General features: G+C 46.8%; 104 protein-coding genes and 7 tRNA genes (1 of these 111 running past the window's edge). 85 read left to right on the top strand and 26 right to left on the bottom strand.

The features are described from left to right. Both CVV54_03335 and CVV54_03330 read left to right on the top strand, forming a co-directional pair. On the top strand, positions 1 to 587 hold the 3' portion of the coding sequence (locus tag CVV54_03335; GenBank protein PKL05004.1) for a 5'/3'-nucleotidase SurE. Its footprint begins 214 nt before the window's first position; the window shows 587 of its 801 coding nt (coding positions 215-801); its start codon lies beyond the left edge, outside the window; the stop codon is at positions 585 to 587. A gap of 491 nt (positions 588 to 1,078) precedes the next feature. Continuing rightward, on the top strand, positions 1,079 to 2,341 hold the full coding sequence (locus CVV54_03330; protein PKL05003.1) for an argininosuccinate synthase: 1,263 nt from the start codon (positions 1,079 to 1,081) through the stop codon (positions 2,339 to 2,341). A 431-nt stretch (positions 2,342 to 2,772) separates the two neighbouring features. Here CVV54_03330 and CVV54_03325 read toward each other — a convergent pair whose 3' ends face one another. Beyond that, complete coding sequence (locus CVV54_03325) at positions 2,773 to 3,420, bottom strand: GntR family transcriptional regulator (GenBank protein ID PKL05002.1); 648 nt, start codon at positions 3,418 to 3,420, stop codon at positions 2,773 to 2,775. A gap of 159 nt (positions 3,421 to 3,579) precedes the next feature. Here CVV54_03325 and CVV54_03320 point away from each other — a divergent pair, with 159 nt between their 5' ends. From CVV54_03320 to CVV54_03290, 7 genes are all read left to right on the top strand, one after another. Next, positions 3,580 to 4,362 carry a short-chain dehydrogenase gene (locus CVV54_03320; GenBank protein PKL05001.1) on the top strand — a complete coding sequence of 261 codons (783 nt, stop codon included), beginning with the start codon at positions 3,580 to 3,582 and terminating at the stop codon, positions 4,360 to 4,362. A 352-nt stretch (positions 4,363 to 4,714) separates the two neighbouring features. Further along, entirely contained in the window at positions 4,715 to 6,100 is a 1,386-nt protein-coding gene (locus tag CVV54_03315) for an aminomethyl-transferring glycine dehydrogenase (protein PKL05000.1), read from the top strand. 13 nt (positions 6,101 to 6,113) lie between these two features. Further along, on the top strand, positions 6,114 to 7,679 hold the full coding sequence (locus CVV54_03310) for a glycine dehydrogenase subunit 2 (protein PKL04999.1): 1,566 nt from the start codon (positions 6,114 to 6,116) through the stop codon (positions 7,677 to 7,679). 1 nt (position 7,680) lies between these two features. Continuing rightward, a complete protein-coding gene (locus CVV54_03305) occupies positions 7,681 to 8,796 on the top strand; it encodes an ATP-NAD kinase (GenBank protein ID PKL04998.1) in 1,116 nt (371 codons plus the stop codon). A 52-nt stretch (positions 8,797 to 8,848) separates the two neighbouring features. Further along, on the top strand, positions 8,849 to 9,601 hold the full coding sequence (locus CVV54_03300) for an oxidoreductase (protein ID PKL04997.1): 753 nt from the start codon (positions 8,849 to 8,851) through the stop codon (positions 9,599 to 9,601). A 179-nt stretch (positions 9,602 to 9,780) separates the two neighbouring features. After that, entirely contained in the window at positions 9,781 to 11,247 is a 1,467-nt protein-coding gene (locus CVV54_03295) for a sodium:proton antiporter (GenBank protein PKL04996.1), read from the top strand. 24 nt (positions 11,248 to 11,271) lie between these two features. Continuing rightward, on the top strand, positions 11,272 to 11,997 hold the full coding sequence (locus tag CVV54_03290) for a hypothetical protein (protein PKL04995.1): 726 nt from the start codon (positions 11,272 to 11,274) through the stop codon (positions 11,995 to 11,997). Between the two features lie 134 nt (positions 11,998 to 12,131). Here the strand turns inward: CVV54_03290 and CVV54_03285 are convergent, their stop codons facing one another. Next, complete coding sequence (locus CVV54_03285) at positions 12,132 to 12,941, bottom strand: bacteriocin (protein PKL04994.1); 810 nt, start codon at positions 12,939 to 12,941, stop codon at positions 12,132 to 12,134. A 26-nt stretch (positions 12,942 to 12,967) separates the two neighbouring features. Then, entirely contained in the window at positions 12,968 to 13,312 is a 345-nt protein-coding gene (locus CVV54_03280) for a hypothetical protein (protein ID PKL04993.1), read from the bottom strand. 190 nt (positions 13,313 to 13,502) lie between these two features. Here CVV54_03280 and CVV54_03275 point away from each other — a divergent pair, with 190 nt between their 5' ends. Both CVV54_03275 and CVV54_03270 read left to right on the top strand, forming a co-directional pair. Further along, a complete protein-coding gene (locus CVV54_03275) occupies positions 13,503 to 14,294 on the top strand; it encodes a hypothetical protein (GenBank protein ID PKL04992.1) in 792 nt (263 codons plus the stop codon). Continuing rightward, positions 14,284 to 15,198 (top strand): dihydroorotate dehydrogenase, encoded by a 915-nt coding sequence (locus CVV54_03270; protein ID PKL04991.1) that lies wholly within the window; start codon positions 14,284 to 14,286, stop codon positions 15,196 to 15,198. Before CVV54_03275 ends, CVV54_03270 begins: the two co-directional genes overlap by 11 nt. Before the next feature lie 31 nt (positions 15,199 to 15,229). On the opposite strand, the gene CVV54_03265 is transcribed toward CVV54_03270, so the two are convergent. Then, positions 15,230 to 15,886: a tRNA 2-thiocytidine(32) synthetase TtcA gene (locus CVV54_03265; protein PKL05053.1), complete on the bottom strand. Its 657-nt coding sequence runs from the start codon at positions 15,884 to 15,886 to the stop codon at positions 15,230 to 15,232. Between the two features lie 111 nt (positions 15,887 to 15,997). Between CVV54_03265 and CVV54_03260 the strand changes: the two genes are divergently transcribed. The 3 genes from CVV54_03260 to CVV54_03250 all read left to right on the top strand — a co-directional run bounded on the left by CVV54_03260 (position 15,998) and on the right by CVV54_03250 (position 18,451). Further along, positions 15,998 to 16,711 carry a DNA-binding response regulator gene (locus CVV54_03260; GenBank protein ID PKL04990.1) on the top strand — a complete coding sequence of 238 codons (714 nt, stop codon included), beginning with the start codon at positions 15,998 to 16,000 and terminating at the stop codon, positions 16,709 to 16,711. Between the two features lie 107 nt (positions 16,712 to 16,818). After that, on the top strand, positions 16,819 to 17,874 hold the full coding sequence (locus tag CVV54_03255; protein ID PKL04989.1) for a hypothetical protein: 1,056 nt from the start codon (positions 16,819 to 16,821) through the stop codon (positions 17,872 to 17,874). Then, positions 17,861 to 18,451, top strand: coding sequence for an isoprenylcysteine carboxylmethyltransferase family protein (locus CVV54_03250; GenBank protein ID PKL04988.1), 591 nt, complete (start codon positions 17,861 to 17,863; stop codon positions 18,449 to 18,451). The genes CVV54_03255 and CVV54_03250 overlap by 14 nt, the downstream gene beginning before the upstream one ends. On the opposite strand, the gene CVV54_03245 is transcribed toward CVV54_03250, so the two are convergent. Further along, a complete protein-coding gene (locus tag CVV54_03245) occupies positions 18,438 to 19,295 on the bottom strand; it encodes an MBL fold metallo-hydrolase (GenBank protein PKL04987.1) in 858 nt (285 codons plus the stop codon). The two genes, CVV54_03250 and CVV54_03245, sit on opposite strands and share 14 nt — an antisense overlap. Before the next feature lie 38 nt (positions 19,296 to 19,333). Further along, entirely contained in the window at positions 19,334 to 20,038 is a 705-nt protein-coding gene (locus CVV54_03240) for a hypothetical protein (protein ID PKL04986.1), read from the bottom strand. 196 nt (positions 20,039 to 20,234) lie between these two features. On the opposite strand from CVV54_03240, the gene CVV54_03235 reads away from it, so the two are divergent. The 8 genes from CVV54_03235 to CVV54_03200 all read left to right on the top strand — a co-directional run bounded on the left by CVV54_03235 (position 20,235) and on the right by CVV54_03200 (position 28,301). Further along, positions 20,235 to 22,016 carry a YgiQ family radical SAM protein gene (locus CVV54_03235; GenBank protein PKL05052.1) on the top strand — a complete coding sequence of 594 codons (1,782 nt, stop codon included), beginning with the start codon at positions 20,235 to 20,237 and terminating at the stop codon, positions 22,014 to 22,016. Positions 22,017 to 22,091: 75 nt separating this feature from the next. Beyond that, positions 22,092 to 22,511: an HlpA protein gene (locus tag CVV54_03230; GenBank protein ID PKL04985.1), complete on the top strand. Its 420-nt coding sequence runs from the start codon at positions 22,092 to 22,094 to the stop codon at positions 22,509 to 22,511. A gap of 87 nt (positions 22,512 to 22,598) precedes the next feature. Beyond that, positions 22,599 to 23,195 carry an acyl-phosphate glycerol 3-phosphate acyltransferase gene (gene plsY, locus CVV54_03225; GenBank protein ID PKL04984.1) on the top strand — a complete coding sequence of 199 codons (597 nt, stop codon included), beginning with the start codon at positions 22,599 to 22,601 and terminating at the stop codon, positions 23,193 to 23,195. Positions 23,196 to 23,388: 193 nt separating this feature from the next. Beyond that, positions 23,389 to 23,880: a CtsR family transcriptional regulator gene (locus tag CVV54_03220; GenBank protein ID PKL04983.1), complete on the top strand. Its 492-nt coding sequence runs from the start codon at positions 23,389 to 23,391 to the stop codon at positions 23,878 to 23,880. A gap of 10 nt (positions 23,881 to 23,890) precedes the next feature. Beyond that, positions 23,891 to 24,376, top strand: coding sequence for a hypothetical protein (locus CVV54_03215; GenBank protein ID PKL04982.1), 486 nt, complete (start codon positions 23,891 to 23,893; stop codon positions 24,374 to 24,376). Positions 24,377 to 24,382: 6 nt separating this feature from the next. Further along, complete coding sequence (locus CVV54_03210; protein ID PKL04981.1) at positions 24,383 to 26,857, top strand: ATP-dependent Clp protease ATP-binding protein ClpC; 2,475 nt, start codon at positions 24,383 to 24,385, stop codon at positions 26,855 to 26,857. Positions 26,858 to 26,980: 123 nt separating this feature from the next. Further along, positions 26,981 to 27,862: a hypothetical protein gene (locus CVV54_03205; GenBank protein PKL04980.1), complete on the top strand. Its 882-nt coding sequence runs from the start codon at positions 26,981 to 26,983 to the stop codon at positions 27,860 to 27,862. 1 nt (position 27,863) lies between these two features. Then, positions 27,864 to 28,301, top strand: coding sequence for a hypothetical protein (locus tag CVV54_03200; GenBank protein PKL04979.1), 438 nt, complete (start codon positions 27,864 to 27,866; stop codon positions 28,299 to 28,301). Between the two features lie 111 nt (positions 28,302 to 28,412). On the opposite strand, the gene CVV54_03195 is transcribed toward CVV54_03200, so the two are convergent. Together CVV54_03195 and CVV54_03190 are read right to left on the bottom strand one after the other, a co-directional pair. Continuing rightward, a tRNA-Glu gene (locus CVV54_03195) sits at positions 28,413 to 28,488 on the bottom strand. Positions 28,489 to 28,503: 15 nt separating this feature from the next. Then, positions 28,504 to 28,577 (bottom strand) — tRNA-Gln (locus CVV54_03190). Between the two features lie 321 nt (positions 28,578 to 28,898). Between CVV54_03190 and CVV54_03185 the strand changes: the two genes are divergently transcribed. The 22 genes from CVV54_03185 to CVV54_03080 all read left to right on the top strand — a co-directional run bounded on the left by CVV54_03185 (position 28,899) and on the right by CVV54_03080 (position 49,689). Next, positions 28,899 to 30,611, top strand: coding sequence for a ribonuclease J (locus CVV54_03185; protein PKL04978.1), 1,713 nt, complete (start codon positions 28,899 to 28,901; stop codon positions 30,609 to 30,611). Positions 30,612 to 30,659: 48 nt separating this feature from the next. Next, on the top strand, positions 30,660 to 32,279 hold the full coding sequence (locus CVV54_03180) for a Na/Pi cotransporter (GenBank protein PKL04977.1): 1,620 nt from the start codon (positions 30,660 to 30,662) through the stop codon (positions 32,277 to 32,279). A 108-nt stretch (positions 32,280 to 32,387) separates the two neighbouring features. Further along, positions 32,388 to 33,197: an undecaprenyl-diphosphate phosphatase gene (locus CVV54_03175; protein PKL04976.1), complete on the top strand. Its 810-nt coding sequence runs from the start codon at positions 32,388 to 32,390 to the stop codon at positions 33,195 to 33,197. Further along, positions 33,197 to 33,445: a hypothetical protein gene (locus CVV54_03170; GenBank protein PKL04975.1), complete on the top strand. Its 249-nt coding sequence runs from the start codon at positions 33,197 to 33,199 to the stop codon at positions 33,443 to 33,445. The genes CVV54_03175 and CVV54_03170 overlap by 1 nt, the downstream gene beginning before the upstream one ends. 2 nt (positions 33,446 to 33,447) lie before the next feature. Beyond that, the gene (locus CVV54_03165) at positions 33,448 to 34,038 is read left to right on the top strand and encodes a septum formation inhibitor Maf (GenBank protein ID PKL04974.1); all 591 of its coding nucleotides are present in this window, start codon (positions 33,448 to 33,450) and stop codon (positions 34,036 to 34,038) included. After that, a complete protein-coding gene (locus CVV54_03160; protein ID PKL04973.1) occupies positions 34,035 to 35,945 on the top strand; it encodes a hypothetical protein in 1,911 nt (636 codons plus the stop codon). Before CVV54_03165 ends, CVV54_03160 begins: the two co-directional genes overlap by 4 nt. After that, positions 35,846 to 36,967: a polysaccharide pyruvyl transferase CsaB gene (gene csaB / locus CVV54_03155; protein ID PKL04972.1), complete on the top strand. Its 1,122-nt coding sequence runs from the start codon at positions 35,846 to 35,848 to the stop codon at positions 36,965 to 36,967. The genes CVV54_03160 and csaB overlap by 100 nt, the downstream gene beginning before the upstream one ends. Then, entirely contained in the window at positions 36,945 to 37,769 is an 825-nt protein-coding gene (locus CVV54_03150) for a hypothetical protein (GenBank protein ID PKL04971.1), read from the top strand. Before csaB ends, CVV54_03150 begins: the two co-directional genes overlap by 23 nt. Beyond that, positions 37,762 to 38,706 (top strand): transketolase, encoded by a 945-nt coding sequence (locus tag CVV54_03145; GenBank protein ID PKL04970.1) that lies wholly within the window; start codon positions 37,762 to 37,764, stop codon positions 38,704 to 38,706. Before CVV54_03150 ends, CVV54_03145 begins: the two co-directional genes overlap by 8 nt. Positions 38,707 to 38,716: 10 nt before the next feature. Continuing rightward, positions 38,717 to 39,412, top strand: a complete 696-nt coding sequence (locus CVV54_03140) for a cell division ATP-binding protein FtsE (GenBank protein ID PKL04969.1) — start codon at positions 38,717 to 38,719, stop codon at positions 39,410 to 39,412. Further along, a complete protein-coding gene (locus CVV54_03135) occupies positions 39,399 to 40,283 on the top strand; it encodes a cell division protein FtsX (protein PKL04968.1) in 885 nt (294 codons plus the stop codon). Before CVV54_03140 ends, CVV54_03135 begins: the two co-directional genes overlap by 14 nt. 21 nt (positions 40,284 to 40,304) lie before the next feature. Then, positions 40,305 to 41,519 carry a peptidase M23 gene (locus CVV54_03130; protein PKL04967.1) on the top strand — a complete coding sequence of 405 codons (1,215 nt, stop codon included), beginning with the start codon at positions 40,305 to 40,307 and terminating at the stop codon, positions 41,517 to 41,519. A gap of 40 nt (positions 41,520 to 41,559) precedes the next feature. Next, positions 41,560 to 42,768 carry a S41 family peptidase gene (locus CVV54_03125; protein ID PKL04966.1) on the top strand — a complete coding sequence of 403 codons (1,209 nt, stop codon included), beginning with the start codon at positions 41,560 to 41,562 and terminating at the stop codon, positions 42,766 to 42,768. 14 nt (positions 42,769 to 42,782) lie between these two features. Next, entirely contained in the window at positions 42,783 to 43,802 is a 1,020-nt protein-coding gene (locus tag CVV54_03120) for a hypothetical protein (GenBank protein PKL04965.1), read from the top strand. Further along, positions 43,799 to 45,091, top strand: a complete 1,293-nt coding sequence (locus CVV54_03115; GenBank protein PKL04964.1) for an adenylosuccinate synthase — start codon at positions 43,799 to 43,801, stop codon at positions 45,089 to 45,091. Before CVV54_03120 ends, CVV54_03115 begins: the two co-directional genes overlap by 4 nt. Positions 45,092 to 45,189: 98 nt before the next feature. Then, positions 45,190 to 45,264: transfer RNA gene (locus tag CVV54_03110), tRNA-Val, on the top strand. A 16-nt stretch (positions 45,265 to 45,280) separates the two neighbouring features. Next, positions 45,281 to 45,357 (top strand) — tRNA-Asp (locus tag CVV54_03105). Positions 45,358 to 45,377: 20 nt separating this feature from the next. Continuing rightward, positions 45,378 to 45,453 (top strand) — tRNA-Phe (locus CVV54_03100). A 20-nt stretch (positions 45,454 to 45,473) separates the two neighbouring features. Beyond that, a tRNA-Gly gene (locus CVV54_03095) sits at positions 45,474 to 45,548 on the top strand. A 599-nt stretch (positions 45,549 to 46,147) separates the two neighbouring features. Then, positions 46,148 to 47,221 (top strand): restriction endonuclease, encoded by a 1,074-nt coding sequence (locus CVV54_03090; protein PKL04963.1) that lies wholly within the window; start codon positions 46,148 to 46,150, stop codon positions 47,219 to 47,221. 44 nt (positions 47,222 to 47,265) lie between these two features. Beyond that, positions 47,266 to 48,729, top strand: a complete 1,464-nt coding sequence (locus CVV54_03085) for a hypothetical protein (GenBank protein PKL04962.1) — start codon at positions 47,266 to 47,268, stop codon at positions 48,727 to 48,729. Positions 48,730 to 48,732: 3 nt separating this feature from the next. Further along, the gene (locus CVV54_03080; GenBank protein PKL04961.1) at positions 48,733 to 49,689 is read left to right on the top strand and encodes a hypothetical protein; all 957 of its coding nucleotides are present in this window, start codon (positions 48,733 to 48,735) and stop codon (positions 49,687 to 49,689) included. A 1,081-nt stretch (positions 49,690 to 50,770) separates the two neighbouring features. Here the strand turns inward: CVV54_03080 and CVV54_03075 are convergent. The 3 genes from CVV54_03075 to CVV54_03065 form a co-directional block, all read right to left on the bottom strand. Next, complete coding sequence (locus CVV54_03075) at positions 50,771 to 51,445, bottom strand: hypothetical protein (protein ID PKL04960.1); 675 nt, start codon at positions 51,443 to 51,445, stop codon at positions 50,771 to 50,773. A 16-nt stretch (positions 51,446 to 51,461) separates the two neighbouring features. After that, entirely contained in the window at positions 51,462 to 52,559 is a 1,098-nt protein-coding gene (locus tag CVV54_03070) for a hypothetical protein (GenBank protein PKL04959.1), read from the bottom strand. Between the two features lie 590 nt (positions 52,560 to 53,149). Further along, positions 53,150 to 54,013 (bottom strand): hypothetical protein, encoded by an 864-nt coding sequence (locus CVV54_03065; GenBank protein PKL04958.1) that lies wholly within the window; start codon positions 54,011 to 54,013, stop codon positions 53,150 to 53,152. Between the two features lie 252 nt (positions 54,014 to 54,265). Between CVV54_03065 and CVV54_03060 the strand changes: the two genes are divergently transcribed. The 19 genes from CVV54_03060 (at position 54,266) to CVV54_02970 (ending at position 79,808) form a co-directional block, all read left to right on the top strand. Then, positions 54,266 to 54,772 carry a fumarate hydratase gene (locus CVV54_03060; protein ID PKL04957.1) on the top strand — a complete coding sequence of 169 codons (507 nt, stop codon included), beginning with the start codon at positions 54,266 to 54,268 and terminating at the stop codon, positions 54,770 to 54,772. Positions 54,773 to 54,791: 19 nt separating this feature from the next. Further along, the gene (locus tag CVV54_03055; protein ID PKL04956.1) at positions 54,792 to 55,652 is read left to right on the top strand and encodes a fumarate hydratase; all 861 of its coding nucleotides are present in this window, start codon (positions 54,792 to 54,794) and stop codon (positions 55,650 to 55,652) included. Between the two features lie 50 nt (positions 55,653 to 55,702). Beyond that, positions 55,703 to 57,052, top strand: coding sequence for a hypothetical protein (locus tag CVV54_03050; GenBank protein PKL04955.1), 1,350 nt, complete (start codon positions 55,703 to 55,705; stop codon positions 57,050 to 57,052). Positions 57,053 to 57,126: 74 nt separating this feature from the next. Beyond that, positions 57,127 to 58,377, top strand: coding sequence for a methylaspartate ammonia-lyase (locus tag CVV54_03045; protein PKL04954.1), 1,251 nt, complete (start codon positions 57,127 to 57,129; stop codon positions 58,375 to 58,377). A gap of 111 nt (positions 58,378 to 58,488) precedes the next feature. Next, positions 58,489 to 60,012 (top strand): 6-hydroxynicotinate reductase, encoded by a 1,524-nt coding sequence (locus CVV54_03040; protein PKL04953.1) that lies wholly within the window; start codon positions 58,489 to 58,491, stop codon positions 60,010 to 60,012. A gap of 54 nt (positions 60,013 to 60,066) precedes the next feature. Then, the gene (locus tag CVV54_03035) at positions 60,067 to 60,957 is read left to right on the top strand and encodes a hypothetical protein (GenBank protein PKL04952.1); all 891 of its coding nucleotides are present in this window, start codon (positions 60,067 to 60,069) and stop codon (positions 60,955 to 60,957) included. A gap of 17 nt (positions 60,958 to 60,974) precedes the next feature. After that, positions 60,975 to 63,260 (top strand): 4-hydroxybenzoyl-CoA reductase, encoded by a 2,286-nt coding sequence (locus tag CVV54_03030; GenBank protein ID PKL04951.1) that lies wholly within the window; start codon positions 60,975 to 60,977, stop codon positions 63,258 to 63,260. A gap of 82 nt (positions 63,261 to 63,342) precedes the next feature. Continuing rightward, positions 63,343 to 64,428 carry a hypothetical protein gene (locus tag CVV54_03025; GenBank protein ID PKL04950.1) on the top strand — a complete coding sequence of 362 codons (1,086 nt, stop codon included), beginning with the start codon at positions 63,343 to 63,345 and terminating at the stop codon, positions 64,426 to 64,428. A gap of 125 nt (positions 64,429 to 64,553) precedes the next feature. Continuing rightward, the gene (locus CVV54_03020) at positions 64,554 to 66,476 is read left to right on the top strand and encodes a C4-dicarboxylate ABC transporter (GenBank protein PKL04949.1); all 1,923 of its coding nucleotides are present in this window, start codon (positions 64,554 to 64,556) and stop codon (positions 66,474 to 66,476) included. 348 nt (positions 66,477 to 66,824) lie between these two features. After that, the gene (locus tag CVV54_03015) at positions 66,825 to 67,697 is read left to right on the top strand and encodes a hypothetical protein (protein ID PKL04948.1); all 873 of its coding nucleotides are present in this window, start codon (positions 66,825 to 66,827) and stop codon (positions 67,695 to 67,697) included. A gap of 12 nt (positions 67,698 to 67,709) precedes the next feature. Next, positions 67,710 to 68,201: a (2Fe-2S)-binding protein gene (locus tag CVV54_03010; protein ID PKL04947.1), complete on the top strand. Its 492-nt coding sequence runs from the start codon at positions 67,710 to 67,712 to the stop codon at positions 68,199 to 68,201. A 120-nt stretch (positions 68,202 to 68,321) separates the two neighbouring features. Next, positions 68,322 to 70,796: a hypothetical protein gene (locus CVV54_03005; GenBank protein ID PKL04946.1), complete on the top strand. Its 2,475-nt coding sequence runs from the start codon at positions 68,322 to 68,324 to the stop codon at positions 70,794 to 70,796. A gap of 38 nt (positions 70,797 to 70,834) precedes the next feature. Then, on the top strand, positions 70,835 to 71,617 hold the full coding sequence (locus CVV54_03000; GenBank protein PKL04945.1) for a molybdenum hydroxylase: 783 nt from the start codon (positions 70,835 to 70,837) through the stop codon (positions 71,615 to 71,617). Positions 71,618 to 71,825: 208 nt separating this feature from the next. After that, positions 71,826 to 73,313, top strand: a complete 1,488-nt coding sequence (locus tag CVV54_02995) for a hypothetical protein (GenBank protein ID PKL04944.1) — start codon at positions 71,826 to 71,828, stop codon at positions 73,311 to 73,313. A gap of 219 nt (positions 73,314 to 73,532) precedes the next feature. Further along, positions 73,533 to 77,270 (top strand): hypothetical protein, encoded by a 3,738-nt coding sequence (locus CVV54_02990; GenBank protein ID PKL04943.1) that lies wholly within the window; start codon positions 73,533 to 73,535, stop codon positions 77,268 to 77,270. After that, complete coding sequence (locus CVV54_02985; protein ID PKL04942.1) at positions 77,267 to 77,725, top strand: hypothetical protein; 459 nt, start codon at positions 77,267 to 77,269, stop codon at positions 77,723 to 77,725. Before CVV54_02990 ends, CVV54_02985 begins: the two co-directional genes overlap by 4 nt. Before the next feature lie 45 nt (positions 77,726 to 77,770). Next, positions 77,771 to 78,031 carry a thioredoxin family protein gene (locus CVV54_02980; GenBank protein ID PKL04941.1) on the top strand — a complete coding sequence of 87 codons (261 nt, stop codon included), beginning with the start codon at positions 77,771 to 77,773 and terminating at the stop codon, positions 78,029 to 78,031. 25 nt (positions 78,032 to 78,056) lie between these two features. Next, complete coding sequence (gene cysK, locus CVV54_02975) at positions 78,057 to 78,974, top strand: cysteine synthase A (GenBank protein ID PKL05051.1); 918 nt, start codon at positions 78,057 to 78,059, stop codon at positions 78,972 to 78,974. A gap of 27 nt (positions 78,975 to 79,001) precedes the next feature. Further along, on the top strand, positions 79,002 to 79,808 hold the full coding sequence (locus CVV54_02970) for a hypothetical protein (GenBank protein PKL04940.1): 807 nt from the start codon (positions 79,002 to 79,004) through the stop codon (positions 79,806 to 79,808). Positions 79,809 to 80,281: 473 nt separating this feature from the next. Here CVV54_02970 and purE read toward each other — a convergent pair whose 3' ends face one another. From purE to CVV54_02915, 11 genes are all read right to left on the bottom strand, one after another. Next, complete coding sequence (gene purE / locus CVV54_02965) at positions 80,282 to 80,776, bottom strand: 5-(carboxyamino)imidazole ribonucleotide mutase (GenBank protein ID PKL05050.1); 495 nt, start codon at positions 80,774 to 80,776, stop codon at positions 80,282 to 80,284. Between the two features lie 23 nt (positions 80,777 to 80,799). After that, positions 80,800 to 82,083 carry a phosphoribosylamine--glycine ligase gene (locus CVV54_02960; protein PKL04939.1) on the bottom strand — a complete coding sequence of 428 codons (1,284 nt, stop codon included), beginning with the start codon at positions 82,081 to 82,083 and terminating at the stop codon, positions 80,800 to 80,802. Between the two features lie 12 nt (positions 82,084 to 82,095). Next, the gene (locus CVV54_02955) at positions 82,096 to 83,631 is read right to left on the bottom strand and encodes a bifunctional phosphoribosylaminoimidazolecarboxamide formyltransferase/IMP cyclohydrolase PurH (GenBank protein ID PKL04938.1); all 1,536 of its coding nucleotides are present in this window, start codon (positions 83,629 to 83,631) and stop codon (positions 82,096 to 82,098) included. Next, the gene (locus CVV54_02950; protein ID PKL04937.1) at positions 83,628 to 84,227 is read right to left on the bottom strand and encodes a phosphoribosylglycinamide formyltransferase; all 600 of its coding nucleotides are present in this window, start codon (positions 84,225 to 84,227) and stop codon (positions 83,628 to 83,630) included. Before CVV54_02950 ends, CVV54_02955 begins: the two co-directional genes overlap by 4 nt. Beyond that, positions 84,209 to 85,225 (bottom strand): phosphoribosylformylglycinamidine cyclo-ligase, encoded by a 1,017-nt coding sequence (locus tag CVV54_02945; GenBank protein PKL04936.1) that lies wholly within the window; start codon positions 85,223 to 85,225, stop codon positions 84,209 to 84,211. The genes CVV54_02950 and CVV54_02945 overlap by 19 nt, the downstream gene beginning before the upstream one ends. A gap of 2 nt (positions 85,226 to 85,227) precedes the next feature. After that, a complete protein-coding gene (locus CVV54_02940) occupies positions 85,228 to 86,595 on the bottom strand; it encodes an amidophosphoribosyltransferase (protein PKL04935.1) in 1,368 nt (455 codons plus the stop codon). Positions 86,596 to 86,599: 4 nt separating this feature from the next. Next, positions 86,600 to 87,313 (bottom strand): phosphoribosylaminoimidazolesuccinocarboxamide synthase, encoded by a 714-nt coding sequence (locus CVV54_02935; protein PKL04934.1) that lies wholly within the window; start codon positions 87,311 to 87,313, stop codon positions 86,600 to 86,602. 98 nt (positions 87,314 to 87,411) lie between these two features. Further along, positions 87,412 to 88,782 carry an amidophosphoribosyltransferase gene (gene purF / locus CVV54_02930; protein ID PKL04933.1) on the bottom strand — a complete coding sequence of 457 codons (1,371 nt, stop codon included), beginning with the start codon at positions 88,780 to 88,782 and terminating at the stop codon, positions 87,412 to 87,414. A gap of 2 nt (positions 88,783 to 88,784) precedes the next feature. Beyond that, entirely contained in the window at positions 88,785 to 90,938 is a 2,154-nt protein-coding gene (locus CVV54_02925; GenBank protein PKL04932.1) for a phosphoribosylformylglycinamidine synthase subunit PurL, read from the bottom strand. Further along, a complete protein-coding gene (locus CVV54_02920; protein PKL04931.1) occupies positions 90,938 to 91,651 on the bottom strand; it encodes a phosphoribosylformylglycinamidine synthase I in 714 nt (237 codons plus the stop codon). Before CVV54_02920 ends, CVV54_02925 begins: the two co-directional genes overlap by 1 nt. Beyond that, on the bottom strand, positions 91,648 to 91,905 hold the full coding sequence (locus tag CVV54_02915) for a phosphoribosylformylglycinamidine synthase (GenBank protein PKL04930.1): 258 nt from the start codon (positions 91,903 to 91,905) through the stop codon (positions 91,648 to 91,650). Before CVV54_02915 ends, CVV54_02920 begins: the two co-directional genes overlap by 4 nt. A 342-nt stretch (positions 91,906 to 92,247) precedes the next feature. Between CVV54_02915 and CVV54_02910 the strand changes: the two genes are divergently transcribed. The 5 genes from CVV54_02910 (at position 92,248) to livF (ending at position 96,902) form a co-directional block, all read left to right on the top strand. Next, positions 92,248 to 93,513, top strand: a complete 1,266-nt coding sequence (locus CVV54_02910) for an amino acid ABC transporter substrate-binding protein (GenBank protein ID PKL04929.1) — start codon at positions 92,248 to 92,250, stop codon at positions 93,511 to 93,513. Positions 93,514 to 93,584: 71 nt separating this feature from the next. Continuing rightward, positions 93,585 to 94,445, top strand: coding sequence for an amino acid ABC transporter permease (locus CVV54_02905; protein ID PKL04928.1), 861 nt, complete (start codon positions 93,585 to 93,587; stop codon positions 94,443 to 94,445). A 5-nt stretch (positions 94,446 to 94,450) separates the two neighbouring features. After that, positions 94,451 to 95,440, top strand: coding sequence for a branched-chain amino acid ABC transporter permease (locus CVV54_02900; protein PKL04927.1), 990 nt, complete (start codon positions 94,451 to 94,453; stop codon positions 95,438 to 95,440). Continuing rightward, entirely contained in the window at positions 95,440 to 96,189 is a 750-nt protein-coding gene (locus CVV54_02895) for an ABC transporter ATP-binding protein (protein PKL04926.1), read from the top strand. The genes CVV54_02900 and CVV54_02895 overlap by 1 nt, the downstream gene beginning before the upstream one ends. Continuing rightward, entirely contained in the window at positions 96,189 to 96,902 is a 714-nt protein-coding gene (livF, locus tag CVV54_02890; protein PKL04925.1) for a branched-chain amino acid ABC transporter ATP-binding protein, read from the top strand. The genes CVV54_02895 and livF overlap by 1 nt, the downstream gene beginning before the upstream one ends. A 146-nt stretch (positions 96,903 to 97,048) precedes the next feature. Here livF and CVV54_02885 read toward each other — a convergent pair whose 3' ends face one another. Continuing rightward, complete coding sequence (locus tag CVV54_02885) at positions 97,049 to 98,566, bottom strand: FMN-binding glutamate synthase family protein (protein PKL05049.1); 1,518 nt, start codon at positions 98,564 to 98,566, stop codon at positions 97,049 to 97,051. Positions 98,567 to 98,836: 270 nt separating this feature from the next. Between CVV54_02885 and hydE the strand changes: the two genes are divergently transcribed. The 17 genes from hydE (at position 98,837) to CVV54_02800 (ending at position 112,799) form a co-directional block, all read left to right on the top strand. After that, complete coding sequence (gene hydE, locus CVV54_02880) at positions 98,837 to 99,868, top strand: [FeFe] hydrogenase H-cluster radical SAM maturase HydE (protein ID PKL05048.1); 1,032 nt, start codon at positions 98,837 to 98,839, stop codon at positions 99,866 to 99,868. 73 nt (positions 99,869 to 99,941) lie between these two features. Then, positions 99,942 to 100,727: a Nif3-like dinuclear metal center hexameric protein gene (locus CVV54_02875; GenBank protein ID PKL04924.1), complete on the top strand. Its 786-nt coding sequence runs from the start codon at positions 99,942 to 99,944 to the stop codon at positions 100,725 to 100,727. Between the two features lie 65 nt (positions 100,728 to 100,792). After that, the gene (trpS, locus tag CVV54_02870; protein ID PKL04923.1) at positions 100,793 to 101,788 is read left to right on the top strand and encodes a tryptophan--tRNA ligase; all 996 of its coding nucleotides are present in this window, start codon (positions 100,793 to 100,795) and stop codon (positions 101,786 to 101,788) included. A 7-nt stretch (positions 101,789 to 101,795) separates the two neighbouring features. After that, positions 101,796 to 102,587, top strand: a complete 792-nt coding sequence (locus CVV54_02865) for a segregation/condensation protein A (protein ID PKL04922.1) — start codon at positions 101,796 to 101,798, stop codon at positions 102,585 to 102,587. Next, positions 102,574 to 103,197 (top strand): SMC-Scp complex subunit ScpB, encoded by a 624-nt coding sequence (gene scpB / locus CVV54_02860; GenBank protein PKL04921.1) that lies wholly within the window; start codon positions 102,574 to 102,576, stop codon positions 103,195 to 103,197. The genes CVV54_02865 and scpB overlap by 14 nt, the downstream gene beginning before the upstream one ends. A gap of 13 nt (positions 103,198 to 103,210) precedes the next feature. Next, positions 103,211 to 103,927: an rRNA pseudouridine synthase gene (locus CVV54_02855; GenBank protein ID PKL05047.1), complete on the top strand. Its 717-nt coding sequence runs from the start codon at positions 103,211 to 103,213 to the stop codon at positions 103,925 to 103,927. A 98-nt stretch (positions 103,928 to 104,025) separates the two neighbouring features. After that, the gene (locus CVV54_02850; GenBank protein ID PKL04920.1) at positions 104,026 to 104,709 is read left to right on the top strand and encodes a cytidylate kinase; all 684 of its coding nucleotides are present in this window, start codon (positions 104,026 to 104,028) and stop codon (positions 104,707 to 104,709) included. Continuing rightward, entirely contained in the window at positions 104,706 to 105,860 is a 1,155-nt protein-coding gene (gene hflX / locus CVV54_02845; protein PKL04919.1) for a GTPase HflX, read from the top strand. The genes CVV54_02850 and hflX overlap by 4 nt, the downstream gene beginning before the upstream one ends. 30 nt (positions 105,861 to 105,890) lie before the next feature. Beyond that, complete coding sequence (locus CVV54_02840; protein PKL04918.1) at positions 105,891 to 106,778, top strand: YicC family protein; 888 nt, start codon at positions 105,891 to 105,893, stop codon at positions 106,776 to 106,778. 6 nt (positions 106,779 to 106,784) lie between these two features. Further along, complete coding sequence (locus tag CVV54_02835; protein PKL04917.1) at positions 106,785 to 107,048, top strand: hypothetical protein; 264 nt, start codon at positions 106,785 to 106,787, stop codon at positions 107,046 to 107,048. Beyond that, positions 107,045 to 107,611: a guanylate kinase gene (locus CVV54_02830; GenBank protein ID PKL04916.1), complete on the top strand. Its 567-nt coding sequence runs from the start codon at positions 107,045 to 107,047 to the stop codon at positions 107,609 to 107,611. Before CVV54_02835 ends, CVV54_02830 begins: the two co-directional genes overlap by 4 nt. After that, positions 107,608 to 107,844: a DNA-directed RNA polymerase subunit omega gene (locus tag CVV54_02825; protein PKL04915.1), complete on the top strand. Its 237-nt coding sequence runs from the start codon at positions 107,608 to 107,610 to the stop codon at positions 107,842 to 107,844. Before CVV54_02830 ends, CVV54_02825 begins: the two co-directional genes overlap by 4 nt. Beyond that, positions 107,825 to 109,042 (top strand): bifunctional phosphopantothenoylcysteine decarboxylase/phosphopantothenate--cysteine ligase CoaBC, encoded by a 1,218-nt coding sequence (gene coaBC / locus CVV54_02820; GenBank protein PKL04914.1) that lies wholly within the window; start codon positions 107,825 to 107,827, stop codon positions 109,040 to 109,042. The genes CVV54_02825 and coaBC overlap by 20 nt, the downstream gene beginning before the upstream one ends. Beyond that, the gene (locus CVV54_02815) at positions 109,042 to 110,835 is read left to right on the top strand and encodes a hypothetical protein (GenBank protein ID PKL04913.1); all 1,794 of its coding nucleotides are present in this window, start codon (positions 109,042 to 109,044) and stop codon (positions 110,833 to 110,835) included. Before coaBC ends, CVV54_02815 begins: the two co-directional genes overlap by 1 nt. Positions 110,836 to 110,900: 65 nt before the next feature. Then, on the top strand, positions 110,901 to 112,217 hold the full coding sequence (locus CVV54_02810) for a ribosome biogenesis GTPase Der (GenBank protein ID PKL04912.1): 1,317 nt from the start codon (positions 110,901 to 110,903) through the stop codon (positions 112,215 to 112,217). A 98-nt stretch (positions 112,218 to 112,315) separates the two neighbouring features. Further along, on the top strand, positions 112,316 to 112,606 hold the full coding sequence (locus tag CVV54_02805; protein ID PKL04911.1) for a DNA-binding protein: 291 nt from the start codon (positions 112,316 to 112,318) through the stop codon (positions 112,604 to 112,606). Positions 112,607 to 112,721: 115 nt separating this feature from the next. Then, positions 112,722 to 112,799, top strand: a tRNA-Pro gene (locus tag CVV54_02800). Between the two features lie 255 nt (positions 112,800 to 113,054). Here the strand turns inward: CVV54_02800 and CVV54_02795 are convergent. The 3 genes from CVV54_02795 to CVV54_02785 form a co-directional block, all read right to left on the bottom strand. Next, positions 113,055 to 113,702: a DNA-binding response regulator gene (locus CVV54_02795; GenBank protein ID PKL04910.1), complete on the bottom strand. Its 648-nt coding sequence runs from the start codon at positions 113,700 to 113,702 to the stop codon at positions 113,055 to 113,057. Beyond that, positions 113,703 to 114,803: a histidine kinase gene (locus tag CVV54_02790; GenBank protein ID PKL05046.1), complete on the bottom strand. Its 1,101-nt coding sequence runs from the start codon at positions 114,801 to 114,803 to the stop codon at positions 113,703 to 113,705. A gap of 356 nt (positions 114,804 to 115,159) precedes the next feature. Continuing rightward, positions 115,160 to 115,343 (bottom strand): glycine/sarcosine/betaine reductase complex selenoprotein A (locus tag CVV54_02785; GenBank protein ID PKL04909.1); only part of this gene is annotated, 184 nt, incomplete at its 5' end.

Below are 115,343 nucleotides of genomic sequence, written 5' to 3'. Positions count from 1 at the left end.
ACGGGACTCCGACAGACTGTGTCATAATGGCTATAGACGCGATGGGATTTGAACCTGACATGGTGATATCGGGGATAAACCAGGGACCAAATCTGGGCGATGACCTTACTTATTCAGGAACAGTCTGCGCGGCAATGGAAGGTGTCATTTTCGGATACCCTTCGATAGCTGTATCTCTTGTTATGAGCTCAAAGGACAAAGAACTTTACAATGATACGGCTGCTGTGACCCTTATGGCAATGCTTGACTGGACGAAGGGATCTCCGGTCCCTGAGGGCGTACTTTTCAACGTGAACGTACCCAATATCCCAATATCAGAGATAAAAGGGGTGCTTGTTACAAGGAAGGGCGTACGCCGCTACGTAGACAAGATAAGGACTATAAAGACTCCTTCCGGCGGCGATGCATATTGGATAGGCGGCAACATAGAGGATGACATGTCTGATGGAACAGATGTATGGGCAGTTGCTAACAATTATGTTTCAGTGACTCCTGTTCACATGGAGATGACAAGTTTTGAGACCCAGAAGGAATGCAAGGAAGCCGGTCTGGAAGCCTATATAGAGACTGAAATAAACAAAAATTAGATCATATTTTAAAAGTAAACCATAGTTTTTAGTTGACATTTAGGCAATAGGTGATAAAATACCACACAGTTTTTCGAGGATACTATCAAAAGGAGGCTGGAGCTTTGCATTATACCGCTGTCGAACGAGCACGACGTACCCGACGAATCACCCTTGTTACGCATAACAAATGCGATGACGGGGCCATGGATTCGATCGCTCGGCGACAGAGATAAAGTGCCATCGGCTGAAAGCACTTTTCGCAGGTAGTATCGAAGTTCCCGCACCCCTGAGCAGAACCCGAAGAAAGATCGTCACGATCAAGTAGGGGTCCGGTAGTTTTCCGAAAACAAACGAACCAAGTGGGCGCAGAGCGTCAACGAGGGTGGCACCGCGGGTAAAGTATACTCGTCCCTCTTCCTTAACCGGAAGAGGGACGAGTTTTTTTTGTCTATTTGAGCGGACAGGTGCTCAAAAAATAAATTTTTGAAAAAATTAAGGAGGAAATTGAAATGATGACAGCAGAAAAAAAAGGTAAGGTAATATTGGCGTACAGCGGTGGACTTGATACTTCAGTTGCGATCCCATGGCTCCATGATCAGGGTTACGATGTTGTGACTCTTACTATGAACGTTGGCCAGCAGGCTGACAACCTTGATGAGATCAAAGCGAAGGCCTATGCTGCAGGTGCAGTGAAAGCTTATGTAGTTGACCTTCGTGAGGCTTTTATTGACACATTCGTATGGCCCTCGCTCAAATCAAACGCGGTATATCAGGGAGTATATCCTCTTAACTCCGCCCTCTCCCGCCCTATGATAGCCCAGGCACTTATCTGGTGCGCAGAGAAAGAGGGAGCAGTAGCGGTAGCACACGGCTGTACCGGCAAAGGCCAGGACCAGGTCCGTATAGAAGTCTGCTGCAACGCGCTCAATCCTGAAATCGAAGTCCTAGCCCCCGTTCGTGACTGGGGTTTCACCCGCGAAGAAGAAATGGACTACGCCGAGGCCCACAACGTGCCCGTACCCACGACTCGTCAGAGCCCCTACAGCCTTGATGACAACCTCTGGGGACGGTCGATAGAGTGCGGCATTCTTGAAGATCCCTGGAACGAGCCTCCCAAAGATGCATATGCCCTCACCGCGGATCCCAAAGAAGCTCCTGATGAAGAGGTAACTGTCGAGATCACCTTCGAGGCAGGTATCCCTGTTGCTATCAACGGCCAGAAGATGGGAAGCATCGAACTGATCGACATCATGAACAAGACTGCGGGAAAAGCCGGCTATGGAAGGATCGACATGGTCGAAGACAGACTTGTTGGATTCAAGAGCCGCGAAGTATACGAGTGCCCGGGGGCACTTGCACTCATGGAAGCTCACAAAAAACTTGAGACCATAACCCTTTCAAAGGACACTCTCAAGACTAAAAAAGAACTTGAGGTCAGGTTCGCCGAAATGGCTTATGAGGGCTACTGGTTCTCACCCCTGATGGAAGCTGTACAGGCATTCATGGACAGCACGCAGAAGGCTGTCAGCGGCACAGTAAGGATGAAGTTCTATAAGGGTAATGGAACAGTGAACGGAATGAAGTCAGAGAGCTCTGTCTATAACAAAGCCCTTGCCACATATTCCGCAGGAGACATTTTTGATCAGTCAGCTTCAGTAGGATTCATCAAGATCTGGGGCATGCCGATAAAGACATGGAGACAGACACATTCGGAGAAGAACGTCAATCCCATCGATGCCTTTATTAACGCCAAGGGTAAGGACGCCTTCTAGCACTTGGGGCATATCGCGGCGCTGACTTAGCAAAGCTTGTGGAGCCTCACTTCGACGTATTCATATACGCCTTCGTGAGGCTCCACTGCGCATTGCGTCGTCATCATCCACGATCTGCCCCAATTGCTCCCTCACCGTCGTTCCCGTGTGCCCTTGAGCCCGGAACCCAGGTCCAAGTTCTGCCTATGCCTATGACCTTGGCGTCTTCCCGATATGAGGTTGACCGGGAACCAGGTTTTTTTAGTCTTGACTTAGGTCCATCTTCGTCGTCCCCGAATGCATAAATCGGGGATCTAGCGGCTCTGAATCTGCTCTATGAGCTATTTTTTGCACCAACCAACTGATTTGCCATCGATTTGCAATTGATTCCCAATTGACTCCCGCCAGAAGCTTTTTCTGGCAAATTCCCTGCGGCGTGTCCACGCCGCAGCCTATTGATGCAAAGCTTCCATTGCCAGGCGGATGTGTTCATGCATTAATTTTACGCACTTAGCTTCATCATGTTCTTTGAGGGCTTCAAGGAGCTTGATGTGCTCTTCGAGGCTGGGGTTGTCAGCGAAATTGAAGAAGGATTCGAAGAATATTGTTTGGACATAGGTCCTTGAGAGGATGTTCTTTACATATCCAGCCAGGGTGCTGTTGCCTGAAGATTCGGCAATTATCTGGTGGAAAGCGTCATTGACGTTCATGTATAGCTCGAGGTTTTTTTCCTCGAAAGCTTTTCTTTCGTTGTCTATCTGCTCCTGGAGCATGCAGAGCTGTAAGGGGGTGATGAGGTGTGATGCCTTTCTTATTGCCATAATCTCAAGGTTGCCCCTGACTTCGTAGGTGTCTATAATTTCCTGTTTAGTAGGGGAGGAGAGGCACGCACCCCATCCGGGGACGATCTGCACTAGCCCCTCGTTCTCCAGGCGTCGCAGAGCTTCCCTTACAGGAGTCCTGCTGACGTTGTATTCCTTAGCTATGGAGATTTCGGGAAGCCTCTGCCCGCTTTTCAACGTCTTATCGAAAATGCCTCTGCGGATACCTTCGTATACATGATCCGCTGATGTTTTCCCGGGAGTGTTACTTCTCGCCATCTGATCACCTCCACCCAATTGTAACAAATATATACAGTTGTCCTGTATAGTGCAAGCAGAACTGCTTGACATAAAAATAAGTATCATATATAAAGTATTAAAGCATGTATTCATTGTATACCATTGATTATATTTTTTGACATTAGAGGAGTGATCTGTATGATCGATCTGAACAAACTCTGTGGTATGAAGGGAAAGATCGCTGTCGTGACGGGGGCAGCTTCCGGGATAGGTGCCGGGATATCAAGGTTCTTTTCAAATGCAGGTGTTACAGTTGTAATGGCTGATATCAATGATCAGCTTGCGAAGTGTGTCCAGAGTGAAATAGCCTCCGCCGGCAACAATGCCGTTTTCATTAAATGCGACGTCACAAAAGAATCCGACTGCAAAACTCTGGCTGACGCCGTTATTGAGAAATTCGGAAGGATAGACATACTTGTGAACTGTGCGGGTGTCGCCCGCCGTCATACAGTAGAGACTTTATCCGAAGAGGACTGGGATCTTGCCCTGAATGTGACGCTGAAGAGCGTATTTCTGATGAGCAAGCATGTTGTCCCCTACATGAAAAAGGCGGGCGGAGGAAAGATCGTAAATATAGGGTCAGGTTGGGCGTTGAAAGGCGGAGACCACGCGGTCTCATACTGTGCTGCGAAGGGCGGAGTATGGAACATGACGAGGGCGATGGCGATCGACCATGGTCCCGACAATATAAACGTGAACTGTGTCTGCCCCGGTGATATAGATACGCCGATGCTGAAGAGCGAGTGTGAGCAGCTGGGCGGAGTGTATGACGAGAAGTACAAGGAGGATTGCGCACAGCGGCCGATGTCCAGGCTGGGGGCACCTGAGGATGTCGCAATGTGTGTGTTCTTCCTTTGCAGCGATATGGCACCATGGGTGACGGGCTCGAGTCTCGTGGTCGATGGTGGCGGCATCGCCTAAAACGGCGATTATACGCGCCATCTACTTTGTGACCGGCCGGCGTTCGATCCTCGACGTATCAGATATACGCCTCCGGTGCGAACGCCGACCAATCACTTCGTATCTGGCACGTCTAATCGCCGTTTTGTTTAAACGGAGAATATATGGGACATCTGCTTCGTGGAAGGCTGGTGTCCAATCCTCGACGTATCAGATATACGCCTCCGGTATGGGCGCCAACCAGCCACATCGCATCTGCCCCATCTATTCGCCGTTTTACCGGCGGTTGGGGTTGGGGAAATGAAAAGTCAAAAGCAAAAGATTTTTTAAGAGATAAACAGGGATTTAATTTTTGATTTTGGGAGGTAGTGACATGGGGAAGAAGGTTTACCCTTATATTCCTAATTCGGTGGCTGAGGTCCAGGAGGAGATGCTGAAGTTTATCGGGGTCGGGTCGATCGAGGATCTGATCGCGGACATTCCTGAAGAGGTCCGCATGAAGGAACCGATGGAGCTTCCTGAACCTTTTGAGGATGAAGCGGGGATATACAGGCATGTGAGCGGGATCATGAACAAAAATACAACGGCGGAAGAGCTTCGCTGTTTCCTTGGAGCAGGCTGCTACAACCGTTATGTGCCTGCAGTTGTCGATGAGGTCATCAACAGGTCCGAATTCCTTACAGCCTACGCGGGCGAGCCTTACGAGGATCATGGGCGTTTTCACGCGCTTTTTGAGTATCAATCGATGATGGCGGAGCTGCTGGATTTTGACATCTGCAACGTTCCCAACTATGACGGAAGCCAGGCCTGCGGCACAGCACTCAGGATGGCGACAAGGATAACGAAGAGGAAAGAGGTACTCATACCGAGGAACCTAAACCCAGATGTCCTGAAGGTTGTTGAGACCTATCTGCAGCCTGATGTGAAGATCACATACGTAAATTATAACGACAAAACAGGCCGCATCTGCCTGGACAGCCTCAAGGCCTGCCTGACGGACAAGGCCGCCGCAGTCCTCGTCATGAACCCAAATTTCTTCGGGATCATTGAGGATAAAGCTCAGGAAATAGCTGATATGGCCCATAAGGTTGGAGCTCTTATGGTCGCATATGTTGAACCTTCTACGCTGGGAGTCCTCACACCTCCAAGCCGTTACGGGGCAGACATGGCATGCGGTGATATCCAGCCCCTTGGTATCCATATGAACTATGGCGGCGGAGTTGCAGGGTTCGTTGCAGCGAACGAGAAGTCGGAGATCATTGAGGAATACCCTTCAAGGCTCTTTGGAATAGCACCCACAAGCGAAGGCGAGTGGGGGTTCGGTGACGTCCTCTGGGAGCGTACCTCTTTTGCCAACAGGGACAGTGCCAAGGAGTTTGTAGGCACTCACTCGGCTCTATGGGGGATCGCCGCAGGCGTCTATCTTGCCTCTATGGGGCCCCATGGAATGAGGGAACTTGGCGAAGCTATACTGCAGCGTCAGGTCTGCCTGAAAAAAGCTCTTGCTAAGGTAAAGGGAGTTGACCTGGACAGGTTCACCGGGACTCCTTTTGAAGAGATAGTTGTTGATTTCAGCAGCACGGGCAAAACAGTAAAGGAGATTAACGAGAAGCTTCTTGAGAAGGGAATACTCGGTGGGTATGATCTTGCAGAATGCTTCCCCGAGCTTGAAGGTTGCTCGCTCCTTTGTGTGACAGAACAGACAACGGCGGAAGATATCAAAGCCATAGCCGACGCCCTGTGCGAGATACTCGGATAAGGAGGGACAGATCATGGACGGACTGACAAGAATGAAAAATTTTCATCAGGCCAGATGGAACGAACCGATCATTTACCAGCTCAGCGAGCCGGGGCAACGCGGTGTGCTCGTTCCCGGACCCTGCTGTGACTGCGTATCAAAAGAAGAAGTCCTTGGAACCCTTCCTGAACACATGGTTAGGAAGGATACGGCAAATCTTCCCGAGATCGCACAGCTCCAGCTTGTGAGGCACTACAACCACCTTTCCCAGGAGAATATCGGAGTTGACGGCAACATAGACATAGGACAGGGCACATGCACCATGAAATACAGCCCAAAGGTCAACGAACGCCTGGCAGGTTCGCCTAAGCTGCTGCACATGCATCCGCTGCAGCCTGAAAAGACGGCTCAGGGAGTGCTCGAGATAATGTATAAAACGTGTGAGCTCTTCAAATCTATCTCAGGGCTTGATGTATTCAGTGTCCAGCCCGGAGGCGGATCGCACGGAGTGCTGGCTCTTGCTTCAATAGTGAGGGCATATTGGCGCGACAAAGGTGAAGAGGATAAACGCGATGAAGTCATCACGACGCTCTTCTCGCATCCTGCAGATGCGGCTGTGCCTATTGTGAAGGGATACAAGGTAACCATCATACAGCCAGACTCTGAAGGATATCCCGATATCGAAGCTTTCAAGGCTGCTCTTTCTGACAGAACTGCCGCCATCTTCTTCACCAACCCAGAAGATACGGGCATCTTCAACGTGAGGATCAAAGAGTTTACCAGACTTGCCCATGAAAAGGGAGTCCTCTGTTGCTATGACCAGGCGAACGCAAATGGATTGCTGGGTATCACAAGGACTGCGGAAGCTGACTTTGACATGTCATTCTTCAACCTCCACAAGACCTTCTCGGCCCCCCACGGATGCGGCGGACCTGCCACGGGGATGGTGGCGGCAAGAAAAGAGCTTCGTCCGTACATGCCAGTTCCGCTTGTAGAGTACCGCCCGGAAAAGGGATACTACCTTGACTTCGATCTGCCTAAGTCATGCGGGAAGATCAAATCTTTCTGGGGTGTCATTCCGGTGATCCTCAAGGCTTATTCATGGATAATGACACTTGGTGCAGATGGGTTGAGAGAAGTATCAAGGGTCGCCATCCTGAACAATAACTACTGCATGAAGAAGATCCTTGCGATAAAGGGCGCTTCAATGAGCTTCCCGCACCATCCTTCACGTATTGAGCAGGCACGTTACAGCTGGGAGAAACTCAAGGAAGATACCGGATTTGGAACTGCCGATCTACAGCGCTGCATTGCTGACTTCGGGACCCACTACTGGTCGAGCCACGAGCCCTTTGTGATTCCCGAACCCTTCACGATAGAGCCCAGCGAGTCCTACTCTAAGACTGACATTGACGATTACTGCACGGTTCTGGCTGAGATATCGAGAATGTGCTACGAGGAGCCTGAAGCAGTGAAACGTGCTCCATCGAACAGCACGGTCCACCATATCGACCACGACTATTTCGATGATCCGGCAAAATACTCGATAACCTGGCGCTCTTATAACAAGAAGTACAAAGGTTACTTCGAGCCTAAGTAAAATGAAGATCGGTTTCCTCGTAAACCCGGTAGCAGGTATGGGAGGAAAGGTTGCTCTCAAGGGCACCGACGGAGAAGATATTCTCCGTCGGGCCATAGAGCTTGGTGCGGTCCCTACGGCAAACAGCCGTGCGGAGACCGCACTTGCCGTATTCAGGGAAGCCGCTTCAGATCATCGGTTTTATGCTCCTGCGGGCGAAATGGGAGGAAGCCTGCTGTCCAAAAACGGGCTGGAACCTGAGATAGTATTCGATCCCACAGCAAAAACGACCGCCGATGATACTAAAAGAGCGGTATCTCTCATGCTGGAGGCAGGAGTCGAAACAATAGTCTTTGCAGGCGGTGACGGGACTGCACGTGACATATGCTCAGCAGTCGGAGAAAAGGTTCCTGTCATTGGGATACCGGCGGGAGTAAAGATCCATTCAGCCGTCTACGCCAAAAAACCGAAGGACGCCGGTATGATGATTAAAAACCTGCTTCAGGGCAAGGTCAAAAGATTTATTCTTGCAGAGGTAATGGATCTCGATGAGGATGCTTTCCGAAACAACATAGTCAGGGCTCAGCTTTATGGATATATGAAAGTCCCCGATGACAGGGAGTTCATGCAGGACAGGAAATCCGGAAGCTCGTCCTCTGATGATTCCGAAAGGCTTGATATCGCAGCCTATGTCATCAAAAACATGCGCGAAGAAGAAATATATCTGATAGGGTCGGGAAGCACTGCATACTCGATAATTGAGAACCTTGGCATAGAGGGTACCCTGCTGGGTGTGGATGCCGCAGTAAATAAAGGCCTTGCAGGAAAAGACATGACTGAGGAAGAGATCAGAAGCGCACTTTCAGGCTTCGAAAAAAACAAACGTCATTTGGTCATCACAGTCATCGGAGGTCAAGGGCACATCTTCGGCAGGGGCAACCAGCAACTGAGTCCCGATGTCATCAGGATGATACCAAGAGATAATATAACTGTAATTGCAAATTCATCTAAAATGTCTGATCTTTTTGGAAAGTCTCTGATAGCAGATACAGGAGATCCGGCACTGGACGAAGAGTTCAAAGGCTATATCCCAGTGATAACAGGTTTCGGAAAAAAGATAATGGCAAAAATTGGATAGTTTTTCCACATCCAATCGAAACTAAACACTAAAAAATAAAGGGGGCAGTTCGATGGCAAAATACAGCGAACTGAAAGATAAGAAGGTAATGGTAACAGGCGCGGCAAGCGGCATAGGACTTGCTACAGCACAGAGGTTCGCGGCTGAAGGTGCGAAGGTTTTTATCCTTGACTGCAACAAAGAGGCAATATCAAAAGTGATGGCTGAGAATCCGCAGTTTGCAGGGTCATGTATTTGCGATGTAAGCAGTGAAGATGATGTTATCGCTGCATTTGAAAAGATGGACAGGGAGCTTGGCGGAATAGATGTACTGATCTCAAATGCGGGAATAAGCATACGCAAAGACTTTGTAGACATCTCATATGAACAGTGGCAGAAGGTTATCGACATTAACCTTAACGGTATGTTCCTCTGCTCGCGCGAGGCCGCCAGAAGAATGAAAGCCCAGAAAAGCGGAGTCATTCTTATGACGGCATCCTCTAACGGAACGGAAGGCCACCGCTGGTACACGGACTACAATGCTTCAAAGGCGGGAGTAATACTTCTTACCAAGAGCATGGCACTTGAGCTTGCTCCTGATGTCAGAGTCAACTGCGTCTGCCCTGGATATGTCCTTACTCCCATGCAGAGGGCCGAATACACGGACGAAATGCTTGCTAAAGTTAACGAGGGCATCCCTATGAAGCGTCATGCGGAACCGGGTGAGATAGGTGCACTTTACGCCTTCCTAGCATCTGACGATGCCCAATACATAACCGGCGCAGATATAAGGATCGATGGAGGAGAGACAGCCGGTCTCTATTAAGCCCTCTCAACGGAGTAACATTTTTTCAAAAACCAGAAGAAAGAAGATGATGCCGAAGAGGGGATAGCGCGAGTTGTCCCGTCTATATATAAGAATGAAGAAGTTTTAAGGTATACATTGTATTCTGATATATCTGTTTTATTCTATTTTTTAAAAAAAATAAAAGGAGGCAATTGAAAATGAAAGCTTTGCTAAGATTGACCCCGATCGTTGTTATCGCAGGATTGATGCTTTCGGGAATGGATATTTTGCTTGCCGCGCCTCTCTCTTTTATGTATGCAATTTTGATCGCTATGATCGTCGATCGCTACAAGTTCAACGAACTTCTTGATGCAGCCCTGGACAACCTTAAGCATTTCCTGATCGTTTTCCTTATCTTACAGGCAGCTTACGCCGTTGCAGAATGCTTCATGGCTACAGGGGTCGCCGCTTCTGTTATCAACATGTCGCTTGCAGCGGGACTCAACGCGAAGGTCCTGGCAGTCGTGGCCTTGATGGTAACAGCAATACTTTCCATAGCCACAGGTACATCATGGGGAACGTTTGCGGCATGTGCCCCTATATTCCTCTGGCTCAACCACATCGTAGGTGGAAACATTGCTCTCACTATAGGAGCCATAGCAGGTGGGTCATGCTTTGGAGACAATATAGGTCTTATATCAGATACTACTATAGTCAGTTCCGGTATTCAGGAAGTTGAGATCATCAAAAGGGTCCGTCACCAGGGAGTCTGGTCATTTCTCTGTTTAGCGATTTCTGCAGTCGTATTCTATTTTGTAGGAGTTGCTCTGGGACTTCCCAGTACGACAGGCCAGGCTGCGGACGCTATTGCACAGATCCCTCAGGATGTATGGGCAGCTCTTGCTGAAAAGAGACCTTCCGCTGTTACGCTTCTTGAACTTGTAAAAGCAGGAGTACCTGCGTATATGATCCTTCCGCTTATCATCGTACTCGGGCTTGCAATAAAGGGATTCAGTACCCTAATTTGTCTTGGTGCCGGTATCATTTCTTCTCTGATATTTGGACTTATGGCAGGAACTGTCGGCAGCATTTCCGAATTTCTGGAACTTGTTTACACTGGTTTCTCCGATGCCGGGAGCTGGTCCATTGCGATGATGCTTTGGGTAGGAGCTTTTGGAGGGGTAATGAGAAAGATGAATGCATTCGATCCAATAGCTGTTGTCGTCCTGAAGATGGTACGCAAGGTCAGACACCTTATGTTCTCCAATGCGGTCATATGTCTTCTTGGGAACGCGGCACTTGCTGACGAAATGGCCCAGATAGTCACGATAGGTCCGATCATAAAGGACATGACCGAATCCAGTGTTGTTGGAAGCAAGGAAGATATGTACACGCTTGCTCTTAGAAATGCAACCTTCTCTGACGCGATGGGTGTTCTTGGATCACAGCTCATCCCATGGCATGTTTATATGGGTTTTTTCCTCGGCATCAGCGCATCTGTCTATCCGCTTGCTGCAAATGTTACGGTCGGAGATATAATCACCCACAACTACCTTGCCTGGATCGCGGTAGGTTCTATGCTCTTCCTAACCTTTACAGGATTGGACAGGTTTATCCCGCTCTTTAAGATACCTTCGGAGCCGGATGTTTACCTGAAGAGTCAGGCGGCGCAATACGAAAAGTAAGTAAATATCTGCATCAGACTGCATTTGATTTCTGCACAAAGAACAAATAAAAATACTTATCTGCGGGAACGGCTATCCTTCCGTTCCCGCAGTATTTGGACAGACAATATTTCCAGAAAAGAGGTACTTATACTGTTCTCTTTCCAGATCGGGATAATCAGCATTCTTGAATATATCGGGGTTATCAGCTTTGCTGTTATTGGCGCATTCACGGCAATGCAGAAAAAGATGGACCTCTTCGGGGTTTCTGTTCTTGCTTTCACAGCTGCATGCGGGGGAGGAATACTAAGGGACGTGATCATGGATGTAGGTGTGCCTGTCTTTTTTTCAAGTTATTCGACCATTGTTCTTGTGATGTTATCCGTTCTTTTCGTCTTTATTTTGCCTCAGTTTTTTTATGTCAAATGGGTCCTTGTCGTGCTGGATGCAATAGGTCTAAGTTTTTTTGCCGTTGATGCCGGGATAAAGGCTATAAATCAAAATTATAGTTTTGTGCAGTTTGTTTTTGTGGCTGTGATAACGGCTGTTGGCGGGGGCATACTGAGAGATGTCCTGGCGCAGAGAGTCCCTGTTATTTTTCGAAGGGATATTTATGCGTTAGCAGCATTTGCCGGAGTTATATGTATGTGGTTCATTTATCCGATTGTCGGAGAAGGGGCGGCAATGAAGTTGGGCCTTGCAATGATCTTCTCTATACGCATAATTTCAGTATATTTTGACATCAACCTTCCCGTGCTGAAGAAAATATGATTTACCAAGATGCAGGCGTCAGTCTTTGTTTAAGATCATACGGATAAAAAATATTTGGTAAAAGCAACAGGGAAGATGCGTCGCATCTTCCCTGTTGCTTTGCTTGTTTAGAAACACTCTATGCTGCCAAAAATTTATTTAACTATTTTGAAAGGTACGATCGACTCAGGAGCGATCACCCTGAAGGTGAAGGTCTCTGTGATGTAGAAGTTGACCTCTGTGTTTGTGTGTGACTGATATCCGATTGAGAAATCCTGTCCGATTATCAGTTCGCTGTTGCCCTCTTTCATCGATACGAGCATCGATGTCTCGTACTGCGGTGAAAGAACGATGCGGCCGTCGTCGCCGAGGGCGTCCTTTACTCTCTTGAGAAGAGGATAGCCTTTGCCCGATGTTTTGATCTTTGTCCAGAGCGGCAACGAGCAGACCAAGGCGTAGGGCCCCTCCATTGAACGGCTGTTGAGAGTGGTTATAGCTCCAACTATTGAACCGATGATATTTTCATCGTCAAGCTTAACCTCTACGGGCTCATTGTCAGATTCAAGTTCCAGACCGAGGATGCCTGCTTCTTCAAGTCCCTGGAATACTGCTGTATCTTCAAAGAGGGCTGCTTTGCGTGCGGCTTCGAACACCGGCGTGAAGTCGATCGTCTTTGAATTCCTGCTTATATCGTCCAGATCCCACATAGACATTGTGAAGGGGACCCTTATTTCTACAAGAGGAAGAGATTCACGTATACCGTAGCTTACGTCTTCGACAGGTGACTCTTCTACGAGAGATAGTGTGCCTTCAGAGACTGCGTCGGTGTTCCATCCGAGCGGTCCTTTTACGTCGACGACCTTTCTTCCCGCAATGGCTCCCTTGAGTACTGTTTTTGCCTGTTCGTCGATCTCATCCCATGCAGCCGGCATAATTGGAGCTAATGATCTTTTAAGAATATCCATATTTTTGTCCCCCTTTTATGTGTGTATTAAAGTTTTCCTATTCCGAGATTTGCCATGCCGCCTTCAGAAACGTTTTCTCCTCCGGCCGCAGCTTCGTGTTCACCCAAAGGAGCCGAGGTGAAGAGGTAGTCCTTCAGTTCCTTGTCCCAATTGTCCATATTGCGGCGGATCCATTCTATTAACATGGCGGCGTGTTCTTTTTCTTCATCCCTGTTGTGGGCCATTATCTTTTTAAGTTCTTCGTCTGTGGCCGTTGCGACCCTCTGATTGTACCAGTCTACTGCTTCAAGCTCTTCGCGAAGGCTGGTAATTGCTTTTGAAATGTCGAGAGTCTTGCTGTCCATCTTGTCATAAGGTTCTGAGTATGCCATTCATATTACCCCTTTCATTTTATAAATGAATTAAAATATTTGTTAACTCTTATCAGCAGTGATTATAACCCGAATCAACTTTTAGCCGCAAGGCAAGATGGCGTATTGGGACGCCGAATGTTAGAATTGACGAGGCTTTATTTTCTTATGTTCACAGATAGACGATCTTTGTTTTTACGGGGGAAAAAGAATGTCTGATACTTGCAGTCATACGAATAAAATAGATGATTTTAAGGGCATAGTTGCATCATCCGAAGCGCTTTCGGACAGGATAGGCTGGCTAACAGTCAGATGCACGGAACTGGCGGAGCGGATCTTACCGGGAACATGCGTGATGGTCTTTCCCTCAGAGAGCAATGATCCTTTCCTGGGAAGGCCTTTTGCAGTTGCGGACGTTGATGTCAGAAAGGGCGAATTGTCTGTCTGCTACATGGTGATAGGAAGAGGGACAGAGATGATGTTTAGGATGTCACCCGGAAGCGAAGTCAGGCTGAGAGGGCCATTCGGAGTCCCGTTGCCCTCTGTCGACGGAAAGATAAACATTGCCGCCGGAGGAGCGGGCATTGCCACTTTCCTATATTTTGCAAAGAAATATCCTGAAAAGACAGCGGATATATTCCTTGGGATCCCGGGATGCGGTTATGAAAAGTATGCCGCCCGCATATCCGAACTCATTCCGAAAGTTCGCATTTTCACAGATGACGGCACTTTTGGAGAAGGAAACAGCATGTTCAAAGTGTTGCCTAAAGGACTCGGAGAAGGAGAGAGGTTATGGTCCTGCGGTCCTCCTGGGTTTTTAAAAGCCCTTAAGAAACACTATGAGGATGAACCCGATAAGCTCTATTTTTCGCTGGACAAGAGGATGGCGTGCGGCTATGGGGGCTGCATGGGCTGTGTCGTAGAGACAGTGAACGGACAAAAGAGGCTTTGCGCCGATCAGTCTCTTTTCAGAGCCGATGAGGTGAGAGACTATGGAAATTGATATGAGGATGAAAATTGGAAATATTGAACTTGAATGGCCTGTTATCCCTGCATCCGGAGTCTGGCCTTACGAAGATGATTTCTGGAAGGCGGAAAGGCTTGCCGGGATAGGCGCGATCTGTACAAAGGCCATTAGCCTAAAGTCCAGGTGCGGCAATAAAGGGGTAAGGCTTTGGGAAACTCCGGCTGGAGTCCTCAACAGCATAGGACTTCAGAACGTAGGAGCTACTGGCTTCGTTGAAAAATATCTGAAAATGACGAAGACCTGTCCGGTTCCTGTAATTGCCAATGTAGTGATGGAAAGTGCAGAAGAGACGTCGGAGACACTAAAAATACTTCAGGATACGGGTGCCCTTGCAGCGGCCGAGCTGAACATCTCATGCCCCAATGTCGACGGGGACGGTATGGCATGGGGGATAGATCCCTCAAGCGCCGCAAAAGCCGTCAGTGCTGCCAGAAAGGCATGGAAAGGTGATCTGTGGGTAAAGATGACCCCTCAGACTCCCTGCCCTGAAGATGTTGCCCGTGCGATAGAAGCAGAGGGCGCTGATGCAATAGTTGCCGCAAACACATGGCTTGGCATGGGTATGGACATGCAAAGGGCAAAGCCGGCCTTTGACCGGGTCGTTGCTGGCCTCTCCGGCCCGGCAATATTCCCCCTTGCCCTGCGTCTTGTCTGGCAGGTCTGCGGAGCCGTTAGGATACCGGTAATAGGGTGCGGGGGAGTTTCTTCGGCATCAGACTGTGCTGCAATGATCCTCGCCGGAGCTTCCGCTGTTGAAGTGGGAACGGCTTTCTTCAGAAACCTTGATGCCGGAAAAGAAATAAGCGAAGACCTTGAAAAGTATGTCCGTCAGTACTGCTGTTCAAGGCTTGAGGATATAAAAGGGCTGGCAAGAAAATAGGATCTCTTAAGGCAAGGATTTTTTTATTAACTTACCAGACATCGCTTTCCAGCACGTTTTTAAGTGCATGGATAACGTTGCTTTTTATTTCAGGGATCTCTTTTTCCATCTCTTCAAGGATCTTTTTTGCAGATAATCTTTTTGACTTTTCGCTGTAAGGACAGCATGCGCTGGTCACCGGGAGCTTAAGTCGCACTGCTTCGAGCGCTATCCTTCTTTCCTCGATATATATAAGCGGCCTGATGACCTTTACCTCAGTCCTGCTCATAAACATGTTAGGCTGATAACACTTGAACCTTCCTCCGTAGAAAAGATTCAGCAGGACTGTCTCCACTGCATCATCCTTATGGTGCCCCAGCGCAAGAACGTTTGATCCCGCTTCCTTTGCCTGGGCGGCAAGAATTCCCCTTCTGAGGTTCGCGCAGAGACTGCAGGGAGACCTTTCATCCCTTTCCTCCATAATGCTGTATGTCGGGTGTTTGAAGGTGCTAAGCGGAATATCCAGTTCATCCATGAACCTTTCAAGCATCGACGTGTCCATCGTGCCGCCCGTCTGATCAATAAGGCATGCAGTGAGGCCGAATTTAACAGGACTTCTGCGGCGAAGCACCGCGAGGGAAAGTGACATTACTAAGCTGTCTTTGCCGCCAGAGAGGCCTATCATTATTCTGTCTCCGGGTACTATCATGTTATAATCACGGATGGCTTCACCGACAAAGCGCATGATTTTTTGCGATATGGGGTATTTTTCTGTAAAATCTTCTTTCAGCGGGAATACCTCCCTGAATATCTTGTAAGTATGCAGTTTATCCTATCACAGATGGAGCAGGTTTTTATGAAAAAGATTAAAATTGTCCTGGCTGACGGCAGCAATCTTTTCATCGATGCACTTAAACTGGTCCTCGAAAAGGAGCCTGAAATAGCATTATTGTCCAGAGCTAACAGCGGAGTTGATGCACTGAGGAACTGCATAGACCTCCAGCCAGATGTGGCAGTCATAGGCGAAGTCCTGCCTGATCTTACTATAGTGGAAACGGCAAAGGAGATCAGACGCAGTGTCAGGGGGATAAGGTTTTTATTCATGATCAGGGATGGGAGCGCTGATATGCTCTCTCTTCTGAGCAGCATGGATTCTGTTGGTGCAGTTAGACAGAGCTGCGACATCCCCGAATTTCTGACAGCGCTTCACAGCGTGATCAGAGGAGAGCGCTACATCAGTGCAGAGGTTATCGAATACCTGAAAAATCCGTTCTCGGATGAGCTGATCAGCGAAGACCCTCTGGACTACATAACGCAGCGGGAGAGGGAAGTCCTTTACTGGGTTTCACATGGACTGACAAATAAAGAGATATCTGCGAGGATATTTCTCTCGGAAAAGACTGTAAAAAACCATGTCAGCCACATCCTTAAAAAACTAGATCTCAGCGACCGTACGAAAGCTGCTGCTTTTGCATGGCATGAGGGACTGCCCCTTATCCCTGAAGATTTTTTCACTCCGTCTAAGATGAATTGAACGTGTGATAGTGCAGGACAAAGAAGTTTACTTGTGGTAGTATCCTTTAAATATTTTTGTTCTGCATTTCCCATCCCTCATCCGTTGTTCTCAAAGGAGGATGGACTTTGACAGTAAGAAAGAGTTTTACAATATTTATCTGCATCGTTATTGTATCGATAACCAGCGTTCTTTTTCTAAGTATCGATTCGGCTACATTCGATGTCCTCGAAAATACAGATCCGGTCCTGCTTTCCTTGGCAGTGCTTCTTGTGGTGCTGGGATGGTGTCTTGATGCCTGCAAATTTATTTTCCTTGCAAGGGCAGCAGGAGAGTACCTTTCCTTCAGGCAGACAATATCAGTAGTCTGGATAAATTATTTCGGAAGCGCGATAACCCCAATGCAGAGCGGTGGCGGTCCCTTCCAGATATATCTGCTTTACAAGAACGGCGTCTCTGTTGGCAAATCAGTTGCCATTACCCTCGTAAGGACACTTCAGGTGATCTTTATACTCTCGCTGATAATACCCTTTTCAATAGTCTCAGAGGCAGATTTCATTGAAAGACACATAATGCTTAAATGGTTCGTCGTATATGTGCTGATATTTATCGTGATCGCATCCTTCCTCCTTGCAGTTAGCATTGTCAGGCCGCATTTGATAAAAAGATGGAGCAACGGTTTCCTTGTAAGGATGAAGCGGATAGGTATCCTCAAGCCGCGTCTGCTGCTTGGAGCAGCACGCTGGGCCAGCAGGGAGATAGATAATTACAGCACCAACATCAGACTCTTCCAGTCGACGGGCAAATACTGGTTCATGCTTTCAGTCCTGACGGCAGTTGTCCATTTGTGGGTATACCTTTCGATAATGCCGTGCCTAATAATGGCAGCCGGCTTTCATGTCGAGTACATGCAGTGCATGCTGGCTGAATCCCTCCTCCTTTTCCTTCTGTATTTCGTGCCAACTCTTGGAGGAAGCGGGGCCGCTGAGGGCGGAGCTGCGGCGGTCTTCGGACTTTTCGTTCCATGGAACCTTGCAGGTGTGATGGCGATCGCATGGAGACTTATATCGGAATACACAGGAATAGCTCTTGGAACAGCAGTGGCGATAAAATTGCTTGGCTGGGGCGGAGCTGAAAAGGTAATGAAGGAAGAGTCAGAGAGATTAGATAATGTTGGTAAATAAGAAGATCAGCAGTATAGCTTTTAAATGCAGAGGGCTCTTCTGGGCTTTCTTTGCGGCTGCGGCTCTCGTTTTTCCAAGCCGGTTCGATCCGGTCCGTTTTTCATTAGGGATGCTTATCGTTATTTCAGGGCAGCTGGTAAGGTTCTGGGCTGCAGGATATATTCCTAAATACAGGGCGGAAAAGATCGGTGCGCCTATCCTAGTGACATGGGGTCCTTACAGTTGGATAAGAAATCCCCTCTACGCAGGGAATTTTATTATGGGGCTTGGTTGGGCGCTTATGCTTGGGTGGATGTGGGTAGCGGCTTTTACTGCTGCGTTTCTGCTTCTTTATTGTTTTATAGTGATCCCTGCGGAAGAAGAGTTCCTTGCTTCCAAATTCGGACCTCAATATCTTGCTTACAGGGAAAACGTTCCCTCGTTATTTCCATACCCGAGAAAAGGTTTTCCGGAACACTCTCCTTATCATCAGCCATTCGACCGCGGCAGGGCATGGTCCGAAGAGATTTACTCGATAAGAATGAACCTTCTGGTCACTATCCTGATCACAGCCAGGCTCTATATCAGCCATCTATAGACAGAAAAGAGCTATCTGTACATCCCGTCTTAATTTCTGAATATGCAATTAGCGTGTCCAGATTTATTATCATGTCATCCTGACCTGCGATCACTCTTGTCTGTGGCGTTGATATCATCTTTGCGAATTTTTCCGGCCCCGCCTCTATCATAATGACCCCCATGTGAGTGATCAGGGCCACCTTCGGATGCAGCTTCTGCAGAAGTTCGCCGGCATCCTCAACCGACATGTGATCGAGTCTTGGTTTTTTGTTGGGGAAGGTCACGTTCAAAGAGACGAATGAGCACTCGCTGTATCTTTCTGCCAGGTGCTCGAGGGGTCTTGTGTCGCTTATTACTCCCCATGTCCTGAGACCATTTTTGCGGAATATGTAGCCGAAGCAGTCCACCCCGTGGTGGATGTGCATCACAGGTTCCGCGGTAACTCCCATCCCAAGGTCTATTCTTCTGCCGTCTTCCGCGATGACAACAGCACCGACCTTTTGCGCAATGTATTTGAGAAGCACCGGACCTGAGCCAAAGGCTGAATCCTCGGGAAGCACTACCATTCCCTGTTTTTCAAAGCCGCCTCCTGTCATTGCCTCCGCTGTTACGTTAATATCCGTGCTGTGGTCAAGGTGCCTGTGCGTGAGCATTATTGCCCTCAGTTCATGCGGATCGAGAGGAGGAGTAGCGCTGCACATGTGATAAAGGGACCCCGGTCCCGGATCGACAACGCCATTCAGGCCTCCGTAAGTGAACCATATGCCGCCTGTTTTTCTAAGCTGTTTGAGCATTGCAAATCTCGCGCCTCCGGTGCCGAGGAAGCGCAAAAAATTATTCGGATAGGAAAAAGGTTCGTTCATATTATTTATACAGCTCCCGATCTAATTTGTTTGTTTCATTACCACCATTTATATAGGTATTCACTATCTCTGAGGCATTTTCTTCTTTCCCTGCAGTCGCTTATGTATACCGTAAGTTCTTTCCAGAAGGCGGCTGAATGATCCATATGCCGCATGTGGCATAGTTCGTGCGCTATGACATATTCAAGGAGTTCAGGCGGAACAAGCGCAAGCCTTGTCGAAAAAGTCAGGCTCCCTTTGGCTGAGCAGCTTCCCCAGATAGACTTCACTGTCTTGATATTTACTGAAGTTGGATTAACCTTTATCTTTTTTGTCCAAAAAGGAAGGAGCCCGCGTATTTCCTCGTAAAGGGTCCTTTTGTACCAAGTCTCAAAAGTTTTTCTTTCACTGCCTGATGTACTATCCGCTATGTAAAAGGTCGCATCTTCAAGCCTTAGTGTTTCGTTTTTGTCAGAGATGATGCGCTTCAAGGGATATTCTACCCCTTTATAAAAGAATTTTTCACCATTCTCATACCTGTGCGGAGGAATAATTCTATTTTCACTCTTTTTGATCCTTTTAATTAATCCGTCGATTTGAGGAAGGAGGGTACGGCTTATTTCACCTGCTGAGAGCCTGGTCGGCGCGGCTATATAGAAAGCTCCTGCCGTGGTATCCAGACCCACAGATATCCTTTTGCGCCTGATGCTTCGCCGTACCTCGAAGTTGATCGAATTTATACTGAGAGTCTCCTTCAAATCCATCCCCCGCAGTCCTAAAGGTATACTATAGCAGTAACGGTTAAAAAGGGGCACTATTACTGAGGCGCTCACGGGCAAAGGCGATTAAATTTGATGCTGTGGCTGACAGCTGAAACAAGTGGAGAGATGATCGGTGGAAAAAGCAAAAAAGGACCAGAAGCCAGAGAGAGATAAATTTTTACCCATTGACCGGGAAGACATGGAAAAGCGCGGCTGGGAAGAGCTGGATTTTCTTGTCATATCGGGAGATGCATATGTTGACCACCCAAGCTTTGGCCACGCGATAATATCAAGGTGGCTCGAAAAACTTGGCTTTCGTGTCGGCATTATTGCCCAGCCTGACTGGCGGAGCACCGAAGATTTCAAAAAAATGGGAAGGCCTCGTCTGGGTGTAATGGTAACTGCGGGCAATCTCGATTCAATGCTCAACCATTACACAGCCTCGGGAAAAAAAAGAAAGACAGATCCTTACTCACCGGGCGGAGCAGCAGGGCTGCGCCCTGACAGGGCCACTATAGTCTATTGCAACAGAGTGAGGGAGCTGTGGAAGGAAATCCCCCTGATAATCGGAGGGATCGAAGCCAGCCTTCGAAGGATGGCCCACTATGACTATTGGGGCAACGACGTAAGGAGGTCCATACTTGCTGACAGCCGTGCCGACCTGCTCGTCTTCGGCATGGGAGAACTTCCTGTTACGGAGATAGTACACGCGCTCTCTCAGGGAAGAGAAGTAAGCCAGATAAGGGACGTTCCCGGTACCTGCTGGAAAACCCACGATCCCACCAATGCAGCGGATGCAGTTGTCCTGCCTTCTTTTGAAGAAGTCAGGTCAGACAAAAAAGTCTTTGCACAGGCTTTCAAAAAATTCTACCTTGAACAGAACCACTCGAGGGGAAGCAGGCTCATGCAGGATCAAGGGGCCTGGAATATCGTACAGAACAGGCCTGCAAGGCCCATGACCGAGAAAGAGATGGATAAGGTCTACAACCTTCCCTACACAAGATCCGCCCATCCCGGCTATGATGAGGCCGGCGGTATCCCGGCGCTCGAAGAGGTCCGATTCAGCATAACCAGCCACAGGGGATGTTTCGGAGAGTGCTCCTTCTGTGCCATTGCCATGCACCAGGGAAGGATCATTCAGACCAGAAGCGACAAGTCTATGATCGAAGAAGCATCGTCATTTAAGAAAATGAAGGATTTCAAGGGATACATCCATGATGTTGGGGGACCCACGGCCAACTTTGTTGTACCGTCATGCCCTGACCAGGATAAGAAGGGCACGTGCGCCGGAAAATCATGCCTTTACCCCGGGCCATGCAAAAAGCTTGAAGCGGATCATTCCCGATATATCGATCTCCTTAGGAAACTGAGGGAGATCCCGGGGATAAAAAAAGTTTTCATCCGCTCAGGGCTGAGGTACGACTACATACTTGAGGATAAAAAAACTGATTTTCTCGATGAGCTTTGCAGATATCACGTCAGCGGTCAGCTAAAGATCGCGCCGGAACATGTTAGTCCCGCAGTCCTGAAGTTAATGAAAAAAGTCCCGCGAAATGTCACTGTTGAGTTTATCGATGCTTACAGGAAGAAAAACAGGGAACTTGGAATGAAACAGTTTCTAGTCCCATATTTCATGTCCTCCCATCCCGGGTCGACCCTCAAAGAGGCTGTGGATCTGGCTGAGTTTATCCGGGACAGCGGACTGAGGCCCGAGCAGGTACAGGATTTTACACCGACCCCGGGATCGGTATCGACATGCATGTACTACACCGGCATCGATCCAATGACAGGAGAAGAGGTTTACGTCCCCAGGGATCATGAAGAACGAGAGATGCAAAGGTCCCTGCTGCAGTACTGGGTTCCGGAAAACGCTGCAACAGTTAAAAAAGCGCTGATCAAAGCGGGACGCGAAGATCTGATAGGAAATGACAATAAATGCCTTGTTCAGGAGCGCCGTTTCAGGCGGAGAATGGTAAAATAAGCTATGGACAATATCCATATCAGGATATAAAATTCTCCGTGAACTCAGACAGGAAATTACAGGAGGTTACACCAGATGAAAAAATTGGCAGTATTATTGGTTGCAGTGCTTGCAATATTCTCTGTATATACCGTTGCATCAGCAGCAGATGAGAAGGTGGGATTTGTTGATGAGATGACAGTGCTTCAGCAGTTTCCGAAATTCAAGCAGGCTCAGCAGCAGATCGATGCAATAGGAAAGAAAAAATCTGAAGCGGCTAAGGCTGCATTCGACAAGGAAACTGATGAAAAGAAAAAGGCCAACATCGTACAGACCCTTCAGCTTGAGATGAGGGAAGAAGAGGCCAAATTAATGAACCCTATCCTTAAGGAGATCAAAGAGACTATCGCAAAGGTCGCCAAGACGAAGGGCATCACAATAGTGTTGAACAAGGGACTTGTCTACTATGGCGGTATCGATATCACAAATGATGTGGTGACCGCCCTTAAGAGGTAGAACTCTGAATAAGTTGGGCGCCGTTCCGTTAATTCGGGATGGCGCTTTTTTAGTCTCTGTGAATAAGTTTTGATCGGCGGTGATCTAATGTCAATTTTCTGGCTTATTTTCGGATATTTTGCAGGTTCGTGCCCTACAGGCTACCTTGCCGTAAAAATATTGAAAGGCCAGGATGTCCGTGACTTCGGGTCAGGCAATATCGGCGCGACAAACACAGGAAGGGTGCTCGGAAAAAAATGGGCAATCGCTGTTGCTGTCTTTGACATGCTTAAGGGCGGTATAGCTGTGCTCATGGCATCTTTCTTTACTGAGAGCAGCATTATACTGGCACTGACTGGTGTCTTCTCGGTCCTTGGCCACAACTACCCTGTCTGGCTTGGATGGAAAGGCGGCAAAGGTGTGGCTACGACATTCGGTGTATTTGCATTTTTTGATTTCTTCAATCCCCTCCCTGCTCTCATAGGAGGAGTTGTATGGTATACGGTCCTCAAGACAACAAAGTATGTCTGTGTGGCTTCCATAACAGCACTCTTTTCTTCCGCCCTCCTCATGCCGCTCTTGGGGATGCCGCGCCCATATTATCTGGCAGGCCTCTTCCTGGCGGCGCTTTCGACATGGCGCCACAAGGGCAATATACAGAGACTGATCGAAGGCAAGGAAGACAAGGCCGGCGAACACAATTAAAAATACCGCAGGCTCCTGACCCCCTCTGCTGATCTCTTGTTACCCCCAAATGCCGGTTTTTGCCCGGTTCTTTTTCTGAAAAAATGCATGCTTTCTCATTCCGGCAGAGCATTCTGCTTCCGCCCTTTTATCCTTGACTTATACTGACCAAAATTATATAATCGTTCCAGTCTAAGGAAATGGAGTGACACGAATGTCCTTGCCGTCATCAAGTCTTACCCAAATTATCGAGGAATACATTGCCCAGCTTCTGGAAGAAAACGAAGTAGGGGAGGTATCTCTAAGGCGAAAAGATCTGGCCGAAAGATTCGGATGTGTGCCAAGTCAGATCAACTATGTACTAAGAAGCCGGTTTGCCCCCGAAAACGGATTTCTCGTTGAGAGCCAGAGAGGCGGGCATGGTTACATTAAAGTTATCCAGCTGACGTTCAACAACTGTGATGAAGAGGTAGTTCATCTTGCAGACCTTGTAGGAAATGCAATAACGGAACAGGAATCAAGGAAACTGTTGGTAAATCTTCAAAACAGAGATGTAATTTCCCCCAGGGAACGCCTTATTATCGAAGTGGCGCTGAGAAGTCAGGAGGAAAACGGAAGGTCACTCTTTGATGTTTCGCCGTACAGGCGGGATCTGATGAGAGCTGAACTGCTGAAAAAAATACTAACAAGCCTTGCGCTTGGATGAGGTGATCCTAATGCTGTGCGAAAGATGCGGTGCAAATAATGCCGAAGTGCATCTTGTGAGGATCGTAAACGGAAAACGTGCTGTCGAATATCTTTGCAAGCAGTGTGCTAAAGAAGTCATACCGTTTGACGAGGCCGCTAAGATGATGAAAATGACATTCTCTCTTGAAGGGATACTGGATCTCCAGGAAGCTCTCAAAGATCTGATATTACCTGCAATGACCGGAATGAATGACGATGCAGACATCGAATTGACCTGCCCCCACTGCGGCGAGCCCATTTCATGGTCTATGCTTGCGCCGACTGAGAAAAAATGCGCGGAGAAGATCCCCTGTGCTGAAAACATAGGCGTACCTGCGGTGAAAAGAGATAAGCTTTCTTTGCTGAGAGACGAGATGGCAGATGCCGTTAAATTAGAAAACTATGAACTTGCAGCTAAGATCAGGGATCAGATAAAAGACCTGGAAGAAAAGACTGAAAAAGAAAAGGATGTGTGAAGCTGAATGTGGCAGAATTTTACTGAAAGGGGCAAGAGGGTTTTCCAGCTTGCCCATCGTGAGGCTTTGCGTCTTGGACACGAGGTCGTAGGAACAGAACACATACTTTTAGGACTTTTGGATGATGCTGATGGAATAGTTACTCAGATCCTTGCAAATTACGGGCTGCATCATGAAGTGCTCAAAGCAGAGATAGAGAGCCTTATCGGAACAGGAAAACCCAGATCTGAACCTGTGGATCTTCCCTCCAGCCCAAGGGCAAAACTTGTGATAGATCTTTCCATGAGGGAAGCCAGAAAGATGGGAGTCAATTACATAGGTACAGAGCATATTCTTCTCGGGATACTTGCAGAAGGTGAAGGCATGGCTGCTCAGCTCCTTGCCTCTCATGGAATGGATCTTATAAGGACGCGGATGATGGTAAGGAATATCATTAACGGAAACCAGTCTGAGCCCGAATCCGATCCTTTCAAGGCTGAGGAGATCTTGCCCGGCAGATCGGAAGGCCCGAAGCAGAGCAGGACACCGACTCTTGACCAGATAGGCATAGACCTTACGAACATGGCCAGGAACAGGGAGCTGGATCCGGTGATCGGAAGGGATAAGGAAATACAGAGGGTAGTCCAGATACTTTCGCGCAGGACCAAAAACAACCCTGTACTGATTGGTGAACCAGGTGTGGGTAAAACAGCCATAGCCGAGGGACTTGCCCAGAGGATCATTTCAGGAGAGATCCCCGAGATCCTTAAAGACAAACGTGTCATGCAGCTTAACGTTGCCAACCTGGTAGCAGGAACTAAATACAGGGGCGAGTTTGAAGAGCGTATGCGCAGGATCGTAAAAGAGGTCAGAGAAACTAAAAAAGTAATTCTCTTTATAGATGAAATACACACGTTGGTAGGAGCCGGAGGAGCGGAAGGCGCTGTCGACGCCGCAAATATCATCAAGCCAAGCCTCTCAAGGGGAGAGTTCCAGGTAATAGGAGCGACGACGATCACCGAATACAGAAAGTACATAGAAAAAGATGCCGCACTTGAACGACGTTTCCAGCCGGTCCAGGTCGAAGAACCGACAGAAGAGGATACGGTAAGGATATTGATGGGACTGAGGGACAATTATGAAGCCCATCATAGAGTTAAGATCACTGATGATGCGCTCGAAGCAGCAGCAAGACTTTCCCAGCGCTACATCACAGAAAGATTTCTGCCGGATAAGGCCATAGATCTCATAGATGAGGCATCTGCAAGGGCAAGGATTCAGACGCTTGAAATTCCGGATGATCTTAAAGCGCTTGAGAGAAGCGTTGTTGACATCCGAAGAGAAAAAGAAGCCGCGGTCGGAGCCCAGGAGTTTGAAAAGGCAGCTGACCTAAGGGACCAGGAAAAAGATCTTATTGCACAGATAGCTGAGTGGCGCAAAAGCTGGACTGAATCAAGGAACCAGTTCACGCCCGACGTAAAAGCGGAGGACATCGCTTCTATCGTCTCAGAGTGGACAGGAATTCCCGTCACACAGCTTACGGAAGAAGAGAGCCGCAGGCTTCTGAGGATGGAAGACGAGATAAGGCAGAGACTTGTTGGACAGGATGAGGCGCTACAGGCTGTCGCGCGTGCGATCAGAAGATCAAGGAGCGGTATGAAGGATCCCAAGAGGCCGGTTGGAAGCTTCATGTTCCTTGGACCCACAGGAGTCGGAAAGACTGAAATGGCAAGATCGCTTGCGGAATTTTTGTTCGGCAGCGATGATGCCATGATAAGGCTCGACATGAGCGAATATATGGAGAGGCACGAAGCCGCTAAACTGATAGGCGCCCCTCCGGGCTACATAGGTTTTGAAGAGGGAGGCAAGCTTACAGAGGCAATAAGGCGCAGGCCATACTCGGTAGTCCTTTTTGACGAGATAGAAAAAGCCCATCCGGATGTCTTCAATATACTGCTCCAGCTGCTGGAAGACGGAAGACTTACTGATGGACAGGGACATCTGACGGATTTCAGAAACGCCGTCATCATAATGACGAGCAATATCGGACTGACTGAGGCCATGAAGGGACGCAGCCTTGGATTTGCAGAGGTGGAAGGTGCTGTCGGAGGCATAGATACCGCCAAAATGAAGAGCATTGTCATGGATGAAGCAAGGAAGGGCTTCAGGCCCGAATTCCTCAACAGGGTCGATGAGATCATAGTATTCAACCCGCTTGGAAAGGAAGAACTGCTCAGGATAGTGGATATAATGCTGGATGAGGTTAAATCGAGGACTTCGGAGTGCCAGATAACTCTGGAAATCGATGAAGAAGCAAAAAAACTGCTTCTTGAGCGCGGTTATGACCCCAGGTACGGAGCAAGGCCTCTTCGCAGGGCAATACAGAAGATGGTGGAGGATTCTCTCTCCAATCTTATGCTTGAGGGAACTGTCAAAGCAGGAGATAAAGTTTTGGTAACTGTCGCCGACGGAGAACTGAAATTCGAGACAGAAAAAAAGTGATCTGAGTAAATAACAAAGCCCGTGAGGATGATATGTATTTTTATCCTCTCGGGTTTTCGTTTTTTGTGATAGCATTTGTTCTGCTTTTTAAAATAACAGGGAAGATCCAGGAGGGATTTTGTTATGTCTATCAAAAAAGTCACAAAGGTCATTGCAGTTTTTTCATTTGTTCTCTTAATTGGCACTTCAGCTGCCATGGCTGCCGATAAACCGGTCCTGACAGTCGGAACATCGACTCTCGATGAAAAAGAGGTACTAAACCTGATGGCCACTACAACAGGAGGCAACCAGATGATGGTAGGCCTTATGCTTGCACAGTCGACACTTCCTGAGAGAGTGGAACTGGTGAACCAAATGGCACATGCGCTCCTTTTTGCAGAGGCAGCAAAGGCAAAGGGACTTGATTCACGTCCCGATGTCGCCTTTCAGATCAAATGGCAGACGATGCAGATCCTTATGCAGGCATATTTCGAACAATACGCCTCTAAGTGGGACATGAGTGAGAAGACTGTGAAGAATTACTATGACACACATAAAAATGAGTTTTATGAAGCCCCCGCGGCTCACACAAGGCACATCCTGACACAGACAGAGGGAGATGCTCTGAACGCGGCAATGGAGATCTACAAGACTAAGGATTTTGCAAAGGTCGCTTCTGAATACAGCCGTGATCCCAACAGCGCGAAGAATGGCGGAGATCTTGGCTGGGTAGAAAAGGGCATGATGGTTGCGCCAGTGGAAGCAGCTATCGACGGAGCTTCGATCGGTTCTCTTGTCGGGCCTGTCAAGAGTGACTACGGATGGCACATCATTGAAGTCACAGAACGCCGTTCCGGAAGGCAGCTTTCTTTTAATGAATCCGGGGAGAAAGCGGCACAGGGACTACAGAGAGAGTATCTGGAGAACGAACTTAAGGAACTTGAGGCAAAGTTCAGCGTCAACATAGATGAAAAAACTCTTGAAAATCTCGGAGGCATCCCGGCTCCTGCAGCCGCCCAGAAGTAAAATGCCAAAGACAGTACAGGGCGTTACCGGGACGAAGCTTCCCCTGTGGGCAAAGCTGCTATCCTCTGCGACCGGAATACTTTTTACCGGTTTCGGCATGAGCAGTTTCATTTCGGGAGGTCCCATGAGGACTGTCATAATTCCGATATTTGTGGGAGCCGTCATGATCTATGTCTCGGGTTACGAACGCAGGATGTACATTGACGAGAACGGTGTAACAAAAGAAACTTCATTCTGGGGACAGAGGAAACTTCAACGTGCTTCATGGGATGAAATAAGCGATGCGCGCATCATTCTCAACAAAGGGAAGAAGATCTATGCCATCTTCCACAGCAATATGCCGCTATGGCCATTTACCTTCCTGCCTGAACAGGAAAAAGAACTGATCGATACTGTAACTGAATATATGGATGAGGAAGACATCTCAATAGAAAGATAGAATAATTAAAAAATACGGAAAAAGCAGATAACGCTCTTTCCGTATTTTTTTTGCATAAGAAACATAAAGCCGAAGCCGGGACTAAAAATCCCGGCTTCGGCTTCTATATGTTGGCAGTCCCTAGGGGATTCGAACCCCTGTTAACGGGCTGAGAACCCGCCGTCCTAGGCCCCTAGACGAAGGGACCACATCACTGATGATATGGCTGGGGTACCAGGATTTGAACCTAGATTACCTGATCCAGAGTCAGGCGTGCTGCCGTTGCACCATACCCCAAAAAGGCCCGACCTGTCAATATACGGCATTGACATGACAAGTGAAAATTATATCGGATATTTGAGCATTGTCAACCCGAATGTTGTTGATGAGGGATATTGTCATGGGACCACCCGTCAAGGAAAATGAGATCTCTTGATATAGATAGAATTAGATGATACAACTACAAATGAGCAGAGAGGAAATTGGAAAAATAACTTAAAAATAGAAGGCGCGTTAATTTTTTGGAGGAGTAATTAAAGTGTTGAGAATATTTAAAGCCCTATAGCTCTAAGCGGTATTAAGTGGTACGATAATATGCTGAGGGGGAGTTGTTTTTAGATGCCCATGGATAAAAAAAGAGATAAGAGAACAAAGAAGATCAGCAGCAGCAAAGGAGAACTTAGCGTTATCCCGCTTGGAGGATTAGGGGAGATCGGTAAGAACCTTACAGTTTTCAGATATGATAATGACATTATCATAGTAGACTGCGGCCTTAAATTTCCTGAAGAAGACATGCTAGGGATCGATTTTGTCATCCCGGATGTGCAGTATCTGATAGAAAACAAAGATAAGATATTAGGAATATTTATAACACACGGACACGAAGATCATATAGGAGCTCTCCCGTTTATTCTTCCGAGGCTTGATGTGCCGCTCTATTGTTCCAGGCTGGCAGCAGGTATGATAGCGAATAAAATGGAAGATGCAAGAACGAACTACAAGCCTAAGTACAGGGAGATATTCCCCGGAGATATCATTGAAGCCGGAGCTTTCTCTGTTGAATTTATTCCTGTTTGCCATTCCATCCCCGACGCACTGGCGCTTTCCATTCACACACCAATGGGAATGATAGTCCACACAGGGGACTTCAAACTCGATCCAACGCCCATAGACGGAGTCGGAACTGACTACAGCTCATTTGCTGCTCTTGGTAAAGAGGGTGTGATGCTGATGCTCTCTGATTCTACTAACATTGAAAAAGATGGTATAACTCCTTCTGAAAAGACGGTGGGACAGACTTTTGAACGTCTTTTCAGAATTCACAAGGACCGGAGGATCGTCATAGCCACCTTTTCCAGTAACCTGCACCGTTCTCAGCAGGTCATCAACGCTGCCGGAAGGTTTAACCGCAAGGTGGTCCTGGCCGGCAGGAGCATGATCAAAAACGTTGAGCTTGCGATAGATCTTGGGTATATAAATGTACCTGAAGGGCTGATCATTACCTCACAGGAGGCGGATCAGATGCCGGGAAACAGGGTGGTTATCCTTACTACCGGCAGCCAGGGAGAGCCCTTTTCCGGACTAGTAATGATGAGCAGGGGGACCCACAGGACGGTAAAACTGGGTCCTAAAGACCTTGTGATAATATCCGCCACTCCGATCCCGGGCAATGAGAAACTTGTAAGCCACACAGTCAATAGGCTCTTTGCCTGCGGCTGCGAGGTTATCTATGAGCGTGGGGAGAAGATACATGTCTCCGGTCATGCCGCCCGCGATGAACTTACGATCATGCTGAGCATGCTTAAACCAAGATATTTTATTCCTGTCCACGGAGAGTACCGACACCTTGTGCGTCATGCACAGCTTGCCCGTGAGATGGGTGTTGCCTCAAAAAATGTTTTTGTAATGCAGAACGGCGACGTTCTTAAGTTCAAAGGCAAAAGCAACGCCTCTGTAGAGGGCAGGGTCCAGGCAGGTGCGGTTCTGGTAGACGGCATAGCTCTGGGCGAATTCGAAGGCGGTCTCTTAAGGGAGCGCCGGGAGCTTTCAGAAAATGGCATAGTAGCGATCTCAATAACGCTTGATTCTAAATCCCGTCTGACGGCTCCAATCCAGATACAGACAAAGGGCAGTGTCTTCTCTACCGAAGACGGAAGCACTTTCAGAGAGCTTGAAAATGCAGTGAAAATGGGACTGGAACAGTTTGCCCGTACACCGGGAGCAAAACCTGAAACACTGCCCACAGAGATTCGTAAAAGGATCAGGGATGTTTTTGGAAAGCTTTCCCGAAACTACCCAGTTATAGTTCCGCTTATAACATTTGTAGAATAAAAGACTCATGCGGGCTTGAACGACCGCTGGTATCCGAGGAGAGATATGATGTCTATTACTTCATTTCTGCAGATATTTGCAGGAGTTGGAATTTTGATCTACGGAATAATTATCATGGGAGAATCACTTCAGATAATTGCAGGGGACAAACTGAGAAAACTGATTGGATCCCTCACAGGAACCCCATTAAAAGGTTTGCTTCTCGGTACGGCGGTAACCAGTATACTTCAAAGCAGCAGTGCAACAACAGTCATGGTAGTCAGCTTCGTAGACGTCGGTTTTATGAGCCTTACGCAGGCGATAGGTGTAATTCTCGGAGCAAACATAGGTACAACAGTTACAGCACAGCTGATAGCATTCAAGATCACTGACGTGGCTTACGTCTGTGCGATGATAGGAGCCGGTCTCTGCATCCTGTGCCAGAAGAAGAGACACAAGCAGATAGGTGTAGGACTTGTTGGTTTCGGACTGCTTTTCATAGGAATGGATATGATGCAGGAACCTCTTGCTTTCCTTAAACAACGGCCTGAGATCGTTACTGTCTTCGGAGATCATCTCTTCCTTGCTTTCCTTTCAGGTCTTGCTATAACGCTTATTGTCCAGTCAAGTTCCGCCACAGTTGGTCTTACGATGGCGATAGCGGCCCAGGGTGTAGTACCGCTTCAGACCGCCATTGCAATCATTCTGGGAGACAATATCGGCACGACTATCACAGCCGTCCTTGCGTCACTTGGTGCAAACAGGTCAGCAAAGCAAGCCGCAGCGGCGCACGTAATGATTAAAGTGCTTGGAACGGTCGTAATAATGATGATCCTGCCTTTCTATACTTCTTTGATAGAGAGCACTGCATCGGATATATCGCGTCAGGTAGCAAACGCCCACACGATCTTCAACGTGATAATCGCACTTATGTTCCTTCCCTTCGTCACACAGTACTCAAAGTTCATCAGAAAACTTCTCCCGGATGATAAAAATGAAAAGGTGCTTGGCGCATTGTTCCTGAACCCGACGCTCATCACTGCATCGAGAGCCGCTGCAGTTGACGCCGTACGTAAGGAGATGATCCGTCTAGGAATATCCTCCTTAAGGATGATAGAAGCATGCCGGACCATGTTCCTTTCCGACAATGAAAAGCTTGTAGCAGAGATCGACAGGATGGAACGGAACGTGAACGAAATAACCCATGATATCGTACGATATGGTACAGAAGTCGGTCAGGCAGGTCTCTCTCCGGATCTTTCAATGATACTGAACTCATGCATAAGCGGTGTGGGAGACATAGAGAGGATAGGGGACCACGCTACCAATCTGGTAGAGATGTATCAGTTCCTTCAGGATCACAAGCTGAAATTCTCTCCAAAGGCGCTGGAAGAGTGCAAAGAGATGTTTGATCTCGTCGTTTCCGCTGTTGCCAAGAGCGTTCAGGCACTTGAAGAGGAGAACCCCAAGATAGCCCAGGAAGTGCTGGATCTTGAGGATAGGATAGACTACATGGAAAAGACTCTCAGGGCAAGGCATATTGCAAGGCTTAACGCCGGAGGATGCAGCCCTGATGCAGGAGTTATATTTATAGACATTCTCAGTAACCTTGAACGTGTCGGCGACCACGCGCATAATATAGCCATGGTGGTTTTTGACATCGAACGCATGCACAGCCACGGAGAGTAAACATCAGCAGTCATTCCTAGGATCATAATTCCGGAATGAACTACCGGGTCAGCCTGACCTTAACTATACGTCATATGAAGTGAATGATCAGAAGAGGTGCATCATTGTATGGATTATCATGTAGTGCTTTTAGGCTTTATCCAGGGTCTTACAGAATTTCTTCCAGTCAGCAGCTCAGGGCATCTGGCTCTTGCACAGATATTTTTAGGGGTGGAGATGCCGCCTCTGTCTTATGATCTGGTGCTTCATGTGGCTACAATGACGGCAACAGTTCTATTCTTTTTTAATGATATCATTAAGCTGTTCAGCGAATGGGTCTCGGGTATTTTCACAAAGGAAGACAGAAGTCTTCCGGGATGGTCGGTAGGATGGGCCGTATTTATCGGAACCATGGTAACAGGCGCAATAGGGATGCTGATTAAAGATTTTGCAGAGGAAGCCATGCTGAACTCTCTCATGGTCGGTTTTGGTCTGGTCTTTACCGGTATAGTGCTTATATCAAGCCGTTTTATCAGGAAAGGGCTTGGCAGGGTATCTCCCTTTGACGGGATTTGGGTCGGTATTGCTCAGGGCATTGCTGTGATGCCTGGTGTATCACGCTCGGGAATGACTATGATGGCAGGGACAGCTGCCGGGATCAGCCGTGAAGAAGTCTTCAGGTTTTCATTCCTCCTCTCCATACCGGCTATACTGGGTGCAGCGCTCTTGCAGGCAAGAGAGGTCGGAGGATTTGACGTATTCATCTCCTCACTCCCTCAGGGGTGGTATTTGGGAGCTGCAGCGGCATTTGTCAGCGGATTTGTTTCATTATTTGTTTTGAGGAAGCTAGTGATAGCTTCAAAATGGTGGATTTTTGGAATATACTGTCTCGTTCTTGGCTCATTGTCGGTAATTACTTCATTCTTGGGGGTGTGGTGATGGCTCTTGTTAAATCGGGCAGACTGAGATGGGGAATAATTTTTCTCTTTCTCATACTAGGTACTTGGCTGGGCATTTTCCTTCAGCGTTTCACTGCTTCAGCCGCTCTTTTTTCAAATGTGATAGATTTTGTGATAGATGTTAAACAGGTAGACCTGATCATGCTGAGGTTCGGTTTCCAATTTGCCCTCAAAATGAATCTGGGAACGCTTATCGGGGCTATCGCAGGTATCGTGGCCTCAAGGTGACTATGGAAATCATCCTGGCTTCAGGAAGCCCCAGGAGACAAATGCTCCTCAGAGAACTGGGCTGGAACATAAAGGTAAAGGTGCCGACAGCAGAAGAATCTGCAGTGCAGGGGGAAAACCCGGAAGAGATGGTCTGCCGGCTTGCATACACAAAAGCGCTTTCTGTTTACAATGAATTCCCCGACAGCTGGGTCATAGGTGCTGATACTGTAGTGGCAGCGGGAGATCATGTCCTGGGCAAACCATCAGGATACGAAGGTGCGCTGGGTATGATCGAAATGCTGCAGGGAAAGATGCACACAGTGATAACGGGTGTCGCACTCATTGCTCCTGATGGAAGAAAACTGGTTGAGGCGGAAAAGACGAATGTCAAATTTAGGCCGCTTAACGAAAAAGAAATCATTTCTTATGTCGGCAGCGGGGAAAGTTTTGATAAGGCCGGCTCATATGCCATACAGGGACAGGGCATGCTCCTGGTAGAAAGCATAGTGGGGTGCTACTTCAACGTTGTTGGACTCCCTCTCCAGAGACTGAGCAGAATGTTTGCCGACCTCGGGTGGCCTCTCTCTGAACAATGGAGGAAAATGTCATGATCGATCTGAAAGCCAGAAAAATCATTATGACAGCAATGGCTGCAGCAATGCTGCTGGCGTGTCTGGGTATGATCCCAAGGCTCAGGGCTGAACAGTCTAATAAGACGGTCGCATTCGCTATGGAGTTCAGGGATCTGATGACACTTGCAGTACAGAGTGACTCTCCTGCTGGTAAGATCTGGGAAGAAATAAACAGGCTGGGGGTCATTGGCCTCTCTGTCTCTGAATTCACTGGTGAGGAGCTCTCACTTATAAACCCACTCTCCCTCAAGTATGGTCCTGCAGAGCAGTTCGGGCTCAGTTCAGAAAAAATACTTCCTGACAGAGCTGTCATCCTCATAGACAAATCTTCTCCATACTTTGGACCTCTTTATGAATACCTGAAGCTGAAGATGCCTGCTGTGGAAATTATCGAGATCGGACCGGAAGCCGCAATAATACTTCCCGGAAACACCTCTGACTTTAAAATTTCATCTTTTGTCCCAGATTTCTACGGTCTTGATTTTTGCAGGGAGAACAGTATCCCTGTCCTTTTCAGACCAGGTTCCTGTCCTGCATCAGGCGCTGCAGATACTGCCGCCGCCTTCGATCAACTTACTTCTATCTACAGCAATATTAAAAATGTTACTGCCTCCGGCATGATAATGGCGGGATATCCTGACTATAAACAGCTTGCAGATGTCATGAAGCGAAAAGGGATAACTTTTTCCCAGACAGAGTTTATTAAACAGGTTGGAGCTGCAGGATTTGCAGAAGCCATCTACCCAATGGTGATACCGCTTCACAGCCTTACACGTGATGAAGTTGTATCAAGGAGCATATCAAGGCTTCAGATAACCGAGCGTTTTGTCAGAGCTATCCATGAACGTTCAGTGAGGCTGATAATGGTGAGGCCCTATGACCTGAACATGGGCGGAAGGTTAGAGGCCTTTATCGAAGACCTCGAGTTTACGGGCGGATCGATAAAAGCCCGCGGTTACGAATTCGGATGGCCGTCAAATCTCAGAGCTTGGCCCGACAGTCTTGCCGGCGCGCTGGCATGCGGTATCACCCTGATATTTTGCGGCTGGTTCTATATTGTACGCCTCAACGCAGGTGAAAATGAGAGAGTAAGTATCAAGGCACTCTCTTTCCTGATCCTTGCATCTTTGATGATGTCTGTGGGAATGTGGAAAGTCCCGTTGCTGGCACGTGTATTCGGAGGGTTATGCGGAGCATTGGCTGCGTCAGAAGCAGCCCTCACTGCTCTTGAGAGCTACAAAAAACCCGTTCTTGGAGCCGTAAAAGGACTTTTCATTGTCGCTGCGGGAGGGCTGGCTATCGCTGCTTTCTACGGTACAACTATGGCTGCGCTGAGGCTGACTCCCTTCTCAGGAGTCAAGCTGACGCTTTTGCTGCCGCCACTCCTTGTGCTGATCCATGACCTCAGAAGGAGAGTACACCCGGAATCGCTGCCTGAGATCATCAACAGGCCTGCTGTCTGGGGGGAACTCTTTCTGATAGGCATAATGATGATTGCAATGCTTGTTATGGCTCTCAGAAGCGACAATGTTTCCAATGTTCCGACCTGGGAGGTCGCTTTCCGCGAATTCATGGAGAGGACCCTGCTTGTCAGACCCAGGACCAAAGAGTTCCTTATCGGATATCCTGCCCTTGTTTTTTACTGGTATGTGGTCAGAAAAGGATGGATACCAGGCTACCGCGAGGCAGTGAGAATAGTCTCGGTACTGGCTTTCAGCTCCGCAGTAAACACCTTCTGCCATTTCCACACGCTGCTTTCACTGAGCGTCATTAGGACTATCAATGGATGGTGGCTGGGGCTTCTGATAGGTGTAATAGCAGTTGCTGTCATAAATTACGCAGTGGTTCCGATGTCGAAAAAACTTACAAGAGAGATCCACAGTTGAACCGTGCATATGATGTCCTGCTGGCCGGTTATTACGGCTTTGGCAACCTGGGTGACGAACTCCTGGCAGAGGCTTGTGTAAGAATGCTTGTGAGCAACGGAGTTCCCAGAGAGAGGATCGCTGTTCTTTCTGCTGACACGGAAGGCACTAAAAAATCACTTGGAGTCAGTGCTTTTGACAGATGGAAGCTGTCTGAGATCCACAAAGTTCTTAAGGAATCAAACACCATGCTCTTTGGCGGAGGAGGTCTTTTTCAGGACCAGACGAGCCTCAGATCATGTCTGTACTACTGGTCCCTGTCTCAGATGGCCCGTTTGTGCTCTGTAAAGACATGGGCGGTGGGACAGTCACTGGGACCGCTCAATACTGCACTCGGTTCATATTTTGCAAAAAAGTCCTTCAGCAGATGCCTTTACAGAAATGTAAGGAACAGAAGCTCTTTGGGAATGCTGAACAATTGGGGCTTCTTCGGCACACAGTCTCCCGACCTGGTAATGTCCCTTGAGGTCAACAGGGATTTTGAGAGAGGCGACAGGCTTTTACTCAACCTTCGCACAGGGTATGATAAGGTCTCAAGGCTGGCTGTCAGTTCCGCGATAAAAACAGCGGAGGAAAGAAACCTGAAAATATCCGCGATAGCTTTTTCGAATGATGACCTTAAAGAGTTCGAAAAGTACGTTTACAAAGGTACTTTAAAATTAGATCAAATTACTGTTGTAAAAACTCTGTCTCAGTTTGAAGATACACTGAGCAGGAGTTGTTGTGCCATTGGCATGAGGCTGCATTTCATTATTCTTGCATTTATTGCCGGACTGCCTGTTCGCGGAGCCCCGTATGATCCAAAGGTAGTCTCATTCTGCAAGGAATGGGATATCCCTGTTGTAGGATCAGCAGGAGCCGAGTTCTCCTCATTGCCTGAAGCAGGTATACTTGAAGAGACAGCAGAAAAAGTGGCCGGGTCATTCAAAGAGGGTCTAAACGCGGTGTTGGGAGAAACTTATGGAGATAACCAGAATAAATGAACTGGAACAAATAGCCTCTGAAGTAAGGAAAGATATCGTGCGGATGGTTGGTGTCGCACGATCAGGTCCCCTTGAATTCCCTCTTCTGATATCTGATATCCTTGTATATCTCTACTGGGAAGAGATGCTGTTGCTTGCACAGAGTCCGAAGAGAAATGACAGAGACAGGTTTATCCTCGGAACGGAATATGGTGTCCCTGCCCTCTATTCAATACTTGCAAAACGCGGATACTACGGGAGAGAAGAACTTTGGCACTATAGAAGGCTGGGAGCGATGCTGCAGGCCCTGCCGGATTTCAGAAGGACACCTGGTATAGATGCACCATGTGTGACATCAGGAACTGAGCTTGCCGTAGCTGCACCTCTTGCCGAGTCTCTAAGCATGGAAGGCCTCAACGCAAGGGTCTTTTGCCTCATGGAAGAGAGCGAGTGCAGTTGCGATGATTTTTTTCTTGAGGCAGAAAGATGCGCGAATAAAAATATAAAAAACATTATCGTGATCGCAGCGTATAAACACAGAGACGGATCTGATTCAAATGACCTGCAGGTGAAGTGCCGTGATCGTCTTTCCGGATACGGATGGAGAATACTTGAAATGGATGGAAGCGATTTCGCCTCGATGGAGGAGATCTTTAACAGGCTCGACCCTGACGGATCGAAGCCAACAGCCATCTTTACCTCAATAAGGAACGGAAGAGGACTCTCCTTTGCAGAAGGCGATCATACCAGAACGAAAAAGGGACTGAGCATTGAAGCAATGGACAGGGCTTTGGAAGAGCTGGAGGGTAAATCAAATGGATGACAGGACGAAAACATGTACGTGGAATGATTTTTGTGAATATCTTGTTTCGTTCGCGGAGGACGAAGATTTCATTCTAGTTGTCCAGGAAATGGACATGGATCTTGGTCCCTTAAAGGACCTGCCGGAGGAAAAAATATTCGTGTCATCTGCCTCAGATCCAAACATGATACTCAATGCCGCAGGGCTTGCATTGAACGGTAAAAAACCATGGATAGCAGGGATATCTTCAAAAATTCTGAGCAGGAGTTATTCACAGATAAGAGAGTCGCTTGCCCTTCCGTCGCTGCCTGTTAGGATAGCAGTGCCTGACGGAGGGCTTTCCTGCGGTGAGGAGGGAGCCTCAAGAATAATGACAGAGGATCTGACTCTCATGAGAGCAATGCCCAATATGAGTGTAGCTGTTCCTTCTGACAGAAATTCAGTCAGGGGCATAGCAGATGCCGCGCGCAAGTCTGAAGGCCCTGTTTATATAAGGCTTGGACAAACTCCGCTTTCGCAGCTGAACGATGACCCTGATGGAGATTTCAGTTTCGGAGGAGCAAGGCTTTTGCGCGAGGGTACCTCAGTCACAGTATGCACCTGCGGCATTATGGGCCATCAGGCTCTTAAGGCTGCTGATATACTGGACCAGCAGGGAATCGATATCGAGATACTCGACTTTTACAGCCTGAAGCCTTTCCCTGAGCAGGCACTCCTCGCCTCTGTAAGAAGGACCGGCTGCTGTGTTGTAGCAGAAGAGCACAGCTATATAGGAGGTCTGTGCAGCGCAACTGCAGAGTGCCTTTGCAGAACCTATCCGGTGCCGGTGAGGTTTGTCGCGATAGACGACCAATTCGTCCACAGCGGGACCCCTGAAGAGCTCCGGGAGTATTTTGGACTGACATGGAAAGAGATAGTTAACGCAGCAGCGCAGGCATGGGCGCTTCGCAGGAGGTAGTTTTTCTGATATGGAAATAAAATTTTCCGGGGTAACAAAGATATTCCAGCCCGACATAATAGCATTGGAAGATATATATATGCAGGTTGAAAAAGGAGAGTTCGTTTACCTTGTAGGGGAGACCGGATCAGGGAAAACGACACTTATGCGCTGTATTACACGTGAGGTCATCCCGACCAGGGGGCAAATAAGCGTAGGAGGGAACCTTTTAAGGAAGATCAACAGATTCGACCTTGCCCTTTTCAGGAGGGACATAGGGGTCGTCTTCCAAAGTTTTCTTCTTCTTCCGAACCTGACAGCATTCGAGAATGTTGCCTTTGTTCTTGAGGTAATGGGACTTACCCCGCGGGAGATTACTGAGAGGGTCTCTGAGGTCCTTAAGCTTGTAGGGATATGGCGCAGGAGAAATTTATACCCGCCGCAGCTTTCCGGTGGTGAACAGCAGCGACTGGCAATTGCAAGAGCTATAGTAAACAGCCCTTCGCTTTTGATCGCAGACGAACCTACCGGTAACCTTGATACTCATACAGCAGATGAGATAATGCAGCTGATACTGGGAATAAACGCGGCAGGAACGACAGTGATGATGGCGACGCATAACCAGTACCTTGTCGACACATACCGGCACCGGGTCATAGAAATACACAGAGGACGCATCGTAAGGGACGAAGAGCAGGGGAGGTATGAACTTCATGGCAGCTGTTAGATATGCGTGCAGGGACGGATGGAGGCTTATCGTTCGCCATTGGGGCATGAGCCTGCTGACAATATTTACTGCCATGTCTGTTTTTTTCATAATAGGAGCCAGCACCCTCTTTGTGCTTAACGTAAGAAATATCGTCAGTTCGCTTGAAAACCAGATGACGATACAGGCTTACCTCAAACCGAAAGCTGATGTTAAGGCAGCGGAAAAAGCTATTGAAGCGCTTCCTTATGTCAAAGAGACGAAACTGATAACAAAAGATATGGCGCTTGAACGTCTCCGCTCCAGGATCGGAGAGCAGGCAAAAGCTGTTATGCTGCTGGGAGAGAACCCGCTGCCCGAAAGCATTGAGATAAAGGTGAGAAAAGCTTCAGATGTAGCCGAAACGGCGCGTCTGCTTGTCGCTGTTCCTGAGATAGAGGATATCGTTTACGCTGGACGAGTTGCTGAAAAACTAACGAAAGTATCAGGCTTTGTTGAAAAGTTTTCGATCGTTATGCTGCTGGTCGCTATAGCGGCAAGCGGGGTAGTCCTTTTCAACACAATAAGGATATCTGTCTATTCGAGGGAAGAAGAGATAGGCGTAATGATGATGGTAGGAGCTACGTCGACCTATGTGACTCTTCCATTTGTCATTCAGGGCTTTATACTTGGTCTTACAGGGGCATTTTTTGCATCTCTCCTTCTTGGAGGCACATACTATGCCGCGGTGACCAGATTAAAAGACATGCTTCCTTTCATACCGTTCATAGAATCGACAAAACTTACAGGTAAACTTGCATTTATGCTTATATGCTGCGGTGCAACAGTGAGTCTTATTTCAAGTCTGATGGCAGTGGAAAAATTTATAAGGAAAGCATCGAAACCGCTTTAAAGGATTTTTCGGGGGGTAAAAATGAATTTGTACTGCAAAAGGATCACAGGTTTTTTAATTTTCTTTTTTCTCACCGCATCACTCCTTCTCTTTTTTTCAGGAGGACTGATTTATGCTGCCGAAAAAAAAGAGGATGACCTTGACAGGCAGATCAAAAAACAGGAAGAAGAGTATAAGAGGATACAAAATCAGATATCAACTACAAAGAAAAAACTCAATGAGACCACCAAAAAGGAAAAGACAGTTACGCAGCAAATAGAGGTATTGAGCCAAAAAATAACGATAACCCAGCAGAAGGTAAATGTAGTAAGTCTAAAAGTAAGAAAGGTCCAGAAGAACATTGTGAATCTTTCAAACGAAATAGTTGAGAAAAACAAAAGGATAGCCGAGGTAGAAGAGCTCTTAAAGCATCGTCTCGTCTCTATCTATAAGTACGGCGGAGTAAGTGACTTTAACCTTTTACTCTCATCGCAGGGAGCGGAGGATGCTCTGGCTAACTCCTATCTGCTCGGCAAAATAGCTGAGCAGGACCAGCAGCTCATAAACGAACTAAAATTCCAGAAACAGAAACTGAGCGAAACACAGGAACAGCTTAAGACTCAAAAGTCAAGCCTTGAATCACACGGGAAAGAACTGAAAACGCAGACAAATGAGCTAAAAGGTGCGGCAAATGAGCGAAACGCGATACTTGCCAGAGTACGCAAGGACAAGGATCTCTACATGGCTCAGCAGAATGAGCTTCTCAGGGCGTCAAAAGAGCTCCAGGCAACAGTCAAAAGATTGCTGGCAGAAAAAAGAAAACTGGCTGCACAGAAGCACCCCGGGAAACCACAGACAGTTTACTATAGAGGCGGAAGGCTGGCCTGGCCGGTACAGGGTACAATAACAAGCACCTACGGAACCAGGATACACCCGATATTCAAAACAAAAATTACCCACACGGGGCTTGATATCAGCGCCCCTAACGGCACTCCGGTCAAAGCCGCTGATACAGGCGAAGTTCTCTTTACCGGATGGCTTAGCGGCTACGGACACGTGGTCATCCTTGACCACGGGGGAAACCTCACCACGGTATACGCTCATCTCTCAAAGATAGAATGTACAGAAGGGGCAAAGGTAAACAGGGGGAGTCTTATAGGCAGGGTAGGAGCCACCGGGGTCGCTACCGGAAACCATCTCCATTTCGAAACCAGGGTAAACGGAGATGCTGTCAATCCAATGAGATACCTGCAGTAACAAATAAATTTACAAGCACAAAGAAAGGTTAGTGGTCTTCATGTTTAATAAATACAGAGATGTAGCTCTTGGCATTGTTTTAGGTCTGATGGTGGCTGCAGGTATATATATGACCCCCCAGGCGATCAGCGCCGACTGGCCAAAGGGGCTTCCTTTTTCGTCCCAGCAGCTTGCGATAATCAAACAAACTAAGATGGTTCTTGAGACGTACCAGGTCGACGGAGACAAAAAAGGCACCATCGATGACACAAAAATGTATTACGGGGCCATGAAAGGTCTGGTCAGCTCTGTAGGTGACCCATTTACGCGTTTTGTGGAACCCAAGGAGCTGGAGGAAGAGAACCTTGAGATGGAGGGCGAGTATGGAGGTCTGGGGATATACATCACCTCCCGTGACGGACGTACTATAGTTATAGCACCTATAGAGAACACTCCTGCCGACAGGGTAGGTCTGAAGCCGCTTGATGAGATCGTGAAGGTCGACGAAAAGAATGTAATTGGGATGACCAGCGACGAGGTCGTCAAACTTTTGAGGGGTCCCGCCGGAAAGTCGGTAAAGATCGGTGTCAGGCGTAAAAATGAAGAAAAATTACTGGAGTTTGTCATAGTAAGGGAAATAATTAAGATAAAGACAGTAAGGCTGGAAATGCTTGGCGGAAGGACAGCATATATAAAAATAAATCAGTTCAACCTGAAGACTGATGCTGAGCTCGAGGCGATAATAAAATCTGCCAAAGCTAAAAAAGCAACAGGGATCCTGCTGGATCTCAGAAACAATCCCGGAGGCCTTCTTAATTCCTGCGTTGATGTAACGTCACAGTTCATAAGCGGAGGAGTAGTGGTAGGAATGAAGGGCCGCTTCGAAAAGGCCAATGACACGCTGTACGCTGTTGAAGGAAGGGCTACCAAGCTGCCGGTCGTAGCTTTGGTAAACGAGGGAAGCGCAAGCGCAGCAGAGATACTTGCAGGAGCCTTAAAAGACCACAAGAGGGCAACTATTGTCGGAAAAAAGACATTCGGCAAGGGATCCGTGCAGTCACTATTCAACCTGCCGGACAACTCAGGCATTTATATAACTATCGCACGCTATACGACACCTTCCGGGTTCGTTATCGACCACAAAGGCCTTGAACCCAACGTAAAGGTCGAAGGTGAGATAACAAAAGAAAAGATCAACGACAAACAGCTCCGTAAAGGGCTTGAAATACTTCGCAAGGAAGTTGCAAAGAAGAAAAAACAAGCTAAATAGAAAAGGTGGATCGAATGGGACGCCACTACAAGAACAAAGAGAGCCTTATAAATGGTCTTCTCAAACTGGCTTTGCTGGCAGTCCTATCTTTAGTGTTGCTCTTCGCCTTTTGCAGGATCTATCCTGAAAAGTTTTCTCCTTCTGTGGTGAGAAGGGTAGAGAACATATCGGCCACTGCTGATCAGTTCAGATCCAAAGCGGTATCTCTCTTTAGAGGGAATAAAGACGATCCAAAAGTGATATCAGGCACGAAACCGCAGGAGGAAGAGAAAGAGTTTCCTCCTGTGCTGAGCAAAGATGTGCGAGTCGAGGAAGAAGTTCTCCCCCAAAAGACCCCGGACAAAAGACCCATTCTGGCAATAGTGGTCGATGATGGGGGAAATGCCGCCGATATGGCAAAAAAAGTCGCATCATTCAACCTGCCTCTGACATGGGCGATACTTCCCTACACTAGGTACGCCGGCGAAACAGCAGCCATTGCAGATGCCGCCGGAATACCCTATCTGCTGCATCTGCCAATGCAGGCTGAGATAGACAAGGACTCCAAAGAATACCTGGTGGGCGAGGGAATGGACCGGAACAGGATACGAGAAGTAACGATCAAGGCTCTGAACTCGCTTCCTTCACCGATAGGCATAAACAACCACAGAGGTTCCCTTGCGACTTCAAAATGGGACATAATGGTCCCGATAATTGATGTGCTTAAAGAGAGGAGACTGTTGTTTCTGGACAGCAGGACTTCCGGCAAAAGCGTTGCTTATGAGGCAGCCAAAGCTGCGGGTATAATGACCTTAAGAAACAGAGGATTCCTCGATGGGACACCGGACAAGGATTCAATAAAAGCCAGGTTTGACCAGGTCGTAAAAACGACACTGCAGAGAGGGGATATGATAGTTATCTGCCATTTCAGACCGGCTACCCTTCTCTTTCTCGAAACACTGAATAAGGAATACACGAAACTTCCGGTCCGGCTGGTGACGATTCCAGAGATGGCTGAAACACAGAAAGAAAATGAGGATGGAGAAGAACAATGATGACAGGCTCAGAGACGAACATGGTCATTGGAACTCAGTGGGGCAATGAAGGCAAGGGAAGAATTGTGGACTTCATTGCAAACAGATCTGATGTCGTTGTCCGTTTTCAGGGGTGTTCAAACGGCGGGCGGACAATATTTGCCTGCGGTGAAAAATACAGAGTAAGCCACCTGCCCAGCGGGATCCACCATGACGGCAAAAACTGCCTTATCTGCGGCGGCGTGACGCTGGACCTTGAAAAGGTATCAGACGAAATAGCGATGCTAAAGGAGGCAGGGGTCCTCAAAGCCCGGCTTACCATAAGCAAGTCATGCCACCTTATACTCGACTATCATAAAAAACTTGATGTGCTTGATGGCCGCAAACTTGGTCACAACAGGAACAGGACAATGGTCGAACAGGGATTTGGGCACAGCTGTTCAGACAAATACAGAAGAATGGGGATAAGGATAACCGATCTTCTCTATCCGGACATACTCCACGACAAAATAAAAGAGAACTTGAATGTAAAGAACGAATATTTCATAAAAATTTACGGTGAAAAGGCACTGGATCCCGACGAGCTCTATGCAAAATGTCTTCGTCTTGGAGAAAGGCTCATACCGTACATAGGAAACCCTGAAGAGATAGTTGAGAAGGCTGTATCAAAAAATCAAGGGATCCTCTTCGAAGCCTGCGACGGAGCTCTTAACGACGTTGAACGCGGTCTCTACCCATATGTGATGCCAATATCTTCGTTATCTGCGGCGGCACTTACGGGGACAGGTCTCAGGTGGAATTCTCCGATGCGCATAATCGGTGTTGCCAAGGCTTACTCGACAAGAAACGACGACGGTCCCTTCGTTACGGAAGAAACAAGCGCCGTGACTGCTTTTATCAGAAACAGGGGAAAAGAGTTTGCGGGGGTGACCATGGAGCCAAGGAGAGTCGGATGGTTTGATCTGCCTGCCCTCAGATACGCGTTGAAAGAAAACGGCGTGCACGCACTCGCGCTGACGAAACTCGATATCCTCACAGGGGTGGATGAGCTAAAGATCTGTACTGCATACGATGTCGATGGGGAAGAAAAAAAGATCCTCGACATAACGAACAGTGATTCCTGGAAAGCACGTCCTGTCTACAAGACTTTTGAAGGATGGAGAGAAGAGCTCTCTTTCTGCAACGATTTCAAAACACTTCCGATACAGGCTCAAGAGTTTATAAAATTTATCGAAGAAGAGGCCGGAGTTCCGGTTATTTGGGTCGGAGTGGGGGCGGACTGGGGAAAGGCTCTCTTCATCAGAAGGTAAGGAAGGTCAGAAAAATAGATTTCAAAAACTGTTGACATGTCTGGCAAAATCAGTATAATAGCTAACGTTGTTGCAGATGCGGTACGACTTTGCGAAGCGGGCGGATAGCTCAGCGGGAGAGCACCTGCCTTACACGCAGGGGGTCGTAGGTTCGAAACCTATTCCGCCCACCATACAACTGTAAAAAGTGGAGCTGTAGCTCAATTGGTTAGAGCGCCGGCCTGTCACGCCGGAGGTCGCGGGTTCAAGTCCCGTCAGCTCCGCCACTTTTTAACGCCACTGAGATGGCGGGATAGCTCAGTAGGTAGAGCAACGGACTGAAAATCCGTGTGTCCCCAGTTCAATTCTGGGTCCCGCCACCAGTAACTTATAAAACTATATTGCGGAAGTAGCTCAGTGGTAGAGCACAACCTTGCCAAGGTTGGGGTCGCGGGTCCGAATCCCGTCTTCCGCTCCAGAAAATCTCAGATTCCCTAATAAGGGGATCTTTTTTTTGCCTTTGTCCGGATGCTAAATGTCTTTCTTCGAGTAACAGTAAGCGTAAATATCCCGGACCTGGATAACGTCCAGTAATCCGGTATATTTGACGTTTACTTTTAAACGCCGAAATTTCTTTATATTTCTTGATCATATCCAAAGTCGTTTGTCATTTTTCTTCCGCTAAGTGGTACTAAACAGACAGATGCCCTTACAAATATTTATAAAAGATTGCATTAATTAAGTTATTTGGTAGAATTGATTCATTGTGTTACCGAATTGCTTTTGCACCCAGAGAAAAAACAAGAACTTCGCTGCTAATAACTGATTCAGGATACTGATATTGCTTCCGAAAACAAGGTGCCATTTGTGACAATTACCTGCTGAATGCAGGAGTTTAATAGATAGGCCGTTGATCTGACAAAAGTCCCTTAAAACTAAATTTATCTACCCCACTTTTTCCCGAAACAGGGCAGATCTTGGCTAGCTCATATCGCATATAAACAAACAGACAAATGAGACAAAACCATTTGCTCACGCTAATCAGGGTTATCTTAAATCTATTATGTCTTAGGGAGGATGTTTTATATGGAACTTGTCGATTCTATTAAGGTCATTGCCCAAAGGTTTAAGGCATCTGGAAACAGTATCCAAACTGAGGAAGCAACTAAGACTTCATTGATTCTTCCTTTTATTCAAGCCCTTGGTTACGATATCTTTAATCCCGCAGAAGTAACCCCTGAGTTTACTGCTGACATAGTCGACCGCAAGGGTGAAAAAATTGACTTTGCAATAATGTCGGACAACAAACCGATTATGCTGATCGAATGTAAGTGGTCATCAGCCAAATTAATACCTGACAATCTCGGGCAATTGGCCCGATATTTCATGGTGGTGCCTGCAAGAATTGGGGTCCTGACGAACGGGCTAGACTACGAATTTTACTCAGATATCGATGAACCCAAGATCCTTGATAAAAAACCATTCTTTAAATTTAATATAAATGAAATCAACGAAGCCACTCTTCGAGAATTAAAAAAGTATTGCAAGGGCTCTTTTAGCATCGACACGATCATTCCGGCAGCAGAAGAACTTAAATACACAAACGAAATGAAGAAATATCTTTTTGACGCACTTAACGAGCCTGACGAGGATTTTGTGAGACTGCTAACACGAAAGGTTTATGACGGACGTATGACGGCTGCTATGACAGAAAAGTTTAAAGTTATCACGAAGAAAGCTCTTTCCCAGTTTATCAGCGAAAGAGTCAGTGACCGCCTGGCTTCCGCTCTACAGGAAGAAAAAGCGTCTGTTCCTGCTGAAACTGAGCCGGTAGAGTCAGCTGAAGAGAAAATTATCACAACCCAGGAAGAGCTTGATGCTTATAACATAGTCCGTGCAATACTCTGTAAAGTAATTCCGCTGGAGCGCATCTCACTGCGTGACACCCAAAGCTACTGCGGCATCCTTTTTGATGACAATAACCGACTGCCGATATGCAGATTCTATTTCGGGAAGACAACGGCAACAATTGGTCTATTTGATGCGAACAAAAAGGAAGCAAAACAGCCGCTTGAATCGCCAAGCGATATATATAAATATGCAGATCAGATAATCCAAGTGGCAAATAAGTACCTTGCTGATCGTGGATAGAAATAAAGAAAAAAACATATTGCTGTTTCGCTTAATTGTCGTTTATGACAAATCAAATTATCTATGTTTTTATATTAAAATTATATATTAAATATATATTAGGGGGAATGATTGTTATGGCTAAAATAAATGAGTTAAACAGATTTCAAATTATTGGATTATATGGATTTAGAAATATAGACATTGATATAAAAGATAATATTATTATTTTTGTTGGAGAGAATGGATTAGGCAAGACAACTATATTGAAATATTTATTTGCTGTTTTATCTGGTGGCTATTTTCAGTTGCCTGTTCATAAATTTAAAAAAATTATTGTTACTATTAACAATAAGATTCACGAATTAACATACGACGACCTTCACCCAAAATATAAAATTGATTCAGACATATTTAGATTTATGCCTGCCCCAGTAAGGCGTAATTTAGAATTAAGAAAAAATAACTTATTTATCACAAAGCAAGACATTATTGATTCATGCGAAAAAACAGGGTACCCTGCAGAAAGAGTGTTTCAGAAATTTCACTATATTTCAGAAACAGATTCAGTTGATTTATTTGAAAATGGACGAAAAATAGCATTGCAGATTTCAGCTGCATTAAAAGCTAGAGTAATTTATCTGCCTACTTATCGTAGAATAGAAGAAGATCTACCGCATGTAGTAAGGGGAAAATATGCATTAAATAAGGAAATAAATGATAAAAAATATTTATATGGAGAATATGATGATAATGAAATGAATAGTTATATTGAATTAGTTGAATTTGGAATGCAAGATGTAAAAGATAAAATTGATAAAATATGTTCTGAATTAAGTAGATTTTCAGAGAGCAGCTTTAAAAACCTAGCTTATATGAATTTAGGAGATGTTATTGATAAAAAATATATTTCTAGTAATGCTGCTAATGTAACTATTTCAAAAAATGACATAGAAAAGTTTAAATTATGCCTTTCAAGAAATAATAAAGAAATGCTTTCTAAAAAACAAGTTGAAGAATTAATACAAGCCATAGGTACCACCGACAATGTCCAAGATGATACACATAATCAAATTTTGTTATATTATTTTAAAAACTTATTATCATTGCAAAGTGATTTAGAAAAAAAAGAAAAGAATATCAATAATTTTTGCAATATATGTAATAAGTATTTATCTTCTTCAGATAAAAAAATTACTTATGACATGTCAACCTTCAAAGTTCAAATTTTAAAAGAAAATAACTATAATAATGATTCAATAGATATGAGTGATTTATCTTCGGGAGAAAAACAAATAGTATCTTTATTTAGCCATTTATTCTTAACTGAAAACAAAAAAAGTTTTGTTATTATTGATGAACCCGAACTTTCTCTTTCTGTTCCTTGGCAAAAACGATTTTTAAATGACATAAAAAATAGCTCATTATGTGTTGGATTAATCGCAGCTACACATTCCCCCTTTATATATGACAATGAACTTCTACAATACACTCATAGTTTAGGTGAGTATATTGAGGAGGCTAAGTAAAATATGTCTATGATTGAAATTCACCGGTCAGCCCTAGAAGAGGTTATCGTTCCATATAGTGAATTTCTTCGTGCGCAGTTAAATACTAAAAAACGTTTATTCGGATTTATTGAAGGTAAAGATGATTATGCTTATTATAACCATCATATACTTCATACTATAAATAATGATGATTGGGAATTAATTTTAATTGAATCAGGTTTTCCTAATGGTAATAAAGACCGTGTTTTAAGATTATTAAAATTAATTGATTGGAATAATTATTCCTGTAAGCAGACAGCTTTTTTTATTGACAAAGATTTAAATGATTTTTGTGGGACTTGTATTGATGATGATTATATAAACTTATATATCACTGATAATTATTCTATTGAAAATGATATTGTTACTATACACACCTTAAAAAGAGCACTACTTGAATTATTTGGTTTAAGTTTTACAGATGATGAATTTGATGTAATTAGCAATCTTTTTAGTAAGGGACTCAAAGATCTCTCTTTATTAATAAATATTATCTCTAGTTTTTATATATATTTTAAAAAAAATAAAAAAGATGTAATTTTTGATAAAATAAATCTTAAGGATCTTGTTAATATTAATAAATGTGAAGTTAAAACGGCCTCAAGGAAAATTATTGTAAATTATGTAAAGGAAAAATGGCCTTATGATTATGATGAATTAAACTTTAAAAAAATATATAAAGATTTTTCAAAGAAAAATACAACATATAAACATACAAGAGGTAAATTTATTATGTGGTATTTTATTAATTTTATAAAATCACTTTGTGATAATTATAATAATATCATACCTAGGACACAAAAAAAGCTTACTAGAGGTAGGGATTTATGTCCTAAAAATGCGATAATAGACTTGGCTCCACGTTCAAGGACTCCTCAGTCGTTAAATAGTTTTGTTAACGCAACATACTTGTCCTATATACAAGAAAAATCTACTTAGTGGAATTTCATTGAGAACTTAAATTTTACTACTTCATTTATTACAATGTTGTTGTTTCTATTAGTATTAGCAATCCAGAGATATCAATAAATTAAAAATGCGTCCTGCATAATGTTTTAGGACCTAACTTGGATGAAATGGGAAAAGATTTACATTGGTCTTATGATTTTTTTATACTAGCCAACATAGTATGCGGGATTTGTGTCTTTTTATTTACAACATCGTTCGGTATCTGACAATAATGTGTGTGTTAGTCTCTGTTATGTCAGGGCTATATTTATATAAATAGCAGGCATCATAATGGCAAAGAGATTAAGTGAAATTATGAAACCTTTGTATTATGAACCCATTATCATTGAAAAACAACGCGGCCGCGTAAGTGTAACTTTCAGAGTTAAACCTACTGGAATACAGAGGCATGGTCCTAATAAATAAGGATTTAAATCAGCAAACCTTCAAGATTATATTGCATGGATTGAAGCAAACGGAACAGATCAGTTAAGGTAGGTAAAGAAAACACCATTGGGGGCAGACCTACACATTTGACAAAAGAAAACACCATTGGGGTCTGACCTACACATTTGACAAAATGTGGATAATTGACAGAATAGCTAACCTTGGAAAAATATGGTTGGAATATTCTTTAACAGACAGTGGGGACAGACCTACATGAACATGACGTGTCAAATTGTACACCCTCCTGTAGTTCTATGACTCCATAATCATCAAAGTGTTTGTTGTAAGCTAAAACAAGAAGATGCAAATACATTGTCAAGGTGCTGTCATATCTGCTTTACTGCGAAGTTTAAGTTCTTTATTTAAAAATGATTCCGGCATGAATTCAGTTGAAAATACACCTTTTGCTGCTGACAAAAAGCGATAATGACTGTAATAGGATTTCATTCAGAAACCATATCTGCCGTAGAAGGCGTCAAGTTCTTTTTTCTGATCACATCGGTAAGCTTAGGCATTGAAGGATCGCATATTTTTACAAAATCATTATTAAAAATCACATTATCTCTGTACGCTTTTTTTACAGGCTTAAATACCGGGGCCATGCACATGGAGAAAATTCTGAAAATCAGACAATTTGATTACATCCTTGTAAAATATATTTTAGCTTGTCACTCCTTCTTTTTGTTTCAAGAAAAAGCTTTTCGCACACAGGTCTCTCAAAAACATAGCAAAGTGCTTGTATGACATGAAGACCAGGGTTTTGTAAATTATACTCAATAAGTACGGGCAATCCCTCTTTATCAATTGTAATGTCCCAAGCAATTATCCCAAAATGAGGAAGCTGAGGATGCATTTCTTTAATAGACGCGATTATTTTCTCATAATAATTAACAAGAGCGTTACTATCGCTAATCATATTCTCAGTACCTTCGACAATCCTTCCCGCCACGTTGCGCCCCTGACCAGTGATCGTTCCGTCTTCTTTTACGCAAAAAGCAAACCCTCCTGCAAAAGCATTATCTATCAAACTGCCAGGTGCCCCAACCCGTAGTATTGCTGTCAGTATATATACTTCTCCATCGTTGAACCAGCTCATGATTCTAAATGTATTTACTGAGCTGGAATTAAGTTCTTTTAGGATATCATGCTGTTCAACTACTCTTTGGACAATATAATTTGATGAATAATCATCTAAAATAGACAATATTTCATCTCTTGAACTGTAGAGCTTAACATCTTTTCCAAGTCCTGAATCTATGGTCGGTTTTGCTATTACATTATGTTCTCTTTCCAATACCATTTGGGACTCGCGTAAATCAAGCCAATTGTAATTGTTGTCGTAGAATACCCCATTGATATTTCGGAGTATTGTATGGGGGGTATTGATAAGTGTCGATCGGAAACGATGAGTATCTGTTTGTTTCAAACATGACTTTGCCGTATTTATCAGTTTTCACTGTCTCAAATCTCAAAACGTTGTAAGGAATGGGATTAAGACGCAGCATAGCTTTTCTGTCACTGGCAAAAAGCTCTTTTATGGGTATTTCCTTAATGTAGTGTTTCCTGTACATGTCCTTTTCTGAAGCACTGAAAAGCTGCCTGTTGAATTCCGCGAAGTCTGTTATATGCGGTACAGGAACAAACATGTTCCTTCTTTCATAGCCTACTTTGTTCTCAACATTTCCTTTTTCATTCCCGGATGAAGGATTACAAAATGCAGAGTCCATACCGTAATGTTCCATAAAACGTTTGAATCCCTCTGTCTGCTTTCGGTCGTGACCTTTCCTCAATGATACTATTGCTGCTGAAAGATTGTCGAATAAGATCCTGTAAGGAACCTGGTTCATATACTCTATTATGTTCTTTATTCCCTGCAGCAGGCATTCTTGGTTTTCTCCTTTGAATATCTGGCAGTACGCCGCGTTGCTCTGCGGAAATGACAATGTAAGTTTGTGTCCTGTCCTCTGCCGGTCGCATTCATCATAGTATGCAAATTCGCAGAAATCAGCCTGTGCTTCTCCTGCCGGATGTTCGAGCGGCAGATAACCCTCGGATCTGTTTGAGTAAAGCTCTTTCTTCTTTTCGTTTACATAATATTGTACTGTTCTAAGTCTTACTCCAATTTCTTCGGGATATTCCGCAACCAGTCGGTCATATACGCGTTTTGCCGTATGCCTTTGTTTGCGCGGAACTTTCATGTCATCCTCGAGCCATTGGCCTATTACTGGCTTAAGTGGATCAAGCCTGGAAGGTTTTTTGTCCGTTCTGTATATAGGCAGGTTGAAATCTTCCATGTCCAGATATTTGGAGACAGTTTCGTAGTGATAGCCGGTTCTCTTCATGATTTCACGAATACTGCATCCTTCTTTTTCGTACATTCTCCTGATATACTTAATATCGTCCATTGTGAGCATCCTTTCTTTCCTCCTCAGGTCGTCAGATAACCAGAGGATATGTGTTTGAAGGGAGGATCGCAATGGACTTTTTTGTCTATGCCTACTGTTGCACTTTTTGATTGCGTTTCGTTACACTTTTATTATGCATTAAACAATCAAGTGGGGAAATGGACGTTTATATTACATAGCTTACTTAAGTCTACCAGAAAGTACTTATAAAAAATCTTCGCAATACTCCAATAATGCAAATATTAATATTGATTTGCTGGATAAAGAGGGATACTTAATCGCTACAATTCCCATAGAACTAAATAAGTTTACAATGTACCCTCTTGAGGGTGCGACAAGAAAACTAATAATAAATGACTCAATTTCTTTTAAACGTTCAGAGTTTGAAGCAATAAGCACCTGGGACATAACATGGCGAGGAATTGAGGAATAAGGAAACAGATAGTTTGTATGCCTCGAAGCGGGCATGTAGCCCCAGCGGTAATAACGGGACAGAAGAATAATTTTTACTCGCTATCAAAAAAATCCGGGCTTTCGTCAAATGACGAAAGCCCGGTTCTATTAACCTCTGATAAGCTGGATAAAATCTGACTGTTGATTTATTTTAAAGCGTCGATGCCATCCAGTTCTGAAACTATGTGGTCAAAAGAGGGGCTTTTAAACATTATGCCCGGTTCTGTGAGGTTTTCTGTCCAGCCAAAAGTCTTGGATATCTCCATGCAATATTGAGGTATCCTTTCTTTAAGTCCTGCAATGATATTTTCAGTGAATCTTGTTGTTGGTCCGGTGACCGCTATTGTACAGAGTATATTGTTCGTGCTGTCGATCACAGGGCCTGCGATGGATGAGAATCCTTCCTGATATTCATTTACGCAGAAGCAATACCCGTACTTGCAGGTAAAGGAAAGGTCCTTAAATAATTTTTTTCTGTCAACAGTTGTATATGGTGTAAGGCTTCTGCTCTCATTTATCAAGCGAGTCTGTTCCTCGGGAGAGGAGAAGGCCATGAACCCTCTGCTTCCTGCACCGGCCCACATAACGTATTTTGATCCGACAGTGGGTGAAAATTTAAAATTATGAAAAGCAGAAACTTTTTCCAGTAAAATACGGAAATCTCCTTCCCTCACATAAACGAGAGCAGTTTCACCAAACTCATCCCTGAGGTTTACCAGATAGGGATATGCGACCTTCAGAATATAATCGTTTTGCTTTGCACAATAGCCCAAGGAGTAGACTCTGCGTCCCAGGCTGAATCTCTTCGAATGTACATCTCTGTACAGGAAAGATTCCCTTTCAAGGATCCCCGTAATTCTTGATGCTGTTGAATAGGGGATATCGACAAGTTTGGATATCTCTGTCAATGAAAGGTCTTCAGTCCCCCTCGTAAAGCAATTCAGTATTGAAAGAGCTCTTTCAATTGCCTGGGTCCCGTTTTCCTGATTTGTGTCTTTGTTTTTTATCATTGTGTCCTCCAAATTTTAATAGTTCGACCTTAAATTCCTCTTTTATAGGTATTCTAACTTATTTTCACTGTTTAAGTTGTTGGTCCGGGAGCAAACTCTGAAGAACAGCTTAACGGCCAGAAACATACACATCTAAAAAATAAAATATATTGACATAGATGGAATTAGTTGTATTATTAAATAACCACATACAAGATATTATATCCATAATGTGGATATGTAAAGAGGGTAAATTGAAAAGAGGGAAAAAGTATGCAAATCAATATGCCTGTTGATGATAAGGTCATCAACCAGCTGAAGATCTACGACATGGTCGAGATAACAGGAAAAATTTTCACAGGCAGGGACGCAGTCCTTCCAAAGATAGTCAAGTGTATCGAAGACGGAACTTGCGAAGAGAAGGGGATCCACCTGACAGGAGGCGCTGTTTTTCATACTGCAGTGAGCCCGGCAGGAATAGGCCCCACTTCAAGCAATAAGGTAGACATAGAGGGAAGCATTCCGGTGCTTTCGGAAGCTGGAATAAAAATGCACATAGGCAAGGGAAGCCTTAAGAAGGAGACGACAGAAGCATTAAAGAAGTATAATTCAATATTTCTTGTAACTCCTCCTTCCACAGCCTTTCTTACAGCTTCGATAAAGAGCAAACGAGTTGTCGCATTCCCTGAAGAGGGAATGGAGGCTCTTCACGAAATAGAAGTTGAGAACTTTCCGGCCATCGTCGCGATAGCGCACGGTGAGTCGATTTACGACAAATAACTGAGCAGGGGTAATCCGGATGATAACCAGAAAAGAGATCATAGAAAAGACTGCAGAAACACTTCTCAGGGCCAGCACAGTATTCAGGCCTGACCAGATTGATGCTTATAAAAGGGCCGCTGAGCTTGAAGATAGCAAGCATGCCAAATGGGTACTCGAAAATATCATAAAGAATGCCGAGATAGCAGAGGATAAGGTGTTCCCTCTCTGTGACGACACCGGCATACCTCACGTCCTTGTCGAAGTAGGCGAGGATGCTGCAGTTCCGGCAGGCTTTTTCAGTGCTGTAGAGGAAGGGGTCGCAGCGGGACTTCGTCAGCTTCCGGGCCGGCCAATGGCAGTAAAGGGAAATGATTACGAACGCATAAGCCAGTCAGCGGGCCTTTCAGAAGATTCCGGCGATCTTGCAATGGCGCCGATCCAGATAAGAAGGATCCCCGGTAAAAAGATCCGCCTTACTTTGATGATGTACGGAGGCGGCCCGGAGATAAGGGGAAAAACCCTCAGGGTCTTTCACAAACACTCAGCAGATACGGTGATTAATGAAATGATCGAATGGGCTGTAGAAGGCGCCAAGCTCCTCGGATGTCTGCCCTGTGTCCTCTCTTTTGGTATCGGGCGGAGCAATCTTGAAGCTGCTTCGCTGAGCATGGAAGCAATGGCTAAGGGAAACTTCTCAGTCCAATCGGATATAGAGAAAAAAATAACAGAAGAAGTAAACAAGGCAGGCTATGGAGCTCTTGGCCTGGGAGGCAAGACAACAGCCCTTGCAACTTTTGTCAAGGTAGGTCCTCAGCGTGCGAGCGGTATCAGAGTTGTTTCAATGAGACTGGGTTGCTGTTTTGATCCCCGGCGTGCTGAGTGGGAGTTTGAAGCTTAGATAAAAAGCTTAAAAAATACAATTTTTAAAAAATATCAGGAGGTAGTGCAATGAAAATTTTTAAGAACGGTACGGTAGTTACCGGAGACGGAAAAACAGTACTTGAGAAAGGGAACGTTATCGAAGCTGACGGCCTGATAATGGACGTCAATCTGAATTATGACGAAAACCTCGAATCCTATGCAGAGGAAGTTGTCGACTGCACAGGAAAATGTGTAATGCCCGGAATGATAAACCACCATCAGCACGGCATAACATTTGGTCCTATGTTTGCCAGCGGATGCGTAAATTACGGTGACGAATTCATCATGGGGCACCTTGACCGCAGCCTGCTCCAGGGACACACGACAGTCCTCAATATCGACGGGTTTGTTACCATGGACGAGGTTAGAGAGACCCAGAAGGTACATCCGATCAGGATAAAGGCAGCTACTACCCATGCCCCGACAAATTACCACGCAGGCGAACTCTGCGACGGAAAGGGCTTCCTGCCAAAGCATAACGAAATGACAGTTGAGAAGATGCTTTCAGAGGGTGCAATTTGTATTGGCGAAGTCGGCGGCGGTCACACACTGGGTGGCGGCGGTCAGGACTATCTTTATATTCCCAGAGCAGTCAAAGAGCGTAAGGGAAAGGATATCGACTACCTTCAGGCAAGGGCGATGAAGCTTTCAGTCCTTGGACGTTACATTGAGGAATCTTATTATGACCGTGACAGAGTCGCACAGGCCCTTAAGGATGCAAAGCTTGACAGTTTCCTTACCCCTGAAGAAACTAAAGAAATCGTTTACAAAACCACTTTGTCCTCCGTCAAAGTTGCACTGGACGGATATCGTGAGGCAGCTATCCTTGCTAAGAGATACAATGTTCCGCTCATGATCCACAACGCACCCACATCAAAGTATATCGTTCATGAAATCGCCAAAATGGGCCTCAGCACGCTGATCTGTTGCCACTCAAACTATCTCTTCACAAAAGACGAATGTGTCGAAAACGGCCGCTATCTGAAGCAGTTCCCCGGAGTGGTACTTGATGCCGCAGTTCACGATCCTTGGGGTGCAAAAGCATTGGTCGCGACACCTGAGAACCTATTTGCATTCTATGAAAATGATCTGATAGACATAATTTCAACAGACTTTGCAGCAGGCAAAAGCGATTCCATGCTTGAGGCGATCCAGCATGCAGCCCTTGAAGAAAAACTTGTAGGACTTGCCAAGGCTGTAAACCAGGGTACTGCAAGAGTTGCAGAAGTACTGCCGCGCCTTGCCCCGAACCTTGGTCTTCTCAAGAAGAGCTACACTGCCGACATCGTGATCACAGAATATCCTGCGCTGAAAAACGTCGAGAGAGTATACATCGGCGGCAAACTTGCAGCAAAAGACGGCAAGGTAATTCGCTAATATAAATTTGATTGTAAGTTTTAACCTTATACAGGACAACTTTTAGTAAAAATATAGAAGGGAAATGATTTTAGATGAAGGTCAAAAAGATAATCTGTTCCAAAGCTCTTACAGGTTTTTACATGGACGACAAGCAGGCGATCAAAGCAGGAGCAAAATCTGACGGTTTTGTTTACAAAGGCGAGCCTGTAACTCCGGGCTTCAAGTCAATCAGACAGCCCGGTGTCGCTGTTTCCGTAATGTTCGTGCTGGAAGACGGCAAGATCGTTTACGGAGACTGCGCGGTAGCACAGTATGCCGCAAGCGGCGGCAGAGAAGTTCCCAACACAGCTGATGCACTCATCAAGGTTATCGAGAAACATGTTGTGCCTTATTTCGAAGGAATGGATATCAAAGAATTCAAATCCACAGCAGAAAAATTTGACCGTGCAAAATTTGACGGCTATCAGCTCCCGGCATCCATCCGCTACGGAGTAACACAGGCTATTCTTGAGACAGTTGCTTATGAGCAAAAGCTAACCATGTGCGAAGTCGTAATGAATGAATACGGTCTGAAAGCAGATCTTACCCCTGTACGTATCAACGCACAGTCAGGCGACGAGCGTTACACGAACGTTGACAAAATGATTCTCAAAAAGGTAGGCATGATGCCCCATGGACTTATAAACAACGTAGAAGAGAAGCTCGGCAACGACGGGCAGAAGTTCCTTGATTGGGTCAAGTGGGTAAAGAACCGTATCAAAGAGATCGGTGACGCAGATTACAAGCCTGTAATGCGTTATGACGTATACGGCTGCATGGGCTACGCATTCAATGATGATCTCGACAAGGTATTTGATTATCTTCTCAAGGTCGCAAAAGCCTGTGAGCCCTATGAAGTTTTCATCGAAATGCCGATCGACCTCAAGTCAAATGCAAAACAGCTCGAGGGGATGAAATACCTCCGCAAACGTCTTGATGAGGCAGGCTGCAGACTAAAGCTCATCATCGACGAGTACGCCAACACCTATGAAGAGATAGTCGAGTGGGTAGATGCCAAAGGCGCAGACATGGTTCAGGTCAAAACTATCGACCTTGGCGGCATCAACAACATCATCGAAGCTGTGCTTTACTGTAAAAAGAACGGCGTATTGGCTTACCAGGGCGGCACCTGCAATGAGACTGACAAATCTGCACTCGTCTGTGCCAACCTGGCAGTTGCCACAAAGCCTTTTGCAATGGCAGGCAAGCCCGGAATGGGTGTTGATGAAGGTGTAATGATAGTCAGCAATGAACAGGAACGTCTGCTCGCTATCCTCAAAGCAAAGATGGATAAAACCATATAAATAATAGTCAATGTTTATCTCTCGGCAATGACAAAACAGATGGATAAAGTATCATTGCCGGGATCTCTTTATTTTTATTAATACAGCCCCTTTTTTGAAGGAGTGTAATAAATGATAAAAGTTGATGTCGCAAAATGTATAGGGTGCAAAGCCTGTGAGCAGGTATGTCCCTCAGATGCAATAAAAATTGTAGACAAGAAAGCGGTCGTAAACAAAAAATGCGTCCACTGTGTCACCTGTATCAAATATTGCAAATTCGATGCACTTTCTGAAGATGCCGTTGCTTCTGATACACTGCTGTGCCGTAACTGCGGTGTCAAGTGCCGTATTCCGGAAGGAAAGGAAGGCGCCTGCAAAAGATTCAAAAATGAATCAGGGCAGCTTGTACTTGTGAGGCCTCTTCAGATACCGACAAATACAAAGGTCGACCCTGAAAAAATAGCCATAGCAAAGCCTATAGTCTCTGCGGTAGGTGCCGGTGCTGCTTATCCGGACTACAAGCCTGCTCCTTATATAGTTACCGAGAAACGTGATGGTTTTGACGTTGTGACGGTAGTCACAGAAGCTCCAGTATCATACAGCTCCATGATGGTGAAAATCGACTCGAATGCCCATGTTGGCGACGAGGGAGCACTGGTCCGCCGCGACGGACGGGTGGTTGGTATAGTTACAACAGAGCAGTACGGCTCACATATCCTCATCCTCGGCGGCGTAAACAAAGTCAAGGGTCCGGACGGTATGTACGTAGTAAAAACCATGGCCGAACTTGGGAACAAAGAAAAAGTGAAACTTACTATTGATGGCGGATGCAAACTGGAGCTTCAGGTAGGAGAGCATCCTGTAATAAACGGAGAGGTCGACGACAAGATGAGAGTAGGCTGCGGCGGAGCATGCTGCGGACTTTTCGCTCGCTCTCTAGCCCCTCTTATCGATGAGGCGATCATACTTGACCACCACATTACGGGCCTGTTCACTAAACATCCTGCCGGGGCAGAACAAAAACCTTACAGCGGAGTAACACCTGTGGGACGTCTTGCTACAAACGGACGCTATTTCTTTGAACACGGAGATGGCTGGGGCGGAACAAATATAAGCGACCCGATTGAAGCTATCAAGGATATCGATATGAGCATCGCAAAACCCGGGATGAAGATATTGGTCGCCGAGACTACCTGGCGTAAGATCGCTTTGTTCGAAGTCGAGGAAGACGGAACAGTCAAACCAGCCGTGATCTCTCCTGAGCTTGAAGAATTCAGGAAGATGGCTGCCGGATGCTGCGAAGACAGCAGGGTCTCCGCCATGTATTACGCTGGTGTCGGAGGAAGTGCAAGAGCCGGGGTAACAGTCGATCCGATCCAGATCACAAATGCTGTACACAGAGGCGATGCAAACCTGACTATAGCAGGTGCTCCGACTTACCTTATGCCGGGGGGAGGTATCACCTTCCTCGCCGACGTAGAAAAAATGATCGAGCATCCGTTCAACTATACGGCCTCTCCTGCAGTCCTTGCTCCTATCGAATATACAATGACCGTGAAAACATACGAAGATATCAAAGGCCACATACACGCCATGAGAACAAAGGAAGATGTCCTGGCAGAAGGAAGATACGAGTTTACTGAGCTGAAAGACTGAAGAAAACACCGACTCAATTTATTCATTCAATATATATACAAGAAGGCTGATATTTTGAATAATTCAAAGAAATATCATGTTATAGGAGAGGGCATAGTCCTTGTGGACTATGGCCCGGTAACGATGACGCTGGAGGCCAGAAAAAATGGTACTCCCTTTACAGAAGCCGCTATAGGGGGCGCCGATAAAGCGATAGCTGTATTTAATGACCTTGCTGTGTACCTTGAAATTATCAGAAAACCTTTCAGTGAAATAGGAGATATCCCTGCTCATGCACCAGAAGCTGTTAAAAGAATGGCCAACTCAGTAAGGATGCTAAACGAACCTGAATTCACACCCCTTGCAGCTGTTGCAGGAACAGTCTCTGACCTTGCTGTAGAAGAAATCAGCAAATATGGATCAGATTTTGCAATGGCAAACAACGGAGGCGATATTGCCTGGAGAGTTCATGAAGCAGGAAGAGAATCGATTAGAGCGGCACTTATTAGCGATATCAAAATTGGAAATAAGACCCACAGTCTTGAGATCAGATCTTTTAAGGAGATCAGGGGCATTGCGACCAGCGGTCTGGGAGGAAGAAGTCTCACTCGGGGCATAGCATCTGCCGTTACTGTCCTCGCTAAAAATTCCTCAATGGCGGATGCAGCTGCAACTTCGATCGCAAACGCATGTATCTGCGATGATCCAGCCATAGTTCAGTGTCCGGCAGAAGAATTGGATTATGGTACAGACATAAAGGGGCTTCTTGTTACAAAATCTGTTGGTAACTTAAAAGAAGAAAGCATATCCGCTTCGATCTTATCAGGGAAAAGCAGAGTGGAAGAACTTATTAAATGTGGAATGATACAAGGCGCAGTAATTTTTGTTTCAGGTGAAATGGCTGTAGTTCGCAGTAACGATTCCAAAAGATGCCTTTTTGAAGTTAAAAAACTTAACCAGAAATAATAATAAGCAGCGGAGGTATGTATATGGAACAGCTTAAGAGCATAGGCACAAAACAGTGTTTTGTGGACGCGGTCGATAAAGTCACAGGAAAGGCAAAATATCTTGATGATATTTCGTTTCCTGGGTTGCTTCTTGGAAAGATCCTCAGGTCTCCCCATCCACATGCAAGGATACTTTCAATCGACACGTCCGAGGCGGAAAAATTTCCTGGAGTAAGGGCAGTTATCACAGCCAAGGATTGCCCCAGGAACAAATTCGGAATGGAGATCCCCGATGTTGATATGCTGGCTGTCGATAAAGTCCGTTACGTGGGTGATGAAGTCGCAGCGGTTGCTGCCGATACAGACGAGATAGCAAGGGAAGCGGTCAAACTCATTAAGGTTGAATATGAAGTGCTGCCTGTGATCGATGACCCGGTAAAAGCTATGGAACCCGGTGCTGCTTCTGTCCACGATGACAAGCCGGGAAATGTTGCAAGAGAGTATCACATAGAACGTGGAAACGTGGAAGAAGATTTTGCTTCGTGCGATTACATTTTTGAAAAAGAATTCAGTACACATCGTGTCTCAGGTCTTTACCTCGAACCATTCGGAGCTGTTGCACAGTGGGAATCAAACGGCCGTCTTACAGTATGGACAGGGATACAGGCGGCGTTCCAGGCAAGGAATGAAATAGCCAAGGCTCTTGGGATCAAGTCCTCTATGGTGAATGTTAAATGTCCTTTCATAGGAGGAGCATTCGGAGCAAAGATATGGATCCGCAATTTTCACCCGATTGCAGCAGTTCTGGCTAAAAAGGCAGGCCGGCCGGTAAAGGTCCTCTTAACAAGGGAAGAAGAGCAGCTCACAACACGCCCAAGAATAGCACCGAAAATGAAGGTAAAACTTGGAATAATGAAAGACGGAACTTTGGTCTCCAAGCAGATGACCATCATTGCAGACAATGGCCCTTATTCCTGGGCGGCTCCAAAAGTTCTCCTTAACCTGTCAATGCGTACAGACTGTCTTTACAGGTATAAGTCGACCAAATGCGACTCATATCTTGTATACACCAACCTCATCCCGACAAGCGGATTTAGGGGATATGGCAACAGCCAGAGCCATTTTGCAGTTGAATCTTTTATCGATGAATGCTGCCGTGAGATTGGGCTGGATCCTGTGGAAGTACGCATGAAGAACGCTGTGCAAAAAGGCGACGTTACTCTTCACAAATGGAAGATAAAGAGCTGCGGGCTTCAGGACTGCATAAGGATTGCGGCAGAAAAGATCCGTGAAAACAGGTTTCCGGCAGAAGAACAGAACGGTCGCATCAAGCGCGGTATTGGCGTGGCATGTATGACACATGTATCGGGCAACCGCGGCGGAGAAAAATTTGACGGTTCCGCTGCAACGATCCGTATGCACGAAGACGGAGGAGTCTTTATCTTCTCGGGTGAGGCAGATATGGGCCAGGGAGCCAAGACAGTATTCGCCCAGATCGCTGCTGAAAAACTTTGCGTACCGATCGACACGATAACAGTTATGCCTCTTGATACCGACGTGTGCCCCTTTGGTATGGGTACATATTCAAGCCGTGTAACTACCCTTGGCGGAAAGGCTGTCCTTCTGGCATGCGAACAGCTTCTCTCACAGATGCTGGATCTCGCCGCCAAAATGACATCCCGTCAAAGAGACACGCTCTTTATTGAAAATGGACTGGTAAAGTGCAGCAGGGATCCCTCGATACTTTTGACTGTAAAAGACGTCGCGACCAAGGCAATAAGATCAAATGCGGGAGTTCCGCTCATCGCCAACGTAACATATGAACCCCCGACAATAGGTGCCGACGAAAATTTCTACGGAGACTACTCAAGTGCATACACATACGGCGCTCACGGGGTCGAAGTCGAAGTTGACACCGCCACAGGCAAAGTCAAAGTTCTCCGCGTGATCGCTGTACACGACGTGGGAAAGGTCGTGAATGAATTCGGCCTACAGGGTCAGATAACAGGTGGAGTTGCTCAGGGTATCGGCTGGTGCCTCTACGAAAATATGCTTTTCAAAAATGGCGTGCCGGCAAGCACCGGTCTCCACGGATACACCTTTATGACCATAAAGGATATGCCTGCTGTTGAAGGTATAGCAATTGAGACCAATGACCCGTTGGGGCCTTACGGAGCAAAGGGTGTAGGCGAGCCGACACTTATCCCGACAGCTCCTGCGATAGCAAATGCGATCGAAGATGCGTGCGGGGTAAGGATCAGGGATCTTCCGATAACCCCGGAAAAGATGTTCTGGGAACTTCATAAGAGTCCGGCGGAATAAACCCTGAACACCTTTACAAATTCAGGGAATTTGTTCTTTAAATTTAGAAAATTAAACATTTATTCAGAATCTTTTTCATTTCTTGATAGAGAGGAGGGATGGTCAGACTCATTGCAAAGAAAGAACTGGTTCGATAAACGACGACTTAAAAATAATGAGGAGGAATATAATTATGAAAAAAGGATTTAGTCTCTTAGTCGGTATTATGCTTATTTGTTCCATTTTTACGTTCGGTCTCAGCGATGCTACGATGGCTGAAGCAGCAACACGCATTACAGTATCCGGCGGTTCCGTCGGAGGTTCGTGGTCGATCTTTACTGAAGGCGCTGTTGAGGCTATGCGCAGGGAGAATAAAGATTATCAGATCAGTGCAGAGCCGGGCAGCACGACCGCTAACCCGGGTATGGTCAATGCTGGAAAAGTTGAAATGGGTCTTTCTTTTGGCTTGACTGCACTTCAGGCTTATGAGGGCAAAGGAGATTTTAAAACACCGCTGAAAAATCTTCGCGCAGTCTGTGCTCTGATCCCAACCAATGCGTTTCAGTTTGTCATGACCGACAAATCAGGAATAAACTCTTTTGAAGAGATTAAGACGAAAAAATTCCCGCTTAAGGTTTCTGTCGACTCCAAGGGGTCGACAGGAGATATAATTACCGCCGCAGTTCTAAATGCCTATGGTATCACCTATGATGACATCAAGAAGTGGGGCGGGGAAGTTTTCTATCTCTCTTCAGGCAAAACCTTTGAAATGATGGCCGATAACCGCATGAACGGTACCGGTGACTGTATTCCCGTTCCTGCAGGCGATCTTATCGAATCCTCGACCAGCATAAAAATGCATCTGCTGCCAATGAGCGATGCAGCGATAAAGCAAGTCGGCAAAGAACTTGGAATGACAAAGACCATAGTACCCGCCGGAACATATGCATTCTTGAAAAAGGACATACCTACGATCAACACGGCGGTGATCTTGATCGTCAATGCCGATGTGCCTGCAGATCAGGTATATAACATGGTCAAGTCGCTTCACAAGAACATCCCCTACCTCAAAAATGTTGCCAAGGGCTATGCTGCTTTGGACGACAAAACGATCGTTCAGGTCAATAACGTTCCCCTCCATCCCGGAGCAGAAAAATACTTCAAAGAAGTTGGCCTGCTTAAGAAGTAATTAATTGTGCTGTGATGCCAGTGGGTTATGAACCATAGAAGACCTGCTGGCATCCGTTAAGCTGAACAAGTTCTGCTTCTCATAAATCAATGCAGTTATAACAACAGCAGAGGTGGGTAATATCAATGTTTAAAGAATTATTGGGAATGTATCATAAAGCAGGCAGCAGACGAAAGTATGAGGGTAATATGAACCTTTTGGTCATGTCAATTGCCGTCATTATGTCAATCTATCAGATCTGGGAGGTTACATTAGGGGCATTCACTCCCATACGTCACATGTCTATCCATCTGACTTTCATTCTGGTGCTTACCTTCCTCATCTATAGTTTTACTAAAGGGAGAGGCACAAAGATGCCGGGTGTGGTCGACATAATATGCATCGTCGCTGTATTGTTCGCAGGGATCTACTTTAATTTGAACATGGAAAGAATAGTCACGAGAAACCCGATGGTCGATCCTCTTTCGACCCTGGATATGCTGGCCGGATCTATATTTGTAGTAGCCAGTTTTGAAGCTGCCCGGCGTACCCTTGGAGGGCCTATCACCTATGTCGCAGCGGCATTCATCATGTATATGGCTTTCGGTCACCTTGTTCCCGGCGGACTATGGCATAGGCAGATGAGTTTTATGGATCAGATCGACCAGATGAGCTTTACCTTCAACGGAATATGGGGATCACCAATGGCTGTTGCCTCGACATTTGTATTCCTCTTTGTCCTGTTTGGCTCTTTTTTGTCGAAATCAGGATGCGGAGATTTCTTTTTTGATATAGCCAATGCAGTCGCCGGAGGCACCACAGGCGGTGGAGCTAAGGTCGCGGTTGTATCAAGCGGACTTTTTGGCATGATATCAGGAAGTCCTACCGCAAACGCAGTAACTACAGGTGCATTTACGATCCCAATGAACAAGAAATTGGGATACACTCCAGTTTTCGCGGCCGCAATTGAAGCCGTTGCAGCTACCGGCGGCAGTATAATGCCTCCAATCATGGGTTCTTCCGCCTTCTTGATGGCCGAAGTAGCGGGTATCCCATACGTGAAAATTTGCATAGCCGCGGCTATCCCTGCAGTACTTTATTATGTTTCATTGTTGGCAATGGTGCATTTTGAAGCTCTTAAGAGCGATCTTAAACCGATGGACAGGGATATGATACCCCCGGTATGGAAGGTCCTTAAGAATGGCTGGCAGTATTCAATACCTATTGTAGTTCTGGTCTGGTCACTCCTATCAGGGCACAGCCCATCCATGACAGCCATTTACGGTATTGTGACTGTCATAATTATCAGCTGGTTTAAAAAATCATCAAGGATGTATTTGAAAGATATTGCTGAGGCACTTGGAGATGGAGCTAAATCCAGCATTCAAGTGACCACAGCCTGTGCTGCTGCGGGAATGGTAGTTGCTGGCATTATGTCCACCGGACTGGGCGGAAAGATCACCAGCGTTATCCTCGGACTTACGCAGGGAATGCTGTTGCCTACATTAATAATGGTGGCTATTATCTGTCTGATCTTGGGTATGGGTATGCCTGTAGCCGCTGCTTATGTTCTTACCGCGATGCTGGCAGTACCTGCAATGCTCCAGTTGGGCGTTTCTTTGATGGCGGCCCATTTATTCGTCGTATATTTCTCGATCATTTCTGCCATTACACCACCGGTGGCTGTCGCAGCGTATGCCTGCGCCGGTATTGCAGACTGTGACCCCAGCGTTACCGGATGGCAAGCCTCTAAGCTCGGTTTGGCTGCGTTTTTGGTTCCCTTTATGTTTGTTTACAACGAAACTTTGCTTTTCGAAGGAACCTTTTTTGACATTGGGTTGTCTATAATATTGGGTTCTCTTGGTGTAATTGCTCTTGCCGCCGGAGTTCAGGGACATGCCTTTAATAAGCTCAACTTGATACAGCGCCTGGCTGCATTCGCAGGCGGACTCCTGTTGATAGATTCCGGCTATATTACTGACATTGCTGGAATTGCAATGATCGCAGGAGTGCTGATCACATCAGGGGGATTCAAACAGAAAAAAAATATCAGTAATATGGCTGCATAAATATTCTGTTTCGTATCGGACCATACTTTAGCAGAAAAAATTCTATCATCACAAACATATCTGTTTAGAATGCGTTCTGGGTCTTGAAAATACGATAAAGTCCGACAAAGCCCACAATCACAACTTTGTATGGAAGTATCATAAGTTGTGAACTCTGCAGTTTGTGTAGTGTGTTTTTTATTAAACGCAGCACACGAAAGATATAACAGTGGATCTGGACAGACAGGTTCTGCCCAGATCCACCTTAAAAGGCATATTTGAATTAATTAATAACTTTGGCATCTTAAGATTTTCGCTGATCTAGAAAATACAAGCACGATAGTGTCGTGCTTTTAGGAGGGTAAAAAGTTGAAAAAAGTTGAGAAATATCTTTTTCCAAAGTGCATAGAAGAGTGCATAAAAATGTTGTCTGAAAACAAAGGAGAGGCAAGGCTTGTTTCAGGTGCGACGGATCTCTCCCTTTGGATAAAAGACGAGAAGGTCTCCCCTGCAGTATTGGTAGATGTTTCTGATCTGAAGGAGATGCGCTTCATAGAATTGGTTGGTGATAAGCTCGTTATTGGAGCGGCAATGACCCATGCTGAGATAGCGTCTAATGAAAAGGTGAAAAAATATTTTCCGGCTCTTTCAGACGGATGCAGGAATGTTGGCTCACCTCAGATACGCAATGTTGCAACACTTGCCGGGAACATTGTAAGCGCTCAGCCCGCTGCAGACTCTGTTGTACCTATGACAGCATTGGATGCCTCCTGTGAGATAGTTGATGAGAAGGGGGCAAGGATACAGAAGATCAGAGAACTTCCTAAAAAGGTTGGAGTAAGTACCATTGATCCTACTAAGGAAGTCATGACTAAAATATTTATTAAAATTCCAAAATGCAAGTATGGCACAGCATTTAAGCGTATTTCACCGCGTGAGGCAATGTCTCTCCCCGTCGTCAATGTTGCTGTAATGCTTATGGCCGATGCATCCGGGGTCATAACTGAGGCCCGAGTAGTTGCTTCTCCGGTTGATATAGTGCCATTCCGTGCAAAAAAGACAGAAGAGTATCTCATTGGTAAAAAACCTACAGAAGATGTCTTTGAAGAGGCTTCAAAACTGGCAGGAGAAGAGGCATCTCCCCGCGATTCATTGCAGCGCGGCTCAGGTGCATACAGAAAAAATCTAGTAAAAGATCTTGTCGGGCAGGCATTAAAACAGGCCTCCCTGACTCTGGCGTAAGGAGTGGTACCGATGCAGGAGTTGAATTGTATTGTTAACGGCAAAAATGTGAGCATTATGATAGATCCGTCTCACACCCTTGTCGATGTTCTAAGGGTAGACCTTGGACTTACAGGAACTAAAAAGGGCTGTGAAGAAGGGGAATGCGGAGCCTGTACTGTGCTGATCGATGGAGTTGCGGTGAACTCATGCCTTATTCCGGCGATGAAGGCGACAGGCAAGAATATTCTAACTATTGAAGGTCTCATAAATGATGACGAACTAGATCCAATTCAGGAGGCTTTCGTAGAAGCCGGAGCTATCCAGTGCGGTTTCTGTACCCCCGGAGTTGTAATGTCTGCAAAGGCAATGCTTATGAGAGATGAGTCCCCGTCAGAGGAAGATGTGAAGGAAGAGCTTTCAGGGCATTTTTGCCGCTGTACAGGCTATGTTCAGTTCTATGATGCGATAAGGATCGCTTCGGAGAAAATCAAATCCTGTAAAGCTGCAGCGAACAAAAAATAAGTACTCTGTAAAAATGTAAAGAATGAAAGATCTGTGCTGAGCAAAGTCTTTTCGCTCACCGCAGATTTTTTCATATAAGGAACATTAAATACTATTTTCACAAGCAGGGGAGTGTGTTAAATGCAGAGAATTGGATTATTTTCTCCAATAAAGATAAACAACATGGAGCTTAAAAACAGGGTAATAATGTCCCCGATGTTTACGAACTCGGCAGGGCCCGATGGATTTGTATCCAAAAATACGATCAAACACTATGTTGACAGAGCCCGTTCCGGTGTCGGACTGATAATGACAGAACATACAAGCGTCAGCTCAAAATATATCCATGCAGGGCTGAGGCTTCAGATAAGCAAAGATGAACATATTAACGGATTTAAAAGACTTATAGCAGCTGTCCACGAGGAAGACTGCAAGATCGGGCTGCAGATAGCGCATTCCATTTACGGCGTAGGAATGAAGCCCCATGAGCTCACGAGCCAGGAATGTTACGGTATAATCGACGATTTTGTCGAAGGAGCCAGAAGGGCTTACGAGGCCGGGTTTGATGCTATAGAACTTCACTATGCACACACCTATACGATGGCAGATTTTATTTCCAGAAGGACAAACCTTCGCACCGATGAATTTGGCGGAGATGTTTACGGGAGGATGTTCATACACCTTGAGATACTTAAAAAGGTCAGAGAACTTGTTGGTCCTGATTTCCCGATCTTTGCAAGGATCAGCGCAGAGGAATTCGTGCTTGGAGGCAACACGATAGTTCAAAGCAGGATATTTGCACAGGAACTGGTGAAAAACGGAGTCGACTGTATGGATGTCTCTGCAGGAGTCCGTTTTGATGATGCCCCCGTACAGGGCTACTCCGACCAGCGCGGCAAACCGACTATTGAATATCCTGACGGTCCAAATGTATACCTTGCTGAAGAGATCAAAAAGTGTGTTGACGTTCCTGTAGTTACTGTTGGTAAGCTCGGTAACCCTGAATTTGCAGATGAAGTCATTGCAACAGGCAGAGCGGACATGGTCGCTCTTGCAAGGCCGCTGATCGCAGACCCAATGTGGGTCAAAAAAGCTCAGGACGGGCGACTGGACAGGATAACCGAATGCCTTTACTGTACAGAATGCCTGTACGAGAGGCACGACCCGACGGCCTATGTACACTGCATGAGGTACACCTGTCAGAACGCATGTCCGTCCAATGTAGAAGTTCCCCTCTACCTTGATTTTGCAAGAAGAGGAATGTACAAAGAGGCCTATCAGGTAATTCAGACAGAATTACCTCTGGTGCTTACCTGTGGGCGTGTCTGCAACCACCCCTGCGAAGCCATGTGCAACAGGGTAAAGATCGATGAACCGATAGCGATCAGAGGTATAAAAAGATACATAACCGATACCCTTTATGAAAAAGAGGGCAAATTCCCCCTGCCAAGCATGGAGCCTGCCAACGGCAAAAGGATCGCTGTTGTAGGTTCCGGTCCTTCCGGCCTATCCTGCGCTTTCTACCTCCAGAAAAAAGGATATTCTGTAACTGTATTCGAAGCACTCGATGTCATTGGAGGAATGCTTGCTGTAGGTCTTCCTGAGTATCGTCTGCCCAGGGAAATGTTCGAAAGGGAACTTGACGTCTTCAGAGAAATGGGAATAGATTTTGTCACAGGTACCAGGATAGGAGTAGATATCAGGCTGGACGAACTGCGATCAAAGGGCTACATGGCTATATACCTTGCTGTCGGTGATCACAATGACAGAAAGCTTGGTGTTGATGGGGAAGATTCAGAGGGAGTAATGTCAGGTGTTTCATTCCTCCGCACCCAGAGGCTTGAAAAGAAAGCCGACCTCAAAGGTAAAGAAGTCGTAGTAGTTGGAGGCGGTAACGTCGCAATGGACTGCGCAAGGACTTCTATCAGATTGGGAGCTTCAAAGGTTTCTCTTGTCTGTCTTGAAAGAGAAAACGATATGCCCGCACATCCGGATGAGGTACGGGAAGGCAAAGAAGAAGGTCTCCACGTGGTAAACGGCTGGGGGCCGAATGTCATCAAAGCCGTAAACGGGACCGTAAAGGAAGTTGTATTCAAAAAGTGTGTCTCTGTCTTTGATGCTTCGGGACGATTCTCCCCTGCCTATGATGAGTCGGCCAGAATGACTCTAAAGGCGGATATGCTGATCTGCGCAATAGGCCAGGCGCTCAGCTGTGATGTGGTATGTGATGAATGCGGACTAGTCGAGATCAGGGGAAATGTGTTCAGGGCATCTTACAGCGGAAATACTCAGACCCCATGGATATTTGCAGGCGGTGACTGTGTTTCCGGGCCTGATTCAGTCGTATCGGGCGTCAACAGGGGAAAGCAGGCAGCATCTTCGATCGATCGCTACCTTGGTGGCGATGGACAGGTGATAGATCGCAAGACCCTGAAAAGAGAGCTTACGAAACCTGTAGACGAAACAAAAGCCGACCGTGAAGTTATGCCAATTTTGTCACCGGACGAAAGAAAAAGCTGTTTCTGCGAAGTTGAAAAAGGCTTCAGTGCTGAACAGGTAGAAAAAGAAGCAGGCAGATGTCTTAGGTGCGATGTCTTAAAAATCAACATCCTTTAGGTCCTGAGATAAAATTATAGATTTTGAGGTGTCCTTCAATGGCAGGAAATAAACTTGCAATAGTCAGGGGTGGCGGCGACCTGGCAACAGGAATAATCTACAGACTCTGGAAAGCAGGCTATGCTGTGCTTTCTCTTGAGATAGAGACACCTCTGGTTGTCAGAAGGACAGTATCAGCAGCCTCTGCAGTATTTGACGGATCGACAGTTATTGAAGACATGGAAGCAGTCAGGATAGATTCTCTGAACGATTTTTCCTTCGACAGGAGCAGGATATCGGTGCTGGTCGACCCGGAAGGGGAATCTATCAGCATACTGAAACCCGACATCCTTGTTGATGCGATAATGGCAAAACGAAACCTGGGAACCAACAAAGAAATGGCGCCTCTGGTAATAGGAATTGGTCCCGGTTTTTCAGCGCCAGGGGATGTAGACGCAGTGATAGAAACAAAACGGGGACATTGGCTTGGCAGAGTCATAAGGAATGGCTCTGCCATACCCAACACGGGAGTTCCCGGACTGATCAAAGGATACACTATTGAAAGGCTGCTAAGATCCCCGGGCGAAGGTTACGTGATACCCGTAAAAAGCATAGGCGACTCAGTTATTCCCGGCGATGTTGTTGCTCATGTTGAAGGTCTTCCTGTATGTTCCCAGATAGAGGGTATAGTCAGGGGATTGATACACCCTTCAGTAAAAGTTAAAAAAGGACTCAAGATAGGTGACATAGATCCAAGAGGGGAGAGGGAACACTGCTTCAGTATTACAGACAAAGCCCTCGCCATAGCCGGGGGAGTTCTGGAAGTCATAATGAGTTCATGAAATTTTGTTGACATAAAATCACGTTGCTTTTTTAAATTACAATAAAACGATCTCAGATCATCTTAATATTATGGCAGCTCAGAGAACTCTTATTCTCTGTAGCTGCCATTTTTTTAATTGTTGATCGATTTTTATCATTTCATCGCTTTGCTCTGTTATAGTATTGACGTTAAAAACTAATAGTAAGATAATCAAATGGGGTGATCAGATGACTCAGAAAAAGGTAATAGTTGTTGGTGCGGGAGGCGCAGGTCTTACCGCAGCGACAGAGGCTTCTATGGCCGGGGCTGATGTGACCGTAATAACAAAGACCTCGGCGGGTTTGGGAACGTGTACTGCTTATGGGGCAGGATTTTTTACGGTCCCTGTCTGCGGAATGAGCAGGGAAGAACATTTCACAAAGACTTTAGAGGTCGGAAAGGGAATAAATGACCCTTCTCTGGTCAGAGTCCTTTCCGATAAGAGCGAAGATAGCCTTAAAAGGCTTGCAGAGCTTGGCGTCAAGATAGAATTTACACGCGGAAGTGCGAACACACGGTCTACCGCTCCCAATGAACTGATGGGAGGGGCAGGGTTTGTAGGGCAGCTGGTGGAGATCGCAAAAAGATCCAACGTTAAGTTTATTGAATGGACTGTTGTTACATCTCTTGACCTGATCAAAGAAAAGATCTCCGGCGTCAGTGCCGTTGACTGGAGAACAGGAAAGCCGTTGTCGTTGAAGGCTGACGCGGTAATTATAGCAACGGGCGGAGGCGGACAGATATACAGGAGGAGCGACAACCCTGCAAGAATGACAGGCGATGGCTATTCGCTTGCAAAAAGGGCGGGAGTTGAGCTTATAGATATGGAGTTTGTCCAGTTCTACCCGATCGGCTGGGCGGAGCCTGGGTTGCCCGTATGGCTGGCAGATACAGGTCTTGTGGATCATGTTAGGATCACAGATGATGCCGGAGATGAATTTTTTATCAGGGCAATAAAAGAGTGGGGATATAAAAATGGCGCGGAGGCTAACCTCTTTGCGAGGGACAGATGCTCTGTCCTCATGGCAAAAAAAGAAGAGAAAGGCCCTGTCTTTGCCCATCTTGAAGATGTACATGACGAAAAATGGGAGGATCGCGGACTTCAGTATTCACTTACGATAGACCGGAGGTTTTTCGATCATTTCAGGCGGCCAGTAAGAATCTCTCCGATAGAGCATTATATGTCCGGCGGAATAAAGATAGATGATGAGTGCAGGACAGGGATCTCCGGCCTTTTTGCGTGTGGAGAGGCTACCGGTGGAGTTGACGGGGCAAACCGGATAGGCGGGAACGCATTTTCAAACATAGTGACTTTTGGGATCATTGCCGGAAGGAACGCGGCCGGGGATGCTGTCTGGGAGACAAAATTCCACCACGAACCAATCGACCGCCCACCGGTTGTAAGTTCTGAAAAAGGCACAGAGCCGTCAATTCTGCGGGCAGAGTTGCAGAAAGCTGTCTGGGATCTGCTTGGACCTTTAAGGAACGAAAAAGGCATCCTGCTCGCGCAGGAGAAGATCCGGGATACGGAGGAGAGGGCACTGCTGATAAATAGTCCTATTGAGATGCTCCTGGCATTGGAAATGAGAGGACTGACGGATACAGCCTCTGCTGTTGCGGATGGAGCAATTCTGAGGAAGCATTCACTGGGTACACATTTCAGGGAAGAGAACTGATCATCGGCCTGCGGTAATTTGTATGTTTTTGATTACTGTATTTTTGTTGTCATGGCAAAGCTGCAATAGCTTTTTTTATTTGGATGATGATTCGAATATTGCCGATTATATATTCATTCAAAGGTATTTTAGAATGTAAAATACTATAATGAAGTTATAATCATAGTAATATCCCATTTTGGTATCCACTGATAATATGTTGCAGGGGAGGTAGATAGATTGGCGATAACATGGGAACAGAGCAGCAAAAAGATCAAATCCGTGGCGATAATGGCTGCCCTTGTCTTTATTCTCTCTGCACTTATATTCATGAATATGACATACACTAATGCCAAAAAAGAGATCTTTGCATCCATGCATGATCTTGAAAGGCAGAATGTTCTCATGCTCAGACAGAATCTTGAGATAAACAGGAATTTCGTATCGAGCATATCGATAAATCTCGGCAGAATGACAGAGGATCTTAATTCAGCTGAGGCAATAAAGTATATAAGGGAGCAGGACTGGTTTGCAGATTTTGGCGCTCTCTACCTTATAAAAAGAGACGGAAATATGTACTTTGGCAATATGAACAGTGATTCGGAGAGAAACTATTATAAAGATCTCATATCGAAAAACAGTTTTTACTCTGATATCAAGGTCTTTAATTCAGAAGCGGGCAATTATCTTACTATCAACTCACCCGTAAGACACAATGATGAAATAATAGGGGTCCTTTCCGCAAGGTTCTACAGAGATAAACTGAACGAACTGGTGACCTTTGATATTTTTAATGGAACAGGCTACTGTTATCTTCTCTCAAAAGACGGATCTATCATTGCAAGGTCAGACCACCCCATAGCAAACAAAAAAGCAAATACTCTTGAGGAACTTTTTTCATCAGTTCCGGGGGGAGCTGACGGAAAAATATATTACACAGCCATTGCCGACGGAATGGGAAAAGGAACCTCGGGAGAAATGATATACCCGATCAAAAGCGGCAACAGGGCTGTGAGTTATATGCCGATAGATCTAGCTGACATGTACCTTATAACCTCTGTTCCTGAAGATGTGGTTTTTTCTGCAGCATCCGGACATTTCTTTAAAGGGTTAGCATTTGTGCTGGTGTCCTTAATTGCTTTTGCAGCGGTCATGCACTATTTCTTCGTTGCGATAAAGAGAAATTCAGAGATCATCGAAAGTGCGAACAGGGAGCTTTCCCTTATATACGACAGCATGCCCGGAGGGATAGTAAGATATGTCCGTCAGGGAGAAAAATGGCGTATTAAATCTGCAAACGAGAGGTTTTACAAGCTTATAGGCAAAACGAAGGAGATATTTGAAAAGGAATACGATAATAACATCATGAACATTTTATCCGCACCTCTTTCTGAAGAGACGAAACAGGACATAGAACTAAAGGTAAAGAATGAAGATGCATTCGAGACTGAACTGAAACTGGGAATGGATGACGGGAGCGCCAGGTGGGCCTGCCTGAGTGTTGATTATGTAAACGGAGAAGCCGGGACGAGGGAGATAGTTGGTATCATCACTGACATAACAGATATTAAGCTGGCGGACCAGGAGCTCTATGTAAGCAAGGAACAGTTTGATATTGTCAAGAAACTTACTAACGTAATTTTTTTTGAATGGGACATTGAAACAGGCACGATTTCACATTCCGATAATTTTTTGGATTTCTTCGACCCTCTCCCCAGTTATGAAAATTTCCCATACAGTATCGAAGACTACAGAGCTTTTTCACAGGAAAACACAAAAGACCTGATCACATTTCTCGAACAGTTTAAAGAAGGGATTAAGGGAAACTCTATCGAGGTCAACCTCGTCAACAAATTTGGGGATACTCTCTGGTATAAAACCTTAATGACCACAATATTCGATGAATCAGGAAAACCTGTAAAGGTAGTTGGTCTTCTTACAGACATAGATGAGCAAAAAAGAAAGCTACAGTCCGCAGAAGAGATTGCGATGAAAGATCCGCTCACTCAGCTCTATAACAAGACGTCAACAAGAGATCTTATAGAAAGTTATATAAACAGCACACAAAACCAGGGAGTATTCATGATGCTCGATATCGATAACTTTAAGCGTGTCAACGATACACTTGGTCACCTGTATGGTGACGCCGTCCTCAGCGAACTTGCCCGTACACTCAAATCCCTTTTCAGGGATTCTGATATAACGGGCAGGATCGGAGGAGACGAATTTGTTGTCTTCATGACAAATGTAAAGGAAACTGCCGTAGTGCAAAAGAAAGCTGAGAGCATATTGAACGCCTTTAAACGGTCTTTCCGGAAAAAGGGCGTAGAGTACGGCATATCCTGCAGCATAGGCATATCTCTTTATCCATGGAATGGCACTACCTATGAGAAATTGATGCAGAAAGCGGACCTTTCACTCTATTTCTCAAAGAGCAGCGGAAAAAATCAATATAACTTCTATTCAGATTCTATGGATATCAATGACCTGTCAAGAAATATAGGAACAAGGGAACCTACAGAGATCAACGCAATTCACGGACTTGTCCAGAAAAATTTCAGGGAAAACGTTGCGGAATATATCCTTAAACTGTTCTATCAGTACGAGGATGTGGATGCGGCTGTTCCGATACTGCTTGATTTCGTAGGAAAGTCCTTTAATCTGGGGCGTGTCGATGTCTCGGTGTTCTCAGAGGACGATACATACTATGAAGTCTTATATGAATGGTGCGATGAGGGAGTCGACGCTTTGAAAGTCGACGGAAAAAGATTTGCAGCGGATGAATGGTCTTCGATAAAGTCACATCTTGATGAAAACGACATTCTTTTATGCAGCGATGTTGAAATTGGTGTTCCTGATTTCCTTGAAAATGACAACATGCGTGACCGGGGTGTAAAGTCTGTTATGCTCTGCTATATTATTGAGCATGAAAAAAGAAAGGCAGTCCTTTGTTTTGAGCATTATAAAGAGAAGCATCTTTTTACAAAGGAAGAAATGGATACTATTTGTACTATATCTAACACGATAAGCCTCTTTGTTTTGAGGGCGAGAGAGCGTGTCGAGTATGATGAGAAAGAAGCCCAGATGAGGAACTGGGAGGTAATGCTGGATGAGACTGATGACATCGTATACGTAAGTGATGCAGAGAGTTACGAATTACTCTACCTTAACAGTCCAGGAAGAGAACAGCCCTGGCTTAAGGGAAAGGATTTTAAAAACCATAAGTGCTATGAGTTTTTATTTGGATCAGACCAGCCATGCTCTTTCTGCACGATGCACTTGCTTTCTAAGGATAAATATTATGTGTGGGAACGCACAGATACCAATTCCGGATATTACTATATGCTTAAGGACAAGCTTCTGGACTGGAACGGAAGGCTTGCGAGGATCGAATGGTGGATCAACCTGACAGAGAAACAGGAACAGCAAAAAATGCTTTCTTCAAGGCTGAAGATAGAAAAGGCGCTTTTGGAAGGCATTGGGGAGATGGCGAATGCGTCTGACCTTGAAGAATCAATGAGCGTCATCCTGAAGCGTGTCGCAGACCTGTACAAAGCAGACAGGAGCTACATGATGCGTATAAACGAGGACGGGCATACTATAAGCATGACCAACGAGTGGCTTGCGGAGGATGTAGCCCCGGAGATAGGCAACCTCCAGAATTTTCCGCTGGACAAGTCTCCGCTTTGGCATAAAGCTTTTACAAAACAGGAACCTGTGCTTCTGGCAGACATATCCGAATTCAAGGAGACCGATCCTGATGAGTACGAAAGGCTTGCAAAACAGGATATCGTGGATATGTATGCCATTCCGATAACAATAAAAGGAAAGTTCTGGGGATTCCTAGGTGTGGACACCCCTAGGAAATACAAAGGGGATATGTACGTGCTTGAATCCGTTGCGTACTTTGTGGCTGATGAGATAAGCAAGAGAAATATTATTGAGATGAAAAAGAGAAAGGTGTCTAAGGAAAAATGATGAAATTTTTCCGTTCTTTGCTGTTCTGGGAGGGCCTTTCCTTTACAGTCGCATTTTTGGGAAGCAGGGCTATGGACGAAAACTCGATGCTCTGGTACAGCAGCCTTGCCCGATCTTCATTGACTCCTCCCAATATAGCTTTTCCCATAGTGTGGTCTTTTCTTTACGCACTCATGGGATATTCTGCTTTCAGGGTTGCTAGGAAGGCAGATTTCAGAGCACTTTTACCCTACATGGTCCAGCTATTGCTGAATCTTGCATGGAGCTGGGTCTTTTTCCACTACAAACAGCCATCCTGCGCTCTTGCCGTCCTATTTTTGCTTATTTGTTCCCTGCTGTGGACTGCGGCGGAATTTACGAGGCACGACCGTCCTGCTGCCGTACTTCTTATCCCATATTTTCTTTGGGGATTTTTTGCCTTCTGGCTGAATTTTTATGTAGTGATCCATAACTGATCCTGAAACTGCTGTATTTTTACACAAAGAGAAGGAGGGCTAAAAATGAAGGAGATCAGGATGTTCATGTTCGAAAGCTGTCCGCACTGTGCAAAAGCGAGGAAGATAATATCGTCGCTTCTTGACACTAATCCCGAATACAAAAATATACCGTTTGTGATGATCGATGAAAAATTGCAGCCCGAAGAGGCTGATAAATGTGATTATTTCTACGTGCCATGCTTTTTTGTAGGAGAAGAAAAGGTACATGAGGGAACAGTAGATGAAGACAAGGTCAGGGCAGTCTTTGAAAAGGCAGCTGAATAGATCGGATAAGACAGGAATGGTGCAGATGAAAGTTGACGATATCGAAATATTAAAACTGATAGGCAATACTCCGCTCTATAAACTCAAGACAAAGACCGGAGGAGCAGGTGTCTGGATAAAGCTGGAAGGTTCCAACCCCGGAGGATCGATAAAGGACCGGGCGGTATGGGGAATGCTCAAAATGGCCGAGCTCAAAGGCGACCTGAAGAGCGATACGGTCCTTGTGGAACCGACAAGCGGCAATACAGGCATAGGGCTTGCTCTGCTTGGAAGAGCTATGGGGCTGAGGGTCGTACTCACAATGCCTGAGTCGATGTCTGTAGAGAGAAGGACGATACTATCTTCCTTCGGCGCAGAACTTATCCTCACCCCGGCAAGGGAAGGGATGCAGGGGTCTGTAAACGCCGCCTGCGAGTTTCTCTCAAAGGAGAAGAAAGCCCTGATGCTGGACCAGTTTTCAAACGAAGGCAATCCATGGGCACACGAGATGACTACAGGGCCTGAGATACTGAGGCAGATTCCGAAGGACAAAAAAATAGCTGCTTTTGTAGCCGGGTTTGGCACAGGCGGTACGGTCAGCGGAGTAGGAAAGGTGCTTCGCAGTAAGTTCCCTGATGTGAGGATAATCGCTGTAGAGCCGCTCTCGAGTCCGATCGTTACCGAGGGCAGATCCGGCCCGCATAAAATACAGGGCATAGGGGCAAACTTTGTGCCCAAAAATCTCAACAGATCAACAGTTGCGAGGTTCGAAAGGGTAAGCGACGAGGATGCCCTTGCAACAGCCAGGTGGCTTGCTGCAGAAGAGGGGCTTTTCAGCGGCATATCTACAGGCGCAAACGTATGGGCGGCACTGCAGGAAGCCAAAAAACTTTCTGAAGACAGCATAGTTGTCACTGTTCAGCCTGACAGGGGAGATAAGTATCTCAGCATTTTTTCGGCATAATGGACGGGTCCCCGAACTGTGCGGGGCATGACATTAAGGAGTGATGAGATGTCCGGATATAAAAAAATAGAGCTTGTTAAAGAACAAAATGTCGCAGTTATAAGAATGAATTCCCCTGAGTCGATGAACGCTCTTGAAAGTCTCCTCTTTGAAGAGCTCTGCGATGCGACATCAGACGTGGAAAGAGATGAGTCCGTAAGGGCCGTGATACTTACCGGAACAGGCAGAGCATTCTGTGCGGGAGGAGACCTTAAGAGATTTTCAGAGGGATTTGATGCCAACGAAGGGTATCTTTACATGAAAAGTTTTGCCCCCTGGGTTAAGCAGTTTGCCGGGATGTGCAAGCCGACCATTGCAGCGGTCAACGGGTATGCAGTCGGGGCAGGGTTCTGTGTAGCACTCCACACGGACATGATAGTTGCATCAGAGGACGCAAAGTTCGGGATGGCATTTGTAAACGTGGGTCTGATCCCTGACCTTGGAGGCCTCTATGCACTTCCAAGGCTGGTAGGCCTTCAGAAAGCAAAAGAACTTGTATTCACAGGAAGAAACATTTCTGCGGCCGAAGCGATGGAGATCGGGATAGTGAATAGGGTCACGTCTGCAGAAAAACTGATCGAAGAGTCGTTTGAGCTGGCAAAAAAGATCGCGCAGGGCCCGTCTTTTGCTCACAGAATGGCAAAAGCACTGATCAACGCTTCAACCGTAATGACGCTCGATCAGCTGCTGGAGCAGGAGGCCCTGCTCCAGGCGCAATGCATACAGACCGAAGATCACAAAAATGCGGTAGGCTCATTTTTCAGGAAGGAAAAGCCTGTCTTTAAGGGGAGATGAAAGAGGCCGGAAAATCACCGGCCGCTGAGCAATGGCTGAGCAATAGCTGAGCGGTTGCTGAGCAATTGTAAAAGCAGGAGAATCTGCAGCCTCTGGGCCGCGGAGATTAAAAAGCACCATCGTTCCTGAAAGATCTCATTGGGAGCGATGGTGCTTTTAGTTTAGGTTCAAAAGTTTAGTAATAGCAAGGATCTAGAGCTAAAGATCTTAAGTCCCTAAATCCACGATAGAGGCACTCGGGGACGACGGAGAGTAAGGCCAATGTCCGAGAAAGAGGAAGATTGCTAACCTGCGCAGCCAAAGGCTGCAATTCTCCGCAACGCGAGCATCGCAAAGCGTTGCAAATTCTCCGCAGCGTTTCTCAGCTGCAAATTCTCCAGAGGCCGAAGGAAGCGAATTCCCCGCCCCTGCCCTTGGCCCCTACGACCGCTCAGCTATTGCTCAGCAACTGCTCAGCCATTGCTCAGCCGTCTTTATATTTTGTACGCCTCTTCAGGAGCTGCAGGGAGGTCTGCAAGCTTAGAGCGGCTCTCCGCTACGGCAGAAGCTCTTTTCTTTGTCCAGGCTTCAAGTTTTTGAGATATCTCCCTGTCATTTATCGCTATTATTCTTGCTGCCATAAGGCATGCATTCAATGAAGCGTTAAGGCCTACCGAACCGACAGGAACTCCAGGAGGCATCTGCGTGACAGAGAGCAGCGCGTCAAGTCCGTCAAGCGCTCCGCCCTTTACGGGGATGCCTATCACAGGCAGGTTTGTAGCAGCAGCCACGACCCCTGGCAGTGCCGCTGAAAGTCCAGCTGCCGCGATGATCACCTGAATACCTCTTTTTGAGGCGTTGACCGCGTATCCCTCAACGTCACGCGGGGTCCTGTGCGCGGATGCTATTGCCACTTCATATGGTATTCCGAGCTCATCGAGCACCTCAACGCCTTTTTCGATCACAGGGATGTCTGACGCCGAGCCCATTATTATCCCTATCCGGGGAGTTTTCACTTCTGATCCTCCCCTTTCAATGATTTGTCTCCTATGTCTTTCCTGTAATGCGCATCCCTAAAATAGACCGTTTTAACGCGTCTGTAAGCAAGGTCTTTCGCCTCTTTGAGAGTCGGAGCTATTCCTACTACGGTGAGGACACGTCCTCCAGATGTTACGAGAGTCCCGGTGTTGTCATGTGCTGTTCCTGCATGGTAGATGTATGTGTCGTGCACTTCCTCGTCACGGATCACTATTTCGTAGCCAGTCTGGTACTTGTCAGGGTATCCACCCGATGCCATTACGACTCCCAGTGCGAAATGTTCCGGGACAGGCCATTCGACCTTAGCCAGATCACCCTTGCAGCAGGAGAAGATCGCCTCTCCAAAATCTCCGGCAAATACAGGAAGGACTACCTGTGCTTCCGGATCTCCGAGCCTTACATTGTACTCCAGTACAGAGAGCGAACCGTCAGGTTTTATCATGATGCCGGCGTAAATGACTCCGCAAAAGGGAATGTTCTCTTTTTTGAGTCCTTCCAGCGTGGGCATCAGCACAACATCCTCGACCTTTTTCATGAAAGAGCTGTCGACCCACGGTACTGGGGAATAGGCTCCCATGCCTCCTGTATTGTTTCCCTTGTCCCCGTCAAGAGCTCTCTTATGGTCCTGGCTCGAAGGCAGTATCCTGACTGTATTCCCGTCCGTTATGGCAAGGATAGTCATTTCCTGTCCTTGGACGTAGTCCTCTATGATTATATTTCTGCCTGCTGATCCAAGGATCATGTCGTCAAGCATCATGCTGCAGATCGTCATAGCCTCTTCCTTGGTATCAGGAAGAAAGGCCCCTTTTCCTGCAGCAAGGCCGTCTGCCTTCACCACATAGGGAGCAGATCTCTTGTCGAGGGCTTTTTCGCACTCTTCAATGTTGTTGCAGCAGTCGAAGGAAGAAGTTGGTATTCCATGTTTTTCCATGAAATTTTTTGAAAATACTTTACTGCCTTCAAGCTGCGCTCCAAGTTTGCCAGGTCCCATCACAAGAATGCCTGCATCTCTCAATGCGTCAGCTGTTCCTGCCACCAGCGGGGCTTCCGGGCCAATGAAGACCAGGTCGATATCAAGCCTTTTGCACAGCGCTGTCATCTGAAAGGGGTCTGATGGGTTTCCTGCGTGACATGCAGCAAGCTTTGATATTCCGGGATTTCCGGGACAGCAGTGAAGTTTTGTGACGATCTTGGATTTTGAAAAAGCGTGGACGACCGCATGCTCGCGTCCGCCGCCCCCAAGTACCATAATCCTCATGAGAGACCCCCCTTAGTGCCTGAACGTACGGCTGCCGCCGACGAACATGCTTATTCCAAGCTCTTCAGCCCGTTTGAATACTTCTTCGTCTTTGATCGATCCGCCTGGCTGTATGACAGCAGCGACTCCTTCTTTTGCAGCAAGTTCTATAGTGTCGGGGAAGGGGAAGAATGCGTCTGAAGCCATGACTGCGCCCTTTGCCTTTTCACAGGCAAGCCTCAGCGCGTACTCTGCCGCGTCGACCCTGTTGGTGAAGCCTCCTCCTATTCCTACTGCAGCTCCGTCCTTTACCAGAACGATCGAGTTGCTCTTGGTGATAGCAGCTGTCTTCCATGCGAAAATAATGTCATCCCAGAGGTCGGGTCTTGCGTTGCCGATCCACTTGCCTTCATCCATCTTGGGAAGGACCGGAAGCATATCCTCCTGAACAAGGAAGCCGCACCTGTTTCCTGTTATCTGAAGTTTTGGGGCATATCCGGGGGTTATGGTCAGGACTCTGAGGTTGGGTTTCTTTTCCCTGAACCATTCGATCACGCCTTCACCATAAGAAGGCGCAGCGACTATCTCAAAGAATGTCTCAGTGATAGCCTTTGCAGTCTCCATGTCGACATTTCTTGTCATTCCTATTATGCCGCCGAATGCAGATACAGGATCGCACTCAAGGGCTTTTCTGAATGCCTCGAGAGGTGTCTTGCCATGAGCGGTACCGCATGGCGTTGTGTGTTTTACGATCGTGCAGGCGCAGAGGTCCTGGAATACTGAGCATCCGCGAAGAAGTGTATCAAGGTCAAGAAGGTTGTTGTAGGAAAGTTCCTTCCCTGAGTGCTGTTCGAATGGCTGTTTCTCAAGCGGGGGAAGGAAGAGCGCGGCTTTCTGGTGCGGGTTTTCACCGTATCTCAGGTCCTGTACCTTACGCAGCGGAAGGATCTTGTCTTCCCCGGTTTCTTCTTCAGTGCCTATCTCTGAGCAAAGGCCCTTGTATATCGTTGCGTCATATGATGAAGTAAGGCGGAAGGCCTTGAGGGCGAGCTTCTGTTTGAATTCAAGCGTGAATTCCTGTTTCTTCTCAAGCTCCTCAAGGACGCACCCGTAATCTGCAATATCAGTCACAACTGTTACGTGGTAGTAGTTTTTTGCAGCCGCCCTGATCAGGGAGACTCCGCCTATGTCGATCTTTTCAATAAGATGGTCGAGGTCAGCCCCTTTTTGAGCTGTCTCTTCAAAGGGATAGAGCGTGCACACAACAACGTCGATGAGCGGGATGGAAAACTTCTTTCTGTCCTCGTCATCCTGGGCCATACCCCTTCTTGCAAGTATTCCGCCCATAACAGCCGGATGGAGGGTCTTCACCCTTCCGCCAAGGATCGCAGGAAGTCCGGTCATGTCAACTACTTCAGTAACTTTTAATCCGCCCTCTTCAAGGTGCTTTGCAGTTCCTGAGCTTGAAACTATCTCGTATCCGTGTGCAGCGAGTCCCTTTGCCAATTCGAGAACACCTGTCTTATCCCAGACAGATATAAGCGCTTTTCTTGTCTCCATCATCATTATTCCTCCCGCTCTTCGATAGATATCGGATTTTCTGAAAAATGTTTTATCAGAGTCTCTTTGTATATCCTGTGTTCGACCCTGTGAATTCTCTCTTCAAGAGTTTCCAGCGTATCTTCAGGAAGGATGTCGACCCTTTCCTGGGCGAGTATGTGTCCGTGGTCAACCTCTTCGTCAACTATGTGGACAGTTACGCCGGTGTGGTCCGCCTTCGCCTCCCACGCGTCACGTATCCCGTGGGCGCCGGGGAATGAGGGCAGCATTGCAGGGTGGATATTTATGATTTTACAAGGGAACTTTCTTACAAATTCAGGAGAGAGGACCTTCATGAAGCCTGCAAGTATTATCCAGTCTGTCTCTGTATCCTTGATAGCCATGGCGATAGCTTCCTCTGCGGCCTTCCGTCCGTCCCTTTTGTAAAAGAATACTCGTGTCTGAGCTCCCAGGGCAGACGCAGTGTCAAGTCCTTTTGCGTTTATGTTGTCGCTTCCCACAAAAGATACCTCCGCAGGCAGTTCTCCGGTAATACAGGCTTTGAGGATGACTTCCATGTTGGAGCCAGTGCCGGAGATCAGGATCGCTATGCGGGGGAGGAACACTTTACTACCCTTCCGATTTTCACAGCTTTCTCTCCGGAACCGGAGAGGGCTTTTTCGATCAGGTGCGCCTCATCAGGGTCAGCGATAAAGACAAACCCGATCCCGAGGTTGAATACTTTTCTCATTTCATCTTCCTCAATGCCTGCGCTCTGGATAAGTTCAAAAATCTTTGGGCGTTCCCATGAGCTGAAATCTATTTCGATGTTGAGTCCTTTGGGGATGATCCTGATGACATTTCCGTACATCCCGCCGCCTGTGATGTGTGCCATGCCGTGTACGGCACCGGTTTCTACTGCCGCAAGGGCAGGCCTTACATATAATTTTGTAGGTCTCATGACAGCTTCTGCAAGTTTTTCGTTCCATCCGGCAGGGACCGCATCAAGTTTCGCGTTCAGCCCGCCTTTGCCGAGAGCCTTCCTTACAAGGCTGTATCCGTTGCTGTGGACACCGGAGCTGCTGAGCCCGAGGATGATGTCACCCTCTTTTACTGCGCTTCCGTCGATTATTTTGTCTTCGTCTATCATGCCGACAGCAAATCCGGCCAGATCAAACCCTTCTTCGCCATAGACGTCTGGCATTTCAGCCGTTTCGCCTCCGAGCAGAGCGCACATGCTTTCACTGCATGCGTCTAGGATACCCTCAACGATCTCTTTAAAAATATCAACATTAAGTTTCCCGCATGAAGCGTAATCGAGGAAAAAGAGTGGTCTTGCTCCCCCCGTGACAAGGTCGTTGACGTTCATGGCGACAAGGTCCTGTCCCAGCCCGCGGTAGATCCCTGTCTCCTTCGCCAGTTCAAGTTTTGTGCCGACGCCGTCGCAGCAGGCTGCAATGCATTTTCCGCCGCCAATGCGGTAAAGGCCTGCAAATCCACCGACTCCGCCAACGCAGTTAGGGTCCTTCGGGCGTTTTTTCAGCATGCCCTTTATGGTTTCGACCCACAGGTCACCTGCTTCGATGCTGACTCCTGCCTTTTCGTAAGTAAAGTTGTTATCCAAGATCACTCACCTGCTTTCAAATCTTTTTCATCAAGATATTTACCTGTGAAACAGGCAGTGCATATCTGATCCTCCTGCAGTCCTATCGCTGCTGTCAGGTTTTCTTCGCTCAGGTACTCAAGGGAGTCTGCGCCTACCTTTTTGCAAAGTTCAGGAAGAGTCATGCGGACGGCTGCAAGAGTCTCTTCTTTTCTGGTGTCGATCCCATATCTGCAGGGATGGACCACGGGGGGTGATGCTATCCTCAGATGCACCTGGGATGCTCCCGAGTCTCTTATCATTGAGACTACCCTCTCTGCAGTTGTCCCCCTAACTATCGAATCGTCAATTACCACTGCCTTTTTATTGTTAAAAACCTCAGATATCGGGTTCAGTTTAATTTTAACACCCAGGTCACGGACTTTCTGTGTCGGCTGGATAAAGGTTCGCCCGACATAGCGGTTTCTTACAACGCCCATTTCAAGCGGTATGTTGGACCTTTCGGCGTATCCGACTGCAGCGATCGTTCCGCTGTCAGGCATTCCCGCCGTTATGTCTGCCTCCGGGCACGGAGCCTGTTCAGCCAGAAGCCGTCCCATCTCTTTGCGTGCTTCATACACCGACCTGCCGTCGATTATGCTGTCGGGCCGGGCAGTGTAGACATACTCGAATGAACATCTCATCCCTCGGAAGCACTCGTGATGTATCTTCAGGCTTCTCATGCCTCTCTCGTCAATGACGATCATCTCGCCGGGTTCAACGTCGCGGAGCAGTTTGGCACCAACGATATCGAGGGCGCAAGATTCTGAAGCGGCATAGTAATCCTCATCCTTTTTGCCTATCACAAGGGGTTTGAATCCCCAGGGATCACGTGCTGCTACAAGGGCTCCGTTAAGGAGGACAATAACAGCGTATGACCCTTTTACCTTGCGGAGGGAATCTATGAGGGCATCCAGAGGCTGCATGTGGGATTTGTGGGCCATGAGATGGAGGATGGCCTCAGAATCTGTTGATGACTGGAAAATTGCCCCCTGTTTCTCAAGCTGGGCCGTCAGTTCCTTCAGATTGGTGATGAGTCCGTCATGCGAAACTGCGACAGCTCCCCTGGCATAGTTTGCCCCTATTGGGAGCACATTGTGCAGCTGGGATCCCGAAAGCGGTGTGTATCGCACATGTCCTATTGCGCAGGGAGCGTTTTTTTGAGTCAGGCACTGCTGTTCTATCGCATTATGGAGAAGTCCCATTCCCTTTGCGGCAGCTATACGCCCGCCCTCACTCCAGGCTATGCCTGCACACTCCTGTCCCCTGTGCTGGAGTGCGTAAAGCCCGAGGTATACCTCCTCCAGGACCGGTTTGCCTGTTTTGCTGTAAGCCCCGAATATCCCACTCATCTTTTTACGCTGATATCCTCTTCCAGATCTCTTCGTATGCACCCAGGACGTTCCCCAGGTCTTTACGGAAGCGGTCCTTATCGAGGCGGTCTCCTGTCGAGCTGTCCCAGAACCTGCACGTGTCGGGTGAGATCTCATCTGCAAGCATGAGGTTTCCTTTTGAATCTTTGCCGAATTCAAGTTTGAAGTCGACCAGGACGATGCCCTTTTCTGCAAAATATTCTTTCAGCACGGAGTTTACCTTGAGTGAAATGTCCTTGATCTTAGCAATTTCTTCCTCTGTCGCCCATCCAAAAAGGATCGCATGATCTTCGAGGACAATGGGATCACCCAGTTCATCGTTTTTGTAGCAGAACTCCACGAGAGGGCGGGGAAGCACCATGCCTTCCTTAACGCCCAGCCTTTTGCATAGCGATCCTGTAGTGATGTTCCTCACGATGACTTCAAGGGGGACGATGGAAACTCTGGTCACGACCTGATGAACATCGTCGATCTGCCTGACGAAATGTGAATCTATGCCTTTTGATTTGAGATACCCGAAAAGTTTTGAGCTTATTTTGTTGTTGAGCTGGCCTTTGCCGCTCATTGTCGCCTTCTTCTCTCCGTTGAAAGCGGTGAAGCTGTCCTTGTATTCCACTATTACAAGATCCGGATCATCTGTAGTGTAGAGCCTCTTTGCTTTGCCTTCGTATATGAAATCCTTTTTATTCAGTTCCATTTCAAGCACCTCCAAAGATTTTTATGTGCAGAGTTTTTCGTTTTGCCTGTCTTTAATTTTTTACCCTGAACTGCCGGCAGACGGTGACCAGGGTTTGATCAGACCTCCAGAAGATCGGAGTAATCTTCATTCTCAAGGTAGCTGCCGTCAAAGCAGGCTGTGCAGAGTTCTGACGAGGGAAGCCCTATCGCATTCCTGAGCTGTTCGCAGGTCAGGTATTCAAGGGAGTCCGCCCCTATCTTTTTGCACAGGGTGGGTATGTCCATCTGTGCCGCCGCCAGTTCATCTGAACTTGGAGTGTCTATCCCGTAATAACATGGGAAACAAACCGGAGGTGATGCTATGCGCAGGTGGACTTTTTTTGCTCCGCTCTCCCTTATCATGGATACTATCCTTCCTGCGGTCGTTCCACGGACAAGAGAGTCATCCACTACCAGAGCCTCTCTGTCTATGAATGCTGTGCGCTGTGGGTTAAGCTTTATCTTGACCCCGATTTCTCTAACGAGCTGGGTGGGCTGTATGAATGTCCTGCCTACATACCGGTTCCTCACGATCCCCATCTCGAAGGGAAGCGATGATTTTTGGGCGTATCCCAGGGCTGCAAGTGTGCCGCTGTCCGGCATCCCTGTGACTACAGAATTTTCCGGGACTGCAGTTTCAGCCAGTTTGACACCCAGTTCTTTTCTTGCCCTGTAAACGGATCTGCCGTCTATAACGCTGTCGGGACGCGCAAAATAAACATATTCAAAAGAGCAGTGGCATCTTTTGGGCGGGCTTACCGGGAGTTTTCGGGATATCATGCCCCTCCTGTCTATGACAAGTATCTCGCCGGGTTCAACATCTCGGATTATCTCAGCCCCAAGTATGTCCAGAGCGCATGACTCTGATGCTATGTAGATAGTCTCATCTCTTTGACCGATGATCAGAGGCCGGAAACCCCAAGGATCCCTTGCGGCTATGAGACATCCGTCAAAAAGTACCGCCAGGCTGTATGCCCCCTGGATCTTCGCAAGAGATTTTTCAAGGGCTTCCAGCTGGACGACCCCCGGCTGGTGGGCCATAAGCTGAAGGATGGTCTCCGTGTCGGATGATGTGTGGAATATGGCTCCCCTGTTTTCGAGATAGCCGCTGAGGCCATGGGCGTTAGTGAGGTTTCCGTTGTGGGCGATGGCGACAGGCCCCTGGGAATAATTTGCTCCGATGGGCTGGCAGTCTTCTATCCGGGTGCCTCCAGCCGTTGCATACCTTACATGTCCTATTGCAGTATCTGCATGGATGTGGGAAAGACAGTTCTGGCTCAGTGCTTCGTGGACCAGTCCCATACCCTTCTTTATGTTTACGGTCCCGTCCTCTATCCATGCAACGCCAGCAGAAAGCTGACCCCTGTGCTGTAGTGCGCAGAGACCGAGATAGACATCCTCAAGTACTGAGGCACCGTTCATGCTGTAAGCGCCGAAAACGCCGCACATTTTTAGAAACAGCCCTCCGTGAAGGCCTTTTTCAGTTTTGAGAGATCAAGGCTGAACATATCTTTCCATTCAAACTTTTCTCCCCCGACAGTTCCTATCTTTGCGCAGGGAAAACCTTCCCATATCTTTTCAAAAGAAGGAGCTTTTTCTTTGGGAACGGCATATATGGCTCGTGCTCCGCCTTCTGAGAAGAGGAGCTCTTCAGCGGTCAGAGATGAGCTTATTTTGACATTGATCCCCCTGCCTGTAGCTATCGCTTCGTTTGCAAGTGCAACTGCAATGCCTCCGCCGGCTACAGCCCGTCCGGAAGACGCGGCTCCGTCAGCAGCGGTTTTCATCGCCCTTTCCCGGAACGACTTTTCCTTGTCATGATCAGGTCTGACAGTTTTGCCAGCCGGTTTGCCGTTTTTCATTACCTGGTAGCGCGAAGCCCCCAGCGAACCGCAAAGATCCCCAACGATGTAGAGTATGTCGCCGGTACCCGCATTTCCTGATGCAAGACGTCTGTTTCTGTCTTTAATAAGTCCGGCAGTCACCACAAGGGGGGTGGGGCAGATCTGTCCGCCTGCTGTCTCGTTGTAGAGGCTGACGTTTCCTGAAACTACGGGGCAGTCAAGGCTTCTGCATGTGTCTGCAAGCCCTTTGATCGACTGTTCGAGTTCATAGAATTTATCAGGTGCCTCCGGAGAGGCAAAGTTCAGACAGTTAGTCATTCCCAGAACTTCTGCTCCGGAGATCCATAGACCCCTCAGAGAGAGGGCCATTGTTTCGGAGGCGCCTGTGTAAGGATCTGTCCAGCATTTGTTTGGCTCAGCTTCCATAGTAAGCAGGCATGCCCTCTCTGTTTCAGGCACTTCAACAACGGCTGCAGGAGCCCCCGGTCCCTCGATGGTATGCAGCTGGACCATTGAGTCATACTGCTCCCATATCTTATGCTTGCTTCTTCCGTTTGGGCAGCTGACCAGGGAGAGGAGGTCAGTCTCAGGATCTTTTGAAATAAGGGAAGAGGTGTTCATTGTGCCTCTTTCCTTGATATCTGCAGGTTCTGCTGACGGCCATATCACTTCCGGTGTGTCTCCCAGTATGGATGTAGGAAGGTCAGCGATAAGTTCATCATTTTCATAGACCCTGTAACGGTGCGAATCAGTCATCATTCCGACTACTGCGCAGTCCAGCCCGTAATGAGCTGCCAATGCGAAGACAGGATCAAGCTTGTCCTCTTCAACTATCAGAAGCATACGCTCCTGTGACTCGGAGAGGAATATTTCCCACGGAGCCATTCCCTTTTCCCTGAGAGGGATCTTTTCAACGGTTATGTCTATACCGCATCCGCTCTTGTGAGCTATTTCGCTGGAAGATGAGAGAATGCCTGCGGCACCCATATCCTGCATTGAAGCGATAAGGCCTTTGTCGAGAAGGTCCATGCAGCATTCAATAAGCAGTTTTTCTTCAAATGGGTCGCCTATCTGTATCTGGGGCTTGCTTGCTTTTGAGTCCTCATCAAGTTCACGGGAGGCGAATGAAGCACCTGCGATCCCGTCACGTCCTGTCTTTGAGCCCAGGAGTACTGCAAGGTCTCCCTTCTTGGCTGTCTGTGAGCTTGCCATCTTGTCAAGACGGACGAACCCTGCGCTGAAAGCGTTTACAAGGGGGTTGTCCGTGTAGCAGGGTGAGTAGAATGTCTTTCCTCCTACAATGGGTACTCCGACTGCATTGCCGTATGCGCCGATCCCCTCAACTATGCCCTTGGAGAGATTTTCTGTTTTTTTAAGCGAAGGGTCTCCGAAGAATAGTCCGTCCATCGAGACCGAAGGCCGGGCACCCATGGCTATTATGTCCCTGATAATGCCGCCTACACCGGTAGCAGCTCCCTGGAAAGGAGCTACAGCGGATGGATGGTTGTGGCTCTCGACTTTAAATGCAAAGCCCCATCCCTCTCCCATATCAACTACGCCCGCGTTCTCTCCCTGTCCCTGAAGAACGTATTTTCCCTTCGACGGGTATGTCTTAAGAAGCCTCTTGGTCGATTTATAACTGCAGTGTTCTGACCACATTACTCCGATCAGCTGCGTCTCAAGGGGGTTGGGCTCCCTTTCAAGAAGTTCATTTATGCGTTTATATTCCGAGTCTGAAAGACCGGCGCTTTTATAGTCCATCAGCATGCACCTCTTTCTTTAAAAGCCTTCGCAATAGAATCCCAGAACCTGATTCCGTCTGTCCCGCCGCTGAGATGAGGGATCGTAGCACGTTCGGGATGAGGCATCAGTCCGAGTATGTTTCCTTTTTCACTGCATATCCCGGCTATGCCGTTCAATGCGCCGTTAGGCGCGTATTCGGCGCCTGCCTTTCCGGTATCGGGGTCTGCATACCTGAAGACTACGCGTCCTGCGTCTTCAAGTTTTTTCAGTTCGTCATCAGGGAGGAAAAAGAGTCCTTCGTGGTGAGCTATCGGAAACTGGAGCACCTTTCCCTTATTAAGGCCGGAGGTGAATTTATTATCGGTCTGTTCGACCCGAACATAGCACCTGCTGCATATAAAGGTAAGCGAAGTGTTTGGAAGGAGCGCGCCGGGCAGCATCTTTGTCTCTGTAAGTATCTGGAATCCGTTGCATATCCCGAGCACAAGTCCGCCTCGGGCCGCATGTTCCTTCACAGCTTTGATGATGGGTGATCTTGCTGCCATCGCCCCGGAACGGAGATAGTCCCCGTATGAAAAGCCTCCGGGCAGGATCACAAGGTCCGGCTGCCCGCTGAAGTTTTCTTCTTCGTGCCATACCATGTCCACAGCTGTTTTCATTGATTCACTGACAGCCCGCTGGACATCCCTGTCACAATTGCTCCCGGGAAAGACAACTACAGCAGTTTTCATCGCACTGTTTCCTTGACTGATATACTAAAGGTTTCTATAAGATCGTTGCAGAGAAGATCGGAACACATGGATTCGAGTATTTTTACTGCCTCCTGCTTCGTGTTCGCTTCCAATTTCATCGTTACTATTTTACCTACCCTTACCTCGTCGACTCCCTTGTATCCAAGATGAGTCAGGGTCTTTTCAACTGCCTTGCCCTGTGTGTCCAGTACACCCTCGCGTGGTGTTATTAGTACTTCAGCCTGAAAGATCATACAGTCGGCCTCCTTAAGTTGTTTGTTGGTTTAATAAAAATTGTCCACCAGCTAGTTCATAATATAGCCTTCAATAAAATAAATGTCAACATTAATTAAGTCTTATATCTTAAAAAACACAAAAAAATACGGAAGTCCCTCACTAAAACGAAAATGCGGGCTTTTATAAAAAATAATGGTTATTCCTTCTGCCGCAAGGCTTTGAATTGGGTTACAACAAATGTGAAATGTAACAAAAAATTGACATCTTGTTACTTGATTAACTATAATAATTATGTCACTGATACACCAGATAATTCTGGTTGTCGTATCTTAATCTTTATTACAGGAGGTCGATTTTCAATGCAACTCAGAAAGCGTTCCACGATCGCGGTACTTATGGTTCTGACCCTCTCTTTGATAATCTGTTCATCAGCTTTAGCAGCTGATAAGGTCATCAAGATAGGCGTACTGTTCCCACTCACAGGTCCGGCGGCTGTTTCAGGGCAGAACTGCGTAAATGCGGTTCTTGCTGCGGCAGATGTCATTAACAAGAAGAACCCGGATATCAACGCTCCTCTTGCAGCGAAAGAAGGCCTTCTCGATGGATATAAGATCGAAATAATCAAGGCTGACCACCAGGGCAAACCTGACGTTGCCAAATCTGAAGCCGAGCGCCTTTACAATCAGGAGAAAGTCTTTGCTGTCATCGGATGCTACAACAGCTCAGCCACCAAACCGGCGAGCGCAGTTGCCGAACGTGCAAAGAAGATCTTCATGTGCGGATGCTCAAGTTCAGCTGCCCTCACAGAGCGTGATTATAAGTATTTCTTCCGTCACGCTCCGACAGACGCCATCGAATCAAAGGAATTTGTTGAGTACATCGAATATCTCAACAAAGAAAAGAAAGCTGGTATCAAGACTCTTGGTTTGATCTACGAGAACACTGAGTTCGGAAAGCATGCTGCAGAAGAAGCCCATAAGGCTGCGAAGCATTCAGGACTTAAGGTCGTAGCAGACGTTCCCTTCAACAACGGTGCGACAAACCTCAACAGTGAAGTCCAGACACTCAAAGCTGCAAATCCTGATGCAGTATTCGGAGCGGCCCTCGGCGGAGACTACTCACTTTGGGTTCGCACAATGAAACAGGTGAACTGGCTTCCGAAGATAGCCCTCAACTACTGCACCGGATATCAGAACCCCGCAGTCCAGAAGGAACTTGCCGGAGACGGCAACCACTTCATGGGCGGGATGGGATACTCACCTGAGCTTGCGAAAAAGTTTATGCCTGAAGCGATCAAGATCGAAAAGAAGTACTATACACCCAGAAGCAACCAGCCCTTTGACAGTGACTCCATTCAGGAAGGTGTAATGCTCTTCGTGCTCGCACAGGCGATAGAGAAGGCCGGATCGCTTGATACCGAAAAGGTAGCTCAGATCCTCAGAACAGAAGAATTCCCATCAGTAATGTCCCTCAGCGGAAAAGTGAAATTTGAGCCAGGCGGACAGAACATTCATGCTCTCAGCGTTATCACACAGATAAAGGACCTGGATTACAAAACAGTATTCCCGCTTAAGTACCAGAAAGCGGAGCCCGTTTTCCCCATGACCCCGTGGGACAAACGCTAGTCGATATTAAAACTTAGGCGTTATGAGGCGGGGCGATCTGTTGCCCCGCCTCTTTTAGGGAGGTTTTTACAGTGAGCAACTTTGTTCAGGTTTTAATAGACGGGATCCTCAGCGGCCTTTTGTATGCGCTTGTTGCAGCCGGACTCAGCATGATGTGGGGAGTAATGGATGTTATCAACTTTGCACATGGGGAATTCCTTATGGTTGCAATGTATCTCTGCTACTGGATAGGAGAGATACTGGGGATAGATCCCCTCTTCTCCTGGATAGCAGGTGGAATATTCCTATTCCTTATTGGAGCACTTACGTATAAGCTGATCATCAAGAACAGCCTTGGAAAAGCTGCTATGGCACCTCTGCTTGCGACGTTTGGTCTTTCGATGCTCCTTAAAAATTTCTGCATGAATCGTTTTACCCCTAATTTCCGTCTGCTCTCAGGCACAATAATGGAAGGCAAGACATTCCATTTCGCCGGAGCAATAGTTTCCGTCCCTCAGCTTGTTACGGCCATCTTCTCGCTGGCAGTGCTCCTCGGCGTTTACTGGCTGATCAAAAAGACCAGAGTGGGCTGGGCGATCCAGGCGACTGCCATGGATAAGGAAGCAGCTGAGCTTATGGGTATCGACACGGAAAATATTTATCTGCTCGTTTTTGGTATTGGCGGCGCCTGTGTTGGCGTAGCGGGCGGACTTATGACTACATATCTTGCAGTGCATCCTGAAGTCGGAGGCCTTTTCAGCCTCATCGCATTCGTAGTAGTTGCGCTTGGTGGCTTTGGAAGCATTCCCGGCGCACTCTTCGCGGCACTGCTGATCGGACTTGTGGAATCCTTTGCCGGTTTCTATATAGCTGCGGTCGTAAAGTACGTGGCGGTCTTTGCGATCTATCTTGTTGTAATAATGATCAGACCTAAGGGTCTGTTTGGGTGGTGACGGCGATGTTTAAAAACAAAACAGACAAACTCTGGTACGGATTCCTTGCTGTCGCCTTCATACTGCCCTTTGTTCCCGGTGTAATAGGAGGATCCTTCTTCGGCCACGTCGCGACGATGATACTGCTTTATGCGGCGATGGCACAGTCATGGAACATAATTAGCGGATACTGCGGGCAGACTTCCTTCGGTCACTCTGTCTTTTTTGGTATAGGAGCCTATGGAGCAGCTCTTGCGGTAGTGAATTTCAACACCCTGCCCTGGTATGGAGCGCCGCTTGGAATGCTGGCAGCAGCAGCGGTATCTGTGGTGATCAGCTATCCCTGCTTCAAGCTGAAAGGACACTATTTCGCAATTGCCACATTTGCGATCGTTGAGATATTCAACCGTCTCTTTATGATCTGGGATACCATCGGCGGAGCTTTGGGGCTTGACTACCCGATACTGCCTGACGGATGGAAAAATTTCTCGTGGTCAGACACCAAGAACGGATACTATCTCGGCGCGCTTGCGATTTTTATCCTAGTCTTCAGCTTGGTCAGATGGATAGAGAAAAACCGGATGGGTTACTATCTCAGAGCTGTGCGCGAAGGACAGGAGACTGCTGAATCACTGGGCGTCAACAGCACTGTTGTAAAACTTTCTGCGATGGCCCTTTCCGCCTCACTGGCAGCACTTTGCGGTGCTTTCTTCGCTCAGTACAACTATCGAGTTGATCCGCCCATGGTAATGTCTCTTGACATGTCCATGAAATTTGTTCTGATAACGATACTTGGAGGTATTGGGACATTCTGGGGGCCATTCCTCGGAGCACTTGTCCTTATCCCGCTTCAGGAATACACGCGCGCATATCTTTCCCACCTTGGAGCAGGCGTTGACCTGATGATATTTGGCCTGATAATAATCATCGTTATGATCAAGCAGCCTCTCGGGATAATGGGACTGATAAGATACTTTACAAAAAGAAAAGTTGCAAAGGGAGAAGGTGACGCTTGATGGCACTGCTTGAAGTCAGAAATTTGACCATGAAATTCGGATCTCTGCTTGCCAACAGCGATGTCTCCTTTGATGTAGAAGAGGGGACCATAGTAGGTCTTATTGGCCCTAACGGAGCGGGCAAGACGACTCTTTTCAACTGCGTTGCAGGTCTCTACAAACCGGTGGAAGGAAAGGTACTGTTCGACGGCCGCGATGTTACCGGTTATCCCTCGTGGAAGATGGCCCGTCTTGGGCTGGCAAGGACTTTTCAGGTCGTCAGGCCGCTCAAGGAGATGACGGTATACGAAAATATACTTGTAGGTGCCTACATGCGATACAGCGATACAGCAAAGGCCAACGAGGTTGCTGAACACTGTTTGGGGCTTTGTTTCCTCGGAGATCTCCGGGACAAGCTTGCAGGCGGGCTTACAATAGGCAACAAGAAGAGGCTTGAAGTGGCAAGATCGCTTGCAACCGGCCCCAAACTGCTCCTTCTGGATGAGTCTGTAGCTGGACTGACCTCTACTGAGGTAAAAGAGATGGTTGAGGTCATCGTAAGACTCAAACAGGAAGGCGTTACGATCCTGATGGTTGAGCACATCATGGAGGCAATAATGCCTATTGCGGATAAGATCGTCGTCCTTGCCAGCGGCAAAAAGATCGCGGAAGACAGTCCACAGGCTGTGGTCAATGATCCCACAGTAATAACTGCATACTTCGGCGAAAAATATGCAAAGAGACTAAGGGTTTGTAAGGAGGAACAGTGATGTCAGCGATGCTAGAGGTAAAAAACATACACTGTGCCTATGACGCGGTACCGGTCATCCACGGGATATCACTGGAAGTAAACGAGGGTGAACTGGTCGCCATAATTGGTGCAAACGGCGCCGGAAAAAGCACTACGATGAGGACGATCGCAGGGCTTATGCACCCTGTAAGCGGTACGATAAGCTTTATGGGAGAGGACATTTCAAAGACACCTGCATCAGCTGCCATTAAAAAAGGACTTAGCTACGTGCCTGAAGGACGCCGTCTTTTTTCAAAACTGACAGTTCGTGAAAACCTTGAGCTTGGGGCGTTTGCGACAAAGGACAGAAAGGTCATAGATGAGCGTCTGGAAGAGATGTACGAACTTTTCCCGATTCTAAAAGACCGCAGGGATCAAACAGCGGAGACTATGAGCGGCGGAGAGCAGCAGATGTGTGCTATCGCGAGAGGACTCATGTCGAAACCGAAACTTATCCTGCTTGATGAGCTGTCCCTCGGTCTGCAGCCGAGCCTTGTAGAGAGAGTATTTGAGGCTGTTATTGAGATAAACAAGAGGGGCGTCACTATCCTCCTTGTGGAACAGATGGTCCAGGAGGCCCTTGAAATAGCAAAGAGAGGGTATGTCATCCAGACAGGAACAATAGTCTACTCAGGTACATCGCAGGAGCTTCTCTGCTCCGAAGAAGTCCGCAAAGCCTACATGGGCATGTAAATTTAAGTCAAATAAGCATATTCGATCATTAAGTATCCGGCCGGTGTCCCACATAAGGGTCACCGGCCGGATCTCTATTAAATAATACATATTTTCTGTTCTCAGAGAAAGCTTTTAAAGAGTGGATCGCCTGCAAAAGTCCGGACTTAAAGCCACGGTCCTTTCAACAGTTTCTTTGCTTCGTCCGTCAGAGGTATCAGATCTGTCCTGTCAATGTATCCGAGAGAGAATTTTCTGTTCAGGGCCATCATTAGGCGCAGGCCGAAAGATACTCTGTTGAGGTATGAAAATACTCCTTTCGCTCCTGCAGGGAACTTATCCGCATTTTTGCCGTAAATAATATAAAGATCCTGCATGTCGTGATATATGTCCTCGAAAGTCGATCCGAACTTTCTGACGGAAGCAGGCACATCGTTCTTATTGATCCCATCCCCGACCATTTTTGAGAACATGGCAGCTGCCATGGGTGCCCTGCAGAGCCCCACAAGTGAGATGTATGGAGCGCCATAGGCAAGGCCCTTGAAAACACTGTCTTCGAGTGAGAATCCACCGGTAATTGCAGCGCAGGGAATAGGTCTGCCATCTTTTTTCATTTTATCCAGAATGTCCCATACGATGCTTTCAAGATACAATGACGGGAGTCCCCATTCATTCATCATTTTGCAGGGGCTGTTTCCCGTGCCTCCTCCTGCTCCGTCGAATGTCACCAGATCGGCAGATGCTTCTGACGCCGCTTTCAGTGCCAGTTCCAGATCTTTCCTGTCATAGCCGCCGATCTTAAGCATCACCCTCTCTGCGCCGCAGGAACGAAGCCTTTTTATGCTGCTGACAAGGTGATCTTCACTGTACATAGGAAGACGCCCCATAGTTCTGAATATGGGATTGAAACCGGAGGCCAAAAGTTTTTCTGCATCTTCAGAATCCGGATCAGGGAAAACTAGACGTCCTTTTGATTTTAGCTTTCTTGCTTCTTCAAGTGATATTGTATTTGAAACAGCCTGGATGCCTTTTGCCGCCTGTCCGAGTTTGAGCTCTACGCTTTTTACTCCGAGCTTTTCTATCGCATATTCAAGAACCCCATATGAGAGGTCATCGAAATTTGCCTGCAGCACTATGTCGCCGTAACCCCTGCCGTAGATCCTGAAGCGTGAGACCATTTCTTTTATCAGCGGAGAAGAGGTCAGCCTTCCGTTGGAAAATTCAGCTCCGCTGTCCTTATTGACCACAGCCTCTCCTATGACCGCTGTGACCCCGGCCATTGCGGCCCCCGCGTAGTAGTCCTGCCAGTCCAGTTTTGCTACGGCAGGAAGTATCACCGGTATTTTTTGCATTACAGGATGCGCCGTTCCAAAACTGCAGGAAAGGTCAACGCTGAGAGGATGGGCTATGTCAGCATCCTCGGGTAGTCCCTGTGCACCGAAAACCCTGCCGTTGATGTTGAAATCAGAAAAATCAATGGGATATTTTTTCTCTGATGCGAACTGGCTTCCGTTTGGATTCGCAGGATATGCCGCCTCCGTTCCCCTTATCGCGGAGAGTCCGATCTCGCAGAGGGCGGGGCATTCCTGTACGCAGTCGGAGCACATGCCTGAACAGGATGAATGGTCCGGAGTGCGTAGTCTGGTGGAGTTAAAACCTGAACTCATGTTGGGGCTGTATGACATATACATCATCTGCCTTTCTTCTCATCATTATCGTATGACGTCGGAATCATTGTCAAACATTGTTGGACAACAGAGGCAGCCGGTCAGAGAAAAAGGATTTTTTTGATGAATGTCTGAGGGGAAAATTAGTTGTTTTATCATTGCAGGCACAAATCGTCCGTGATAGGATTCACTTTAAACTCACCAGCTGGATAAGCTGTATAAATTATAGAATAGTATATTGCACTCACATACTGCAGATCTGAAAGGAAAATTGATCATATGGACAACATGACCAGGATAGATATTCTTGCTGCCGAGAGCAAACTACCAAAAGAAGAACTTGTAAAACTTCTTTCTTCGTTCAGTGAGAGAGACAGGAAGTACGCGGCATACAAGGCACGGGATGTTTCTCTGTCTATCTTTGGCAGAAAGATATATTCAAGGGGACTTGTGGAGATATCCAATTACTGCAGGAACGACTGTTACTATTGCGGCATAAGAAAAAGCAACTCTAATGCGGTCAGGTACAGGCTTTCGGAGGATGAGATCTATTACTGCTGCGACTGGGGATATGAGGCAGGGTTCAGGACTTTTGTCCTTCAGGGCGGAGAAGACAGCTATTTCACAGACGACCTTCTGGTAAAAATAATAAGCAGCATCAAATACAAATACAGTAACTGCGCAATTACCCTCTCGCTCGGGGAAAAAGAGAGAAGCTCATATCAAAGGCTCTTTGACGCAGGGGCGGACAGGTATCTGCTTAGGCATGAGACGGCCTGTGATTCACATTACTCGCTGCTCCATCCACCTGCTCTAACACTGAGTGAACGGAAGAGGTGTCTTTATGACCTCAGGGAGATCGGTTTTCAGACAGGATGCGGCCTGATGGTCGGATCTCCCTTCCAGACAAAAGAGAACCTTGCGGACGATCTTCTCTTCATGAAAGAATTCGGTCCGCAAATGGTAGGTATCGGTCCTTTCATACCTCACAGGGACACCCCTTTCAGGGATCGCCCTGCCGGAAGCGCAGAGGACTCTCTCTTCATGCTGAGCCTTGTCAGACTGATGCACCCAAGGGTGCTTCTGCCTGCCACCACTGCTCTGGGAACTGTAAGATCCGACGGCAGGGAACAGGGGATACTTGCAGGAGCGAATGTGGTTATGCCAAATATTACGCCGCTGGAAGCCCGTAAGAATTACATGCTTTACGACAATAAAATTGGCACGTCTGATGATCCTTTAGAGAGTCTGGCCTATGTAAGGCAGAAAATCGAAGGAATAGGGTATGAAATACCAATTGAACGAGGCGATTACAGCTGATTTTTTTATCTTCTTTGACTGGTCAGCCCGGGTATATTAGAATAGAAAAGCTGCGATAAATGGGAGGATCATAATGAAACTGAGCGAAGTTGTAAGCCTTATTGAAAAAAGAATGCCCCTCGCATGGTCCGAGGAATGGGACAACTCCGGACTGCTTGTGGGAGATCCTGATTCGGAAATAGTAAAGACTGGCATTGCCCTTGACGTGACTGAAAATACAGTTTTAAAGGCCACTGACTCAGGCTGCCAGCTCCTTGTCTCGCATCATCCCATCATTTTTAGACCTATAAAGAATATCATACCTGACAGACCAGCCGGCAAAGCAATGGTATCGGCAATAAAAAATGGCCTTTCATTATATGCTGCTCACACAAACTGGGATTCATCTCCCGAGGGTGTCAATTTTATCCTTGCAGAACTGCTTGGCCTTGATGAAATAGAACCTCTGATACCACCGACTGACCGATCCTCCTCATGGGGAATGGGATCTGTTGGAGAGCTTATGATGCCTATGCCTTTCGAGACTGTAATGAAACTGATAAAAGAACGATGGTGCCTTTCATCATGCACAGGATACGGCAGTCAGTCCGCTTTGATCAAGAAGATCGCTCTGGGAGGCGGTTCGTGCGGAGACATGTGGCAGCAGGCCGAGGAGAAGGGCGCTTCCCTTTTTGTTACTGCCGATATGTCATACCACAACAGACAGGATGCCCTTAACCGCGGTCTCAAACTTATCGATGTCGACCATGGAGAGATGGAAAGGGCCAGCCTTCCAAGGCTAAAATCAATAATTGAAAAAGAGACGGGACTCATCGTTGAGTTGATCCCAGAAACAGACAGAGAAAAATTTATACTGTAGGATAATCAGCATATTTTGCCGCCCTGTCAGGGGCCGGCGTAACTTTAGAAGGGACAGTGGAATGAATGAACGAAAAAAAGAGGATATTCAGCGGAATGAGGCCGACCGGCAAACTTCATTATGGCCATATGGCAGGCGCACTGATCAACTGGGTCAAGCTCCAGAACGATTATAATTGTTTTTGGGGGATAGTTGACTGGCATGCTATGATGTCGGATTACGCGGACTGCAGCAAAGTCAGGGCAAACTGCAGGGAGATCCTGCTCGACTGGCTTGCGGTCGGGGTGGATCCTGAGAAGTCTTCGATATTTATCCAGTCGCATGTCAAGCAGCATGCCGAGATACACCTTGCCCTTTCGATGATAACCCCTCTTGGATGGCTTGAGCGCTGTCCGACATACAAAGAGCAGATACTTAACCTACAGAACAAGGATCTTTCCACGTATGCCTTTCTGGGATATCCTGTGCTTATGGCAGGCGATATCCTGCTCTATAAATCATGGGCGGTTCCGGTGGGAGAAGACCAGGGACCCCATCTCGAACTTTCAAGAGAAGTCGCGCGAAGGTTCAACCACTTCTATGGGGATATATTCCCTGAACCTGAGACACTGCTGACGCCTTCTGCCAAAATGCCGGGTACTGACGGACGTAAAATGAGCAAATCATACGGCAACTCGCTCGACATAGCAGATGACATGAAAACTATCTGGGGAAAACTAAGGACAATGACAACAGATCCCGCAAGAGAGAGAAGGACCGATCCCGGGACACCGGAGAAGTGCCCTGTCTGGGATATACATAAATTCTTCAACAGGGATGCGCAGGAGATGTCCGAGATACACGAGGGATGTATGACTGCGGGTATCGGATGTGTTGACTGCAAAAAGAAACTTATGGTGCACCTCGAAAAAATGATGGGGCCGATACAGGAGCGCCGGGCCTATTACGAAGAACGCGAGGACGACCTGATGCAGATCCTCGAGTCAGGCGCAGCACGCGCGCGCTCAGTAGCGGAAAAGACTATGGAAGACGTATACAAGGCGATGGGACTTCTTCATTGAGGAAAAGTTGACAGAACAGTTCGAAGCAGTACCTAAAAACGAAAAAGAGGACCGGAGGGGTTTCGAGGTTCAGCTCGGGGCTTTTTCCGGTCCGCTTGACCTTTTGTGCCATCTGGTCGAAAGCAGGGAGATGGATCCTGCTCAGCTTAACCTGACTGAGCTGGTATCCCAGTATGTAAGGTTTCTTGTGAACAGCAAACGTACCTCACTTAACGAAATGGCCGAGTTTTTTTCTTTTGCCAGCAGACTCCTTTTGAGGAAGGTCCATTCGCTTTTTCCCGCCCAGCGTGACGCTGATGAAGACGAAGATATTCTGGATGAGGACATGTACACCGACGAAGAAGAGCTCAGGAGGATGATCGAGATCTTCAGGCCGTACAGGAACGCAGCGGCATACCTGGCATCGCTTCAAAGAGAGAGAGAACGTTCTTTTATAAGGATCGCTGACGAGGAAAGCACACCCTTTTATGATCTTGGTGACCTTTACGGACTTGCTTCCCTCTGGTGGCAGCTGCTTGACAGATACAATGAAAAAAGAAATTTAGGCGACTATTGTGAAGAATCTATCTGGGACGATATCCCCGATGCCATTCCTGAGGAACGGCAGGTGGAGCAGAGGATGGAAGAACTTCTGCGCAGCATAAGGAAAAAGGAACTCTCGCTGAGGGACCTCCTCGAGGAGAGGAATAAAAAAATACTGATAGTTACGCTGCTTGCCCTGCTCGAAATGTCGCGCCTTGGAATGGTAAGGATCACTCAGTCAGAAACGTTGGGAGATGTTCTAGTTGCAGCAGTTTGATGAAAATGAAAATAGCGTGACGGGTCTTCTGGAGAGGCAGGTCGAGGCTATGCTGTTCGTCTCTCCTCAGCCTGTTTCCAGCCAGGAGATAGCATCATATCTTGGAGTTTCACAAACCAGAGTGGATGAAGCTGTGAAAACTCTGAAAGATACATATGCAAGATCACACGGTCTGACTATCCTTTTTGTCGCGGGCGGATGGCAGATGGCGACATCGCCTGACCTTGCCGAAGCGATCGAAGCATTCTCAAACTCTGTATCACTGCAGAAGGTCAGGCTCAGCAAAGCCGCCCTTGAGACCCTCTCTGTAATTGCATATAATCAGCCTGTCACACGTTCTGAGATAGAGGATATCCGTTCTGTAAGATGTGACAGGGTAGTAGATACCCTTATGAAGCATGGACTTGTAAGGATAGCCGGGAGAAAAAAAAGCGTTGGTTCTCCTCTGCTTTTCAGAACGACTGACCGGTTTCTCGAGATATTTGGCCTTGCGGGGATAAATTCACTGCCCTCGCTTGACGAGCTCAAAGATTACAGGACAGAAGAAGCTGCTTTCGATCCCTTCGAAAGAGCGGAAAACCGGACAGAAGAAGATGATAACGATGAGTGAATCTAATAACAGCATCAGACTGAACAGGTATCTTGCCCTTTGCGGGATCGGCGCAAGGCGTAAAGTTGAAGAACACATCCTGGCCGGAAAGGTCAGTATCAACGGAGAAGTGGTGACTGAGCCGGGAAGGCAGGTCACAGAGTCGGATGTCGTGTTGTTCGAAGGCAAAGAAATCTCGCCTGTCAAGCAGAAATATCTGATCTTCAACAAGCCGTGCGGGATACTCAGCGCAGTTGAAGACAGCAGGGAGCGCACAGTGATCGATATTCTCCCGCCTGAGATGGACAAATACCGTCTCTTCCCGGTCGGCAGGCTGGACAGGGAGAGCGAGGGACTTATGATCCTTACAAATGACGGGATGTTTTCCCAGGAACTCATCCATCCTTCAAAAGGAATAACCAAGACCTACGAAGTCGAACTAAGGAAACCATTGCCGGAAGAGAAACTCATAGAGTGGACAAAAGGTGTGGAATGCGAAGGACTCTTCCTTAAGCCGATCTCAGTACGCAGGATCGGACGCAGCCCGCTTCAATGCTGGTTTGAAGTGGTACTGGGAGAGGGAATAAAAAGAGAGATACGCCTAATGGTACGCTCTCTCGGTAATGATGTCAGAAGGCTTATAAGGCGAAGGATAGGCAGTCTGGAACTAAGAGAGCTGACTACTGGCAGCTATATTTCAGTCAGTAGGGAAGAACTTTGGAGTTATATTAAAGACGGAAAGATAGTATAATAAGAGTTTAAAAGATGTCTCTTTATGAAAGTTTCGGTCCAAAATATCAGGCCCGGAAAGTTTTTGTGTTGCCATCAGCCATGTGAGGGAGTTTTCAAATGAATGAAAAAACTGTCCGTACGCTTGTTATAACGATAGATGGACCCGCAGGGGCAGGCAAGAGTACTGTAGCAAAGATCGCTGCAGAGAAACTTGGGCTTCCCTACCTTGATACAGGTGCTATCTACAGGGCAGTGGCATGGTTTTTAAAAGACCGGTCTGTAGCTCCCGGAGAAACGAATAAGATAGAGGCCGTCCTGACCGGGATATCGATCTCTTTATCAGACGGCAGGGTGTCGGTTAACGGTCGCGATGTAACTGCCGAAATCCGCACACCCGACGTTGATGCTTCAGTGTCGTCTTATTCTGCGCTCAAGCCTGTCAGGGATGCCCTTATAGGACTGCAGAGAGAACAGGCTGCCAATGGCCTTGTTGCAGACGGCAGAGATATGGGTACTGTTGTTTTTCCAAACGCCGATCTAAAAATATTCCTTACAGCGGATGCGGAAGAACGGGCAAAACGCCGTTATCGGGAGAGGCTTGCCCGTGGCGAAAAAGCAGACTATGGGGAAATACTCAAGTATGTCAACGAAAGAGACCTCTATGACATGAACAGGGAAATAGCCCCCCTGCGGCCCGCAGCCGGCTGCGTGATACTGGACAGCACAAGAATGACTATCGAAGAAGTCACTGACGTTATCGTCAGTTTAGTCAGAGAACTGGGAGATACTAAAGAGAATTGAGCAGGCAGAAAAGATCCATTGATCTTTCAATAAAACCCAAAAAAGCAATAGTTTGCGGAGTCGATATCAACAGCGCAGACGATACTGAAGTTTCGCTTGATGAACTGGTAATGCTTCTGGAAAATTTGGGTATACCAACCATGGCGAGGGTCATACAGAAAAGGAACACTCCTGACCCGGCCAGCTTTGTAGGTTCGGGCAAGGCAGAGGAGATAAAGGATTTCGCGCAGAAATCAGAAGCGACTCTTCTTGTTGTAGATGACTTCATGAGCCCGACGCAAAAAAGCAACCTTCAGAAGCTGACCTCCATGACCGTCTGGGACAGGGCTTTTGTAATAATGAAAATATTCGAAAGCAGAGCCCACACCGCAGAAGCCAAACTCCAGGTAGAGCTTGCCCAGTACAGATATGAGATACCGAGCCTGAAAGGTCTCGGCCATCAGATGTCAAGGACAGGCGGAGGCATAGGAACGAGGGGCCCGGGGGAAACGGAGTTCGAAAGGCACAGAAGAAAGCTCGAAAGACGTATGAAAAGCATCACTTCGCGTCTGGAAGCTGTCAAGGACAGAAGAAGGGACAGACGTGAGAGACGCAAAAAGGACGGAGCGTTTACCGCCGCACTGGTAGGCTATACGAACAGCGGCAAATCCACCCTTTTGAGGTCGCTTTCAAAAGACTGCGGGATATTAGCGGCAGATCAGCTTTTTTCTACACTTGACACTGTAGTAAGAAAGATCAGTTTCAGGGATGGCGGAAGTTTTCTTCTCTCAGACACGGTAGGATTTATTCGCAAGCTGCCCCCTGAACTTGTGGCAGCATTCAGGGCAACACTTGAAGAGGTGTCAGGCGCCGATCTGCTCCTGCTGGTGATCGACTCGGCGGACAAGGATCCTGTCGGAAATATGGACATAGTACTGCATACACTAAAAGAGCTCAAAGCAGATGATCTGCCCAGGATAGTAGTACTGAATAAGATAGACAAGACCGGATCAGAAGCGGACTTTACAGCAATGGAGCTGCGTGCGAGAGGCGAAGAGACCGTAAAGATCTGCGCCCTTACAGGCGAAGGTTTTGAGGATCTCCTTGCGGCGGTGAAAAAACACACTACGGAAAACAATGAGAGCAGGCTGGAAGCTGCACATGCTCAATAAAGCCGACCAGAGGAGACAGGATGTGATCTTATGTATGTAAGCATGACAGGGTTCAGCAGAACACAGATCCAGAGATCCTGGGGCACAGTAAGCCTGGAAGTGTCGAGCGTCAACCATAGATACCAGGAGATCTATGTCAGGCTTCCCAGGGAATTTTCAAGCTGGGAACCATGGTTTCACCAGAAGCTCCGTAAGGGTTTCCGCAGAGGCAAGGTACAAGTCAGGATGGATGTCCTGTGGGCGTCCTCTTTTAAGATGGGGCGGATAAATAAAGATATCATGACATCCTACTGCGAAGAGCTGATGCAGATACAGCGAATGCTTGGACAGGCAAAAGATCTTCAGCTGGAGAGCGTTGTCACGCTTCCCGGTGTCCTTGACATCCCCAGGTTTGAAGAGAGCGCCGAAGCAGAGGAACTGGAGGCTTCATTCAGCGAGTTGATAGAACTGGGCCTCAGCTCCTGGCAGGAGATGAGGGAGACAGAGGGAGAACATCTTAAAGAAGAGGTTCTCACCCACCTTGCAGAACTTGAAAGGCTTTCGGCCCTTATTGAGGAGAAATGGCTTCCGGCAAGGGACCAAGCCTTTGAGACCACCCGGCTGAGGATAACGGAAATGCTCGATACTCTCGGAGGCAAGCTGGAAGAATCCCGGATGATGCAGGAGATAGTGGTAATGACGGACAAGTGGGACGTATCCGAGGAGATAGCCAGGCTCAAAAGCCATATATCCAAATTCAGATCCACAGGTGAAGATGCGGAATCATCGGGACGTAAACTTGATTTTATTGTTCAGGAGATGAACCGCGAAGTCAACACACTTGATTCCAAAATATCCGACGCGGAGATAAGATGGCTTGCAGTAGATTCAAAGGCTGCGCTGGAACGTATACGCGAACAAATTCAGAACCTGGAGTAGATGATAATGAATTACAAACTTGTGCACGTCGGATTTGGGAATATGGTCGTAGCGGACAGGATAGTTGCAATAATCAGCCCGTCCTCTGCCCCGATAAAGAGACTCAAGGAAGAGGCCAGGGAGGCCGGACTTTTGGTTGATGTCACACAGGGGAGGAAGACCAGGGCGATCCTGATAATGGACAGCAGGCATGTAATAATGTCTGCAATACAGCCTGAAACAATAACTGGTCGTTTCGAAGGTGAGGAAGGTAAAGAAGAAAAACAATGAGAGGCAGGCTCTATATTCTTTCCGGACCGGCAGGAGTCGGCAAAGGGACTGTCCTCAGAAGAGTCTTTGAAAAACTCGACAATATAGCCTATTCGGTCTCATGCACAACCAGGGCACCAAGGCCCGGAGAGAGAGACGGTGTCAACTACGTTTTCATGGATGAACTTTCTTTCAAAAAGATGGTCGATGAAGGCAGGTTTCTTGAGTGGGCAAATGTGCATGGACACTTTTACGGGACAAGAAAAGACATTGTCGAAGAGATTCTCCGGCAGGGCAAAGATGTACTTCTTGAGATAGATGTCCAGGGAGCATCACAGGTGAAGGGAAAAATGCCTGAGGCTGTAATGATATTCATCCAGCCGCCCTCATTCGAAGAGCTTGTCAGAAGACTGCAAAAGAGAGGGACTGAAGGACCGGAAGAGCTGAAGCTCAGGATCAGCAACGCGAAGACGGAAATGAGTCATGCGGAGGAATATGAACACATGATCATCAACGACAAAATAGAAAAAGCGGCTGAGGATTTCATTAAAATAGTAAAAAAATACCGGGAGGGTTCAATATGATATTTATGGATCTGGAAAAAATTTACAAAAACAGGGACATCCCAAACAAATACATTCTGACACTGGTCGTATCCGCACGTGCTCGCCAGCTTAGCGAGAGAAAGGGAGCTATAAGCGGTTATGACGAAAAATTTATAACGAGGGCAGTAGAGGATCTGACGCAGGGCAGGATAAAGTATACCTTCGTAGATACTTCTCCAAAAAAGAATCCCAATGAGCCCGTGGAAGCATAACAGAAGGATCCTGTTCGGAGTAACGGGAGGAATCGCTGCCTATAAAGCTCCGGATATCCTTCGTGGCTGGAGAAAAGAGGGCTGCGAGGTAGAGGTAATTCTCACCGGCTCTGCTGAAGAGTTTGTGAGTCCTCTTGTCCTTTCGACCCTTACGGGAAGAAAGGTCTGGCGAGAAAAAGATTTTCTTTCTGCTGAAGAAGGATGGAAGATCCCTCACATAACTCTTACAGAGTGGGCAGAGGTATTTGTCATAGCCCCATGTACGGCAAATTGCCTGCGCACATGCGCGCAGGGAGACGGCAGTACACTGCTGGGCGCAGCGATGCTGGCCAACAGAAGTCCTCTTGTGATTTTCCCGGCCATGAACCCGAACATGCTCCAGAACCCTGCTGTAAAAGCCAACATCGATAAGATCACAGCCATGGGACATACGGTTGTGGACCCTGACAGCGGAATGCTTGCATGTGGTTATGAGGGCAAAGGCAGGCTGCCTGACAATTCGGTGATTTACGAACATGTATGGAATGCCCTCTCTCCGAAAAAGGACATGAGGGGCATGAAGGTTCTGGTAACAGCTGGCCCCACCCACGAATACATAGATCCTGTAAGGTATATAAGCAACCCAAGCAGCGGGAAGATGGGCTATGCAATAGCCAAAGCTGCATGGTACAGAGGGGCTGATGTGACTCTTGTCTCCGGACCGGTATCGATACCGCGTCCCGAAGGAGTAAGAGTGATAGATGTCGTATCCGCCGAGCAGATGTACGAGGCATGCATAAAAGAAGCCCCTGAAATGGACATCATCGTCAAAGCAGCTGCTGTTGGTGACTTTAGAGCGGAAGAAGAGATGAAACAGAAGCTCAAGAGGCGTGACGGTGAACCGCTGACTGTGACATTTGTCCAGAACAAGGATATTGCAGCAGAGCTCGGCAGGATGAAAAAAGAAGGGCAGATGCTTGTAGGTTTCGCAGCTGAGACCCAGGATCTTATAGCAAACGCCCGGAAGAAGATGATAGCAAAGAACCTGGACATGATAGCCTGTAACGACGTACTCGCCAACGGAGCCGGATTTGCATCGGACACAAACTCTTTGATGATAATGACAAAAGGCGGGTCAGAGGTCGAGTTTTCAGGTACAAAAGACGACGTTGCCGACTCTTTGCTCGATGCTGTCATCAGAAAAAAAAATAAAGAATAATGGAGACACTATCTGTCGCGGTCCCGGGACCGTGGTGGACTGATCTCTCTTATACACATACATGTGCCCTGCCGTACGGGACCAGGGTCAGGATTCCTTTAGGAAGTTCTTCCAGAGTTGGACTGATCGTAGGAGATAATTCAGGGACAAAGGGGCCGGAAGAACTTAAAGGAATAAAAGAGGTAATAGACCAAATCCCCCCTCTGCCGGATGAACTGTGGCGGACTATAAGCTGGTTCGGAAAGACATGGTTCGTGGGTACCGGAATGGCAGCTAAGACCTTATTGCCGGCCAGGTTCCTCAGCGGAGAACCGCTGGAAGAAACAGTTTATGAGCCTGTCCGAAGATCCTCATCAGTAAAATATGTATACGAACCCAGAGACTCGCATAGAATGGACGCATATCGCGATATCCTCGCTGCATCAGAACGTGCGGCGATAGTTGTATTTCCTGAGGTATCAGCAGCAAAAAGATTTTGGGACATACTGCCCGACTCTCTGAAGCATGAGGGTGTCCTATGGACTGATCTGTCAATAGCGAAACAGTGGGATTTTTGGAATAGGTCCAGGAAAAACGAGATAAGGTTTGCCGTAGGGTGTCAGACGGCATCTTTTATTCCGATATCTGGACTCTCGACTATAATTGTGGACGAAGAAAACAGCGGGGCATGGCGAACTCAGAAACACCCTGAATTCCACCACAGGACGATACTGGCAGCACGAGCAAGTTTTGCAGGGGCCGACCTTGTCCTTGGCGGAAGAATGCCCTCAGCAAAGGCGTTCCTGCAGAGCGGTAAAAAACTCAGTCGCAGCGGGCTCAGGGATAGGCTGATATTTGTAGATATGAAAGATTCCTCTTCGTATGACTTTGATGGTATAAAGGATACTCTCCCCATCAGCAGACCTCTTATAAGGGAGACGAAAGAAACGCTTGAAAAGGGAAAATGGGCTTTCTGGATCCTTGACCGCAAGGGCTACGCAGGAGAGATCTTCTGTGAAGACTGCGGATCGCCGGTCCGCTGTCCTAAATGTGCTGGAGTCATGAGATGGGAAGGAAGATCAGAATCACTCAAATGCCTTGACTGCGGGAAAAGAGATCCTGTTCCTGAAAAGTGCCCGTCATGCGGGGGCCCGTTCCTTGAGGGACAGAGACCGGGGCTTGAGGCACTGGAAGAAAGAGCGAGTCATTTTTTTTTCAGGGACAAAAATGTGATCCTTTTTCATGAGGAAGGATCAAAGATGCCTTCAGGGGAATCGATACTTAAAAAGTACCCCGCCGGAGGAGTGATCCTTGGAACGAGAAAAATTATCTCTCTTGCTGACGACATCTCACCGGAGATCATTGGCTGGATAGATGCGGATGCGGAAGCCAGAGTACAGGAGTATGATGCAAAAGCAAGGGCTTTTTCTTTAATGTGGGAATCCGCATGGAGGGGAAAAGAGCCTGACAGAAGAAAAATAGTGATACAGAGCAGAAGGCCTGATAAGACCTGGCAGCAGGCTCTTGGAATCGGATGGGGGTATTTCTGGGAGAGGGAGCTGAAAGAACGCAGAGAATGGGAGCTTCCTCCATATGTGCCAATGCTCAAGATAGACATTCCGGCTTTCAAGAGGAATGGCCTTGCAGAACATCTTGACCGGGCAGATTTTGAATACTGGGAGTCTGAAGAGAGATCAGACCAGATCTGGGTCAGGACAAAGAGGTTTGATGCCCTTAGGAAGATACTTGCACCATATTTTGACATAAAAAATACCAGATCAGGGATTCCCAGGGTCAGCATAAAGCTTGACTGACACGGGGAGGACAAAAATCAAATGGCATACTATAAAAGCAGCCATATGCCGGCAAGGAGAATAAAATGGCAATAATAGCAATAATTGGAAGGCCTAATGTAGGCAAGTCATCCATCTTCAACAGAATGGTGGGCAGGAGAACTGCAATTGTAGATGACCAGCCAGGTGTGACAAGGGACAGGATCTACGGCGAGACCGAATGGGCCAGCAGAAGATTCTACGTTGTTGACACCGGGGGAATAATGTCTGAAGTTGACCACCCCTTTATGGATCTTATCGCAAAGCAGGTGGATCTGGCACTTGACGAGAGCAGCGCAGTTATCTTTGTGCTTGACGGCAGGCAGGGCATCACCCCGATGGACAAGGATATCGCGCTAAAGCTCAGGAAAGGCGGCAAGCCCGTCATAATTGCAATGAACAAGCTTGATAACCAGAAACAGGAAGATGAGATGCTCTACGAGGCATACTCTCTTGGTTTTGATACTGTTATAGCGACGAGCGCGGAGCACAATACAGGTTTCGACGAGATCTTCGACGCTGTAGTTTCAAAACTTCCGCCGGACGACGTTGAGTCAGAGGAAGATGACATAAGAGTTGCGATCGTTGGGAGGCCCAACGTGGGTAAATCAAGCCTCCTTAACGCAATAGCCGGAGAAGAGCGTTCAATGGTAAGCGAAATGGCCGGAACGACCCGTGACGTAGTTGACTCGGTTGTAGAAACCGATGGAGTTAAAATGAGATTTCTCGACACTGCGGGACTCAGGCGCAAAAGCCGTGTGAACACTGACCTTGAATACTATTCCAACGTCAGGACATACCAGGCGATAGACAGGTGCCATGTTGCGCTTGTGCTCCTTGATGCTCAGGATCCCGTAACAGAACAGGATAAGCGACTTATTGGCCAGGTCCTCGAAAGGGGCAAGGGACTCATAATCGTAATGAACAAGTGGGACCTTGCACCAAGAGAAGAAAAGATTGGGGACAAGATGACAGAACTGCTCAAGGACGAGCTGCCTTTCGCTTCCCATGCGCCGAAAATTTTTATTTCAGCCAACTCGGGTCGAAGCATCTCCAAGATCCCGGCTCTTATCATGAAGGTCGAAGAGAACAGAAGAAGAAGGATACCCACCTCTGAGCTCAACAGACTGGTCAAAGAGACCCTTATATTTGAGAGGATGCCGGGCGACGGAAAAGGCCACAGCCTAAAAATATACTATTGCACTCAGGCGGACGGAGCACCGCCCGCGTTCATCTTTTTTGTCAATGACTCTGAGCTCTGCTCAAAATCTTTCAAGCGCCACCTGGAAAACTGTCTAAGATCGATGGCGGATTTTTCGGGCGTACCAATAAAGATTTTTATGAGAAACAGAACGGAAAATTAGCCGATTTTCCCAAAAGTACTTGACCTGAGCGGATTTTATCGGTATAAATGCTAGTGAACTGCTCTAGCAGTGTCAATCTTGTCAGGAGGTGGCAGAAGGTGACAAAAACAGATCTCGTCAACGCCGTAGCAAAGTCTGTCGAAGGAATCACTAAGAAGAAGGCCGCAGAAGTTGTAGACGCAGTATTTGCAGGTATCCATGGTTCCCTTAAGAAGGAAGACAAGGTCCAGATCGTAGGATTTGGAACATTTGAAGTCCAGAAGAGAGCCGCTCGTCAGGGCCGTAATCCTCAGGATCCCAAGAAAGTCATCCAGATCCCTGCAAAGAAAGTTCCCGTCTTCCGCGCAGGCAAGGCCCTCAAAGAAGCAGTTAACAGCAAGAAGAAGTAGTTTTTATATCTTTTAGGTTTTTGGGAACATAAAAAATCCCGACGATTTTTGTTGGGATTTTTTTATTGCACTACTTGACCAAAAGCTTATAGCGGGTTATTATACTCCCTGCTTACGGGATGTAGCGCAGCCTGGCTAGCGTACCTGCATGGGGTGCAGGTGGTCGGAGGTTCAAATCCTCTCATCCCGACCAATATAACAGCGAAAGATCCTCACCCAGCAAGGCGAGGATCTTTTTTTATGCAGTATGTAAATTGAAGAAATGCTGTTTTGCGGTAATCGGTAAGCGTCAAACATCCCGGACCTGGATAACGTCCAGAAATCCGGGATATTTATTTTTGCACTAAAGACCAAGAAAATCTGAGACACGTATGGACAATTATCTGTTTTTGAGTTGCAAACCGATTTCACAGGACAGCTCCCAAATAGTATTTTTAGCTTTTTAGGGCTATTCCAGCGTCAAAAAACCCTCGCGGATCGCATATTTTGTGAGCTCTGCAACACTTTCACAGCCAAGCTTATCAAGTATTCTGCGGCGATGTGTGTCTACAGTGTTTTTGCTTATGGTTAGAACATCAGCTATCTGTTTGCTATTGTGCCCCTTCACAAGGAGTACAAGTACCTCTCTCTCTCTGGGGGAAAGGAGAGGGGATGTGCTTTCATCCAAATTATTAATAAGCTTTAAATAATCTTCGACAATAACAGTGCAGGCCTTTGAGGATAAGTATATATTGCCTGCCATAACAGATTTTATTGCCTGCAATACAGTCTGTAGAGAACTCTCTTTCAGAATATATCCTCTGGACCCAGCCTTAAGAGATTCTACGATGTACCTTTTATCACTGTGCATCGAGAGTGCTATTATTGAAATATCGTCATGATTTGACATTATTCTTTCAGTTGCTTGTATGCCGTTGATGTTTGGCATGGTGACATCCATGAGGATAACCTCCGGTTTTAGGCTATCCGCCATTTTTACTGCTTCTTCGCCGTTGGAGGCAAGGCCGACAAGTTCCATATCACTTTCTTTAGTAAGAAGGCTTTTAAGCCCTTCGCGAAAAAGCACATGGTCATCAGCAAGCAGTATTCTTATCATTTATTCAGATCCTCCTGTGTTTTTGTCGTTAAGATGGAGCGGTGCAAGCATAGATATGGTCGTGCCTCCATTTTCTGATATTATCTGCATCTCCCCGCCAATATGTATAAGACGTTCCCTTATACTGAAAAGTCCGAGGCCTGAGGAGGCAGTGCCATCCCTGCTGATTTTTTTAGACAAGCCTTTGCCGTTGTCTTCAATGACAACCTGAATGCCGTGAGGTCCTCTGTTTATACGGATGCTTACAATGGACGCTTCAGAGTGCTTTATAACGTTAGCGAAAAGCTCCTTTGTCATACGATACAATATAATGCACACTTTATCATCGGCATTATATTGTGATGCATTGCCTCTGGTGGACATTTCCCACGATATTTTCTGAGGTACGAGCATCCTGTCCGCAAGGGATTCTATCGCTGGTGCCAGACCTACCTCAAGAAGTATAGGCGGGCTGAGGTCAAATATCAGCTGTCTGCTCTCGGCGATCATCTTTTCTGTTGATGCAATATTTTTTTTTATTTGGATTCTTGAGGATTCTGAAAGTCCAGGGTCTTCCATCAGTTTGTTCAAATCCAGTAGAAGCGTCAGCAGGGAATGACCAATACTGTCGTGAATATCTATCGATATTTCTCTCCGGGTCTTTTCCTCACTGACTGTGAGCTCTGTAGCCAGTTTACGAAGTTTTGTCCTGTATTCAAGGAGCTTTGTCTGCGATTTTTTCAGTTGATCGTCAGAATTTTTCCATTTTGTCAAGTCAAGAAAAATCGCTGCCAGCATATTATTGTTCAGCGGAAATGAGATAGCTTCAAGGTATTTTTTTGTATAGGCGCTTTTTCCCTGACAGTGTGTGGCTTTTCCCGTTTTTACGCATTTTACAAGCAGATACCCCCAGCGCTTTTCGACAGAAGGCCATACCTCAGTAAAGGTTTTTCCTATCAGATCTTTCTTATTGATCCTGTTGACCTGTTCATATGCAGGATTAACGTCTACATAACGTATATTTTCAATGGACGGGTTGCCGGTATCCTCAGCAAAGTAGATGGCTATAGGATTAAAGACACGCTCAAATATATCTTTGTAAGTAAAGATCCGATTTTCCATAGCCATCCCTTACTTTCCTTGCTGCTTTCATCATATTCTATCGCATAAATGTTTATCTGTATCCTTGATCTTGCAGGTTACTACTAATAATTGTTTCTATGCACGAGTCATCTCGCCGGCCACTATGGCGGCGTCTGCATGACCTATGAATGGAACGCCTGATGGGATGTGCCCCTGGGTATGGGCGAATCCTACCATGCCGTTTGATCTTCTAATTTATGATTTATTGCTTGCATTTATATTATTTTTAAATTAGGGTTTACAGTTTTATTCTATGCCTTGTTTGAATATAATACAGAGGCGGCGGGGGATCTGCTTTGCCGCCTCTGTCCGGGATAAGATGAGCTAAGTTTTCTCTAAAGCTTGACTTTGCTGAATTCGTCACGCATGCCCTTTACCGCGGCTGCGAGGGCATCAGGTTCAAGTACCATTTCCATCATAGATATCTGTTCTTCCCACTGCGCTTCATTGCATTCAGAACGGATCTCTTCATCAAACACGTGGTATACCGCGAGTCCCAACGGGACTCCTGCAAGTGGT

The organism is Synergistetes bacterium HGW-Synergistetes-1 (genome assembly GCA_002839185.1).
Classification (GTDB): domain Bacteria; phylum Synergistota; class Synergistia; order Synergistales; family Synergistaceae; genus Caenicola.
Note: the sequence above shows the minus strand (reverse complement) of the source record. Positions and strands in the feature narration are given on the sequence as shown.

Excerpts from the sequence above, each read along its gene's own strand:
- CVV54_03330 (PKL05003.1), top strand. The coding sequence starts at position 1,079 with ATGATGACAGCAGAAAAAAAAGGTAAGGTAATATTGGCGTACAGCGGT.
- CVV54_03325 (PKL05002.1), bottom strand. The coding sequence starts at position 3,420 with ATGGCGAGAAGTAACACTCCCGGGAAAACATCAGCGGATCATGTATAC.
- CVV54_03320 (PKL05001.1), top strand. The coding sequence starts at position 3,580 with ATGATCGATCTGAACAAACTCTGTGGTATGAAGGGAAAGATCGCTGTC.
- CVV54_03315 (PKL05000.1), top strand. The coding sequence starts at position 4,715 with ATGGGGAAGAAGGTTTACCCTTATATTCCTAATTCGGTGGCTGAGGTC.
- CVV54_03310 (PKL04999.1), top strand. The coding sequence starts at position 6,114 with ATGGACGGACTGACAAGAATGAAAAATTTTCATCAGGCCAGATGGAAC.
- CVV54_03305 (PKL04998.1), top strand. The coding sequence starts at position 7,681 with ATGAAGATCGGTTTCCTCGTAAACCCGGTAGCAGGTATGGGAGGAAAG.
- CVV54_03300 (PKL04997.1), top strand. The coding sequence starts at position 8,849 with ATGGCAAAATACAGCGAACTGAAAGATAAGAAGGTAATGGTAACAGGC.
- CVV54_03295 (PKL04996.1), top strand. The coding sequence starts at position 9,781 with ATGAAAGCTTTGCTAAGATTGACCCCGATCGTTGTTATCGCAGGATTG.
- CVV54_03285 (PKL04994.1), bottom strand. The coding sequence starts at position 12,941 with ATGGATATTCTTAAAAGATCATTAGCTCCAATTATGCCGGCTGCATGG.
- CVV54_03280 (PKL04993.1), bottom strand. The coding sequence starts at position 13,312 with ATGGCATACTCAGAACCTTATGACAAGATGGACAGCAAGACTCTCGAC.
- CVV54_03275 (PKL04992.1), top strand. The coding sequence starts at position 13,503 with ATGTCTGATACTTGCAGTCATACGAATAAAATAGATGATTTTAAGGGC.
- CVV54_03270 (PKL04991.1), top strand. The coding sequence starts at position 14,284 with ATGGAAATTGATATGAGGATGAAAATTGGAAATATTGAACTTGAATGG.
- CVV54_03265 (PKL05053.1), bottom strand. The coding sequence starts at position 15,886 with ATGATAGTACCCGGAGACAGAATAATGATAGGCCTCTCTGGCGGCAAA.
- CVV54_03260 (PKL04990.1), top strand. The coding sequence starts at position 15,998 with ATGCAGTTTATCCTATCACAGATGGAGCAGGTTTTTATGAAAAAGATT.
- CVV54_03250 (PKL04988.1), top strand. The coding sequence starts at position 17,861 with ATGTTGGTAAATAAGAAGATCAGCAGTATAGCTTTTAAATGCAGAGGG.
- CVV54_03245 (PKL04987.1), bottom strand. The coding sequence starts at position 19,295 with ATGAACGAACCTTTTTCCTATCCGAATAATTTTTTGCGCTTCCTCGGC.
- CVV54_03240 (PKL04986.1), bottom strand. The coding sequence starts at position 20,038 with ATGGATTTGAAGGAGACTCTCAGTATAAATTCGATCAACTTCGAGGTA.
- CVV54_03235 (PKL05052.1), top strand. The coding sequence starts at position 20,235 with ATGGAAAAGCGCGGCTGGGAAGAGCTGGATTTTCTTGTCATATCGGGA.
- CVV54_03230 (PKL04985.1), top strand. The coding sequence starts at position 22,092 with ATGAAAAAATTGGCAGTATTATTGGTTGCAGTGCTTGCAATATTCTCT.
- plsY (PKL04984.1), top strand. The coding sequence starts at position 22,599 with ATGTCAATTTTCTGGCTTATTTTCGGATATTTTGCAGGTTCGTGCCCT.
- CVV54_03220 (PKL04983.1), top strand. The coding sequence starts at position 23,389 with ATGTCCTTGCCGTCATCAAGTCTTACCCAAATTATCGAGGAATACATT.
- CVV54_03215 (PKL04982.1), top strand. The coding sequence starts at position 23,891 with ATGCTGTGCGAAAGATGCGGTGCAAATAATGCCGAAGTGCATCTTGTG.
- CVV54_03210 (PKL04981.1), top strand. The coding sequence starts at position 24,383 with ATGTGGCAGAATTTTACTGAAAGGGGCAAGAGGGTTTTCCAGCTTGCC.
- CVV54_03205 (PKL04980.1), top strand. The coding sequence starts at position 26,981 with ATGTCTATCAAAAAAGTCACAAAGGTCATTGCAGTTTTTTCATTTGTT.
- CVV54_03200 (PKL04979.1), top strand. The coding sequence starts at position 27,864 with ATGCCAAAGACAGTACAGGGCGTTACCGGGACGAAGCTTCCCCTGTGG.
- CVV54_03185 (PKL04978.1), top strand. The coding sequence starts at position 28,899 with ATGCCCATGGATAAAAAAAGAGATAAGAGAACAAAGAAGATCAGCAGC.
- CVV54_03180 (PKL04977.1), top strand. The coding sequence starts at position 30,660 with ATGTCTATTACTTCATTTCTGCAGATATTTGCAGGAGTTGGAATTTTG.
- CVV54_03175 (PKL04976.1), top strand. The coding sequence starts at position 32,388 with ATGGATTATCATGTAGTGCTTTTAGGCTTTATCCAGGGTCTTACAGAA.
- CVV54_03170 (PKL04975.1), top strand. The coding sequence starts at position 33,197 with ATGGCTCTTGTTAAATCGGGCAGACTGAGATGGGGAATAATTTTTCTC.
- CVV54_03165 (PKL04974.1), top strand. The coding sequence starts at position 33,448 with ATGGAAATCATCCTGGCTTCAGGAAGCCCCAGGAGACAAATGCTCCTC.
- CVV54_03160 (PKL04973.1), top strand. The coding sequence starts at position 34,035 with ATGATCGATCTGAAAGCCAGAAAAATCATTATGACAGCAATGGCTGCA.
- csaB (PKL04972.1), top strand. The coding sequence starts at position 35,846 with ATGGTGGCTGGGGCTTCTGATAGGTGTAATAGCAGTTGCTGTCATAAA.
- CVV54_03150 (PKL04971.1), top strand. The coding sequence starts at position 36,945 with ATGGAGATAACCAGAATAAATGAACTGGAACAAATAGCCTCTGAAGTA.
- CVV54_03145 (PKL04970.1), top strand. The coding sequence starts at position 37,762 with ATGGATGACAGGACGAAAACATGTACGTGGAATGATTTTTGTGAATAT.
- CVV54_03140 (PKL04969.1), top strand. The coding sequence starts at position 38,717 with ATGGAAATAAAATTTTCCGGGGTAACAAAGATATTCCAGCCCGACATA.
- CVV54_03135 (PKL04968.1), top strand. The coding sequence starts at position 39,399 with ATGGCAGCTGTTAGATATGCGTGCAGGGACGGATGGAGGCTTATCGTT.
- CVV54_03130 (PKL04967.1), top strand. The coding sequence starts at position 40,305 with ATGAATTTGTACTGCAAAAGGATCACAGGTTTTTTAATTTTCTTTTTT.
- CVV54_03125 (PKL04966.1), top strand. The coding sequence starts at position 41,560 with ATGTTTAATAAATACAGAGATGTAGCTCTTGGCATTGTTTTAGGTCTG.
- CVV54_03120 (PKL04965.1), top strand. The coding sequence starts at position 42,783 with ATGGGACGCCACTACAAGAACAAAGAGAGCCTTATAAATGGTCTTCTC.
- CVV54_03115 (PKL04964.1), top strand. The coding sequence starts at position 43,799 with ATGATGACAGGCTCAGAGACGAACATGGTCATTGGAACTCAGTGGGGC.
- CVV54_03090 (PKL04963.1), top strand. The coding sequence starts at position 46,148 with ATGTTTTATATGGAACTTGTCGATTCTATTAAGGTCATTGCCCAAAGG.
- CVV54_03085 (PKL04962.1), top strand. The coding sequence starts at position 47,266 with ATGACAAATCAAATTATCTATGTTTTTATATTAAAATTATATATTAAA.
- CVV54_03080 (PKL04961.1), top strand. The coding sequence starts at position 48,733 with ATGTCTATGATTGAAATTCACCGGTCAGCCCTAGAAGAGGTTATCGTT.
- CVV54_03075 (PKL04960.1), bottom strand. The coding sequence starts at position 51,445 with ATGGTATTGGAAAGAGAACATAATGTAATAGCAAAACCGACCATAGAT.
- CVV54_03070 (PKL04959.1), bottom strand. The coding sequence starts at position 52,559 with ATGCTCACAATGGACGATATTAAGTATATCAGGAGAATGTACGAAAAA.
- CVV54_03065 (PKL04958.1), bottom strand. The coding sequence starts at position 54,013 with ATGATAAAAAACAAAGACACAAATCAGGAAAACGGGACCCAGGCAATT.
- CVV54_03060 (PKL04957.1), top strand. The coding sequence starts at position 54,266 with ATGCAAATCAATATGCCTGTTGATGATAAGGTCATCAACCAGCTGAAG.
- CVV54_03055 (PKL04956.1), top strand. The coding sequence starts at position 54,792 with ATGATAACCAGAAAAGAGATCATAGAAAAGACTGCAGAAACACTTCTC.
- CVV54_03050 (PKL04955.1), top strand. The coding sequence starts at position 55,703 with ATGAAAATTTTTAAGAACGGTACGGTAGTTACCGGAGACGGAAAAACA.
- CVV54_03045 (PKL04954.1), top strand. The coding sequence starts at position 57,127 with ATGAAGGTCAAAAAGATAATCTGTTCCAAAGCTCTTACAGGTTTTTAC.
- CVV54_03040 (PKL04953.1), top strand. The coding sequence starts at position 58,489 with ATGATAAAAGTTGATGTCGCAAAATGTATAGGGTGCAAAGCCTGTGAG.
- CVV54_03030 (PKL04951.1), top strand. The coding sequence starts at position 60,975 with ATGTATATGGAACAGCTTAAGAGCATAGGCACAAAACAGTGTTTTGTG.
- CVV54_03020 (PKL04949.1), top strand. The coding sequence starts at position 64,554 with ATGTTTAAAGAATTATTGGGAATGTATCATAAAGCAGGCAGCAGACGA.
- CVV54_03010 (PKL04947.1), top strand. The coding sequence starts at position 67,710 with ATGCAGGAGTTGAATTGTATTGTTAACGGCAAAAATGTGAGCATTATG.
- CVV54_03005 (PKL04946.1), top strand. The coding sequence starts at position 68,322 with ATGCAGAGAATTGGATTATTTTCTCCAATAAAGATAAACAACATGGAG.
- CVV54_03000 (PKL04945.1), top strand. The coding sequence starts at position 70,835 with ATGGCAGGAAATAAACTTGCAATAGTCAGGGGTGGCGGCGACCTGGCA.
- CVV54_02995 (PKL04944.1), top strand. The coding sequence starts at position 71,826 with ATGACTCAGAAAAAGGTAATAGTTGTTGGTGCGGGAGGCGCAGGTCTT.
- CVV54_02985 (PKL04942.1), top strand. The coding sequence starts at position 77,267 with ATGATGAAATTTTTCCGTTCTTTGCTGTTCTGGGAGGGCCTTTCCTTT.
- CVV54_02980 (PKL04941.1), top strand. The coding sequence starts at position 77,771 with ATGAAGGAGATCAGGATGTTCATGTTCGAAAGCTGTCCGCACTGTGCA.
- cysK (PKL05051.1), top strand. The coding sequence starts at position 78,057 with ATGAAAGTTGACGATATCGAAATATTAAAACTGATAGGCAATACTCCG.
- CVV54_02970 (PKL04940.1), top strand. The coding sequence starts at position 79,002 with ATGACATTAAGGAGTGATGAGATGTCCGGATATAAAAAAATAGAGCTT.
- purE (PKL05050.1), bottom strand. The coding sequence starts at position 80,776 with ATGGGCTCGGCGTCAGACATCCCTGTGATCGAAAAAGGCGTTGAGGTG.
- CVV54_02960 (PKL04939.1), bottom strand. The coding sequence starts at position 82,083 with ATGAGGATTATGGTACTTGGGGGCGGCGGACGCGAGCATGCGGTCGTC.
- CVV54_02940 (PKL04935.1), bottom strand. The coding sequence starts at position 86,595 with ATGAGTGGGATATTCGGGGCTTACAGCAAAACAGGCAAACCGGTCCTG.
- CVV54_02935 (PKL04934.1), bottom strand. The coding sequence starts at position 87,313 with ATGGAACTGAATAAAAAGGATTTCATATACGAAGGCAAAGCAAAGAGG.
- purF (PKL04933.1), bottom strand. The coding sequence starts at position 88,782 with ATGTGCGGCGTTTTCGGCGCTTACAGCATGAACGGTGCCTCAGTACTT.
- CVV54_02925 (PKL04932.1), bottom strand. The coding sequence starts at position 90,938 with ATGGACTATAAAAGCGCCGGTCTTTCAGACTCGGAATATAAACGCATA.
- CVV54_02920 (PKL04931.1), bottom strand. The coding sequence starts at position 91,651 with ATGAAAACTGCTGTAGTTGTCTTTCCCGGGAGCAATTGTGACAGGGAT.
- CVV54_02915 (PKL04930.1), bottom strand. The coding sequence starts at position 91,905 with ATGATCTTTCAGGCTGAAGTACTAATAACACCACGCGAGGGTGTACTG.
- CVV54_02910 (PKL04929.1), top strand. The coding sequence starts at position 92,248 with ATGCAACTCAGAAAGCGTTCCACGATCGCGGTACTTATGGTTCTGACC.
- CVV54_02900 (PKL04927.1), top strand. The coding sequence starts at position 94,451 with ATGTTTAAAAACAAAACAGACAAACTCTGGTACGGATTCCTTGCTGTC.
- CVV54_02895 (PKL04926.1), top strand. The coding sequence starts at position 95,440 with ATGGCACTGCTTGAAGTCAGAAATTTGACCATGAAATTCGGATCTCTG.
- livF (PKL04925.1), top strand. The coding sequence starts at position 96,189 with ATGTCAGCGATGCTAGAGGTAAAAAACATACACTGTGCCTATGACGCG.
- CVV54_02885 (PKL05049.1), bottom strand. The coding sequence starts at position 98,566 with ATGTCATACAGCCCCAACATGAGTTCAGGTTTTAACTCCACCAGACTA.
- hydE (PKL05048.1), top strand. The coding sequence starts at position 98,837 with ATGACCAGGATAGATATTCTTGCTGCCGAGAGCAAACTACCAAAAGAA.
- CVV54_02875 (PKL04924.1), top strand. The coding sequence starts at position 99,942 with ATGAAACTGAGCGAAGTTGTAAGCCTTATTGAAAAAAGAATGCCCCTC.
- trpS (PKL04923.1), top strand. The coding sequence starts at position 100,793 with ATGAACGAAAAAAAGAGGATATTCAGCGGAATGAGGCCGACCGGCAAA.
- CVV54_02850 (PKL04920.1), top strand. The coding sequence starts at position 104,026 with ATGAATGAAAAAACTGTCCGTACGCTTGTTATAACGATAGATGGACCC.
- CVV54_02840 (PKL04918.1), top strand. The coding sequence starts at position 105,891 with ATGTATGTAAGCATGACAGGGTTCAGCAGAACACAGATCCAGAGATCC.
- CVV54_02835 (PKL04917.1), top strand. The coding sequence starts at position 106,785 with ATGAATTACAAACTTGTGCACGTCGGATTTGGGAATATGGTCGTAGCG.
- CVV54_02830 (PKL04916.1), top strand. The coding sequence starts at position 107,045 with ATGAGAGGCAGGCTCTATATTCTTTCCGGACCGGCAGGAGTCGGCAAA.
- CVV54_02825 (PKL04915.1), top strand. The coding sequence starts at position 107,608 with ATGATATTTATGGATCTGGAAAAAATTTACAAAAACAGGGACATCCCA.
- coaBC (PKL04914.1), top strand. The coding sequence starts at position 107,825 with ATGAGCCCGTGGAAGCATAACAGAAGGATCCTGTTCGGAGTAACGGGA.
- CVV54_02815 (PKL04913.1), top strand. The coding sequence starts at position 109,042 with ATGGAGACACTATCTGTCGCGGTCCCGGGACCGTGGTGGACTGATCTC.
- CVV54_02810 (PKL04912.1), top strand. The coding sequence starts at position 110,901 with ATGGCAATAATAGCAATAATTGGAAGGCCTAATGTAGGCAAGTCATCC.
- CVV54_02795 (PKL04910.1), bottom strand. The coding sequence starts at position 113,702 with ATGATAAGAATACTGCTTGCTGATGACCATGTGCTTTTTCGCGAAGGG.
- CVV54_02790 (PKL05046.1), bottom strand. The coding sequence starts at position 114,803 with ATGGAAAATCGGATCTTTACTTACAAAGATATATTTGAGCGTGTCTTT.